We start from the raw sequence: 97,439 nt of genomic DNA, 5'->3' as shown, positions 1-97,439 counted from the left end.
GCTAACCCGCGAGCCAAGCCAGCAAGCGGCCTTGTGACCAGCAGCGGCCGACGGCCTCCACATGTGCGGCGGCGCCGTGGAACACCGCTACGCCAAGGATGCTGTGGCCGGAGGCTCGGCGGTCGCCGAAGGTTGGGATGGCCGGCGCGACCCCGACGCCCTCCGCGGAGACCCACACCAGCGGCCGGTGGGCAGCCACGTCGTCGAGGCGGTGCAGGAAGCGCAGGCGGCCCTCGAGCGACAAGCGCGACAGCGCCCACGTCGTGGTGACAACGGGGAGCGCGTCGGCGGGCACGTGGGCGAAGGCGTCGGGCAGGGCTTCGAGGGCGTCACCGGCCAACAGCACCGGCGGGGCCTTGGCGGCCAACGCAATCTCCGCGTCGAGCTTCGCGAGCCGCTCCGGCTGGTCCGGTGGCAAGCAGGCGCGCAGCCACCGCGCCTCGTCGGCGTCGGTCACATCCACGGGATTCGCGTCGATGCCGACCCGCGCGACGACTGCGGGCATCGCCGCCACGGGAATGGGCCGCTCGCCCACGACCGACGCCGACAGTTGCACCGGAGACGACGCCTCGCCGAGCGTTTGTCCGTTGCCGTAAGCGATTCCCACGCGATCGACGTCGAGGTTGAAGCCCGCCGAACAGCCCACGTCGATCAGCCCGACCGCCTCCGCGCCGGCACGCTGCGCCGCCTCGGCGATGAGGGGACGGAGCACAGCGCCTCGCCCGGTTTCGTCGGCCCGCACCTGCCTGCGCACCACGATTTCCGCGACAGCTTCGGGCATCCGCGTCAACGTGTCGATCGCCGCGGCGGCTTCTCCTTCTGCGGCGGCATAAGCGGCGGCCAGCAAGGGAGCACGTCCGGCGAGGGCGAGGTCGTTCAGCGCCGCCAGGACCAGCGCCGGATTGCGCTTTCTCGCGGGCAGGGAATCGATGGCGCGCAACGCTTCTTCCGACTCGCTCAACGCGATCGCGAGGCGCTCGTACAGCGGCGAAGCGCCGGCAGACTCCGCGCCGAAGCGCCGGTACTTCTCCGCAGTGGCCACGAAACCGAGCTTAGGTGGCCCGGGTGGGCCGTGACTCCCCCTCGAAGGGCCCACCCGGGCACATGCCTTCGACACCGTTCGCCGCACGGTCCCCCGCAGACGCCGACGACGGGCATCAGGAATGAGCAGTGTGTCCAGCTCGAACGAATTCAGAGCGGCTACGGCTCGCCCGGCTCGTGGTCCCATCCCCGGACCGCCAGCCGAACCGCCACATTCCGTAGCGAATCCCTCATGGTTGAAGGCGACACAAGATTTACCCGGTCGCTCTCCGTAGCACCAGCCAAATCGACAAACCATCACTCAGATGGAGCAGCCATCGTGACTTCCTGTAGTTGTCCGGCCGACGGCCGTGCCCGTCGAGCGCGCAGTTCCCCGATGCCAAGAGCTAGTGCCACCAGGACAAAGCAGGCCGCGCAGAGCATCGCCACCGCCAACGCGATCGTGTAATCACCGTGTGCCGCCGTGACTACGGAGCGGAATATTCCGGCGAGGACGGCGGTGCCGATCGCGGTCCCGATCCGCTGCCCTGTTTGCAGAGCGCCACCAGCCACCCCGGCCATGCTCGTCGGCACGCATTCGAGGGTGAGCGTGGTGTTCGGCGAGATCACCATGCCGCCGCCGATCCCGCCGATCAGCAACGGGGCGATCAGGATCAGGCCGATGTGCCCGGTGTCCGGCAGCAGCCACGAAAGCAGCCCGACGGTGCCGAGGCCGAGCACCACCAGCGTCAGCCCGGCGACGGTGAGCCGGCGCCCGAGCCGCGACACGAGCCGGCCGGCCACGGCGGCGGCGATCGCCGAGCCGATCGCGAACGGAGTCACCGAAAGCCCCGACTCCAGCGGCGAATAACCCAGTCCCTGCTGGAAGAACATCGCAAAGACCAGCCAGATCCCGGCGAACCCGCAGAAGTACACGGTGGCCAGCGACGCACCCGAGGCGTAGCCGGGGGTCGAGGTGTAGAGCCGGATGTCGATCAGCGGCGAGCGCCGCACCCGCACCACCCGCCGTTCCCACCACACGAAAACCGCGCCGAGCACGACCGCGGCCGGGAACATCCACCACAGCCGCGCCAGCCCGTCCTCCTCGGCTTCCACCAGTGGCAGCAGGATTCCGAGCACCGTGAGCCCGAGCAGCACGATCCCCACGAAGTCGATTTCGCGGCGCAGGTTCAGCCGCCTGCCCGGTTTGGCCGGCACCAGTTTCATCGCGAGCGCGAACGCGACGACGCCGATCGGCACGTTCACGTAGAACACCCACCGCCAGCCGTTCTGCTCGCCGAACAGCGCCAGGATCACCCCGCCCAGCACCGGCCCGACCGCGGTGGAAATCCCGACCACCGCGCCGAAGACGCCGAACGCCCTGCCGCGCTCCGCGCCGCGGAACAGGTCCTGGATCAGCCCCGAGTTCTGTGGGGTGAGCATGCCCGCGGCGCCACCCTGCAGCAGCCTCGCGATCACGAGCCACAGCGGGCTCATCGCCGCGCCTGCGAGCGCGCTCGTCGCGACGAACAACGCCAGCGCGATGAGGAACATCCGGCGTCTGCCCAGCGCGTCCCCGAGCCGCCCGCCGGAAACCAGCACCAGCCCGAAGGTGAGCGCGTATCCGGAGACCACCCACTGCGCCGTGCCCGCGTCGGTGCCGATGCCCTTCTGGATGGACGGCAGCGCGACGTTCACGATGCTGACGTCGAGCAGCCCCATGAACCCGGCGGTGAGCGTGACCGCCAGCGCCTTCCAGCGGAGCGGATCGGGTTCGTAATCGGTGTCCGTCACGCCCCCATCCTCACTCGGTTAGCCACGGTAAGCATTTTTTGGGAGCGACACCACACCGGCACCGGCCCGGTTTGGGCCCGTGTCGGGCGGTTTCCGCGTGCCCTTCACCCCCGACGCGTTCACGCCCGCGGGCAGCCCGCCGCCGGGTGCCTCGGCCCAGGCGCCGTTGACGCGGACCTCGTACGTGGTGGAGGTGGCGCCGTTGAGCGACGTCGCGTCAGGTGCCCGCGGTGATCCCCGGAATGCCCTTCAGCTCACCCATCAGCATCGACGTGACCTTGACCGGATAGTCGTAGAGCGCGAAGACGGTTTCGTTCTTGCGGCCGATCAGCTTGAGCCGGACCGGGGTGTCTCCCTTGTGCGCCAGCAGGGTCTGCTTCAACTCGCCGACCACGCTCTTGTCCAGCTTTTCCGCCGTGCAGTTCAGCATCAGCGGGGGCTCGTCCCCGCCGTTGCCGACCTCGGACAGGTCCAGTGGCACGAGACCGCCGCCGAAGACGGACATCTTGTCCTCACGCCAGTTCACCCTGCCCTTGACCAGCACGGCGTTGTCCTCGACGAGGTCGGCGGCGAACATCGCGTACGACTTCGGGAAGAACAGCACCTCGAGCGAGGCGTCCATGTCCTCCACCGTGCAGATCGCCCAGGGCTCGCCCTTCTTGTTCACCCGTCGCTCCAGCGAGGTGATCAGGCCGGAGACGACGAGCTCACCCTCCTTCGGCGGGTTGTCGAGTATCGCGGCGATCGGGCGCTGGGCGTGCTTGCGGAGGATGCGCTCGGCCCCGTCGAGCGGGTGGGCCGAGACGTACAGGCCGAGCATCTCCCGCTCGTAGGACAGCAGCTGCTTGCGCGGCCACTCCTCGTCGGAGAACTTGAGATGCGCCAACGGCGAGGAAGCCGTGGACGGACCCGCGTCGTCGTCACCAGCGCCGAACAGGTCGAACTGGCCCATCGCCTCCTGGCGCTTGAGCGGGACCACGGCTTCGACCGCGTCCTCGTGGACCTGGATCATCGACAGCCGGGTGTTGCCGAGCGAGTCGAACCCGCCCGCCTTGATCAGCGATTCGATGACCCGCTTGTTGCAGGCCACCAGCTCCGACTTGTCCAGGAAATCGGTGAAGCTGGAGTACTTGCCCTTCTCGTTGCGGGTCTTGATGATCGACTCGACCACGTTCGCGCCGACGTTGCGGACGGCACCCATACCGAAGCGGATGTCGTCCCCGACGGCGGCGAAACGCTGGTTCGACTCGTTGACGTCCGGCGGGAGCACCTTGATGCCGAGGCGGCGGCATTCGGAGAGGTACACCGCCGACTTGTCCTTGTTGTCCCCCACCGAGGTCAGCAGCGCGGCCATGTACTCCGCGGTGTAGTTCGCCTTGAGGTACGCCGTCCAGTAGGAGACCAGGCCGTACGCGGCGGCGTGGCTCTTGTTGAACGCGTACCCGGCGAACGGGAGGATCGTGTCCCACAGTGCCTGGATGGCTTCGTCGGAGAAGTTGTGGTCCTTCATCCCGGCGTGGAAACCCTCGAACTCCTTTTCGAGGACTTCCTTCTTCTTCTTGCCCATCGCGCGGCGAAGAACGTCGGCCCGGCCCATCGAGTAGCCGGCGACCTTCTGCCCGATGTGCATGATCTGCTCCTGGTAGACGATCAGGCCGTAGGTGTCGGCCAGGATCTCCTTCAGGGGCTCTTCCAGCTCGGGGTGGATCGGCTTGACCTGCTGCCGGTTGTTCTTCCGGTCGGCGTAGTCGTTGTGCGCGTTCATGCCCATCGGGCCGGGGCGGTACAGCGCGCCGACCGCGACGATGTCGTCGAAGACCGTGGGCTGCATACGGCGCAGCAGGTCACGCATCGGCCCGCCGTCCAGCTGGAACACGCCGAGCGTGTCACCGCGCGCGAGGAGCTTGTACGTCTCCGGGTCGTCGATGCCGAGGGTGTCGAGGTCGATATCGACCCCGCGGTTGGCCTTGATGTTGTCGATCGCGTCGCCGATGACGGTCAGGTTCCGCAGGCCGAGGAAGTCCATCTTCAACAGGCCGATGGCCTCACAGGACGGGTAGTCCCAGCCCGTGATGATCGAGCCGTCGTCCCGCTGCCACAACGGGATCGCGTCCATCAGCGGCTCGCTGGACATGATGACCGCGCAGGCGTGCACGCCGGCGTTGCGGATCAGGCCTTCGAGCCCGCGGGCGGTGTTGAAGATCGTGGAGACCTCTTCGTCGGTCTCCACGAGGGTGCGCACCTCGGCGGCCTCGCCGTAGCGCTCGTGCTGCGGGTCGACGATGCCGGACAGCGGGATGTCCTTCGCCATGATCGGCGGCGGCAGCGCCTTGGAGATCTTGTCCGCGATCGCGTAGCCCGGCTGCCCGAAGTGCACGCGGGCGGCGTCCTTGATCGCGGCCTTGGTCTTAATCGTGCCGAAGGTGATGACCTGCGCGACCTTGTCGGCACCGTACTTTTCCGTCGCGTAGCGGATCATCTCGCCGCGGCGGCGGTCGTCGAAGTCGATGTCGATATCCGGCATCGAGACGCGCTCGGGGTTGAGGAACCGCTCGAACAGCAGCTTCTGCGGGATCGGGTCCAGGTTGGTGATACCGAGGACGTACGCGACCAGCGACCCGGCGGCCGAACCACGGCCGGGGCCGACGCGGATGCCGACCTGGCGGGCGTGGTTGATGAGGTCGGCGACGATCAGGAAGTACGCCGGGAAGCCCTTCCCGATGATGACCTCGAGCTCCATGTCGAGGCGCTCGCGGTACCCCTCGGGCGCGCCGTCGGGGAACCGCCACTTGAGGCCGCGGTCGACCTCGGCACGCAGCCAGCTCGGCTGGTCGTGGCCTTCGGGCACCTCGAAGAACGGCAGCCTGTCCTTGTGGGTGTAGACGTCCTCGTAGCTCTCGACGCGCTCGGCGATCCACAGCGTGCTGTCGGCCGCGCCGGGGACCTCCTTGTCCCAGTACTCGCGCATCTCGGCCGCGGACTTGAGGAAGTAGCCGTCCCCGTCGAACTTGAACCGGTTCGGGTCGTTCAGCGTCTTGCCGGCCTGCACGCACAGCAGCGCGGAGTGGCTGTCGGCCTGGTCCTTGGTGACGTAGTGCGAGTCGTTGGTGGCCAGCGGTTTCAGGTCGAGCAGCTTGCCGATCTCCAGCAGGCCCTCGCGCACCGAGCGCTCGATCGGCAGCCCGTGGTCCATCAGCTCGAGGAAGAAGTTGTCCGGGCCGAAGATGTCCTTGTAGTCCGAGGCCGCCTGGATGGCCTCCTGCTTCTGGCCCAGGCGCAGCCTCGTCTGCACCTCGCCCGAGGGGCAGCCGGTGGTGGCGATGATCCCCGCGTGGTGCTCGGCGATCAGCTCGCGGTCCATCCGGGGCTTGCGGTAGTAGCCCTGCATGGACGCCAGCGACGAGAGCTTGAACAGGTTGCGCAGGCCGGTGGAGTTCTCCGCCAGCATGGTCATGTGCGTGTACGCGCCGCCACCGGAGACGTCACCGCCTTCACCGAACTCGTCGGCGCCGCGCTGGTTGGACTGCCCCCAGAAGACCGGCTTCTTGTGGAAGCGCGACTCCGGCGCGACGTAGGCCTCGATGCCGATGATCGGCTGCAGGCCCGCCTTCTTGGCCTCCTGGTAGAACTGGTCGGCCCCGTACATGTTGCCGTGGTCGGTCATCCCGACCGCGGGCATCTCCAGCCGCTTCGCCTCCGCCATCAGCGGGGCGATCTTCGCCGCACCGTCGAGCATCGAGTACTCGGTGTGCACATGCAGGTGAACGAAGGAATCGTTCGACACCGGCGAAAACCTCCCCTTGAAGCAGACCAACAACCCTGAGCCGCCAGCGTAGCCCGACGGTCGGACAGTTTTTTGGAGGCGTGCCGGGGCCCGATTTTTTGACCTCTGGTTCCAGTATGGGCTACCGTGTGCGCATGGCGCGCAGCAAGGGGTTCGACCCGGACAAGGCCGTGGACAAGGCCATGGATGTGTTCTGGGCCAACGGTTATTCGGGCACGACACCGCAGCGGCTGGTCGAGGCGCTCGGCATCGGGCGCGGCAGCCTGTACAACGCTTTCGACAGCAAACACGCGCTGTACGAGCGCGCGCTGCGGCGGTACTACGAGCGCGAGACGGTGCGCCTGATCGAGGTGCTCGACGGCACCGGCCCGGCGCGGGAGCGGCTGCGCAAGGCGCTCGACCTCGTCGTGCGCGCGGCGCTCGAGGACAGCCGCGGCTGCCTGATGACCAACGCCGCGGTGGAGCTCGGCGAGCACGACGAGATCGTGAAACACCTGGTGCGGCGCACTTTCGAGCGCCAGGAGGCGGCGTTCCGCAGCACCGTCGAGGAGGGGCGGCGCTCGGGCGAGATCGCCGCCGATGCGGACGCGGGCGCGCTGGCCGCGTTCTTCCTCACGACGATCAACGGCATCCGCGTGCTGGCGAAGGCGGACCCGTCACCCGAACGACTGGGCGCGCTCGCCGAGACCGCCCTTCGTGCGCTCTGATTCTGTAATTTTGGGTAAAGAAAGGCAGCTCGTGGACCTGGAACTGCGGGACAGGACGGCCGTCGTGACCGGCGGCAGCAAGGGCATCGGGGCGGCCGTCGTGCGCGCTCTCGTGGACGAAGGGGCGCGGGTGTTTTCGGTCGCGCGGACGCCTTCCGGCGTGCCGGGCGCCGAGTCCGTGCTCGCCGATCTGACCACCCCACAAGGAGTTTCCGAGCTGGCCGACCGTGTCGGCGACGTCGACGTCCTGGTCAACAACCTGGGCGCGGTGGTCGATGCGGGGGCCGGCTTCCTCGACCTCGACGACGGCACCTGGCAGCGGACGTTCGAGCTGAACCTGTTCAGCACGGTGCGGGTGACGCGGGCCCTGCTGCCCGGCCTGCTGCGCACCCGGGGCGTCGTGATCAACGTCTCGTCGATCGGAGCACGGGCCGCGTTCAAGCCGGTCGACTACGGCACCGCGAAGGCCGCGCTGACGAACCTGACCAAGGCGCTGGCCGAGGAGTTCGGCGACCGCGGGCTGCGCGCGCTGACCGTCAGCCCCGGCCCGACGCGCACGGGGAACTGGGCCGACCCCGGCGGCTACGCGGGTGAGCTCGCGCGCGCCGCCGGGATCGGACTGGACGAGTTCCTCGCCGGGGTGCCTGCCGGCATGGGCATCACCACCGGCAGGCTGACCGAGCCCGAGGAGACCGCCGCACTGATCGCTTTCCTGGCCTCTTCGCGCTCGGGCAACCTGACCGGCGCCGACTACCTTGCCGACGGCGGAGTGCTCAAAGCGGTGTGAGCCCCCGCAGACCGGCATGTTGGCCACTCCCGTGCCCGAGTTGGCCGTTCCCGTACACGTGTTGGCCGTCCCCGCGCGCGTGTTGGCCACTCCCGTCGACGTGGCCCCGCCCGCGCGCGTGTTGGCCCCGCCCGCGCATGTGCTGGCCGACGGCGGCGGCCAACACACGGCCACTCGAGCCACCACGAACCGATCCGGCCAACACACGCACCCCGCCGGCCAACACACGCACTCCGCCGGCCAACACGCGCGCCCCGGCGGCCAACACGCCGGTGTGATCAACCGGTGTAGGAGACCGAGAACCCGTTGCCCGCGGAGTTCGGGTCGGACGGGGTCGAGTAGTCGACGTTGTTCTGCCGCAGGATGATCTTCTCCGAGCTGACCAGGCCCGGGTTCGCCCCGTTCACGGTCAGGCCGCTGAAGGAGAACGTCGAGAAGTGCGCGACGGCGGCCTGCGAGCCGCCCACCGTTGGCGCCTCCTGCACGTACTCGGCGGACTGGCCGGCGCCGCTGTAGGTCTTGGTGGCCGACCAGGACTTGCCGGTGGTGTCGTCCGTCAGCGAGATGACCCATTTGGTCCCGCTGGACTTCGCCACCGACGCGGTGATCGAGTCGCCCGGCGAAATGGTCATCCCGGAAATGGTCACCGAGTACGCGGGCAGGATTTCCCACCACGCGGAATACTCCGCATGGCCGTTGACGTAATCGGATTCGGTGCCGGTCTGGATCAGGTTCGAGTTGCCGTCGCCGTCGATGCCGACCCAGGCCGAGGAGTAGGTGGAGGTGCTCGTGGCCGAGACGGACGGCACCGTCCAGGTGGCCTTCGCCGAGGTGAACCCGCTGCCCGTTTCGGCGTAACCGGACCAGTTCGACGAGTACGAAGCGTTGTGGGCGTGGGAAATGAGGTGGTCCGCCGCGTTGGTGTCCGTCGCGAGGGCGGGGACCGAAGCCGTGGCGAAGGCGAGCGCGGCACCGGAAACGAGAACGAGCAGCCGGGGGTTCCGACTCATTTTTATTCTCCTTTACGGAATGGAGCGGGGAGTCACTCCTTCCGCAATTTGTTAACCGCAGCCGGGCCCGCGGGGCAAGAATCCGCCGCGGAATCCCTACTTTGGTCGGGAACAATCCGGACGTTCACGATGTCGGCGGACACGCGCCGACTTTCGACAGCTGCGACGCTCCGGACAACTGTGTCACATCAGGCAATCCGACCACGGCGGCCTGATCATCTTGCTAGTGTGGCGAGACTGGGCACCGTGCGACAGGTGGGGATTGTGCGCGACACCGACGATGAATTCTCGGAACGACTTGCCGGGCAGCGACGGCTGCTGGCCTCGATTCGCGCCGGAAACGACGAGGACGAAGAAGACGAAGACACCCCGGCCGCAAACGTCCAGACCACTGGCTGGTCGGCAGGCAGGCTGGTGAAGGCGGTCGTCCGCGACCACCGGCTCGCGGAGCTGTCACTCGACGACTCGGTGCCCGGCCGCCCGGCGGACGAGGTCGGCGAACTGATCGCCGCGGCGGCGAATTCCGCGCTCGCGGACTTCCGGGACCAGGTGCCCTCGGCCACCGATCCGCTGCCGGATCTCGCCACGATGAGCACCGAGTTCCGCGCGGCGGCCGAACAGGGCGGACAGCTGATGAAGCTGATCGGCTCGGCGCTCGGGGACACGATGGCCAAAGTCGGCGAGCGCACGGGAATGCGGGGCGATCCGTCGCCGCACGGGATGGAGTCCCTCTTCGGCGACGCGCTGAACCTGCTGCGGTCGGCACAGGAATCGCTGGCCGGGTTCCAGGGCGCGCAGGTGACCGGCGAAGGCAGTGACGCGGACGAAGAGGTTTTCGCGACGGTCGGGCCGGACGGCCTGGTGTCGATCGACGAACTGTCGGACGTCGCCCGGTCCCTGTCCGGGGAAGACCTCTGCGAACTGGTGCTGCAAGCCGTCAACGAAGCGCTCGCGGACTGGGAGGACCAGCGCGAGGACGGCCTGCCGTCGGCCGACGACGCCGACGCGGACGCCCTGCGGGAACTGTCCGACCGGGCGATGGAACTGAGCGAGCACAGCATGCGGCAGCTGAGCGGATACACCGACAACCTGAGCGCGATCATGCGCAGTATTGGCGAGCCCTAGACAGGAGAAGCGTTGCCTGGAGACATCGAGCTCGACACCGGCGCGGTGAACGAGTCCGGCAAGAGCGTGTCCGACGCCGCCGACGAGCTGCGGACCAAGATCACCGAATTCCAGTCGAAGCTGGAAGGCTACGAAAGCGCGTTCGGCGGCGACGACCTCGGTTCCGCGATGCAGTCGGTCTACGACGCGATCCGCGAAGCCGCGATGGAGTCCTATGAGGACAACACCGCGACGGTCACCGAAACCGGCGACAGGATCGTCGACATGGCCAAGTCCTACGAAGCGATCGAAACCGCGCACAGTGAGCAGCTGACGGCGTTCCTCAAGGAAATGGGCGAGTGAATGACCACGAGAATGGTGTTACCGCCCGCGCTGAGCCAGGTGCTCAACACGCTGGGCTTCAGCTGGCCCGAGGGTGATGAGGGGAAGATCTTCGACCTGGCCGGTGAATGGAACTCCTTCGCCGATCAGCTGCACCCCTCGATCGACCAGGCCCACCAGCACGTCGAAGAGGTGTGGAGCAAGAACCACGCCAAGGGGATCGACCAGCTGAAAACCTTCTGGACCGACTCGGAAGCGCCGAAGAAGAACCTCGACGACGGCGCCACCGCGGCGACCATGATCGGCGCCGGGCTGAACGTCTGCGCCGGGATCATGGTGGCGCTGAAGGTCGCCGTGATCGCCGAGCTGGTCGCGCTGACCATCCAGATAGCCCAGGCCATCGCCACCGCGGTGGTGACCTTCGGCGCCTCGCTCGCGGAGATCCCGGTGTTCCGCATGATCACCAAGACCCTGCTCGACCAGGCACTCGACCTGGCCATCGGCAAGGTGCTCAATGGCTAAGCGCGGCGGTGGTGGCGGCAACGCGGGGCTTTTCGGCAAGATCGCGGGCTGGTTCCGCAAGCCGGTCAAGACCAAACTGCAGAAACCGCCGCCGCCGAACAAGAAACCGGTGGCGCCGCCGCCGCACAAGGACCCGAATCCGGTTCCCCCGCCGAAAACCGGGGACAACTACCCGAACGAACGGCCGTTGCTCGACAAGTACAAGGACGAAACGGATCCGAACAAGGAGCCCTTTCCCGGCCAGTCGGTGCAACGCCTCGACGACCAGCGTCGGGAGGAGCACCGCATGTACGTCGACCAGGATGGGAACATGCGGTACGCCAAGGACGGCACGCTGTTCGACACCAGCACCGCGACGGACATCCACTCCGACGGCGGCAGGGCGATCTTCACCATGGACCGCCACGGAAACATCTACGCCTCGAACTACCAGGGCGCCGGCGACTTCCACCACTCGACCCTCGCCAACGGCCAGCCCATCTCGGCCGCGGGCGAAATGACGGTGAAGAACGGGAAGATCACGCACGTCAACAACAACAGCGGCCACTACATGCCGCAGATCCAGCAGTCGGCCAACATCATCGACGAGCTGAACAGCCACGGCATCAACCCGCCCGTCTACATGCACCCCGGGCATCTGCTCAACGGCCCGGACAACCTGATAGCAAACCTGAGGTGATCCGGTGACCATCGACCACCGCGGCGAGTTGGACGCGCTCGTCTACCCGTTGTTCAGCGCACCGAGCATCGACAGGGCCGAGGCCGCGTCGCTGGTGCGGGCCATGAAGCGCGGAGAGTACTTCCCGCACAGCATGGCGGCGTATTCGAAGGCCATCGAGCAGGCGCTCGGGCAGCCGGACCCGGTGACAGCGGCGCTGGAGCCGCCCTACACCGAGGGCCAGGTGCGCGAGTTCCTGGCGCTCCTGCACGAGGAGCTCGAGAAGGCCAAGCCGTGGCCCGGCGGCGACTGACCGCAGTTCCCTCCTCGTAACAAGGATCAACGCGCTGGCGTCTGCGCGGCGATCCTCTCTACTGTCGGGATCATGCGTGCCGAACAAGTGCAACGGGCCAGGGAAGAGACGCCCGGCTGTGCCGACGTCGTCCACCTCAACAACGCCGGTTCGGCCCTGCCGCCGGCGGTCGTGACCGACACGGTGGTCGACTACCTGCGCCACGAGGCCCTCACCGGCGGGTACGAAGCCGCCGCCGAAGCGCAGGAGCGGGTCGACGGCGTGTACGCGTCGGTGGCGCGCCTGCTGAACGCGGACAGCGCCGACATCGCGTTGACCGACAACGCCACCCGCTCCTGGCAGGCGATCTTCTACGCGCTCGACTTCCGGCCGGGCGACAAGATCCTCACCTGCCGCGCCGAGTACGCCAGCAACGCCATCGCGTACCTGCAGTCCGGCGCCGAGATCGTGGTGGTGGACGACGACGAGTCCGGCCAGCTCGACGTGGCGGACCTGAAGCGCCGTATCGACGGCAGCGTCAAGCTGATCTCGATCAGCCACGTCCCGACACAGGGCGGCCTGGTGAACCCGGCCGAGGAGGTCGGCGAAGTGGCGCGGCAGGCGGGAATCCCTTATCTGCTCGACGCTTGCCAGTCCGCCGGACAGCTCGACCTCGACGTGACGAAGCTGAAGTGCGACGCGCTCAGCGGCACCGGACGCAAGTACCTGCGCGGCCCGCGCGGCACCGGCTTCCTCTACGTGCACCCGCGGCTGCGCGAAAGCCTCGAGCCCGCGACGCTCGACCTGCACTCGGCCGCGTGGACGGCGCCGGACAGCTACGAAGTGGTCAAGTCGGCGAAGCGCTTCGAGGTGTGGGAACGCAGTTTCGGCCTCGTCCTCGGCCTTGGCGCGGCCGTCGACTACGCGCTGGAGCTGGGCCTGCCTGCGATCGAGGCGCGCGTCACCGACCTCGCGGCGCGCCTGCGGTCGGAGCTTTCCGAGCTGCCGAAGGTCACCGTGCACGACGTCGGCCGCCGCAAATGCGGGATCGTCACGTTCTCCGTCGCCGGAGTTCCGGCCGCCGAGGTGAAGCAGCGGCTGGCCGCCGCGAAGATCAACACTTCGGTGTCCTCACGCGGTTCGGCGCAGTACGACTTCACCGGGCGCGACCTGCCCGACCTGGTGCGCGCCTCGGTGCACTACTACAACACCGAGGCCGAGATTCAGTCGCTGGTAACGGAAATCTCCACCGGGGTGCTCAGCACCCGGTCGTGACCCAGCCGCCGCACCGGCCCGGTCAGCTCGAACGAACCCGAGCACGGCAGGTCCGCCGACGAGGGGCCGACCGACACCTCCACGGTGCCGGGTTCGACGATCCGGTCGAGATCGAGGCCGGTGAAGCCGGTGCGGTCGGCGTGCACGGTGAAGGTGACGCGGGCGGCCTCGCCCGGCGCCAGCGCGACGCGGGTGAACCCGGCCAGCTCCAGCACCGGCCGGGCCACCTGCGCGGCCACGTCGTGCAGGTACAGCTGGACGGTCTCCTCCCCGGCCCGCTCCCCCGTGTTGCGCACGGTGACCGCGGCGGTCACCGTGCCGTCCGTGGGGATTTCCTTGCTGCTCAAGGAAAACTCGCCGTACTCGTACGAGGTGTAGGAAAGCCCGTGGCCGAAGGGGAACAGCGGCGACGGGTCCAGATTGCTGATGCCGGCGCTGTTCCCGCCGAGCGGCGCGTGCAGGTAGGTGCCGGGCGAGCCGCCCGCCGAGCGCGGTATCTGCACCGGCAGCCTGCCCGACGGATTGACGCGCCCCGACAGCACCCCGGCCAACGCGCCGCCGCCCTCCTCACCCGGCATGAACGCCTGGATCAGCGCGGCGGCCGGGTGCTCGCCCAGGGCGTAGGGACGGCCGGAGACCACCACGATCACCAGCGGCGTGCCCGTCGCCCGCAGTGCCGCGAGTAGTTCGTCCTGCACTCCGGGCAGGCTCAGGTCCTCCGCGTCGCATCCTTCGCCGGACGTGCCCTCGCCGAACATGCCTGCCCGGTCGCCGACCACCGCCACGCACACCTCGGCTTCTTCCGCCGCCGCAACGGCTTCCCGGAAACCGGACCGGTCTTCCGCGCGGATCGGGCAGCCCTCCCTGACCACCAGCGACGCCTCCGGCAGCTCGGCGCGCAAGGCGTCCACAAAGGAGGGTGCGTCGAACCCGATGCCGAGGTCCGGGAAGCGCGGCAGCACGTGGTTCGGGTACGAGTAGCAGCCCATGAACGCGAGCGGGTCGTCCGCGCACGGCCCGACCACGGCGATTTTCTCGGCCCGCAAGGGAAGTACCCCGTCGTTGGCGAGCAGGGTCACCGACTTCTCCGCGAGCTCGCGGGCGATGGCCCTGTTACGGGGTGAGTCGAGGTCGATCGCTTCGCCGCTGGGCGCCCAGTCCGCGTCGAGCAACCCCAGCTCCGCCTTCTGCCGCAACAGCCGGAGCACCGCCCTGTCGAGCAGCTCTTCGGGAACCTGTTCGAGCAAACCCTTGCCGTAGCACTGGGTGTCGGGCAGTTCGACATCCACGCCCGCCGCCAGCGCCAGCGCGCCCGCGTTGCCCTCGAGCCGGTGCATCGTCCGCAGGAACGGGATCGCCCAGTAGTCCGACACGACCACCCCGTCGAATCCCCACTCCTCGCGGAGGATCCCGGTGAGCAGCCGGCGGTTCGCGCTGGCCGGCACCCCATCGAGGTCGACGTACGCGCTCATCACCGAACGCGCCCCACCGTCGCGAATGGACATTTCGAATGGCGGCAGCACCACGTCACGCAGCTCGCGCTCGCCGATCGACACCGGCGCGTGGTTGCGCGCCGCGCGCGAAGCCGAGTACCCGGCGAAATGCTTCAGCGTGGCGATGATCCCGTTGCGCTCCAAGCCCCGCACGTAGGCCGAACCGAGCATGCCCACCAGGTACGGATCCTCGCCGAGTGTCTCCTCCACGCGTCCCCAGCGGTAGTCGCGCACGACGTCCAGGACGGGCGAAAGCCCTTGGTGCACACCGACCGCGCGCATATCCGACGCGATCGCCGCCGCCATCCGCTCCACCAACGCGGGGTCGAAGGTCGCCGCCCACGCCAGCGCCGTCGGGTACACCGTGGCGCCGTAGGTGGTGAAGCCCGTCAGGCATTCCTCGTGCACGATCGCGGGCACCCCGAGCCGGTTGCCCTCGACCACTTCCCGTTGCAGCTGCGCGACCCGCGCGACGCCTTCGGCCGCGGTCACCGGCGCTGTCCCGAAAATCCGGGTCAGGTGCCCGGAACCCGGCGTGGTGCCACCGCGCGCGAACTCGTCCTGCATCGGCGCGACGTTGCCGCTGAGCTCCTCGTTCCCCGGCCACGAACTGCCGAGCTGCGCGACCTTCTCCTCCAGCGTCATGGCTTCCAGCAACGCGGCGGCTCGTTCGGCCGGGGAGAGCGCAGGGTCCTGCCAGCGGGTCATCGTGCTCCTTGTTCAGGCGATGGGCGCGGTGGATCCGCGCTCGACGAGGTTCGTGGCGAGTTCGACGTGGTGGGAATCCAGGGTTTCCCCGGCGGCGAGCCGCAGCAGGGTGCGCAGCGCGACGCGGCCCATGTCCTGCAACGGCTGGCGCACGGTGGTCAGCCCCGGGGTCGTCAACGCGGCGAGCATCGTGTCGTCGAAACCGACCACGCTGAGGTCCTCGGGCACGCGCAAACCCTTACGCCGCGCGGCTTCCATCACGCCGAGTGCCGTGGCGTCACTGGCGGCGAAGACCGCGGTGGGCGGATTTTCCAGCTCCAGCAGGCGGGTTCCCATCTCCAGTCCGTCCGGGTACTCGAACGCGCCGTGCAGGACCAGCTCCGGATCCGGCGTCAGGCCGGCGTTCTCCAGCGCCGCGCGGTACCCGTGCAGCCGCGCCTGCCCGCACGAAGCCCCGACCGGGCCGCCGGCGAACGCGATCCGCCGGTGCCCGAGGCCCAGCAGATGCTCGGTGGCGGACACCCCGCCGTTCCAGTTCGTCGCGCCGACGCTGGTCACCTCCACCCGCGGCAGGTTCAGCGGGTCGATCACCACGAGCGCCAGCCCGGCCCTGGCGAAGCCCTCGACCTGGGCCAGGCTCAGCTCGGAGGTGACCACGATGAGCCCCTCGCGGCCACTGCTCTTGAGCCGCTGCGCCCAGCTGTCCTCCGGGGTCAGCGGTCCGTCGTCGGCCACCGGCACCCGGCCGACCACCACGTCGACCCCGCTTTCCGCGCCCGCATCGGTGATCCCGCGCAACAGCTCGAGCGAGTACGGGCTGACCAGATCGTCGAAAACCAGGTCCACCACGCGGGCGGGGGCGATCGTGCGGCGGCCGTTCTGCGGGACGTAGCCGTACTTCCGCAGCACCCCCTCCACTCGCGTCCGGGTCGCTTCGGCCACGTCACCGCGGCCGTTGAGCACCTTCGACGCGGTGGGCAGCGACACCCCGGCGGCGTCCGCCACCATCTGCAGCGTCGCCCGCTTGCCCGAACCTGCCGGCACGTCCGAACCTCCTATCGAAAAATTTCGGCTCACTTTAACCGAGGTTTCGTAGGAACAACAGCCCCTTGACGCTGGTAGCACCGGGGCTTATCTTGCCATCCACACCATAGTGTTTCCGAAAGTTTTCGGACCTTCGATGCGGAAGGCAGATCATGACACTGGGCAAACGCCGGAAGGCGTGGACGGCGGCACTGGCCGCCACGCTCCTGGCTTTCGTCGCCGCCTGCGGCTCCAGCGGGCCCGGCGCGAGCGGCTCGGTTTCCGCCTGGGCGCTGACCGGCGGCGACGAGCAGACGTTCCGGACCTCGTTCTCCAGCGGCGGGATCGACGGCCAGTTCTTCGGCAATGACGCGTACAAGCAGAAGATCCGCTCCGCGGTCGGGGCAGGGCAGGCGCCGACCCTGGTGTTCAGCTGGGGCAACGGCGGGATGCTCAAGTCGTGGGTGGACGCGGGCAAGATCGCCGACCTCACCCCCGAAGTGCAGAAGGACCCGACGCTCACCAGCCGGTACCTGCCGTCGGTGGCCAAGACCGGGGTGATCGGCGACAAGACCTACGCGGTGCCCAACAACGGCATGCAGCCGGTGTTCGTGTTCTACAACAAGGAGCTCTTCGACAAGATCGGCGCGCAACCCCCGGCGACGTGGGACGAGCTGATGGCACTGATCCCGAGGTTCAACGCCGCCGGGATCGCCCCGTTCTCGATGGGCGGGCAGAGCAAATGGCCGCAGCTGATGTGGGAGGAGTACCTCGTCGACCGGATCGGCGGGCCGGACGTGTTCAACGCGATCGCGTCGAACAAGCCCGGCGCGTGGTCGGATCCCGCCGTGCTGCAGGCGAACCGGATGATCCAGCAGCTCGTCGACGCGGGCGGGTTCGTGAAGGGCTTCAACTCCATCGCCACCGACAGCAACGCCGACACCGCACTGCTCTACACCGGCAAAGCGGCGATGTACCTGATGGGCTCGTGGGCGTTCCCCACCATCAAACAGGCCGACCCCGGGTTCATCTCCGGCGGCAAGCTCGGCTACGTCGCGTTCCCCACCGTGGCCGGCGGCAAGGGCGACCCCGCGGACATCGTGGGCAACCCCGCCAACTACTGGTCCGTCTCCGCCACCGCGACCGACGATCAGAAGCAGGCGGCCGTGAAGTACCTGCGGGAGAACGTGATGAACGACTCCTATGTGGACAGTCTGCTGGCGAACGGCTCGGTGCCGCCGGTGAACGGGATCGAGGCCAAACTGGCCAAGGCACAGGACCCGCAGTATCTGTCCTATGTGTACAACGTCGCGCGGAACGCGCCGAGCTTCCAGCTCTCCTGGGACCAGGCGTTGTCCCCCGGCCAGGCCGACGCGCTGCTGAACAACCTCGATCAGCTGTTCCTCAAGCAGATCACGCCCGAGCAGTTCTCGGCGAACATGAACGGCACCATCGGCCAATGACCGAGCACGTGATCGACGTCGACCCGGGCGTGGCCGTGGAGTCCGCGCCCGGGCCGCGGCGGTACCGCACCGGCCCGCATCCGCTGATGGCGATACCGGCGCTGGCCTTCTTCGCGATCTTCGCGCTGCTGCCGCTGGGCGGGGTCGTGGTGCTGAGCCTGATGCGGTGGGACGGGATCGGCGACCCGGCGTGGACCGGGTTCGGGAACTGGGCAGCGGCCCTGGGCGACCCGGCGACCTGGCACGCGGTGTGGCTGAGCGTGCAGGTGATGGTGTTCAGCTGGCTGTTCCAGACCCCGATCTCGTTGCTGCTGGGCGTTTTCGTGGCTTCGCGGGGGAAGTACCGCGCGGCGCTGGGCGTGCTGTACTTCCTGCCGATGCTGCTGTCCTCGGCGGCGATCGCGATCGCGTTCAAGGCGCTGCTCGACCCGAACTTCGGGATGAGCAGGGCGTTCGGGTGGAGCGCGCTGGCGCAGGACTGGCTCGGCGACCCGCGGCTGGCGCTGTACGTGGTGATCTTCGTGATCGCGTGGCAGTTCGTGCCGTTCCACACGCTCCTGTACCAGGCGGGCGTGCGGCAGATCCCGCGGCAGCTGTACGAAGCCGCGGAGATCGACGGCGCCGGGCGGGTGCGGCAGTTCTTCCACATCACGCTGCCGCAGCTGCGCTACACGATCCTGACCTCGTCCACGCTGATGCTGGTGGGTTCGCTGACCTACTTCGACCTGGTGTTCGTGCTCACCGGCGGCGGGCCGGGCAACGCGACCCGCTTCCTGCCGCTGGACATGTACCTCAACGGTTTCTCGAACAACGACATGGGCCGGGCGAGCACGCTCGCCGTACTGCTGGTGGTCGCCGGGCTCGCGTTGTCGCTCGGGCTGGCGCGGTTCGCGTCGTTCCAGCGCGGCAGTCAGCTGGAGGGTGCCTGATGTCGCGTGCGCGCGCCAATCTGCCGGGCGGGGTCGCCGGGTTCGTGTGGCTGGCCGTCGTGATCGTGCCGGTGTACTACATCGTGGTGACGAGCCTGCGCGGCCAGCAGGGGTTCTACGACTCGAACCCGCTCGCCCCGCCGGCGGACCCCACGCTGGACAACTACCGGCTCGTGCTGCAGAACGACTTCCTGCGCTATTTCCTGAACAGCATGGTGGTGACGCTGGGGACCGTGGCCATCACGGTGGCGGTGTCGCTGATGGCCGCCTACTACGTGGTCCGCTCGCGCACGCGGTTCTCCGGGTTCACGTACAAGGCTTTCCTGCTGGGGCTCGCGATCCCCTTGCAGGCCACCATCATCCCGATCTACTACCTGATCACGCGGGCCTATCTGTACGACACGCTGCTCGCGGTGATCCTGCCGTCGGTGGCGTTCGCGATCCCGCTCTCGGTGGTGATACTCGCGAACTTCCTGCGCGACGTGCCGAACGAGCTGTTCGAGTCGATGCGGGTGGACGGCGCCGGGCACTGGCGGATGCTGTTCAGCCTGGTGCTGCCGATGGTGCGGCCCGCGGTGATCACCGTGGCGGTGTACGACGGGCTGAACGTGTGGAACGGGTTCCTGTTCCCGCTGATTCTCACGCAGAGCTCGGACCAGCGGGTGCTGCCGATGGCGTTGTGGGCGTTCCAGGGGCAGTTCCGGGTGAACATCCCGGCGGTGCTGGCGGCAGTCGTGTTGTCCACGATCCCGGTGCTGGCGCTCTACATCCTGGGGCGGCGGCAGCTGGTGGCCGGGCTGACCGCGGGGTTCGGCAAGTAAGTCAGCGCCGCGCGGCGAGGAAGGCGTCGACCTCCGCCGCCGCGGGCGCGGCGCCGCGGTGGGTGAGCGTGAGTGCGGCGACCGCGTTCGCCCTCGCCACCGCACGCTCCGGCGGCTCGCCCGCGGCCAGCGCGGCGGCGAACGCGCCCACGTGCACGTCGCCGCTGCGGCCCGTCGACTTGACCGGATAGCCCGGGATCCACCGCACTTCGCCGTCCTTCGCGAGCACGCAGCCGTCCGCGCCCATCCGCACGACCACCCCGCCGGTGCGGCCCGCGAGTGCCGGCGCGGGCTCGGCCTCGCCGGTGAGCAGGATGCCCTCGTACTCGTTGCAGGTCCACCAGTCGGCGCGCGCCAGCACCGGGGCGAGCACGTCCTCGGGGATCTCCGCGACGAGCGGCCCGGGGTCCACGATCACCGGCACGTCCACAGTGGACAGCCACTCGGCGATCGCCGGCCCGTTACGCGGCTGGACGAGGCAGAAGCCGGAGATGTACACGACGTCGTCGGGCCTGAGCCGCAACCGGGCCAGCTCGGCGCTGCCCAGCTCCCCCTCCGCGCCGACGGAGGTGGCGAAGGTGCGCTCACCGTCGCTCTCGACCATCACGACGGTGAATCCCGTGTCCTGCTTCGGAAGGCGGGGCTGCAAGAGTTCGGCGCCCGCCTGCGCCAGCGCCTCGCGGGCGAGGTCCGCCATCGGGCCGGTGCCGTGCATGCCCGCGTAGGCCGCCGGAAGCCCTTGGCGCACCGCGGTGCTGAGCACCGTGAGCCCGCCCCCGACGGCTATCCGGCTTTCGGTGGCCAGCACGTCGCAGCCCGGGCCAGGCAACTCCGGGAGGCGCAACAGGACGTCGACCACGACCTGCCCGACATGCACCAACCGGCTCATACCACCCATGCAAGCAGACTTCCGCCCGGTTGCGCCAACGGAGCATCGCTCGTTCAGCCCAGCCGCCACAGTGCGGAGAGGGTGGAAACGAGGTTTTCCTGGCGTTCGCGAAGGAGTTCGAGGGTCCACGCCTGCTCTTGCGCCGTGAAGTCAGCCGTCCAGGCGCTGTCCTGCCCGGGATTCTGGATGTGCTTGAGGAAGAAGCTGGTCCACCGTCCGCTTGATCGGGTCGCGCTGCTGGAAGATCCGGGATTCCAGCGAAGCGGCGAACGCCTCCGGCACCCGCTCACGCGGAACGTCCCCCAGTGGGTGCGTCACCCCAGAAACACCCCAAACACGACAAATGCCCATAATTTCGACGCCAAAATCGTGACGAGGATTTTCGCCAAAATTGTTAACGATCGTGTTAGCCTCGCTTCACCAAGATTCAGGACCACCCGGTCCATCGCCGGTGCGTTCCCCTGCCGCACCCGTCGCCTGGAGCCGCATGCACATCGTCGACACGCACACCCACGTCATCTCCCCCGACAGCGCCCGCTACCCGGCCGACCCGATCGGCGGGCGGCAGTCCGACTGGTCGCGGGAACGTCCCGTAGACGCGGACGGCCTGCTCCGCGCGCTGGACGACGCCGGCATCGCCAAGGCCGTCGTCGTTCAAGCGTCCACTGTGTACGGCCACGACAACCGCTACGTCGCGGACACCGTGGCCGCCCACCCGGACAGGTTCGTCGGCGTCTATTCGATCGACGCGCTGGCCGACAACGCGGTCGAGAAGATCCAGCGCTGGCAGTGCCACGGCCTCGCCGGTTTCCGGCTGTTCACCACCGGCACCACGATGCCCGGCCAGGCGGACTGCCTCGGCCACGAAAAGTCCTACCCGGCCTGGGCCTACGCGGAACAGCAGGGCATCCCGGTGTGCCTGCAGATGACCATGCAGGGCCTCCCCGCCCTGCGCCGGCTGCTGGAGAACTTCCCCGGCGCGCGCGTCCTGCTCGACCACTGCGCGCGACCGGATCTCACGGACGGCAAGCCCTTCCGCGCCGCGCAGGCGTTGTTCGACATGGCCGAATTCCCCGGCGTCCACCTGAAACTGACGAACCGGACGCTCGCCGCGGCGGCCACCGGCGAGTCCACGCCCGCCGACTTCCTAGAGCACCTGCTCAGCGTCTACGGCGCGGGCCGCGTCGCGTGGGGCTCGAACTTCCCCGCCGCGGAAGGAACTCTCACCGAGCTGCTGAAAACGGCGCAGGACGTGCTGGCCACCCTCCCGGAAGCGGACCAGCAGCTCGTCTTCGGTGGCACGGCGGAGAAGTTCTACCCCGCGGTCGGTGACCACCGTGGCTGACCAGCGCGTACTCCGCACCGTTCTCGGCGACTATCCGCACACGAAACCGTTGCAACAGGGGGAATTCACCAGCGACTCCGTGCGACTGGACTTCGCCGACGTGGCCCCGGTGCACAAGGCATTCGCCCCGATGGTGCGCGAGGAGGCGTACGACCTCTCCGAGCTCGCCATCGTCACCGCGTTGCAGGCGATCGCTTACGACCGCCCGGTGGTGCTCCTGCCCGTCGTGGTCGCGGCCCGTTTCCAGCGCGGCTGCCTGGTCGCCCCGTCGGCGAAACCGTTGCCACAGCCGCAAGAACTCGCGCGTAAACGGATCGGCGTGCGGGCTTTCACCCAGACCACCGGCATGTGGGTGCGCGCCCACCTCGCCGAGGACTTCGGCCTTGGCGCGGACCAGTTGCGCTGGATCACGCGGGACGGCGCGCACGTGGCCGAGTACGAGGACCCGCCGTACGTGGACCGCTCGATCGGCGACGCGAGCCTGACCGATCTACTGCGCGAAGGCAGCATCGACGCCGCGATCTTCGGCAACGACCTGCCCGAGGGCGGCGAGTTCGTGCCGGTGGTCCCCGATGCCGCCGAGCGCGACCGGAAATGGTGGCAGCACAACGGGTTCGTGCCGATCAACCACATGGTCGCGGCCGGCCGCTCGGCTTGCCGGCGCGACCCGGGCGCGATCCGCGAGGCGTACGCCTTGCTGCGACGCGCGGACGAATCGGTGCCACGCAAGGACGGCGTGCCGCATCCCACGCTGTTCGGCTTCGAAAACCTGCGCCACCCCTTGGAACTCATCATCGCCACCTGCCTCGAGCAGGGCCTCCTCCCGCGCGAACTCAGCGTGGACGAGGTGTTCGCGCCGGCAAGGGAACTGCTCGGCCACTGAGTTACGCCGTTTCGACGAAGAAACCGGAGACCATGAGCGAGACCACTGTCACCGGCGCGCCCGAAAGCGCGCCGAAGAAGAAAAAAGCCTTCTACAAGGACCTCACTTTCCAGGTTTTCGCCGGCATGGTCGTCGGTGTCCTGGTCGGCACCTTCGCCCCCGCGGTCGGCCACCACGTCGACTTCCTCGGCGACATCTTCATCCATCTCATCCAGATGGTCGTCGGCCTGATCATCTTCTGCACGGTCACGCACGGCATCACCAGCGTGCGCGACCTCGGCAAGGTGGGCCGCATCGCGGTACGGGCGCTGGTGTACTTCGAGGTGATCACCACCCTCGCGCTGGTCATCGGCCTGGTCGTGGTGAACGTGCTCAAACCGGGCGCCGGGATGCACGTGGACCCGTCGACCCTGCACGCGAGCGCTTCGCAGACCGCGCCCGCCAAGTCGGAGGGTTTCGACGACTTCCTGGTGAGCCTGGTGCCGACGTCGGCCGTGCAGGCTTTCGCCGAGGGCGAGATCCTGCAGGTGCTGTTGTTCTCGGTGCTGTTCGCCTGCGGGCTCGCGTCCTTGGGCGAGAAAGCGCAACCCGTACTGAACCTCGTCGAGAACACGCAGCAGGCGCTGTTCTGGATCATCCGCAAGGTGATGCGCGTGGCGCCGTTCGCCGCGTTCGGCTCGATTTCCTACACCGTCGCGAAGTACGGGCTCGGCACGCTCGTGCCGCTCGGCAAGCTGATCGGCGTTTTCTACCTGATCGTCGTGTTGTTCTTCGTGCTCGTGCTGTGGCCGGTGTCGAAATACGCCGGGTTCAGCCTGCTCAAGCTGATGCGGTATTTCCGCGCCGAACTGGTGCTGGTGCTGGGCACGAGCTCGTCGGAAAGCGTTTTCCCACAGCTGACGGAGAAACTCAAGCGGCTGGGCGTGGACGAGCCGGTCGTGGGTCTCGTCCTGCCCACGGCGTACAGCTTCAACCACGACGGCACCTGCCTTTACTTCGCTGCCGTAAGTGTTTTCCTCGCGCAGGCGACCGGCACCGACCTCGGCTGGCAGGCGCAGCTGGGCCTGCTGCTGGTGCTGTTGCTGACCTCGAAGGGCGGGGCCGGCGTCTCGGGTTCCGCGATCGCCGTGCTGGCGCTGACCCTGACCGCGACGCACACCATCCCGGTCAGCAGCATCGCGCTCGTGCTCGGTATCCACTTCGCCCTGTCCGCGGCTTTCGTGTTCACCAACATCGCCGGCAACTGCGTGGCCACCCTGGTGGTCGGAAAGTGGGAAAAGGCCATCGACCGGGTGAAACTCCAGACCGAATTGGATGCGGGCTACCAAATGGCGTAACGCGGCGCCGCTCTCGTACGACATGCCCCAAGTTCGGCATCGACGAGAGAGGCAGACGACATGTGCGCGTGCGCGAACACCGGACAGCCGAAGTGCGTGTGGTGCAAGGGTTCCGAGGGTATGGGCAAACCGCCAGCGGAGCCGGGCCGCCGCCCCTGAGCCGGCACCTCGCTCAGCGGGCGAGCGGTCCACTCCCGCAGGCATCCTGACGGTTTTCCTGCCGGCACCAGTGATTCCGGGCTGATGCCGCGGCAAAACCGTGCCGGTGCACGACAAAGAGCTCAGTCGAAAAACCCGGCAGGATCGACGGTGGCTGCCACCTCCGGGGGCAGCGCCTCCAGCCACCGCCGGGCGATTTCGTCCTGCGCGTCTTCGGGGACGGTGCCGTAGATCCGCAGCCGGGACAGGCCGCCGTCCGGGTGGATGTCGAGCCGGACCGACGTGGTCGCGGTCTCGGCGTGGACGCGGAAGTGGTGTTCGGTGTCCGGCAGCAACCTGGTGCGGGGCAACAAACTCTGTCCATCCACAGTGGATAGAGTCACCGCACCTGGCGCGTTGCCGATGAACCGGCCCGTGTCGATCACCGCGTGGTGCGGGATTCCCGGCACACCAAGGCGGACGACGAGCCAGTCGTTACCGTCGTCGCGCCGCCTTGCCGTCTCCCAGCCGTCGCTCATCACTTCCGCGCGGCCGGGCAGCAGCACGTTCGCGGGCGCGGCATAGAACATGTTGCTGCAGTCCGTGATGACGCCGCCGTGCAGCACCGAACTCAGGTCCACTCGGCCACCGAGCCGCCGCGGATCGGGGACCACCTCGCCGAACACCCGGAACCGGGCGACGCCGCCATCCGGGTGGATGGTCAGCCGCACGTGCGTGACAAGCCCACCGGGGACGGCCGCCGCGATGTTGGCCGTGTCGCCAGCGAGTTCCGTCTTGGCCACGAGCGGGCGCCACTCCGACGCCAGCACCTCGTCGACAGCCGGATAGCCGAGCAGGCAGGCGCCCTCGACCGAGGCGTGCGGCGGGTAGTTGCCGCGGAAGTGGGCGGTGTCGATGTTCACCGTACGGACGATCGCGGGCGCGGCCAGACGCACGACGACGAAATCGGTGCCGTCGCCGCGCCGCCGTCGGGTTTCCCAGCCGTCGTAGAGCTTGCCGCGCGGGCCGAACGCGGCCGGGTCATGGGCGGCGGGCCGGGGGTTGATCAGGTTTTCGGCCGCGGCGAAGAACTCGTCGTTGGCGTACACCACTGACGCGCCGAGTGCTCGGCCCGCCAGGTCCGGCAGCCGGTGATCGTGCTCAACCACGGAGGCTCACCAACCGCCCCGCGCGAACGCCGTCCTCGACAGGCTCCCCGGCCAGCCACGTCCGCCGCACGACACCGCGCAGCTTTCGACCCTGGTACGGGGTGACCGGGTTGCGGTGCCGCAACCGCAGCTGATCGACGACGAACCACTCGTCGGGCGCGAACGCGCACAGATCCGCCCTGAGCCCGGGCGCGAGCGCGCCGCGATCGGTGAACCCGGCGAGCGCGGCCGGCGCGGTGCTCATCCACCGCGCCAGCTCACTCAGGCCGAAGCCCCGGTCCGCGGCGGCGGTCCAGGTGACCGGCAGGCTGAGCTGCACCGACGCGATCCCGCCCCACGCCGCACCGAAATCGCCCGAGTCGAGGCGTTTTTCCTCGACAGGACAAGGAGAATGGTCGGAGACGACGCAATCCAGCGTGCCGTCGCGCAACCCTTCCCACAGCGCGTCGCGATTGGTTTCGTCCCGGATGGGGGGACAGCACTTGAACTCCGTCGCCCCGTCCGGCACATCTTCGGCGCACAACGTGAGGTAGTGCGGGCAGGTCTCGGCGGTCACCGGCAGCCCGTCGGCCTTCGCGGCGGCGAGCAACGGCAGTACGGCGGCGCCGGCCACGTGAACGATGTGGGTCCGGCATCCGGTACGGCGTGCCGCCTCCACCAGCGTGGCGACGGCACGCACCTCGGCGGCCTGTGGCCGGGACAACGCGAAATCCGCATACGCGCGGCCATGCGGCGCGGGGGCGATCGTCGCGGGATCCTCGGCGTGGACGATGAGCACGCCGCCGAATACCGCGATCTCGGTCATGGCCTCCTCCAGCTGCACGGCGTCCAGGGGCGGAAATTCCTCGACACCGGAGGGCAACAGGAAGCATTTGAACCCGGCCACCCCGGCCTCATGCAGGGCCCGCAACGCCGCGCGGTTACCAGGGACGGCGCCGCCCCAGAACGCCACATCCACGGCGAGCTGACCCCGCGCGGCAGCTTGTTTCGCTTGCAGCGCAGGCACATCGACGGTCGGCGGGATGCTGTTCAGCGGCATGTCGACGATCGTGGTCACCCCTCCGGCGGCGGCCGCGGCCGTCGCCGTGGCGAACCCCTCCCAATGCGTGCGCCCGGGCTCGTTGACGTGCACATGCGAGTCGACCAGACCGGGCAGCAGCACCTCGTCCCCCGCGACCTCCACGTCGGCCGGACCACCGTGGTACGGGGCGATTTCGGCGATCAGGCCGTCCCGCACCACGACCACGCCTGGTCGTTCGCCTTCGGGCGTGAGCACTCGTCTTGCCCGGATTCGCATGCCGTTCTCCTGTCCATTGTGGAATATGCCGGGTCAGGCCGGCGTGTTCTCGTTGATCTGTTCGAGCGTCCGCTGCCTGGTCTCCGGCGCGAACCGGGACGCGAGGACGAGCAGCGCGTACATCACCGCGACCATGCCGAACACCCCGGCGAACCCGAACGCGCCGAACAACGCGACGGCGGCGAACGGCATCACCGCGCCCGCGATGTTCCCGATGCCGTTGACGATCGAGGTGCCGGTGCCCCGGATCGACGTCGGGTACAGCTCGGGCGACCACACGGCGAGAGTGGTGTTGGTGATCATGGTGAAGAACTGGAACAGGGCACCGAGCAGGAGGATGAGCACGGTGCTGTTCCCGAACCCGGCGAACGCGGCCGCGGTGACGCAGCCCAGCACGCCCGCGCCACCCACCGACGCGCGGCGGCCGACACGGCCCGCCAGCCCGGCCGCGGCACACGCCCCGAGCAGCGAACCGATGTTCATGATCATCGTGAACAGCAGACTGTCCGAAATGGAGTAGCCGCGCTCGACGAGCAGGGTCGGCATCAGGAAGTTGAGTGTGACCTGCGCGCCGAAAGCCATCCAGGACGCGGCGCCGAGCGCGAGGGTGCGGGGCAGCACAGCGCGGGCGAACACCGCGGCGGGCGAGGACTTCAGCTGCCGGGGCGGGATGTCGGCGGCGGTGAGCGGCCCCTCCGGCGCGGGCCCGGCCGGGCGCCGCAGCGAGTCCGAGGTGAGGATCGCGAGCGATCGGTTGGCTTCGGTGACGCGCCCCTTGGAGAGCAGGAACCGAGGCGTCTCCGGAAGACGGCGGCGATAGAGGACGACGAGCAGCGCGGGCGCGGCCAGGAACAGGAAAGTCCAGCGCCAGACCAGGTGATCGCCGCCGAGCCCGGACGCGAACGGCCCCAGCAGCAGGAAGAACAGCCCGTAGGACAGGAAGTTCCCGACCCCGCCGGAGCCGATGTTGAGGACGGCGACCAGCGTGCCGCGGCGCCGGGTCGCGACCATCTCCGACAGCATCGCGATGCCGATGGTGAACTCGCCGCCGAGGCCGATGCCGACCAGGAAACGGCTCGCGAGCAGCATTTCGTAGTTCACCGCGGCCGCGCTGATCAGGCCGCCGAGCGTGTACAGGAGCAGGTTGAACGACAACGAGGCCCGGCGCCCGTAGCGGTCGGCGAGCCAGCCGCCGGCGAGCCTGCCGACGAGGCCGCCGATCACGGTGGCCGTGTTGATCACGGTCAGGTCGGTGTCGGTGATGCCCAGCGTCAGTTTGATGGTGGCGCCCATCGAGCCGACGGAGTTCTGTTCCAGGGTGTCGAAGAACATCCCGGCGAGGATCAGCATGAGCACCCAGAACTGGGCGCGGCTGAACCCGGCCCGGTCGAGGGTACTGGCGACGGCGCCGGAAGCCGGGCGCTCGGGGGCGTGATGAGAGGTCATGGGACTGCGCTCCACGTCGGCGAAACCCTCGCGGCGACTCCGGGAGGGACGGTGCGGACAGGCGACGAACAGTCATTTTGTATACAAGAATTGTTGCCCCGGCGTGTCACGTCGTTTCTCTCACGTGAACTACGGCGCGAATGCGATCTTTTGTATACGAGCTAGGTCTCGTGGCCCTGTCCGGTTCACGTTGCCGTGTTTGCCCGCGCGGTCGGCGAGTTTGCCCGCTGCGTCACTGATTTTGCTGGTCCGGTCGCTGAGTTTGCCCACGGCGGCAGCGGTTGGCCAACTCGGCGACACCGTTGGCCAACTCGGCGACACCGTTGGCCAACTCGGCGACACCGTTGGCCAACTCGGCGACGCCCCGGGCCAACTCGGCGACGCCAGGGGCCAACTCGGCGCCCTGGCGGGCAAACAACATCAAGCCTTCGTGCACACCGACATCACGGAGCCCTACGTGCCGGAGGGGGCGGCGTGGCGACGGTAGATCCGCTCGTCCTTGCGGATGTGCTCGTCCATCAGATACCCGGCCTGTACCGGTGAGCCGCCGAGGATGGCCGTCGCGATCGCCGCGTGATCGGCCCAGGACGTGTCGATGCGGTCCTCGAGCTCGAGTTCGAAACCCCAGGCGATCCGGCGGAGCAGGCCGTCGAGCATGCGGATCAGTTCGGTGTTGCCCGACGCCCGCGCGACGACCTGGTGGAACTCCAGGATCAGCGGGGGCAGCTCCTCGACGGCCCCGGCATCGCCCGCCCGGCGGCCCTGCTCGACGATCGCCCGGAGGTCGTCGGCCCGCTCGCCGCCGCGCGCCTCGGCGGCGAGGGTCGCGGCGAGCACCTCGAGGCCCCGCCGCACCTGCATCAGCTCGACGACCTCCCGCTGGGAGCGCGTCGAAACGGTGGCGCCCTTGTACTTCTCGGTCTGGATGAAGCCTTCGCTTTCCAGCTGCAGCAACGCTTCCCGGATCGGGACGCGCGAGACGCCGAACCGCGCCGCGATCGCCTCTTCCTTCAGCCGGGTACCCGCGGGAATCGTGCCCTCGATGATTTCGGCACGCAGCGCTGTCAGCACCGAGAGCGATTTGGCGACCACACCCCCCAGCATATGGCCGCCGGTGCCGGATCAGCCGGTACGCACCGGTTGCCGCGCGGAGAGGTCGACCGGTGTGCCCAGCCCGTGGGCCCGCGTGGTGTCGAGGACGAGGCGCGCGGTGGCCATGTCCTGGATCGGCAGGCCGACGGAGTTGAAGAGCGTGATCCCGGTGGCGGTGGCGCGGCCGGTTTTGGCGCCCCGCACCACATCCCCGAGTTCGGTGGTCAGGTCCTCGGCGCGGAGAGCACCGGCGGCGAGCGGGATCATGATGGCGCCGGACTCGTGCGTCGCGGTGTGCAGGCTGTCCAGCACCAGGCGCGACCGCGTCACGGCGTCGGTGTCGATCTCCCGATGATCGGGCCGTGGTGGCGCGCCGACCGCGTTGACGTGCAGTCCGTCGGGAAACCAGGCGCCACACACGATCGGAGTGCGCGACGGGGTCAGCGTGCAGACGATGTCCGCCGGACGGACCGCGTCCTGGGGTGTTTCGGCGACGTCGATGCGCAGTCCGGGCTCGGCCATTTCCTCGGCGAAGCGGGCAGCCGTGGCCTGCCGGCGGCTCCAGACGACGACCTGGTCGATCGGACGCACCCGGCGGATCGCGTCGAGATGGGCGCGCGCCTGGGCCCCCGCGCCGACGAGCCCGAGGACACGGCTGTCGGCCCTGGCGAGGTAGCGGGTCGCGACGGCGGAGGTGGCGGCCGTCCGCCGCCGGGTGATGGCTGCGCCGTCGAGGAACGCCTCGCACGTGCCGGTGGCCGGGTCGACGAGGACGATGCTCGACTGCTGCACGGGCCGGCCGGCCGAGGCGTTCGCGGGGACGTCCGCGAGCAGTTTCACCCCGGCGGTGTGCGCGAGAGCGGCGGTCATCGGGACCAGCACCGCGGTGGAACCGGGCACGGCGGCAGGGACCCTGGCTGGCTGGGCCGCGAGGCCCGCGGCGAGATCGGCGTGCGCCGCCTCGACGGCGTCGATCACCGCGTCCGGCGAGATCGTCGACAGCGCGGCGGTGATGTCGGCGTTGGTCAGGATCAGGACCACGTCGTGCTCCCGGCCAGCGCGGCGACGGCGGCCTCGGCCGGGCGGGGGTCGACGAGGACGTCGAACGGGACGGGGGCGTCGATGAGGTGTTCCTCGGCGAGCATGTCCTGCCATTCGTCGTAGGAGCCGCGGTCGATCCGGATGTCGGCCCACAACCCGGTGCCACGCAGGTCGTCCACGACGTCGACGAGCAGCCCGGTGTCGAGCCCGGGCCATTCCCGCCGCAGCAAGGCTTTCAGCTCCCGCGCGGGATTCGCGGCCAGCCACTGGGAAGCCCGCGCGAGGGCGCGGGAGAACGCCCACGGCAGCCGGTCCTCGTGGTCGAGGTGACCGGGCCCGGTGTAGTACACGCTGTTCGGCATCAACCCGAGCGAGTCGACGCGCAAGGCGATATGCCCGTGACCCGCGTGCTGCAGCACGGTGGCGTTCACGACATCGGTGATGAGCACGTCGCCAAGGCCGCCGAGGAAGAGTTCGGTGAGCGTGCCGCCGGAGAGGTCCCGGATGAACCGGACGTCCGCGGGATCGGCGCCGGCGCGACGCACCAGGCCGGCGGTGTGGATGTAGTACGCCGCGCTGCCGGCGCCTGGCGCGAGGACAGTCTTCCCGGCGAGGTCGGCCACGCCGAAGTCCGCAACCGGCTCCCGGGTCACGAAAGCCTTGGGGTTACGGGCATTCAGCGCCGCGAACGCCCGGTACTCGCGGCCACGCCCGTGGTACATCGCCGGCACCCAGATCCCGCCGAGCGCGATCTGCGCGCGGCCCGCGTCGAGGTCGTCGAGCACGACGGTCCAGGGTTCGGGCGCCCAGCGCCGGAAATCCAGTCCCTCGTCGGCGAAATAACCGTGTTCGGCCGCGACGTACTCGGGCAGGTAGTTGGGCCAGTGCGAGGTGGCGGTCACGGCGAGCTGCCGCAGCGGGCCGGTCATACGAGGTCCTCCGGTGTGGGTTCGGCGCCGGCGGGCAGAACCCCGGCCAGCGAGGCCAATGAGGGGCGGCGCCCACGTTCGACGTGGGTGAAAGCCAGTGAGGCGGCGAGGTCGGTGTCGCCGTCGCAGATCGCGTCGTACAGCTCGTGGTGCTCGCTGCACAGCACGTCGGGATCCCGGTCCGCGGTCAGCCGGAACAACCACCGCACCCTGGCGCTGATCGGCGCCATCATCGACTGGAGCAGCCTGCTCGCCGACAACCGCACGATCATTTCGTGGAAGGCCGAGTTCGCGGCGGCGATCTCGCTGCCCGACCCGCTGGTGGTCGCGAGCTCGGCGCGGGCGAGCGCCGGCCCCAGCGCGGCGACGGCCCGTTCTCGCGGCTGCCGGCTCGCCAGGCGCGCGGCCAGCACGTCCAGACTCGTCCGCACGTCGAACAGCTCGCCGATGTCGCGCAGGGTCAGCTGGGTGACCACGGCCCCGCGCCGGGGCAGCGTGGTGATCAGGCCCTCGGCTTCGAGCTGGGGCAACGCCTCCCGGATCGGGATGCGCGAAACCCCCAGCCGCTCGGACAGTTCCCGCTCCAGCAACCGGCTCCCCGGCGGGAGCTCCCCTTCGATGATCCCGTCGCGCAGGTACTCGTACACCTTGCGCGCCCGCGGCCGATCGTCGCTCTCGGGCACCCCAGAAGCTGTCATGGCATACAAGATACCCCAGAGCGGATCGATACCCCAGCGCGGCCGAGATCTCGGGCATCCGCACCCGACCCCGCGGAACCGCCATATACCTGGGAATTTACCTCACCGGAACGCAGTGCCCGACTCGCTTACGTCGTGTTAACGACTAACGCTGGCGATCAAAACAGGCCGATTGGTATACCAAATGCCTCGCCGTTTCCCGGAGGTCAGGCATGGACCACACCCAGCCAGCGAATGAGACAGTCACCGGCGCACCACCGTCCGAAGTGGACACCAGCGGCAGCGGGCTCGCCGCCGCGCTCGACCGCATCGGCTTCACCAAGGCCCACGCGGGCGTGGTGGCGCTGGTGCTCGCGGGCATGTTCTTCGACGCGCTCGAACAGGACGCCACCGGCGCCATCGGGGAAGGACTCAAGGCCAGTTTCGGGATGGACACCGGCGCGCTGGCCCTGCTCAACACCGTGACCACGATCGGCGGCCTCGTCGGGCGCCTGACCACCGGCTACCTCGCCGACCGCAGGGGCCGCCGCTTCGCGCTGAGCCTGAACCTGCTGCTCTACACCCTCGGCGGGATCCTGAGCGCGGTGGCGCCCAACCCGGAAATCCTGCACCTGAGCCGGTTCATCGTCGGAGTCGGGCTGGGCGGGGAGTTCACCGTGGGGCTCGCCCTGCTCTCGGAAATGGTCGCCACCCGTTTCCGCGGCAGGGTGGCCGCTTCGCTCAACATCGGATCCGGTGGCGTCGGGAACTTCGTCGCCTTCGGCCTGTTCCTTCTGGTGCTCGGGCCGCTCGGTGACGTGCTCGGCGGACCTTCGCTGAGCTGGCGCTGGCTGTTCGTCCTGCTGGCACTGCCCGCGCTGCTCGTCGTGGTCTTCCGCCGCTATCTCCCGGAATCGCCGCGGTTCCTGCTCGCGCAAGGCCGCGTCGACGAAGCGAACGCCGCCCTCACTGTCCTGGCGTCTGGCAGCCTTCGCCGCCGCCCGGCCGGGTCCACGCCTTATCTGTCCACAAAGGACATTCCGGCTACCGCGGGGGAACGTGTCCCTCTGCGCGAACTGGCCACCCCGGCCTCGCTGCGCCGCACCACGGCCATCGGCCTCGCGTCCTGGATGTCCTTCGGCGCACAGGTCACCCTGCTCGTGCTGATGCCGTCGATCCTCGTCGCGCAGGGCTACAGCGTCACCAGCAGCCTGGCGTACACGATGGTCATGAACGTCGGCAGCCTGCTCGGCGCCTGCGCTTCCGCGTTCCTCGCCGGACGGGCCCCACGCAAGACCGTCGTTCTCCCGGCCGCCGTCCTCGGCTGCGCCGCCGCCGTCGCGTTCGCGCTGTTTGCCCACGGCGTCGCGCTGATCCTGATTCTCGGCGCCGTGTTCCAGTTCTTCGCGCTCCTGCTCAACACCACCCTTGCCGCGTGGTCTCCGGAGCTCTACCCGACTCGCGTGCGCGCACTCGGCACGTCGGTCGTCAACGGCATCGGGAACGTCTCCGGTGCTGTCATGCCACTGCTGGCCGTCGCCCTCTTCGCCGCGGGCGGCATCGCCGGTGTCTTCGTGATGCTCGCGGCGATGTACGTCGTGCTGGGCGTGTCGGCGGTCTGCGCTCCCGAGACCCACAACCGCTCGCTCGAAGACCTCAACCCGGAGCGTGTTCCGGCGCTCGCCGCGTGAGAAGGGGCTGGAGAATGCGCTTTCTCGTCGTCAACTGCAATACCTCGCGCGAGATCACCAGGGTGATCGAAGCGAATGCGATGGCCGCCGCGCGCGAGGGAACCGAGATCGTGGCGATCGAACCCGCGTGGGGCCCCGAATCCGCCGAGGGCTTCTACGAAAGCTTCGTCACCGCCGCCGCCGTGCTCGACACGGTGCTCACCTATGACGGCCCGTTCGACGCGGTGGTCATGGCCGGGTACGGGGAACACGGGCGGGAAGGTATGCGGCAGGTGCTCGAAGTGCCGGTGGTCGACATCACCGAGGCGTCGGCGCAGTTCGCGTGCCTGGTGTCGCACCGGTTCGGTGTCGCGACCACCGCGCCGGCCGCGACGGCCGGTATCGAAGACAGCCTGCGCGGCGCCGGCCTGTGGTCGCGCTGCGCCGGCGTCCTCGCCACGCGGGTACCGGTCCTCGGGATCCACCAGGACAACGAACTCACCCTCGACGCACTCGTCGAAACGGGCCGCGCGTTACTCGACCTCGGGGCGGATTCGGTCGTACTCGGCTGCGCCGGCTTCGCGGGTCTGGACCGGCGCTTGGAGGACGTGCTCGGGGTGCCGGTGCTCGACGGCGTCGCCTGCGCCGTCGCGGCCGCGGAAGGCTTGGTAGGCCTCGGAAAGACCACCAGCAAACATGGCCCCTTCCGGCCGCCCGACCCGGCCAAGACGTGGACCCACTGGCCACGCGCCCTGGCCGGGAAGAACGTTGGCGCCCGAACAATGGCGACGGATCGAAGTTCTCCGTGACCCTGTGGTCCCGGTCCGCGTGGGTCACGTCGCGTTGCGCCGCCGAGCATGACGGTGATCGATGATGCCGCCATCGCGCGTGATCATGTTCCGGAGTTTCGACAGCGCGCGGTGTTGCGTGACCCTGACGTTGCCGGCGGAGATGTTCAGCGCTTCGGCCGTCTCGTTCGCGCTCAGGCCGACGAGCAGCCGCAGTGTCAGGATTTCTTGGTGCAGGGGCGGCAGTCGCGCGAGCAGCTCGGACAGTCGGTTACCGAGGTCCCCGTCGAGAAAGTGGCGCTCGGGTTCGTGGTGGTCGGAACCCGGTGCCCGGTCGGGTAGTTCGGCGACGGGCTCGGCGCGGTCTCGCGCGACAAGCCGGTAGGCGTCGGCGACCTTGTTCGACGCGATGGCGTGCACGAGGTACAGAAAGGATCCACCGCGGTCTTGGTAGTTCGGCAGCGCGTGGAGCACGGCGAGGCAGACCTCCTGGGCGACATCGTCGGCAGCCAGGTACGACAGATCCCGGCCGCCGAGCCGCGCACGGCAGTACCGCACCGCCACGGGCGTGATCATGGAGATCAGCCGGGCGACGGCGGCCGGGTCCCCGGTCGCCGCGTCCGCTACAAGTGGATCGAGTTCCTCTTTGGTGAGCCGGAAGACGGGCCAACGCGGAAACGTTTGCGGCGCGGTGGATTCCGGCGCCGTATGACGAGCGGCGGGTATCGCGGGCGCGACGGCGTCGACCCGTTCCACCAATGCGGCGGCCGATTCGCGGGGTGTGCGCCGGCGCAGTTCGCTGGCTCCGCGAGTGCCGAACGTGGAGGCGTTGACCATCCTGTTCATGTGCTCGGTCCCGGCGGTCGCCTTGCCGTGTTCAGCCATGGCCCCTCCCATCGGATTCCTTGCGTGAACGTCCGCGTTTGCGTTGCCTCGTGAGCACGCCGCGGACCGAGTCCGGTGTCGTGCCAAGGATTTCGGCGATCTCGTTGTGGCTGTACCCCTGGGCTTGCAGCTGTACCGCGGACCGGGTCACGGGATCGAGTGGCCGCAGTGCCTCGGCAACCTCGAAGTCGCTCAGGACCCGGGCTTCGGGGGTCACGGGGCTGTGCCCGCCTCGCTGGGCCAGTTCCACGATTTTGTCCCCGTCCGTCAGGGGGAAGCGGCCTTGGTGGGTAAGCCATGGCCGGTAAGCGTTGGCGAAGCAGTAGATGCAGCGGCCGATGAAGAAGGTCTTCAGGCTCGCGTTGCGGGTCGGGTCCCATTTCCCGGCGATCAGGGCGTGGTCGCGGAACTTGATGATGGCGTCGAGGACAGTGGTGTTGGTCAGGTCTTCCCAGTCCTGCTCGGTCCAATGCAGGGGGCGTTCGAGCCTGATCCCGCGCTGCGCGCAGTTGGCCCGGATGTACCCGCTGCGCATCCACCCGTAGAGCACCGCCAGTCCGTAGGCCGCGAGCTCCTCTGCGAAGGTTTTCCAGGCCGGCCCGGCGAATCCTTCGGCCTCCAGGGTGTCCCGCAACTGGATGTCATGGTCACGCCGGTCCAGCCCCATCTCGGTCCACAGCACGTCCGCGTCGACGTTGGGCACTCTGTCGTGGTCGTCGTCCGCTTCGTCGATATCGTCCCGCCGCCCGGTTTTAGCGGCGTTACCAGGCGATTCGGTCCACGTGAGTGCCCCTCGCCGGCTTTCGCCGACTGCGGATGCTCCGTGACGGATCATCGGCCCGATACCTTCCGCTGAGTTGGGGACCTGCTGTGCCATGAGCGCAGCGATAATCCCTGCTAGTGCGCCCGGGTCGCGAAGCGCACGCGCCAACCCCAAGTTTCCCAGTGATTTTTTCGGACGCGGTGGCCCGTGCGGTTCCGCCGACAACTCGCGTACCAGACATCGTCACCATCACCGCGCCCCACCCGGGGCGCCTGGGGAGAAAGCAAAGTGCCGATGATCGAGACAGTGGTCGTCACCGTCACGGGCGCCTGGGGGTTCCGTTTCCGCGTCACCTGGATCACCCTGCGGTTCCTGACGAAGGTGTACGACAGCGGCGGCCCCGGCCACGTCCAGAAGGTCAGCGCGGCACTCGCCGCGTCAGGGCTCGTCGCCGCCCGTAAGCACGACTGCCGCCGGCCGACTCGACCAGGACGCGGCTCGACCGGATAACACGGCTACCGGCCTGTTCGCACAGGCCAAAGAAATAAGTGGGCGCAGCAGGGTTCGAACCTGCGACCCCTTGCTTGTAAGGCAAGTGCTCTTCCGCTGAGCTATGCGCCCCGGGCCGGTGGTGCCGCGGACGGCACCACCGGCGGGAAGAAAATCAGGCGGGCAGCTCCGACACGGCCTTCTTCCACGAGGACTGGTCACGAGCCTCACCGGGCTGGTTGACCTCGGCGTAGCGGACCACGCCGTCCTTGTCGATCAGGAAGGTGCCACGAACCGCGAGCCCGGCGTCTTCGTTGAACACGCCGTACTTCTTCGCGACCTCACCGTGCGGCCAGAAGTCCGACAGCAGCGGGAACTGGTACCCCTGCTGCTCGGCCCACGCCTTGAGGGAGAACGGCGTGTCCACCGAAACCCCGAGGACCTGCACTCCCTGTCCGTCGTACTCCGCGAACTCATCGCGCAGCTGGCAGAGCTCGCCGGTGCAGATCCCGCTGAATGCGAACGGGTAGAACACCAGCAGCACCGGCTTGTCGCCCCGGAAGGACGACAGCGTGACCTGCTGCTTGTTGAAGTCGTTGAGCGTGAAGTCAGGGGCCTGGGAACCGACCTCGACCGCCATAGCTTGGCACCTCTCCCACGTCGCGCGTTACGTCTGCAAGCCAACCTTAGCGTGCGGCCGTTCAGCGCTTGGATTTCGTCGACTTGGGGGAGACCAGCTTGGTACCCGCCCAGTTCGCCCCGACGCTCGCGTTCGACGTCTGTGCGAGTCCGACGGTGGGCACGGCCTCGGCGATCTCGCTCGGCTCGACGTGCCCTGGCTGCCCGGTCTTCGGGGTCAGCACCCAGATCACGCCGCTCTCGTCGAGCGGGGCGCGCGCGTCCATGATCGCGTCGACCAGGTCACCATCGCCCTCCCGCCACCACAGCAGCACGACGTCGATGACCTCGTCGGCGTCCTCGTCGAGGAGATCGCCGCCGATATGTTCCTCGATCGCCGCGCGGAGGTCGTCGTCGACGTCCTCGTCCCAGCCGATCTCCTGAACCACCATGTCCGGCTTGATCCCAAGCCTCTCGGCGACGCTGCCCTTGTCAGCGTCTCCAGCGGCGACCACTGCTTTCACTCCTCCAACTAAAACGGGTGACCGGCGGGTCCGGTCACTCGGATACACGGATGGGGCTAGCGAACACGCCCGCGGGCCGCGGCGCAACCGTCCACACCGGATCTCTGCCAAGTCGTTTCGCAAGGGTAGGAGGCTACGTGCCCCTTCCGCGACCCGGTTCGCCACGGTCACGGCGACGCTGCCTTAAGGTGGATGATGCCTCGCGCGCGCGTGCGCGTCTGCAGGAGGCGGATTCCCCCTGTGAGGTGGGCAGACGTTACCGCCGAGTAGCGATGACGCGGGCCCGGAAAGAGACGACGATGTCAGGCAGAGCACGTGCCGTGGAGCGCGTGCCCGGCTAGGCGAAAACAACCGGCGAGGAGATCCCTTGGCCCCCCAGAACGACCAGGCCGCGAGCGGTGCCGGCAGCCCGCAGGCGCCGGCGCGGGTGCGCGTGATCCGTGACGGATTGGCGGCGCACCTGCCCGACATCGACCCGGAGGAGACCGCCGAATGGCTGGACTCCTTCGACGAGGCGCTGGCCCGCGGCGGAAAGCAGCGCGCCCGCTACCTGATGTTGCGGATCCTGGAACGTGCCCGTGAGCGCAACATCGGCGTACCGCCGCTGACCGCCACGGACTTCGTGAACACCATCCCCACCGAGAACGAGCCGTGGTTCCCCGGCGACGAGGAACTGGAGCGCCGCTACCGCGCCTACATCCGCTGGAACGCGGCGATCATGGTGCACCGCGCGCAGCGGCCGGGCGTTGGCGTCGGCGGCCACATCTCCACCTACGCCTCCTCGGCGGCGCTGTACGAAGTCGGCTTCAACCACTTCTTCCGCGGCAAGGACCACTCCGGCGGCGGTGACCAGGTCTTCTTCCAGGGCCACGCCTCCCCCGGTATGTACGCGCGCGCGTTCCTCGAGGGCAGGCTGAGCGAGCAGCAGCTCGACGGCTTCCGCCAGGAATACAGCCACGCGGGCGCCGGCGGCGGCCTGCCGTCGTATCCGCACCCGCGGCTGATGCCGGAGTTCTGGGAGAACCCCACGGTCTCGATGGGGCTCGGCCCGATGAACGCCATCTACCAGGCGCGGTTCAACCGCTACCTGCGTGACCGCGGCATCAAGGACACCAACGACCAGCACGTCTGGGCGTTCCTCGGCGACGGCGAGATGGACGAGGCCGAGTCCCGCGGGCTGATCCACGTGGCGGCCGGTGAGGGTCTCGACAACCTGACCTTCGTCATCAACTGCAACCTGCAGCGCCTCGACGGGCCGGTCCGCGGCAACGGCAAGATCATCCAGGAGCTCGAGGCGTACTTCCGCGGCGCGGGCTGGAACGTGATCAAGGTCATCTGGGGCCGCGAGTGGGACGCGCTGCTGCACGCCGACCGCGACGGCGCGCTCGTCAACCTGATGAACGTCACCCCGGACGGCGACTACCAGACCTACAAGGCCAACGACGGCGCCTTCGTCCGCGAGCACTTCTTCGGCCGTGACCCGCGCACGAAGGAGCTGGTCAAGGACCTCACCGACGCCGACATCTGGAACCTCAAGCGCGGTGGCCACGACTACCGCAAGGTGTACGCGGCGTACAAGGCGGCGATGGAACACCACGGCCAGCCGACCGTGATCCTCGCCCACACCATCAAGGGCTACGGCCTCGGCCCGGCGTTCGAGGGCCGCAACGCCACGCACCAGATGAAGAAGCTCACGCTCGACGACCTGAAGCTCTTCCGCGATTCGCAGCGCATCCCGATCAGCGACGCGCAGCTGGAGGAGAACCCGAAGCTGCCGCCGTACTACCACCCAGGGCAGAGCTCGCCCGAGATCGAGTACATGGTCGGCCGGCGGCGCGCGCTGGGCGGGTTCCTGCCGGAACGCCGCGCGGGCCGGGCCAAGCCGCTGGTGCTGCCGGGCGACAAGGTTTACGAGGCGGTCCGGAAGGGCTCGGGCAAGCAGGAGGTCGCCACCACGATGGCCTTCGTCCGGCTGATCCGGGAGCTCGCCAAGGACAAGGAGATCGGCGCGCGGATCGTGCCGATCATCCCGGACGAGGCGCGCACCTTCGGCCTCGACTCGATGTTCCCGACGGCCAAGATCTACAACCCGCACGGGCAGAGCTACACCTCGGTCGACGCCAACCTGATGCTGGCGTACAAGGAGTCCGAACAGGGCCAGCTGCTGCACGAGGGCATCAACGAGGCCGGTTCCACGGCGTCGTTCACGGCTGTGGGCACGTCGTACGCCACGCACGGCGAGCCGATGATCCCGATCTACATCTTCTATTCGATGTTCGGTTTCCAGCGCACCGGCGACGGCCTGTATGCGGCGGCGGACCAGATGGCGCGCGGGTTCGTGCTGGGCGCCACCGCGGGCCGCACCACGCTGACCGGTGAGGGCCTGCAGCACGCGGACGGGCATTCGCTGCTGCTGGCGGCGACGAACCCGGCCGTGGTGGCGTACGACCCGGCGTGGTCGTTCGAGATCGCGCACATCGTCAAGGAAGGGCTGCGCCGCATGTACGGCGAAGGCGGCCCGGACGGCAACGGCGAGAACATCTTCTACTACGTCACGATCTACAACGAGCCGTACCAGCAGCCCGCCGAGCCGGACAACGTCGACGTGGCCGGGCTGCTCAAGGGCCTGTACCGGTACGCCGAGGCACCGGGCGGCGGTGGCCCGGAGGCGCAGATCCTCGTCTCGGGCGTCACGATGCCGGACGCGCTGAAGGCGCAGAAGCTCTTGGCCGAGGAGTGGGGCGTACGCGCCGCTGTCTGGTCGGCCACGTCGTGGGGCGAGCTGCGCCGCGAGGCCGTCGAGGTCGACCGGGAGAACCTGCTCAACCCCGAGGCCGACCCGCGCGTCCCGTACGTCACGCAGGCGCTGCAGGGCCAGGCCGGCCCGGTCGTGGCGGTGTCGGACTGGATGCGCGCGGTGCCGGACATGATCCGCCCGTGGGTGCCCGCCGACATGGTCACCCTCGGCACGGACGGGTTCGGTTTCTCCGACACGCGCCCGGCCGCGCGGCGGCACTTCCTGGTGGACGCCGAGTCGATCACGGTGGCGACGCTGACGGCGCTGGCCCGCCGCGGCGAGGTCGAGCAGTCGAAGGTCGTGGAGGCGACGAAGAAGTACCGCATCCACGACGTGTCGGCCGCGGGCCCGCAGCTGTCGGACTCCGGCAACGCCTGACCTGCCGACGGGTGCCCCGGCGGCGTGATTGCCGCCGGGGCGTCCCGTCAGGCAGGGTGAAGCGATGACGAAGCGGCGGGTCCCGAAACCGAGTGAGCTGAAGCAGATCCTGCGGCCGAAGCCGGTGCGGTTGAACCCGACCGAACGCAGACTCGGCAACGCGCACACGATTCCGGACCTGCGCGCCGCGGCCCGCCGGCGCACGCCGAAGGCCGTATTCGACTACACCGATGGCGCGGCGGAGCTGGAGGACAGCCTGCGCCGGGCTCGGCAGGCGTTCCGCAGCGTCGAATTCCACCCCAACGTCCTGCGCGGGGTGGCCGACGTCGACACGAGCGTGACGGTGCTCGGCAAGCGCGCGGAGCTGCCGTTCGCTTTCGCGCCAACGGGTTTCACGCGGATGATGCACCACGAGGGTGAGCTCGCCGTGGCCCGCGTGGCGCAGCGGGAGAACATCCCGTACGCCCTTTCGACCATGGGCACCACGTCGATCGAGGCGGTGGCCAAGGCCGCGCCCGACGCCCGGAAATGGTTCCAGCTCTACGTGTGGCGCGATCACGCCGCGGGCCAGGAATTGATGCGACGGGCGTGGGAATCGGGCTACGACACGTTGCTGCTGACCGTGGACACCCCGGTCGGCGGCGCGCGGATGCGGGACGTGCGCAACGGGCTGACCATCCCGCCGACGCTGACCCTGCGCACTTTCCTCGACGGGGCAACGCATCCGTCGTGGTGGCTGAACCTGCTCACCACCGAGCCGCTGAGCTTCGCCTCACTCGATTCGTGGGGCGGCACGGTCCAGGAGCTGATCAACAAGCTGTTCGACCCGACGCTGAGCTACGGGGATCTCGACTGGGTGCGCGAGAGCTGGCCGGGAAAGCTTGTGGTGAAAGGGATCCAGAACGCCGAGGATGCCCGCGACGTCGTGAAGCACGGTGCCGACGCGGTCATCCTGTCCAATCACGGCGGCCGCCAGCTCGATCGCGCGCCGACGCCGCTGGAGCTGCTCCGGCCCACGCTCGACGCCGTCGACGGCTCCGCCGAGGTCTGGCTCGACACCGGCATTCTCTCGGGAGGCGACATCGTCGCGGCGCTCGCGCAGGGTGCCACCACCTGCCTCATCGGCCGCGCTTACCTGTACGGCCTGATGGCGGGCGGTGAGCGCGGCGTGCAGCGGTGCGTGGACATCCTCCGCACGGAGATCATCCGCACCATGCAACTGCTCGGCGTGCGCACGATTTCCGCGTTGCGGCCGAGTCACGCGACACTGCGCTGAACGGGTTCTCCGCGCCGACGTATCAACCATCGGAACGCCGTCCTTGACGGAGCCCCGGCGGATGTTGATGATCTCTCCAACCGCCCGGAAAACGACTTCCGCATGGTGGAAACGAGGTCGGCATGTTCGTACAGGAACTCGCCCCGCTGGCCGGCTCGCTCGGCCTCTCCGCCCTGGTCGCGGTGCTCCCGCTCGCCGTCGTGCTGGTGCTGCTCGGCGTCGTCCGGATGCGGGCACACCACGCCGCGCTGATCGGGCTGCTGGTGGCGCTCGTCATCGCGGTCGCGGTCTACGGGATGCCCGTGGGGCAGGCGATCTCCAGCGGCCTGCAGGGCGCGGCGTTCGGGCTCTTCCCGATCATGTGGATCGTCGTCAACGCGCTGTGGATCTACCGGATCACGGTGCGCACCGGGCATTTCGACGTGCTGCGCCGCTCGTTCGGCCGGGTCTCGGACGATCCGCGCATCCAGGGCCTGCTGATCGCGTTCTGTTTCGGCGCGCTGATGGAGGCGCTGGCGGGCTTCGGCGCGCCGGTCGCGATCAGCTCGGTGATGCTGGTGGCGCTCGGGTTCACGCCCGTACGCGCCGCGGTGCTGGCGCTGGTCGCGAACACCGCGCCGGTCGCGTTCGGCGCGATGGGCACGCCGGTGGTCACGCTCGCGCAGGTCACCGGCATCCCGCTGGACACGGTCTCGTCCATCGTCGGCCGCCAGACCCCGCTGCTCGCGCTGTTCGTGCCACTGCTGCTGGTGATCATCATCGACGGCAAACGCGGGCTGCGGGAGACCTGGGTGCCCGCGCTGGTGTGCGGGATCGCCTTCGGTGCCGTGCAGTTCGCCGCCTCGAACTTCGTCTCCGCCCAGCTCGCCGACATCGGTGCCGCGCTGGCCGGCGCTGCCGCGCTCGTCGTGCTGCCCGCCGCCAGGAAACCGGCGCGCGAAGAGGTGCGGGCCGCCGTGCTCACCGGCACGGCGACGGAAACGCTCGACCGGCCGGAGGACCGCGGCGAGGTCTTCCGCGCGTACCTGCCGTACCTGCTGATCATCGTCATCTTTTCGATCGGCCAGATCGGCCCGGTCAAGAAGCTGCTCGACTCGGTCACCTGGAAGTTCCACTGGGCCGGGCTGCACGTGGCCGCGCCGAGCGGAAAACCGGTGTCCGGCAACACCTTCTCGCTGCCGTTCCTCAACACCGGCGGCACACTCGTGCTCATCGCCGGGATCCTCACGGTGCTCGCGCTGCGGGTGACCGCGCGCGACTCCGTCGCCGAATACGGCGCGACGATCAAGGAACTGCGGTTCGCGATCCTCACGGTGACCGGCGTGCTCGCGCTCGCCTACGTGATGAACCTCTCCGGGCAGACCACGACGATCGGCTATTTCATCGCGGGCGCTGGCGCCGGACTCGCCTTCCTCTCCCCGGTGCTCGGCTGGTTCGGTGTCGCGGTCTCGGGCTCGGACACGTCGGCCAACGCATTGTTCGGCGCGCTGCAAGTGACCGCGGCACACCAGGCCGGACTGTCCGCGGAGCTGCTCGCTTCGGCGAACAGCTCCGGCGGCGTGCTCGGCAAGATGATCTCCCCGCAGAACCTGTCCATCGCGTGCGCTGCCGCGATGCTGCCCGGTGAGGAGGGCACGCTGTTGCGCCGGGTGCTCCCGTGGAGCGTGGGGCTGCTGCTGGTGATGTGCCTGATCGTCGTCGGCCAGAGCACGGTGCTCAGCTGGATGCTGCCGTGACCTTCCCCCGCACCTGCCGGGCCGAACGGTTCCAGCTCCACCAGCCCTGGATCACCAGCGCGGCGAACACCACGTAGATCGCGGCCGAGAAGTACAAGCCGGAAGCGATCTGCAACGGCACCCCCACCGCGTCCACCACCAGCCACACCAACCAGAACTCCACCAGCCCGAGCCCCTGCGCGGCGAACGCGACCAGCGTCCCGACGAAGATCGCCGCATCCGGCCAAGGCGCCCACGACGCGCCCAGCGCGTCGAGCACCAGCGCCATCACGACGGTGCCCACGACGAAAGCGCCACCCATCAGCAGCCGCTCCGAAACCCGGCCACGGCGCACCACCACGCCGTACACCGGATCCTTCCGCCTCGTCCACGCCCACCAGCCATAGACCGAGATCAGCAGAATCGCGACCTGCCGCGACGCCAACCCGCCCAAATGAGCGGACGCGTAAACACTGAACAACAACACCGTGGCCCCGACCTGAACCGGCCAAGTCCACAAAGTGCGCCGCTGGGCAAGGAAAACCACGGCGAGCGCGCACACCTGACCCACCAGTTCCGCGATCGAGATCCACTGTCCGAAAACGGTCACCCCGTGCTGCAGCAAGAAGTCCACACCGCCGACAACCCACGAAAACCGCCCCGGATTCCCCACCGTCGGTAATCCCACTACACGATCGGGCGAGACAACTGGCGTCCGCCCACCACCGCGGTCCATAGTGGACCTACCGGTGGGGACCGGGGAGATGAGGCCGCCCGGCACTGCGTGAACCGCAGAGCCGGGCGGCCTCGCATATGCCCTGTTCGCGCTTCGCGCTCCCTCGGGCGAGGCCGTTGTCTTGTTGGGGGGCCGAGCCCCCCAAACCCCCCGCGGTGCGTGCTCCGCACCTCCCAGCGCCAGTCCGGTAGGGGCCGACCAGCCCTGCGCTGGCTCCGCACCTCCCAGCACTGTCCGGTAGGGGCCGACCAGCCCTGCGCTGGCTCCGCGCCTTCCAGCTTGGTCCGGTAGGGGCTAACCAGCGCCGGGAAAGCCGAGTTGGCCGGTGCCGGGCGCGAGTTGGCCGGTGCCGGGCGCGAGATGGCCGGTGCCGGGCGCGAGATGTGTGGGGCCGTTCGCGAGTTGGCCGCTCCCGCGGGCGCGAGTTGGTGCGGTGTGTGGGAGCGGTGAGGTTAGGCGGCTTCGGCGGGGCGGCGGGTTAGGACCTCGGGGGCGTCGGGGGTGATGGCGATCGTGTGTTCGGAGTGGGCGGTGCGCGAGCCATCGGCGGAGCGGATGGTCCAGCCGTCAGGGTCGTAGACGATCTTGTCGGTCGTGCGCGCCAGCCAGGGCTCCAGCGCGAGGGTCAAGCCCGGGCGCAGCTTCATACCCCGGCCCGCCTGGCCCTTGTTGGAAACATGCGGATCCTCGTGCATCGTGCGACCGAGGCCATGCCCGCCGAACTCCGTGTTGACCGGATAACCGTAATCACTGGCCACCGCACCGATCGCCGCCGAGATGTCCCCCAGCCGGTTCCCCGGGCGAGCCGCCGCGATCCCCGCCTCCAACGCCTCCTCCGTGGCACGAATGATCCGCAAATCCTCCTCCGCCGCGTTGCCGACGATCACCGTGCGCGCCGAGTCCGCCACCCAGCCATCGATGCTCACCGCGATATCCGCGGTCAGCACATCCCCGTCGCGCAGCACGTAGTCGTGCGGCAGCCCGTGCAGGACGGCATCGTTGACGGACAAGCAGATCACGTTGCGGAACGGACCTTCGCCGAATGACGGCGCGTAGTCCCAGTAGCACGACTCGGCGCCGCGCCGTTTGATCATGCCGCGCACGTGGTGCTCCAGGTCCAGGAGGTTGACGCCCACGTCCGCGATCCTGCCGACCTCGGTCAGCACCTCGGCGACGAACCGCCCGGTGACGTGCATGCGTTCGATCTCCGCGGGCGTCTTCAGTTCGATCACGATTATCCTCGCGTCCTCCGTACCGGTATTTCTATACCAGCACGGTAGCAGGTGACCGCCGCTCGGCTGGACGTACGATCTGCGACATCATGGGTCAGACATCAGCACCGAAGCACCACGGCTTGTCGGCGAAGACGTTGCGCAGGCTGGAGCGGGCTTCGGGCAGGCTCGCGTCCGCCAGCGTCGCCGCGATGGAGCAGCGGCTGCCCTGGTTCAGCAGGCTCCCCGCCGACCAGCGCGCCAGCATCCTGATGATCACCCAGACCGGCGCGGCCGGCTTCGTCGACTGGCTCCGCGACTCGCAGGAAGCGCTCCGCCTCACCACCGAAGCCTTCCGCAGCGCGCCACAGGAACTGTCCCGCTGGATCGGGCTTCGCCAGGCGGTCGGACTGGTCCGGATGGCCATCGAGGTCTTCGAGGAACAACTCCCCGAGCTCGCCGCCAACGACGCCGAACAGGCCGCGCTCATCGAGGGAATCCTCCGCTACGGCAGGGAAATCGCCTTCGCCACGGCCAACTCCTACGCGGCCGCCGCCGAGGCGCGCGGCGCCTGGGACGCCCGGCTGGAGGCGCTCGTCGTCGATGGGATCGTCCGCGGTGACGCCGAGGAGGCCGTGCTCTCCCGCGCCGCGGCGCTCGGCTGGGAACCCGGCGCCACGGCCACCGTCGTCGTCGGCCGCCCCTCCTCCGACGACCCGCCGACGGTCGTGTTCGAGGTGCGCCGACTAGCCGCGCGCTTGGCCAAACCGGTACTGCTGAGCGTGCAGGGCTCGCGCCTGATCATCGTGGCGGGCGGGGCCACCGACGGGCCGGTGCTGGACAAGCTCGCCGTCGCGTTCGGGGACGGCCCCGTCGTCGCCGGGCCGACGGTGGCGAGCCTCGGCGAAGCACACCGCAGCGCCGCGGAAGCGCTCTCCGGCCTGCGCGCCGTCGTCGGCTGGCCGGCGGCGCCGCGGCCGGTGCGCTCGGTCGACCTGCTGCCCGAGCGCGCGCTTTCCGGTGACGCGGAAGCGGAACGGCTGCTGATCGACGAAATCGCCCAGCCGCTCGAAGCCGCCGGGCCGACGGTGCTGCAGACCGTCGAGACGTACCTCGAATCCGGCGGCGTACTGGAAACCTGCGCGAAGGCGCTTTTCGTGCACCCCAACACAGTTCGCTACCGGCTGCGCCGCGCCACCGAACTCACCGGCCGCAATCCCACCGACTCACGGGACGCGCTCGTGCTCCGGGTGGCGCTGACGGTGGGCAGGCTGGCGAAGGCACGCGGCATCTGGTGACCAGTCTCACGTTCCCGACTGCCCGATCCTTACAACACCTTCCCGTTGTGCAGAGTGATCAGGGCGCCTTCTTTGGAGGGTCCCCACAAATTCACCGCGTGGACTTCGTGAGCGGCGGCATCCCGACCATGCGCGCGGACCGTGTTCCCTTGAGGGCGTGACAGCAGTGCTCGCCCCCGGACAGGGCTCTCAGGCTCCCGGCATGTTCACTCCCTGGCTCGAGCTCGACGGCACCCGCGAGAAGCTCGCGCGCTGGTCCGAGCGCACCGGCCTCGACCTCGTGCACCTCGGTACCGAGGCCGACGCGGAGACGATCCAGGACACCGCGATCACGCAGCCGCTCATCGTGGCGCTGTCGCTGCTCGCCTTCGAGGAGCTGGAGAACGTGCCCGCCGACGCGCCCGTCGCCGGGCATTCGGTCGGCGAACTGGCCGCGGCCGCGATCGCGGGCGTGCTGTCCGCGGAGGACGCGGTGGCGCTGGCCGCCGTCCGCGGCGCCGAAATGGCCAAGGCCTGCGCCGCGCAGCCGACGAGCATGGCCGCCGTGATGCTGGGCGAGCCCGAGCAGGTCGTCGCGTGGCTCGAGGAGCAGGGGCTGGCCGCCGCGAACCGCAACGGGGCCGGGCAGATCGTCGCCTCCGGCGCCACCGACGCGATCGAGCGGATCGTCGCCGAACCGCTGGCGGGCACGAAGGTCCGCGCGCTCAAGGTCGCGGGCGCCTTCCACACGCACTACATGGCCCCGGCCGAAGAAGCGCTGCGCGAGCATGCCGCGAAGATCACCCCGGCCGACCCGAACCGCCCGCTGCTGTCCAACGCCGACGGCGCGGTCGTCTCCAGCGGCGCCGAGTACCTCGAGCGCCTGGTCAAGCAGGTGACGCGGCCGGTGCGCTGGGACCTGACGATGACCGGACTGGTTTCGCTCGGCGTCACCAGGACGGTCGAGCTGCCCCCGGCGGGGACGCTGACCGGGCTGGTCAAGCGCCAGCTCAAGGGCACGGTCACCGAGACGATCGCGTTGAAGACGCCGGCCGAGCTGGCCGCCGTCGGGAAGGAGGCGTAGTGGCGCCGGTACTGCGGCTCAAGCAGGGCCCTGCGGCCACCCGGGTACTGGGGGTCGGCAGCCATCAGCCGGAACGGCGGGTCACCAACGACGACCTGTCGCAGCTCATGGACACCAACGACCAGTGGATCCGCGACCGCGTCGGCATCGTCGAGCGCCGGTTCGCCGAGAAGGACGAGCTGCTGGTCGACATGGCGGTCGCGGCGGGCACCAACGCGCTCGCCGACGCCGGGGTCGAACCGTCCGAAATAGACACTGTCATCCTGCCGAACTGCACGATGCCCTCGCCGATACCGAACGCGGCCGCGCAGGTGGCCGACCGGCTCGGGATCAAGGCGGCTGGCGCGTTCGACCTCAACGCCGCCTGCGCCGGGTTCTGCTACGGCCTCGGCGTGGCCTCCGACCTGATCCGCTCCGGTTCCGCGGGCAAGGTGCTGGTGATCGGCGCCGAGAAGCTCACCGACTGGGTGGAGCCGACGGACCGCGCGAACGCGATCATCTTCGCCGACGGCGCGGGCGCGGCCGTGGTCGGGCCGTCCGACGAGCCGGGCATCGGGCCGGTCGCCTGGGGCAGCGCGGGCGACCTCGTCGAGACCATCTACATGCGTGAGCACCGTTTCCTCTACCAGGAGGGGCAGTCGGTGTTCCGCTGGGCGACCACGCAGATCGCCCCGATCGCGTTGCGCGCGCTGGAGCTGGCGGGGCTCGAACCGTCCGATGTGGACGTTCTGATCCCGCACCAGGCCAACCTGCGGATCGTGGAGTCGATCGCGAAGAAGCTGCGGGCCAAAGGCGCGCGCGAGGACATGGTGGTGGCGGACGACATCCGCTACTCCGGCAACACGTCCTCGGCGTCCATCCCGATGGCACTGGACCACATGCGCAAGGCGGGCAGCGTGCGGTCCGGGGACGTCATCCTGATGGTCGGCTTCGGCGCCGGACTGTCGTATGCCGGTCAGGCCGTCCTCTGCCCGTGATACCACTTACGCCGGCGGGCAGCCCGCCCGCCGGCGTCAGGCAAGCCCGGAAACCAGGAAAGGGAAAACAACAGTGGCGGACAAAGAAGAGATCCTCGCCGGCCTCGCGGAAATCGTCGAAGAGGTCGCCGGTGTCGCGCAGGACGACGTGAGCGCCGAGAAGTCGTTCGTCGACGACCTGGACATCGACTCGCTGTCGATGGTCGAGATCGCGGTGCAGGCCGAGGACAAGTTCGGGGTCAAGATCCCGGACGACGAGCTCGCCAACCTCAAGACCGTGGGCGACGCGGTGAACTACGTCTCCGCGAACGCCAAGTGACAAAGGCACGAATTCTCTGAACTGACCTCGGGGAGAATCCACATGAGCAACATCGACGTCGTGATCACCGGGCTGGGGGCCACCACGCCGCTCGGCGGGGACGTCGCGTCCACCTGGGACGGCCTGCTCGCCGGCCGCAGCGGCATCCGTCGCATCGAGGCCGACTGGGTCGAGCAGTACGACCTGCCGGTGAAGATCGGTGCGACTCTCGCCGAGGAACCGACGGAGAAACTCCCGCGCGTCCAGGCCCGCAGGCTCGACCGGTGTGAGCAGATCGCGCTCATCGCCGCGCGGCAGGCGTGGGCGGACGCCGGTTTCGCCGAGCCGACCGAGGAGCACAGCGACGTCGATCCCGATCGGCTCGGTGTGTCCATCGGTACCGGCATCGGTGGCCCGGTCACCCTGCTGACGCAGAACGATCTGCTGCGGGAGCACGGCATCCGCAAGGTGTCGCCGCTGACCGTGCCGATGCTGATGCCCAACGGTCCCGCCGCGCACGTCGGCATCGACCTGAAGGCCCGCGCCGGAGTGCACTCGCCCGCGTCGGCTTGTGCCTCCGGCGCGGAGGGCATCGCCTCGGCGTACCAGATGATCCAGAACGGCCGGGCCGACGTGGTGGTCGCCGGGGGTGCGGAGGCCTGCATCCACCCGATCACCATCGCCGGGTTCGCCCAGGCGCGCACGGTGTCCACCAACAACGACGACCCGGCGCATGCGTCGCGGCCGTTCGACACCGCGCGCGACGGGTTCGTGCTCGGTGAAGGTGCCGGCGTGGTCGTGCTGGAGCGTGCCGACCGGGCGAAGGCCCGCGGCGCGAAGATCTACGGCAGGCTCGCCGGTTACGGGATCACCTCGGACGCCCACCACATCACGGGCAACCACCCCGAGGGGATCGGCCAGATCGCGGCGATGAGCAACGCCATCCAGATGGCCGGGCTCACCGCGGCGGACGTCGCCCACGTCAACGCGCACGCCACCGCCACGGTGGTCGGCGACGTGGGCGAGGCGAACGCGATCCGCCGGGCCATCGGCGAGCACGCCGTCGTCACGGCGCCTAAGGGCGCGCTGGGCCACCTCGTCGGTGGCGCGGGCGCGGTCGAAGGCATCGCCACGCTGCTGGCGATCTACCACGGGCTGGTGCCGGCGACGCTGAACCTGGAGAACCTCGACCCGAAGGTCGAGCTCGACGTGGTGGCCGGCGAGCCCCGCAAGGGCGAGTACGCCGCGGCGATCAGCAACTCGTTCGGCTTCGGCGGGCACAACACGGCGCTGTTGTTCACGGCCGCCTGATCTCCGGACAGCGAACGGCCCGGCGAGATCTTCTCGCCGGGCCGTTTCGCCGAGTGCTGTCTGCAGCGGTGTTTTCGCGCGGTCGTCAGCAGGCGGTGGCTTCCGGGGTCACATAGGTCGGGACCATGTCGACCTTCCAGTGTCCCGACTCCTGGGTCACCGGGAGCGCCAGCTTCCACTGCACGCACTGCGCGTTCGGCAGGTCGGTCGGCGCGTCCTCCGGGGCCTGCGTACTCGTGAAACCCACCAGCACCAGCAGGTTCTGGCTCGAAACCGCGTCGATCCGGTAGACCAGGATGCTGCCGTCCTTGGTGGAGTCGTAGTCCTTGAGCCAGTCGGCCTTCGGCTTGGACTGGATCCGGTCCTTGGTGACCGTCGCCTTCCACAGGTCGTAGTCGCGCGCGTTGATGGAGTCGAAGTAGTTCTGCAGCAGCTGCCGGACGACTTCGTGCTGCGGGTGCATGGCCGCGTCCGGCGTCTCCTCGACCGTGGCCGGGCCGGGCTGCTGCGCGAGCGGGCGGGCCGAGGTGCTCGGCAGGGCGAGCGTGGACAGCGGCGGGGAGTCCGGTTCGCGGTAGACCTCACGCGCCAGCAGTCCGCCGCCGACCATCAGGCAGAGCACCACCACGAGGACAGGAATCAGCCATCGCTGCGGATGGGGGGTCGCAGGCACAGCTGACACATCGGCAGGGTAGTAGCCCCCGTTAGCCACCCGCCCAGCACCACCTTCGACTCACCCCACACGGTGCAGCCAGGTTACCGGCGCGCCGTCCCCGGCGTGCCGGAACGGCTCCAGCGCCTCGTCCCAGTTCGTGGCCAGCAGCTCGTCCACGCGGTGCGCGAACGCCTCACCGGCCCGCGCCTTGGCGACGAGCGAGCGCAACTGGTCCTCGCCCACGACGATGTCACCGTTGGCGCTGGTCCGCCCGTGCCACAGGCCGAGGCCGGGCGCGTAGCAGTACCGTTCGCCGTCGACACCGGGGCTCGGGTCCTCGGTGACCTCGAAGCGCAGCATCGGCCACGCCTTGAGGGCACTCGCGAGCTTGCCGCTGGTGCCGGTGGGCGCGCTCCAGCTGCATTCGGCGCGCAACTGCCCTGGAGCGGCCGGCTGTGCCGTCCACTTCAGATCCGCTCGGGTCCCGAGGGTGCCCGAAATAGCCCACTCGACGTGCGGGCAAACCGCAGACGGCGACGAGTGGACGTACACCACGCCACGGGTGCTGCCACGGGTGCTCACTGCTGACCTCCGCTGTTCGACGAGGGGCGTCTTCCCCTACGACCTCGCGAACTCGGCGGTTGTTGCTGCACTCGTGACGTGGCTTAGCACATTGTGCACCCCGATCACCCATTTGGCCACATGAACCTCAGGCGCATCAGCGGGAACAGTGAAGAAGGGCACCTCCACGGGCCTGAACCCGCGAAGGTGCCCTTCGCCCCAGGTCAGCCCGCTGCGCCGAGGGACCGCGCCGCCGCGACGGTGTCGACCAGGCCGGTCCCCTTGTCGTAGCTCGAACTGTAGCCGCCGACCGGCTGGTACGGGGCACCGTTCGCGTACTTGTACGCGGTCGACTTGATCGCGTTCTCGATGTCACCCGGGGTGGCCCGCGGATCGGCCTGGAACAGCTGGGCGACGATCCCGGTGATCTGCGGCGTGGCCATCGAGGTCCCGCTGATCACGTTGTACGTCCCGAGGTCCAGCGGCCCCGGCCCGTTCTCCGGCTGCAGCCCCTGCGAGCAGATCACCAGGTACGGGCGGCAGGCGGAGAGGATGTTCTCGCCCGGCGCGGAGACGTCCGGCCAGGTCGCCGAGTCGCTCGCCTTGCCGCGCGAGGAGAAGTCGGACACGGCGCCGTCACGGGTGCCGGTGCCCTGGTCGTTGTACGAAGCCACCGAGATCACGCCCGGGGTCGGGTCCTGGCCCGGCGGGTTGGACAGGTCCTGCGATCCGTCGCCGCCGTCGTTCCCGTTGGCCCACACGGTGACCACGCCCTCGGCGGCCAGTTTGCGTTGCAGCTGCACGGTGGCGGAGTTCGGGTCGAAGGCGCCACCGCCCTGCGGGCCGTAGGAGTTGTTGATCACCTTGATCGGCGGGCAGGTGCTGGCGGGCACGCCGGCGCCGCAGGGCGCGTTGTGGTTCTCCAGCACCCAGTTCAGCGCGGCGTCCGTGCCGAGGACGAGCAGGGCCAGCCCGGTCGAGATCGGGACGATCTTCGAACCCGGCGCGGAGCCGCCGACCTTCGTGCCGTCGGGCAGGGTCAGCGGGTTGCCCGCCGCGATGCCGGTGACGTGCGTGCCGTGCCCGCCGAGCGACGTGGTGTCGGTGTCGACGGACGTCGGCACGTCGGTGATGCACGAGGTGTCCGTGCCGTCGAGGCAGAGGCTCTTCAGGTTGCGGACCACGCGGGTGCCGCCGCCGGACTGGAACGCCGGGTGGGTCGGGTCGACGCCGGTGTCGATGATCGCGACCGAGACGCCGCTGCCGTCGAGTTTCGTGCCGTTGGCGCCGGTGAGCGACTGCTGTGCCTCGGCGCTGCGGGTCGCCGTGGTGCCGGTGCTGCCGTAGGTGATCAGCTGGTCGTTGTTCTCCACGTAGGTGACGCCCGGGTTCTTGCGGAGGGCGTTCACCTGCGCGGCCGAGCCCTTCGCGCCGACCACGCCGATCTTGGCGAACTCGGTGACTTGCGTCAGGCCCGCCTCCTTGACCGCTTTCTCCGCGGTGGTCACGTCGGCCGAGTGCACCAGCGTCGTCAGCTGGGTGGCCGACGTGACGGTGGACAACAGGCCGGCCAGCGTGCCGGACACGGGCGCGAGCGGACTCTGCGCCGTGGCCGCCGGGGCGGTGGCGAGCGGTGCGACGAGCAGTGCCGCCGCGACCGCGAGGGTGGTGCGCCTTTGCATCGGATCTCCTCGGGCTCGGGGAACGCGCGATGGGACCAACGACGAGCACCCGATCGGGTGATGGGAGTCACGCAAGAAACCCCCAGATGCCGGGGGTTCAGCTCGTGAATTTCACACCATCGGGCGCATCACCGGTCACCGGGCGCTAGCGTGTGCACCCAACGGCAGGCGTGAGTTCGGGGAGGTTCGGAGTTGCGGGTCGTGCGCCTGGCTCGGCAGCCGTCGCTGGTTGCCGAAGACATCCGCGCCGCGCTGGCGTCCCTCGGCAAGGGGACGGCGGTCGCGGGCGGGATCGCGCTCGCCGGGGTGCGGCCGCTGCCGACGGGGCGCGTCGCGGACGCGGTCGTGGTGCTGCCGCGCGGCGTGCTGATCGTGCTCGGCGTGGACCTGCCCGACCCGGCGATGAAACTCGAGGCCCCGTTGACCGGCGCGTGGAAGGCCGACGGCTGGCCGCTGGTCGCGCAGGACAAGACGGTGAACCCGGCGGCGGCCAAGCTCGCCTTCGCCGACTCGATCACCCAGCGGCTGCGGGCGAAGATGCCGGAGACCATGCCGGTCGGCACCGTGCTCGCGGTGGGCCCGTTCGTCGACGAGGTGGATCAGCCGCCCGCGGACATGGCGGGTCACGTGCGCGTGGTGTTCCCAACCGCGAAGAGCATGCTCGCGGCGAGCGTCTCGCTGGCTTCGGCCCGCAAGCCCTGCACCGTGGAGCACGCGCGTGCACTGATCAAGAGCCTCGCGCCGGAAGCGCCTGAGCTGTCGGAGGAAACGCTTACCGGCGAAGGGTTCGGCGTCGCTCCGCCGGAGGAGGACCCGCTCTCGGCGGTGACCATCAAGATGCCGCCGGTCCGTCCCGCCCCGCCGGCGCCGCCGAAACTGCCGCCGATCGAAGTGACCACGCCGATGCCGCGGGTCACCGACGCCGCGCCGGTGCCCCCGCCCTCGCGCAAGCCCGCTCGCACCGTGCGCTGGCTTCCGATGGCGGCGATCGGTCTACTCGGCATCCTGCTGGTGACGGCGATCGTGCTCGCGACGACCGGCGGCGACGAACCGGAGGCGAGCCCGCCCACGCCCCAGTACGTGAACGGGATCCAGTTGCTGGAACGCGATTCGGGCAGCGGGACCGACTGCGCCGCGCACGCCATCGGCGACGTGCAGGCGAGCCTGCAGAAGACGCCGTGCGTGACGATGCGGCGGGGCAGCTTCGAGGCCACCGTCGACGGCAAACCCGCCGCGGTTTCGGTGTCGGTGCTGAGTTTCCCCGATTCCGCCTCCGCCGCCGCGGTCAAGAAGGTGGCGGACGAACCGGGCGGCGGCCGCATGTCCGACCTCGCGACCGAAACCGGGAAATGGCAGCGCACCCCGAGCTTCGACGGGGCCGCGTACTTCAGCACCGCCGGCGGCACGACCGTCGTGCTCGTGCTCGCGTCCTGGTTCGACGACGCTTCGGTGAGCGTCGACCCCGGCCTCGTGCGCGCCGCGCAGGCCGGGGCCACTGCCCGTATTCCTTAGAGGCCGTAGGTTTCCAGCAACCTCAGCCAGACTTCGGAGATCGTCGGGAACGCGGGCACCGCGTGCCACAGCCTGCTGAGCGGCACCTCCCCCGCGACGGCGATCGTCGCCGAGTGCAGGAGTTCGGCGACGTCCTGTCCGACGAACGTGACCCCGACGAGCACCTCGCGTTCGGTGTCCACGACCATCCGCGCCTTGCCCGCGTACCCGTCGGCGTGCAGCGACGAACCCGCGACGGCGATGTCGAGGTCGACCACCCGGTGCGGTTTCCCCTCCACCGGCCCGGCGAGGCCGACCGAAGCCACCTCCGGATCGGTGAACACCACCTGCGGCACGGCGTGGTGGTCGGCCGTACTGGAGTGCTTGCTCCACGGGCTCGTGTCGACCGGTTCGCCCTGCGACCTGGCCACCAGCACGTCCGCGACCACGCGCGCCGCGTACTTGCCCTGGTGCGTCAGCGGCGCCCGCCCCGTCACGTCACCCGCGGCGTACAGCCAGTCACCGTCCACTTCGGACACCCGGCCGGAGTCGTCGACGGTGAGCGCGGCCCCGGGCTTCAGCCCGATCGACTCCAGGCCGAGATCGTCCGTGCCAGGACGGCGGCCGGTGGCGACGAGCAGCACGTCGGTGTCGAGCGTCCGGCCGTCCACCAGCTCCAGCCGCGCCGCTCCGTCCACTTCGGAAGCTCGCGCGAGGCCGGATCCGGGATGAACGCGGACACCGTCCGCGCGGAGCCCCTCGAGCACCGCGTCCCCGACGAAGTCCGCGTTCCTCGGCAGCGGACGCGGGCCGGAGATGATCAGCTCCACCCGCGAGCCGAGCCGGGCCCACGCCTGCGCCATCTCCACACCGACCACGCCGCCGCCGAGCACCGCCAGCCGGGACGGCACTTCACTCGCCGACGTGGCTTCGCGCGAACCCCACGTGGTGATCTCGCCGAGGCCGGGAATGTCCGGCGTGCGCGGCACACTTCCGGTGCAGACCACCACCGCCTGCGTGGCGTGCAACACTCGCTCGCCGTCCACAGTGACCTCTCGTGGCCCCGTGATCCGCGCGTGCCCGCGCACGGTTTCGATGCCGGCGCCGCGCGCCCACTCGACCTGACCGCTGTCGTCGCCCTTGCCGGTGAAGGAGTCGCGCCGCTCGAACACCGCCGCCGGGTCGAGCCGCTCACCCACCGGAACACCGGGCAGCCGTCTCGCCGCGGCGAGCGCGTTTCCGGGTCGTAGTAATGCTTTGCTCGGAATGCACGCCCAGTAGGAGCACTCGCCGCCGAAGCGCTCGTGGTCCACCAGCACGGATTTGAGGCCCCCGGCGACCGCGCGGCCCGCGGCGTTTTCGCCGACCGGGCCGCCGCCGATCACCACTACGTCGTAAGTCTCTTCGGTCATGAGGATCAGCGCACACCAGGCAGACGCGCAGCGCAAGCGGGGCGAGGTATTCTCACCGCAGTATTCGAGTACGGGAGGTTTCGGTGGCGAAGAACACCGCGGTGCAATTACTGGACGACCTGAACGGCGAGCCGGCCCAGGAGCAGGTCCGGTTCGGCCTTGACGGTGTCGACTACGACATCGACCTGTCCGACGACAACGCGGAAAACCTTCGCGAGATCCTGACCCGCTACGTGGAGAACGGCCGCCGCATCGGTGGCCGCAAGCGCAGGCCGAAGCGCCTCGCGCCGCCGGCCCGCCGCACGAATTCCCGTACCGCCGCGGCGAAAACGGCGAAGGCGCCCGCCACGAAACGCGCCACCGCGAAAACGGCGGGAGCCGCCGCGCCGAAAAGGGGCGTGAAAGCCGCGGCCGCCACGAAGGCCGCGCCCGCGAAAACCACCGCGAAGAAGGCCGCCGCCAAGCCCGCCGCCACGAAGACGGCGGCAAAGGCCACCACGCGGAAAACCGCCGCCGCGAAAGCCGCCCCGGCAAAGGCCGCGAAATCGACGCGGGCCACCACGGCAAAGGCCGCCCCGGCGAAAACCACGGCTGCGAAATCGGCCGCGGCGAAGTCGACCGCAGTGAAGTCGACGGCTGCGAAATCGACGGCTGCGAAATCGGCTGCCGCGAAGTCGACGAAGGCCGCGCCGAAGAAGCCCGCCGCCACCAAGGCCGCCGCCAAGCCGGCCGCCACCAGGGCCGCGGCGAAGACCACCGCGAAGGCCCCGGCGAAGCCGAAGGCCGCTGCCGCCAAGAAGCCCGCGGCTGCCGCGAAAAAGCCCGCCGCGGCGGCGAAGCAGCCGGTAAAGAAGGCCGCCGCCGAAAAGGCTCCCCGTCGCCGGACCGCGCCGCCGGTCGTTTTCTCCTCCGCCGAATGACACTCCTCAGTGCGCCGGGCCGGAGCCCGGCGCACTGAGGAGGTCACAGCGCTTTCAGTTCCTCCACGATTTCCCCGACCGAGGATTTCGCGTCCCCGAAGAGCATCGTGGTTTTCGGGTCGTAGAACAGGTCGTTGTCGATGCCGGCGAAACCGGAGTTCATCGATCGCTTGAGCACGATCACCGAACGGCTCGCGTTCACGTCGAGGATCGGCATTCCGTAGATGGGCGAGCCGGGGTCGGTGCGCGCCGCCGGGTTCGTCACGTCGTTGGCGCCGATCACCAGTGCCACGTCGGTCTGCGCGAACTCCGAGTTGATCTCGTCCATCTCCCGCAGCTGTTCGTACGGCACGTCGGCTTCCGCCAGCAGCACGTTCATGTGCCCCGGCATCCGCCCGGCGACCGGGTGGATCGCGTACGCCACCGAAATTCCCTTGCCCTCCAGCAGCTGCGCCATCTCCCGCACCGCGTGCTGGGCCTGCGCCACGGCCATGCCGTAACCGGGCACCACCACGACCTTGCCGGCGTACGCCATCTGGATCGCGGTGTCGGCCGCGCTCGTGCTGCGCACCGGACGGGCTTCCGCGCTGCCCGCGGCCAAAGCCGTGGTGCCGCCGAACCCGCCGGCCACGATCGCCGGGATCGACCGGTTCATCGCCTTCGCCATCAGGTTCGTCAGGATCGAACCCGAAGCGCCGACGATCATCCCGGCCACGATCAGCGCGGTGTTCTGCAACGCCAGCCCCATCGCCGCGGCCGACAACCCGGTGCAGGCGTTGAGCAGGGAGATGACCACCGGCATGTCCGCGCCGCCGATCGGCAGCACCACCATGACACCGAGCGCGGCGGCCGCCACCAACAGCAGGATCATCAGGATTTCCAGCGTGGACCCGGTGATCACGAGTACCCCGGCCGCGATCGCGATCAGCAGCAGAACGACGTTCAACGGTTGTTGCCACCGCCGCAGCGCGATCGGCTGCCCGGAGATCTTCTCCTGCAGCTTGCCGAACGCGATCAGCGAGCCCCAGAAGGAAACCGAACCGATGAGCGCGGCGAACAACGACGTGATCGCGACGTACCGCGGTTCGCCGTCGTAGCCGTCCGAGGTCCGGAACTCGACCCACGCGATCAGCGCCACCGCGCCACCGCCGACGCCGTTGAACAGCGCGACCATCTGCGGCATGGCGGTCATCTTCACGCGGCGCGCGGCCGGCACGCCGACGACCGCGCCGAGCAGGATGCCGATCGCGATCAGCACCCAGTTGCTCATGCCAGGGGTGAGCAGCGTCGCGACGACCGCGATCACCATGCCCGTGGCGGCGATCCAGTTGCCGCGCACCGCGGTGCGCGGGCCGGTCAGCCCCATCAGGCCGTAGATGAACAGCGCGAACGCGACGATGTAGAGGACGCCGACGAAACTGGTCATTCGCCAGCCTCCTTCTTTTCCTTCTTGCCCTTGAACATCCCCAGCATCCGGTCGGTGACGAGGAAGCCGCCGACGATGTTGATGGTGCCGAAGGCGATCGCGATCACCAGCAGGATCTTGTCGAACACCCCGGTCGCGCCGAGTCCGAGCACGATCAGCCCGCCGAGCAGCACGATGCCGTGGATGGCGTTGGTGCCCGACATCAGCGGCGTGTGCAAGGTGTTGGGCACCTTGGAGATCACGACGAAACCCACGAATCCGGCGAGTACCAGAATCGCCAGGCTCTCGATCAGCATCAGGAGTCCTTCCTTGCCCGGCCCGCGACACACGCGCCGGAAACGATCGGATCGGTGAAGTCCAGCGAAAGCCGCCCTGCACCGTCCACGAGCAACTCGATCAGTTCGGTCACGTTGCGCGCGTAGAGTTCGCTGGCGTGGCCGGGCATTTCGCCAGCCAGGTTCAGCGGCGAGCAGATCGTCACCTCGTGCGCCACGATTTCCGCGCCGGGTTCGGTCAGTTCGCAGTTGCCGCCGGACTCACCGGCCAGGTCCACGATCACGCCACCGGCCGGCATCCCGCGCACCGCTTCGGCGGTGACGAGCGTCGGCGCCCGGCGGCCTGGCACCAGCGCGGTGGTGATCACGACGTCGAACTTCGTGATCGCCGCGGTCAGTCTGCGTTGCTGCTCCGCCCTTTCCTCTTCGGTGAGCTCGCGGGCGTACCCGCCTTCACCGACCGCTTCGATGCCGAGATCGAGCCAGTGCGCGCCGACCGACCGGACCTGTTCGGCCACTTCCGGCCGGACGTCGTAACCGGTCGTCCGCGCGCCGAGGCGTTTCGCGGTGGCCAGCGCCTGCAGCTCCGCCACACCGGCGCCGAGCACCAGCACCTTCGCGGGCGGGACAGTACCGGCCGCCGTGGTGAGCATCGGGAAGAACCGCGTCAGGCGTTCGGCGGCCAGCAGCACCGCGCGATAACCGGCGACGCTGCTCTGCGAGGACAGCGCGTCCATCGCCTGCGCGCGCGTGATCCGCGGGATCGCCTCCATCGCGAAGGCCGTCACCCTCGACCGCTCGAGCGCGGCGATCCCGTCCACATCGGACAGCGGTTTCAGTAAACCGATCAGGACGGTGTCGAAATGCAGTTTCGTGATTTCGAACTTGTCCGGCGGCGAGACCTTGAGCACGATGTCGGCGCCCCAGGCGTTGCCGAGCTCCGCGCCCGCTTCCTCGAAGGCCTCGTCCGCCAGTAGCGCCCCCGCGCCGGCACCGGGTTCCACCACCACCCGCAGACCGCGTTTGACCAGTCTTTCCACGAGTTTGGGTACCAGCGCCACGCGGCGCTCCCCAGGCGCCGACTCGCGCACGACGCCGATGGACAGGGGTTGGGGCTCGGCCAACACGACCTCCGCTCACAGGGACGGGTTCCCAGTGAGGATAGGAAAGAGGTCACCGGCAGTGGCGTCAAGCCCCGCTTCGCCAGCCGGGGACCCCCACCGTGATCAAGCGGAGACGTTTTTCCGCGGCCCGCACAATGCGCTCGTCCGTTTCCGCGTCGCGCGGCCGGGCTTCGAGCAATTCCACGACCGTCGCGAGCATCGCGGTCACGATCAGGCCGGCCATCATGTGCAGATCCTCGGTGGACCATTCGCGGAGGAATTCGAATCGGGCCAGGTCAACGGCCAGCTCACTGGAAAAAAGTTTGAGCTCGACCGCGATCGACTGCTGAACCGCGCCGGTGCCGCCGTACCGCTCACGCGTGACGAAACGGAAATGGTTCTCGTTCGCGCGGACGTGTTCGTACAGCGTGGCGACCGACGCGCGGATGACGTCGGTGGCGCTGCGCGGATCGCTGCGGGCCGCGCGGAGCATCGAGCGCAGCGTGCGCATGGACTCCTCGACGAGAGCGACGCCGAGCTCGTCCATGGACGCGAAGTGGCGGTAGAACGCCGTGGGCACGATTCCGGCGCGTTTGGTGACCTCCCGCAGGCTCAGGCTGGCGTACCCGCGGTCGGCGAGCAGCTCGAGCGCCGCGTCGAGCAGCGCCCGCCTGGTCCTTTCCTTGCGCTCGTGGCGCGTCACCGGTTCGGCCGTCACGTGACCCAGCCTACTTTCGCGCACCCGGCCTTGCGGCGAAGTGTCCGCACCCTCACACTTGAGTGCACAGGTGTTCACTGTTGGAGGTGCGATGGGCAAGCTGGCCTCGATCGCGGAAGCACTGCTCACCCCGCACGGCGTGGACCGCTACCTCGAACTGGTCGACCCGATGCTGGTGCGGCGCGAGCTACGCGGCGAAGTCGTCGGAGTGCGCAGGCAGACCGCGGACTCGGTCACGCTGTCGCTGCGGCCGAGCCGCGCCTGGCGTGGCTTCACCGCGGGGCAGTACGTGCGGATTTCCGTCGACATCAACGGAATCCGGCGAACGCGCTGTTACTCACCCGCCGGCTCGCAGTACGGCGGCGGGCTGGAACTGACGATCAAGGCGGATCCGCGGGGCCTGGTTTCACGGCACCTGTGCGGCGAAGCCACCCGCGGCATGGTGCTCGGACTGTCCCCAGCGGACGGCGCCTTCACCCTGCCGGACCCGCGGCCGGAGCGGATCCTGTTGATCAGCGGCGGCAGCGGGATCACACCCGTGCTCTCGATGGCGCGCACGCTCGCCGAGGAGGACTACCGCGGCGAGCTGGTGTTCCTGCACTACGCGAACACGGCGGACGACGTGCTCTACCGCGAGGAACTGGAAGCGCTTGCACGCGGGAATTTCCGCGTCGTTTTCGGGTACACCCACGAAGAAGGCGCGGAGCTTTCCGGGTTCTTCTCCGCCGAGCACCTGAAGGCGGCCGCGCCTTGGTACGACTCCGCCCAGACGTACTTGTGCGGCCCGAAACCGCTGATGGACTCGGTGCGCGAGGTGTACGCGGCCGAAGGCTTGAGTGAACAGCTGCACACCGAGGAGTTCACCCCGCCGGAGTTGACGTTCGACACCGGGAGCGCCACCGGCCGGGTGCGGTTCGCGCACAGCGGCAAGGAGATCGAGAACTCCGGCCGCCCGCTGCTGGAGCAGGCGGAGGCCGCGGGGCTTTCGCCGGAGCACGGCTGCCGGATGGGCATCTGTTTCTCGTGCACGAAGGTCAAAACGCGCGGCACCGTGCGCGACGCGAAATCCGGTGAACTGCACGGCGAGGACGACGAAGAGATCCAACTCTGCATCTCCGTCCCGGTCGGGGACGTCGAGATCAACTGTTAGGGGAACTGTCATGACGGGACTGCAGGACCGGCTGACTCCGGCGCAGGTCGAGGAATTCGGCCGGGAAATGGACGCGATCCGGCAGCGGGTCGTCGCCGGACTCGGCAAGGAGGACGTCGACTACATCCAGAACGTCATCAAGACCCAGCGCGGCCTGGAAGTACTCGGCCGCGGGCTGATGTACGTGCCGCCGGCCTGGCCGCTCGCCGTGGCGGCGCTGTCGGTGTCGAAAATCCTGGACAACATGGAAATCGGGCACAACGTGATGCACGGGCAGTACGACTGGACCCGTGACCCGGCGCTGAGCTCGCAGCGGTTCGAATGGGACAACGTGGCGCCGGGCGAGAACTGGCGGCATTCCCACAACTACATCCACCACACCTACACCAACATCGTCGACAAGGATCGCGATGTGGGCTACGGGATCCTGCGGATCGACCCGGCGCAGAAATGGCATCCCTACTACCTCGGGAACCCGGTCTACGCCTTCTTCCTCGCGTTCATGTTCGAGTGGGGCGTGATGCTGCACGATCTCGAGTTCGACCGGATCGTGCGCGGCGAGCGGAAGTGGTCGGAGTTCAAGGAGGTCCGCGCGCGGATGGTGCGCAAGGCGGCGCGCCAGGTCGGCAAGGACTACGTGTTGTTCCCGCTGCTCACCGGCCCGTTCGCGCCGATGACGTTCGCCGGGAACCTCACCGCGAACGTGGTGCGCAACGTGTGGGCGTTCTCCGTCATCTTCTGCGGGCACTTCCCGGCCGACGTGGAGAGCTTCAGCGAGGAGGAGACCGAGGACGAGTCGCGCGGGCAGTGGTATCTGCGGCAGATCCTCGGCTCCGCGAACATCACCGGCGGCAGGCTGTTCCACATCATGTCCGGGAACCTGTCGCACCAGATCGAGCACCACCTGTTCCCCGACATCCCCGCGCGGCGGTACCCGCAGATCGCCGGCGAGGTGCGTGCCATCTGCGAGAAGTACGGGCTCCCGTACAACACGGGTCCCCTGCACAAGCAGCTGTTCTCGGTGGCGAAGAAGCTGGTCAAGTTCGCGCTGCCGGACAGCACGCGACCGCGGCGCACCGAACCCACTACCCTGGAGCCGGAACTCGACGCGGCTTAGGCTCTGTTCATAGGCGGCGGAGCCGCTTGCGGTGCGGGACTCAGCTCGCACCGCCGGGGGTTCTGAGGTGGTCCCTGGCGAGGACAGCGCCGACGCTGTGAATTGGCATTCATGAGGAGGCGATCCCACAGCCAGGGGGCGCTTTGAGGGGACCCTGTCGCGCGCAGCGCGTCCGTTGAGGGCGGCGGTGGGCGACGGGCGGGGCCCCTACCCCCACCGCCACGCAGGCCATTTAAACACTTCTTAGGGGACGACATGGTGGGTCAGTTCGAGAGCAAGAAGGACACGGTGCAAGTCCTGACCGAGTCCGCGGCCACGCACATCGGCGCCATCGCGACCATCATCACCGGCGCGGTACGTGACGTGGCCCGCGAGACCGGCGACTGGCTCACCGACGTGATCGAGATGCGCGAGGCTTCCCGCCGCGCGCAGGCCGATCACCAGCCGGAGCAGGACGAAGTCTAGGTCTCACGGTGGAACCCGGGGCGCGGCATCGGCCACGTCCCGGGTTTTCCGTCTTCACGGGCGCGCGATCCCCAGGTGGTCGCGGAGCGTGTCCCCCGTGTAGTCGCTCCGGAAGACGCCCCGTTCCTGCAGCAGCGGAACCACTTTGTCGGCAAAGGGATCCAGCCCGCCCGGCGTCACGTGCGGCACCAGGATGAACCCGTCGCTGGCATCCGACTGGACGTAGTCGTCGATCGTGTCGGCGACCGTTTCCGGCGAGCCGATGAAGTTCTGCCGGGCGGTCACCTCGATCATCAGCTCGCGGATGGACAGCTTCTTCGCCTCCGCCAGTTCACGCCACTGCTTCGCCGTCGCGAGCGGATCCCGGTGCTGGCGGACGCTCGCCCTCCCCCGCGCGATCGTGTTCTCACCGACCAGCGGGTCCACCTCGGGCAGCGGGCCGTCCGGGTCGTAGGCCGACAGGTCGCGGTTCCACAGCTGTTCCAGGAACTTGATCGCGGTCTGCCCGCTGACCTGCTGATGCCGCACGACGTCGGCGAGCTCCTGTGCCTCCGCGTCGGTGTCGCCGAGGACGAAGGTCGCGGCGGGCAGCACGACGAGGTCCGAGTTCTTCCTGCCGTACTTCGCGAGACGGCCCTTCACGTCCGAATAGAAAGCCTGCCCGGCCTCCTTCGTGCCGTGGCGGGTGAAGATCGCGTCGGCCGTCGCGGCGGCGAACTCCCTGCCCTCGTCGGAATCGCCGGCCTGCAGGATCACCGGACGGCCCTGCGGGCTGCGCGGCACGGTGAACCGGCCGCGGATGTCGAACTGCTCGTCGTGCCGTTCGAACGCGCCCGCCGTGGCGTCGCGCAGGAACTCACCGGATTCCTTGTCCGCCAACACATCCCCGTCCCGCCACGAGTCGAACAGCTCGGCGGCGGTCTCGAGAAAGCGCTTCGCCCGCACGTACCGCTGGTCCTCCGGCAGGTAGCCGCCGCGCCGGAAGTTCTCGCCGGTGAAAGCGTCCCACGACGTGACGACGTTCCAGCCCGCGCGGCCCGCGGACAGGTGGTCGAGGCTCGCGAACTGACGCGCCACCTCGACCGGCTCGTTGAAGGTGGAGTTGATCGTGCCGGTCAGGCCGAGCCGCTCGGTGACCGCGGCCAACGCGGCGAGCACGGTGAAGGTGTCGGGCCTGCCGACCACGTCCAGGTCGTAGATCTTGCCGCCCTGCTCGCGCAGTCGCAGCCCTTCGGCGAGGAAGAAGAAGTCGAACTTCGCGCGCTCGGCGGTCTGCGCCAGGTGCACGAAGGAACTGAAGTCGATGTGGCTGCCCGCCTCCGGGTCGCTCCACACCGTCGTGTTGTTCACGCCGGGAAAGTGCGCGGCGAGGTGGATCTGCTTGGGCATCTCGCGTCTCCTTCTCAAGCGGCGTAACGGTTCGCGGGGCGTTCGAGGCCGAGCAGGCCGCGCAGCGTGGTGGCCTCGTACGCACGCCGGAACGCGCCGCGCTGCTGCAGTTCGGGTACCAGCGCGCGGGTGATCGCGTTCAGGTCGTGCGGGATCGCGCCGGGCCGCAGCCGGAAGCCGGTGACGCCGGTTTCGTGCCAGGCCAGCAGCTTGTCCGCCAGCTCCGCCGGGGTGCCGGTGAAGATCAGGGCGTCGGAGGTGAACTCGGCGCCGTCCGCCTCGTCCAGCCTCGTCTTGCGGGCGGCCGCCGCGCCCGCCGTTTCGTCCAGGAACACCACCACGTCCACGAAGATCTGCGGGCCCTGCACCGGAATTTCGTCGCCGACCTCGCGCGGGGTCGCGAACACGAGATCCGAGCTGCGTTCGGCGAGCCGGAACGCGACGGGCACGTGCGCCAGCACGGACACCGGCGGCTGTCCCTGCGGCGGGCGCGGCGTGATCGAAGGCCCCTTGACGTCGAACCACTTCCCGCGGAATTCGATGTAGTGCAGCTTTTCCCGGTCGACGAACCGGCCCGTGGCGACGTCACGGATCTCGGCGTCGTCCTCCCAGCTGTCCCACAGCCGGCGCAGCACCTCGACGTAGTCGGCGGCTTCGTCGAACAGGTCCTCGCGCGAAGGAACCTCGCGGCGGCCGAACAGGTCGGCGTCCTGCTGGCTGCCCGAGACGCGCACCCGCACCCCGGCACGGCCGGTGCTGACGTAGTCGAGCGTCGCGATCGCCTTGGAGATGTGGAACGGCTCCGTGTGCGTGGCCACGATCGTCGGCACGAAGCCGAGATTGCGCGTGCGAGGGGCGACCCTGGCCGCGGTGAGCACCGCGTCGAGCCTGCCCTGCACCTGGTCGGTGCGGCTGGTCTGGGGCGCGAACGAGTCCTCGATGGTCACGAAGTCGAGCAGCCCGCGCTCGGCCTCGGCCGCGAGATCGGTCCAGTAACCGGCTTCGAAGAGTTCACCGGGGCGTGCGTCGGGTTCCCGCCAAGCGGCAGGATGCCAGCCTGCCCCGTCGAGCGCGGCGGCGAGATGAAGGGGTGACATGCACGTGTTCCTTTCGCCAGGCGGCCTTTACCTGTGCAGCGACCGGCCGTCCCCGGGTATTTCCCGTACCACTGGGTGAGAAAAACCGGGGGAGAAACCTGGGGAAAACCCCATGCCGGCCTCCGGCCACGCCGGGCAAGCTGACCGGGTGACCGTGATCAGGTTGTTCGCGCCGCTCGGCCGGCGCCAGTTCCTCGGTGAGCTGGCGTGGGCGGCGCTGGGTGTGCCGCTGAGCGTGGTGTGCCTGGTGGGCCTCGTGGTGGGCGTGGTGCTGGGCGTGGGGTTGTCGCCGCTGTTCGTCGGGGTGCTGGTGCTTTCCGGGGTGTTGCTGGGCGCGCGGCGGGTGGGGGCGCTACACCGCCGTCTGGTCTCGAAACTGCTGGACACACAGGTGGCCACGCCGCGGCCGCGCCAGCTGGAGCCCGGCCTGTGGAACTGGCTGAAGGCCCGCGTCGGAGATCCGGGCGCGTGGCGCGTGCTGGCATATCTGGCGGTTCGCTGCCCGCTTTCGCTGGTGAGCCTGTCGGTCGCGGGCGCGCTGCTGATGTACGGGCTGGGCGCGCTGTGCTACCCGGTCTACTGGCTGGTGACCGGCGGCCACATGCTCCCGATATTCGACATCTCCACGGCCACGTGGATCATGACCGTGCCGCTGGCGGCGCTCGGGGCGCTGCTCCTGATCGCGCTGCCCCGGCTGCTGCACCTGGTCACGACGATGGACCGGGTCCTCGCCCACAGCCTGCTCGGGCCGCGGACGCTGAGCGAGCGGGTGCGGGATCTGGAGGAGAGCCGGGCGAACGCGATCGAGGACGCCACCGCGCGGCTGCGCCGTATCGAGCGCGATCTGCACGACGGGGCGCAGGCGCAGCTCGTCGCGGTCGCCATGAAGCTCGGCATCGCCCGCGACGAACTCGAAGGTGGCAATGTCGAAAATCTGAAGACGCTGCTGACGGCGGCGCACGGCAATGCCAAGCAGGCGTTGACAGAGCTGCGTGACCTGGCCCGCGGCATCCGGCCACCGGCACTCGACGCGGGCCTCGAAGTGGCGTTGTCCACGCTCGCCGCCCGCAGTGCCGCCACCGTGGACGTGCGGGTCGACCTGCCGGACAGGCCATCGCCGGCGGTGGAAACGTTGCTGTACTTCAGCGCGGCCGAGCTGCTGACCAACGCGGTCAAGCACAGCGGCGTCCCGGACGTGCGGCTCGAGCTCGCCGCGCGCGAAGGCGGGTTGTGGCTGACGGTGTCGGACGAGGGCGCGGGTGGCGCGGAGCTGAGCCGGGGCGGCGGACTGGCCGGGGTGGCCGAGCGGCTCGGTACCGTGGACGGGCGGCTCGACGTGGCGAGCCCGCCGGGTGGTCCGACGGTGATCACCGCACACATTCCGGGGGCGTGACATGCGGATCGTGGTGGCCGAGGATTCGGCGATCCTGCGCGCGGGGCTGGTCGAGCTGCTCACCCTGCGCGGGCACGAAGTGGCGGAGGCGGTCAAGGACGGCGAGGCGCTCCGCCGAGCCGTAGCCGAGCACCGGCCCGATGTGTCCATTGTGGACATCCGGATGCCGCCGACGTTCACCGACGAGGGCCTGCGTGCGGTGCTGGAGCTGCGCAAGCAGGACCCGAAACTGCCGATCCTGCTGTTCTCCCAATACGTCGAGACCTCCTACGCCGCCGAGCTGCTGGCGGATCAGGCTGGCGGGGTCGGCTACCTGCTGAAGGACAGGGTGGCGGAGGTTTCGGATTTCCTGGACGCGCTGAAACGGGTCGCGGCCGGGGAAACAGTGCTCGACCCGGAGGTGGTGAGCCAGCTCTTCGGGGCGGCGCGGAAAACCGGCGCACTGGAGGGGCTTACGCCGCGCGAACGTGAGGTGCTCGGGTTGATGGCCGAGGGCCGGTCGAACACGGCGATCGCGGCGCAGCTGTTCCTGTCGGCGGGTTCGGTGGAGAAGTACGTGACCCGCCTGTTCGACAAGCTCGGCCTGCCACCGTCCGAAGAGGACAACCGGCGCGTGCTCGCTGTGTTGCGCTACCTGGACTCGTAGCCGTTACCGTGGAAACCATGTACTCCACGGAGATCGACGTCCGCACCGGGAACCAGGCCGTGGTGGCCGACCTGACCGGGCGGATCGAGAAGTTCCTCGGTGAGGCGAGCGCCGACGACGGGCTGCTGCACGTCTGGGTGCCGCACGCGACGGCCGGCCTGGCGATCCTGGAGACCGGCGCCGGCAGCGACGACGACCTGCTCGCCGCGCTCGACGACCTGCTCCCCCGGGACAACCGCTGGCGGCACCAGCACGGGAGCAAGGGCCACGGCCGTGACCACGTGCTGCCCGCGCTGCTGCCGCCGTACGCGAGCGTGCCGGTGCTGGGCGGCTCGCTCGCGCTGGGCACCTGGCAGTCGGTCTGCCTAGTGGACACCAACCTCGACAACCCGGTCCGCCACGTCCGGCTCAGTTTCCTGGCGGGCTGAGCGGCCGGGCCAGAACAGCACCACCAGTCCGATGGCCAGCATCACGCCGAGCACCCACAGCGCGGTCGTCACATCGGGCGCGCCGGGCGTGCCCTGCAGGATGCTGCGCATGCCCTCGGTGGAGAAGCGGAACGGAGTCCAGGACCAGAGCGCGTTCTTGTACGCCGGGTTCAGCAGTTCCGGCACCTGCCCGGCGACCGCGGGCGCGAGCAGGTAGAGCGGGCCGAGCACGGCCATCGCGGCGAGGCCGAAGATCCGCAGCAGCGCGCCCTGGATGCTGCCGAACGCCATCGCCACCAGGAAGACGAAGCCGAGCACCTGCCAGTTCAGCGGCAGGGTCGAATCCCACAGCCGGAGGAAACCGGCGATCACGGCCGTCATCAGCACCCCGCTGGTCAGCACCCGCGTCAGCCGCGCGCCGAGGCCGATCGGGCGGCCGGCCCGTTTCGCCGCGGCGAGGAAGAACGCCCCGGCGGCAAGGGAACCCAGCCAGCACAGGATGCTCACGGCCAGCGGCGCGGTGCGTCCGGCGAGGCTCGCCGGGTGCACTGTCTGGGTCTGCAGCGTGGTGCCGGTCGCGGTGGCCAGCGCCTGCCCGGCCGTCGTCAACGCTTGCTGCACCACCTGTGTCCCGGCGGGATTGACGGCACCGGAGACCACGACTTGCACCGGTGAGCCGAGCTGGAGGATGCCGTAGACCTCCTTGTCGTCCAACAACTTCCGGGCGTCTTCAGGGGTGGTGACCCGCCAGCTGAGCGCCCCGCCGCCCTGCGTCGCCACGTGCTCGGCGGCGGCGTGGGCGGGCGCGGGCGCGGCCTCCGGCACGGCGACCGCGACGGGCAGGCCGTGCGGGCTCACCGTCGCCTGGACGCCGACCGTGACCAGGCCGAGCACGATCGCCACCACCGCACCGGCGAGTGCGGTCAGTGCGGCAAGAGGCCACATGGGGCGTGGCTTCATGACGTCCTCCCATAATTCTTCTGACGTTGAATTCGATGGGCACCACGGTAAACCGGCGGACTGGCGGAAGTCAACGGACGTTGAATATTGGGGCCGGTACCGTCGGTCCGGTGAAACTCGTGCTGTGGGACATCGACCAGACCCTCATCGACCTGCGTGGCGCCGGGCGCGACTGGTACACGCAGGTGCTGGCCGAAGTGCTCGGCGTGACGATGACCGGGATGCCGCCCCTGTTCGGCCGCACCGAGCGAGCGATCACTTCGGAACTGCTGCAGGCGCACGGAATCGAGCCGTCTGAGGAGCTGGTCCAGAAGGTGTGGGCGGGGCTTGTCGACGTGTCGGCCGCGGCTGTGCCCACGCTGACCACGCGCGGGATCGCGTTGCCCGGGGCGGCGTCAGCGCTGGCCGGGCTGCACGGGCAGGCCGTGCAGTCGCTGGTGACCGGGAACCTGCGGGAAGTGGCCTGGCACAAGCTTTCCGCGTTCGAGCTGCACGAGCAGCTGGACTTCGAGATCGGCGGCTACGGTTCGCTTTCCGCGCACCGGCCGGATCTGGTGGCCTACGCCGTCGAGCAGGCGAGCGCGCGGCACAGCCCGTTCGCGGCCGAGGCGGTGGTGGTCATCGGCGACACCCCGCACGACATCGACGCCGCCCTCGTCCACGGCGCCCGCGCGATCGCCGTGGCGACAGGCAAGTTCGACGAAGCCGCCCTCCGGGACGCAGGCGCACACGAGGTGTTCCAGGACCTCTCGGACACGCGGAAGGTCCTGGAGGCGGTTCTCGCCTAAGGGCCGCGTGACGCGTGACGCCCGACGCCCACTCGGCCATGTTGGCCCCTCCCGTTGGCGTGTTGGCTGCCCCCGTTCGCGTGTTGGCCACCCCCACTGGCGTGTTGGCCGCCCCCCGGGGGGGCTTGAGTTGGCCACTCCCGTTCGCGAGTTGGCCGTTCCCGTTCGCGAGTTGGCCGCCCCCGCGGGCGAGTTGGCCCCCTCCGCGGGCATCCAGCCCACGGCCCCGAGCGACCCCATCCGAGCGCGCCGCCGCGCCGATGCGTTGGCCGCGCGCGGCGCCAACACACCAACGCCGCGAGCCAACACATCCACCGGAGCGGCAAACACGCCCGCGGGAAGGGCAAACACGCGGCGTTGGCCGCGCGCGGCACCAGCTACGACTGGACGAGCTTCACCAGGTGCGGCACGACCTCGCCGACGGCGACGTCCTGGCGTTCGCCGGTGGCGCGGTCCTTCACCTCGACCACGCCCTTCGCCAGGCCGCGGCCGACCACGAGGATCGTGGGCACGCCGATCAGTTCCGCGTCGGCGAACTTGACGCCCGGGGTCGCCTTGCGGTCGTCCAGCAGGACGCGCACGCCGGCCGCGTCGAGCTCCGCCGCGAGCTGCTCCGCGCCCGCGGCCACCGACTCGTCCTTGCCCGCGATCACCACGTGCACGTCCGCGGGCGCCACCACGCGCGGCCACACCAGGCCCAGCTCGTCGTTGTACTGCTCGGCGATCACCCCGACGAGCCGCGACACGCCGATCCCGTACGAGCCCATCGTGATCCGGATCGGCTTCGAGTCCGCGCCCAGCGCGTCCAGCTCGAACGCGTCGGCGTACTTCCGGCCCAGCTGGAAGATGTGCCCGATCTCGATCCCGCGCGCGGCGACGAGGGTGCCCTTGCCGTCGGGCGACGCGTCGCCCTCGCGGACCTCGGCGGCCTCGATGGTGCCGTCCGGGGTGAAGTCGCGGCCCGCGACGAGGTCCACCACGTGGTGGTCGACCTTGTCGGCACCGGTGACCCAGGCCGTGCCGGTGACCACACGCGGGTCGACGAGGTAGCGAATCCCGTTGTCCTGCAACGCCTTCGGCCCGATGTACCCCTTCACGAGGAACGGGCTCTTCGCGAAGTCGGACTCGTCCAGCAGCGCGACCTCGGCCGGTTCGAGCGAGGCCTCCAGGCGCTTCTGGTCCACCTCGCGGTCACCGGGCACGCCGATGCCGAGGAACTCCCATTCCTCGGCGCCGGGCTGCCTCGTTTTCACCAGCACGTTCTTCAGCGTGTCCGCGGCCGTGAAGGTGCGGCCGAGATCGGCCTTCTCGTTCAGGAAGTCGACCAGCGTGGCGATGGTCGGCGTGCCGGGCGTGTGGTGCACCTGCGCCTCGGGCAGCCCCTCCAGCGGCCGCGGGGCCGGCGCGGGCGTGACCACGGCCTCGACGTTGGCCGCGAACTCCGACTCGGTGCTGCGGACGTACGTGTCCTCACCCGTGGGCGCCACCGCGAGGAACTCCTCCGACGCCGAACCGCCCATCGCGCCCGAGGTGGCGGCCACGATGACGTAGTCGAGGCCCAGCCGCTCGAAGATCCTGATGTACGCGCCGCGGTGCAGCTGGTACGACCGCTCCAGGCCCTCGTCGTCGAGGTCGAAGGAGTAGGAGTCCTTCATCACGAACTCGCGCCCGCGCAGGATGCCCGCGCGGGGGCGCGCCTCGTCGCGGTACTTCGTCTGGACTTGGTACAGCACGACCGGATAGTCCTTGTACGAGCTGTATTCGCCCTTCACGGTGAGCGCGAACAGCTCCTCGTGCGTCGGGCCGAGCAGGTAGTCGGCGCCCTTGCGGTCCTTGAGGCGGAACAGGTTGTCCCCGTACTCGGTCCAGCGGCCCGTCTTCTCGTACGGCTCGCGGGGCAGCAGCGCGGGGAACTGCAGCTCCTGCCCGCCGATCGCGTCCATCTCCTCGCGCACGACGCGCTCGATGTTCCGCAGCACGCGCAGGCCCAGCGGCAGCCAGGTGTACCCACCCGGGGACACGCGGCGGACGTAGCCGCCGCGCACCAGCAGCTTGTGGCTGGGCACTTCGGCGTCCGCCGGATCCTCACGCAGGGTGCGAAGGAACAGCGACGACATCCTGGTGATCACTCGGGTACTCCTCGGGTCGCGCACGGGCGCATAGACGTTCACCTCAGGGTAGTCAACCCCCCGCCGCCCTCCTCAACCGGTTATCCGGCCAGGTTGAATGGGGTCATGGCTCGTGTACTGCTGCCCTGGTCCGATCTGGCCGTCCCCGCCGGCGTCACCGCCGTGCACTACGACGGCAAGACAGCTCCCCCGCGGGAACTGGACGACATCGAGTTCTACGTGCTCCCGTACGACAGCGGGTCCGCGCCGCGTGAGCTCATCCCCCACCTGCCCGCGCTCAAGGCCGTGCAGACGCTGAACGCAGGCTACGACGACATCCTGCCGCTGCTGCCCGAAGGCGTGACGCTCGCCAACGGCCGCGGCCTGCACGACCTCAGCGTCGCCGAGCACACGCTGGCGCTGATCCTCGCCGCACAACGGGACATGCCGCGCTGGTTCCGCCAGCAGCCCAGCGGCTCGTGGTCGCGCGAACACACGCGCTCGCTCGCGGACTGCCGCGTGCTGCTCGTGGGCTACGGCTCGATCGCGAAGGCCATCGAGCGCTACCTGCACGCGGGCGAAGCCGTGACAGTGCCGGTGGCCAGCAAGGCCCGCGACGGCGTGCACGGCATCGACGAGCTGCCCTCGCTCCTGCCGGACGCCGACATCGTGGTGCTCGTGCTGCCGGACACCCCGCGGACGCGCGGCATCATCGGCGAACAGGAGCTGGCCGCGCTGCCCGATGGCGCGCTGGTGGTGAACGTGGGCCGTGGCTCCGCGATCGACGTGGACGCGCTCACCGCCGAGGTCTCGAAGGGCCGGATCCGGGCGGCGCTGGACGTGCTGAACCCCGAGCCGTTCCCGGCCGACCATCCTTTGTGGACACAGGACGGCGTGATCATCACCCGGCACGTCGCCGGTGGCTCCGACTCCTTCTACCCGCGCGCGAAGCGGCTGGTCGAGCAGCAGCTGGCCAGGTTCGCGCAAGGCGAACCGCTGGCCAACCTCGTTCGCTAGATTGGCCGGTGTGTGGTTCGGCCTGCTGGGAGAGCTGGAGGTCCGGACCGCCGACGGTGAACCTGTCGCCGTCGGCGGCCCGCGTCCCCGCGCGCTTCTCGCGCTGTTGTTGCTCGACGCGGGCCGCGTGGTCAGCACGGACAGGCTGATCGACGGGCTCTACGGCGAGGAGCCGCCGAGGGAAGCGGCGAACGCCTTGCAGGCGCAGGTTTCCCGGCTCCGCCGCAAGCTCGGCGGCGACCTCATCGAGCTGACGCCCGCCGGGTACCGCCTCGTTGTCGAGCCCGACAGCGTCGACGTACACCGCTTCGAGCGTCTGATCCGCGAAGGTGACGTCGCCGAGGCGCTCTCGCTCTGGCGCGGGCCCGCGCTCGCCGACATCGAAGCGCCCTTCGCCGAGCCACAGGCCGCGCGGCTGGGGGAGCTTCGCCTCAACGCTGTCGAGGATCACGCCGAGGCCGTCCTCTCCCGCGGCGACGCGAAGGCCGTCATCGCCGAGCTGCAAGAGCTGACGAAGGCGCATCCCTTGCGAGAGCGCGCGCACAGCCTGCTGCTGCGGGCGCTAAGCGGCGCGGGGCGCCAGGCCGAAGCCCTCACCGCGTTCGAGGAAATCCGGCGGAACCTCGCCGACGAACTGGGCGCCGATCCATCACCGGAGCTGGCCGAGGCACACCTCGCCGTGTTGCGGGCGGAGCCCGTGCGCGGCACCGGGATACCCGCGCAGCTGACCAGTTTCGTCGGTCGCGAAGACGAGCTGAGCCGCGTCGGCGAGCTGTTGCGCACGGCCCGGCTGGTCACCCTCACCGGGCCCGGTGGCACGGGGAAGACCCGGCTGGCGATCGAAGCCGCCAGCCGCGCGGACGGCGAAGTGTGCTTCGTCGATCTGGCCCCCGTACAGCACGGATCCGAGCTGCCGCAAGCAGTTCTGGGCGCGCTCGGGCTACGGGAGACAGGCCTGTTCGGCGCGCCCGGTCAGTCGGAACCGGTGCGGCGCATGGTTTCCGCGTTGACCGACCGCCGCATCCTGCTGGTGTTCGACAACTGCGAGCAGGTGATCGCGGACGCGGCGGCGCTGGTGCACAGGCTGCTGTCCGAATGCGCCGGCGCGCGCGTGCTGGCCACCAGCCGCGAGCCGCTCGCGATCACGGGCGAAGCGCTGTGCCCGCTCCCGCCGTTGCAGGCCGACCCGGCGGTGCGCCTGTTCACCGAGCGCGCCACAGCGGCCGCGCCGGGCATCGAGCTCGACGAGGAAACGGTCCGACGGATCTGCCTCGCGCTGGACGGGCTGCCGCTCGCGATCGAACTGGCCGCCGCGCGTCTGCGCACGATTCCGTTGGCACAGCTGGAAACCCGGCTCGACGACCGGTTCCGGCTGCTGTCTCGTGGCAGCCGCGCCGCCGCGCCCCGGCACCAGACGCTCCGCGCGGTCGTCGAGTGGAGCTGGGGCCTGCTCAGCGACGAGGAGCAACGGTTCGCGCGGCGCCTCGCGGTCTTCACCGGTGGGGTCACCGTCGAGTCCGCCGCCGCGGTCACCGGACTGTCCGAAGAGGACACTGAGGACGTGCTGACGGAGCTGGCCGACAAATCGTTACTGGAGGCCACGGGCGGCCGGTTCCGGATGCTGGAGACCATCCGCGTGTACAGCGCCGAGCGGCTGGACGAAGCCGGGGAACGCGAACGGTTCGCCCGCGCGCACGCCGAACACTTCCTCGAACTCGGGCGCACCGCCGACGGTTACCTGCGCGGGTTCGACCAGCTCGACTGGCTGGCGCGGCTGACGGCCGAGCACACCAACCTGCACGCCGCGTTGCGCTGGTCGGTCGCCGCGGCGCCAGAGCTGGCGCTCCAGCTGATCTGCGCGCTCACCACGTACTGGCGGCTGCGCGGAGTCGTCGGCGAGATCGTCCCGCTGGCACAAGAACTGCTGGAGGTCCTCGGTGACGACGTCCCCGAAGGACTCGACGAGGAGTACGCCCTGACCGTCCTGAGCGCCGGTCCGTCCAAAGTGGACGCTCATCTGCGCAGGCTGGACGACATCATGGCGAAGCTCGATCTTCCGCTCCGCCAGCCGTACCTGCTGGTCGCGTGGGCGCTCTACGCCGGGCCTCCCGGCCAGGAAGCCGAACGGTCCCGGGTCGACGAATTCTTCCAGGCGAACGACGATCCCTGGCTCCAGGCGCTTTCGCATTTTTCGCTGAGCTACTTCGCCCTCTTCAACGGAGACGTCGACGCGGCGGGGCCTGAGTTCGACGCCTCATTGGAGCGCTTCCGCGCGGTCGGCGACCGCTGGGGCATGGCCCAGGTTTTCGACGGTATGGCCACGCTCGCCGACTACCGGAACGACCAGGCGCGGGCGGTCGCGCTCACCGACGAGGCCATCGAACTGGTCGGGCAGCTCGGGGCCGTCGAGGAGCTGGCCGAACTGTGGTGCCGCCGCGCGAATCGCTTGCGCCACAACGATCCACGAAGTGCGGCCGCCGACTTCGAGCGTTCGGCCGAGCTGGCCCGGCGCGCGGGTGTTCCGGCCACCCTGGCGCTGGCGCATCTCGGTTTCGGTGAACTGGCCAGGGATCGCGGCGAAATCGCGGAAGCGAAGCGCTGGTGCGAGCAGGCGCTCGACGAATGCGGCACGGACTGGCAGAGCGCGAGCGCCCGCACGCACGTGCTCACGGCTCTGGCGCGGGTTGCCGAGGCCGAGGGCGACCTCGCCCGGGCACGGGAGCTGCACCTGGAGTCCATCGAGCTGGCGACGGGCCTGCGGTTCCACACCTTCCTGGTGGACGCGGTGCAGGGCTACGCCGGGCTGGTGTTGTCGGAGGGCAACGCCGATCGCGCCGCGTGGCTGCTCGGGCTCGCCGACGCGCTCCGCGGATACCCGCCCGCGGACAGCCCCGACGTCACCCGTGTCCGGGATCAGCTCGGGACTGCCCACCAGCAGGCGTACGAAGCAGGGCGGGCGCTGACGTTCGCCGACGCCGTCACGTTCTTCAGTAATCCTTGAGCGACAACTTGTTCGCGGCCTTGACCGCCATCCGCAGGAACAGCCCGAGCAGGGGTTGCCGGAACAGCATCCGGTAGGAGCGGTTGCGGCGCCTGATCTTGGCCGTGGTGGCCGGGGCCAGGAACGTTCCCGCGCCGGCCGCCTGCTTGAGCCCCGCCTCCGCGGCGGGCCGCACTTCCCTTTCGTAGCGCGGAAAAGCGACCGTGTGGTCCCCTCCGGCCACGGCCAGCTCGCCCGCCAGCACGTACGCCGACATCATCGCGAGACCGGTGCCGCCCCCGCCGGGCCCGGCGCCCCAGCCGGCGTCGCCGACCAGCGCGATGCGGCCCTTCGTGTAGTGCTCCAGATGCATCTGGCAGAGCGTGTCGAAATACAGGTCGTCCGCGGTGTCGAGGGCTTCGAGCAGTTTCGGTGCTTCCCAGCCGATGCCCCGGTAGCGGTCGCGGATGATCTTCCGCTGCTGTCCGAGGTCGTTGCGGTCGTAGCTCAGGTCGTCGTCGGCGAACCACAGCCCGACGTTGGTCGCCTTGTTACCGTTCTTGCTGCCGACCATGATCGCGCGCCCCGGGACCGTGTAGATCAGCCCGCTGTGGTCGAGGCCCAGGTGGTTGGGCGCGGTGAACCCGGCGAAGTGGTAGCCGGTGTCGTGGCGGAACCGGGTTTCCGGCCCGAAGGCGAGCTTTCGGACGCCGGAGTGCAGCCCGTCGGCGCCGATGACCAGGTCGAACTTGCGCGGCGCGCCATGGGCGAAGGTCACCTCGACGCCGTCGGCCACCTCCTCGAGCGAGGTGATCCAGTCACCGAAGACGTACTCGGTCCCGTCCTTGGTGGCGTCGTAGAGGATGCGGTTCAGGTCGCCGCGCAGGATCTCGACCTCGCCGCTGATGAACTCGGACGGCATCGCGGCGACCTGTTTGCCGCTCTCGTCGAGGACGAGCTGCGGGCCCATCCCGGTCTGGTGGCGGCGGACCTCGTCGAGCAGGTCCATCCGGCGCAGGATGTCGAGCTGGTTGCCGCGGAAGTCGACGGCCTGGCCGCCTTCACGCAGCCCCGGCGCACGTTCGACGACGGTCGTGGCGAAACCACGGCGGTTGAGCCAAAAAGCCGCGGTGGGCCCGGCGATGCTGGCGCCGGAGATGAGGACTCGGGTGTTTCGCATGATCTGCTCCTTCGTCGTTCTCGGTGTGAAACCGAGCCTCGGCGAAGGGGCTGACCGGAGACTGACCGCGCGCTGACGGGCGGTCAGGATGCGTGCGCGTACTCCTCGACGACCAGGTCGGCGGTGCAGTGGCAGCCACCGGGGATCTCGTCGCAGGTGAGGGTCAGGGTGTGCCGGATCCGGTCGTAGTCGCGGCAGCCGGGTTCGGTGCACTCCACGACGTCGTCGGTGTGCAGGACCAGGGTGCCGTGGCAGTGGTCCAACCCGGCCGAGCAGCTGATGCACTCCATGCCCACCTTGGTATCACCCGATCGGCAGTGGATCTCGGAGGCCGGGCCCGGCGTGTCGTCACGCGCTCTTGGACGAACGCCTGGTACTGGTGGACTTCTTCGCCGGGGTCTTCTTGCCCGCGGCCGGTTTCCGGGATTTCCTCGCCTCCGAAACACTCGCCTCCAGCGCCGCCATGAGGTCCACCACGTCGGACTTCCCGGCCTTCTCGGGCAGCTTCGTGGTCTCCTTGCCCGCCGCCTTGGCCTCGATCACCGACTCGAGCGCCTCGCGGTAGCTGTCGGTGTACTTGCCCGGGTCGAACACCGGCTCGGACAGCGAGTCGATCAGCGAGCCCGCCATCGTCAGCTCCTGGTCGCGCACCTGCGGCGGGTCCTCGTCGAGGAACCCGAAGTCCGGCTTGCGCACCTCGTCCGGCCACAACATCGTGGTCATCACCAGCACGTCGTTGTGCACGCGCAGCAGCGCGAGCGACTCACGCTGCCGCAGCGCCACCTTCGCGATCGCCACGTTGCCGGATTTGTGCAGGGCATCGCGCAGCAGCACATACGGCTTGAGCGCGGCCTTCTGCGGTTCGAGGTAGTAGTGCTTGTCGAAGTGCAGCGGGTCGATCGCCTCCAGCGGCACGAACTCCAGCACGTCGATCACGTTGGAGCTGGACAGCGGCAGGCTCTGCAGGTCATCGTCGGTGATCACGACCATCTCGCCGTCGCCGAGTTCGTAGCCCTTCGCGATGTCGCTGTAGGGCACCTCGACGTTCTCGATCGAGCAGTACCGCTTGTACTGGATCCGGCCACCGTCGGTCACGTGCACCTGGCGCAGGGAAACGCTCTTGTTCTCGGTGGCGGCGTAGAGGTGGATCGGGATGGTGACCAACCCGAACGAAACCGAACCCTTCCACATCGATCGCATCGCGGTCGCCCTCCAGGTGTCGCGACATAAGCCCTGGTCACCGACGGTACGCCGGGAACGCCGGAGGGACTAGTCAGCGTCACACGGACTGCCGCGTCCGAACGGGCGAGTGCCACTCAGCCGAGTAGCGCCACCGCCGCGGCCTTCGCCTGCCGCGCGGGCCCGGTGTCACCGGAAATCCCGGCCGTCACCATGGCCCCCTCGGCGAGCAGGAACAGCGGGCCCGCCAGCTCGGGGCGGTCCGCGGCGTCGGCCAATCCGGCGACGTACTCGCGGAAAGCGTCCTTGTGGCGGCGGGTCTGCCGGACCACGGCTTTCGACACGGCGCCCAGCTCGCCGTAGGCGTTGATCCACGCGCAGCCACGGAAACCGGGTTCGGCGAACCACGATTCGAGCCAGTCGAACACGGCGAGCACCCGGCGGCGCGGGCCTTCGTACTGCTCGACGTACTCGGCGAGGCGGGCGCGCCAGCGGGCGTCCCGGCGTTCGAGGTAGGCGTCGACCAGCTGGTCCTTGGCCGGGAAGACCTGGTACAGCCGTTTGAGGGAAACGCCCGAGGCGGCCCGGATGTCGTCCATCCCGACGGTCTGGATGCCGCGGGCGTAGAACAGCTCCTCGGCGGCATCGAGCAGCCGGACCTGCGCGGTCTCGCGGTCCATCCTCGGAGAACTCACGTTCTCGAGGTTAGCTTCCGGCGCGCTCGATAGCGTCGATGGCCGCGCGCAGCTCCGGCACGAGAGTGCTCACCCGCTGCCGCGAATACCGCGCGCTCGGCATCGCCACCGACAAGGCTGCGACGTACTCGCCGTCGCCGCCCCGGAAAGCCATGCCCACCGCGTGCAGCCCGGTCTCGGTGCCCTCCGGGTTCGTCGCGTATCCCCGGCGGCGGATCAGCTTCAGCTCGGCCATGAGCTTCGCCCACTCGTCGTCCGCGAGGGCCGGATCCGCCGAACCGATGCCGTACAACATCGCGACCTCGTCCGGTTTCATCTGCGCCAGCAACGCTTTGCCACCCGAAGCTCGCGCCGCCGGGAGGATCGTGCCGCGCCGGTCGCCGACGTGCAGGATCTGGTTCGACTCCACGCACGCCACGAACCGGCTCTGCGTGCCGACGCGGACCATCAGGTTGACCGTCTCCTCGACGCGCTCGCACAGCCGTTCCATCGCCGGGGTGGCCGTGGCCCGCAGGCGCGCCAGGTCCGCGCGCAGGGGAGTGCCGGAGACGAGCGCCGGGCCCGGGAGGTAGCCGCGGTTTTCGTCCTGCTCCGCGAAGCCGCGGTAGACGAGCATCGCCAGCAGCCTGTGCGCGGTGGACCGGCCGATCCCCAGCTCCGCCGCGGCCTCGGTGACGCGGACCCGGCCCTGGTCACGCAGCAGGTGGATGAGCTGGAGCGCGTTGTCGACCGAGTCGAGCGCATACGGCGGCTTGTTCCTCACCCCAGAATTGTAGTGCCGCAGTGGAGAACGGTCCCGCAGGATGCATGCACACGCCGGATTCGTCTACACGCCGGATTCGTGCCCGGCAACGACCTCGCCGAACGGATCGCGTGGCTGTTCGACCGCCCCGGCGGTCTCGGCGAGCGCACCGCCGAAGTCAGTGTCCGGCTCAACGACTTCCTCCGCGACGCCGTGAAAACGGTCCGCGAGTATTTCCGGGGGAAGCTCACCTACGCGTGGCCTTCAGCACATCGCGGGTGAGCTCCAGCTGCCCGTGGTGCTGCGCCAACTCCTCGTACGCGTGCTGCAGCGCCGCGCCTTGCGTACGGCCGACAGGGGTGTGCGCATACTTCGCCGGAGCCTCCTCCCGCAGCGGGGCGCGCGGGTCGGCCGCAGCGACGTCGTCGCGGAGCTGACGCTGCGCCGCCCGGAGCCGCCCGAGAAGCTCCGCCACGGTGCCGGTCGCGGAGAACTCCGCCTCGCGGTCACGCTCCACCGGGCGCCCGGCGACCAGCCGCCCCACCCAGAACCCGAGCACCCCGACGCAGTGGTGCACGATCACGTAAGGGCTGTTCGCCCCCGGCAAGGCCGGCCGCCGGTTGACGAGATCGTCGCCCAGCTCCTCCAGGATCGCGGCCATCCCGTCGAGGGCGCGGTCGGCGAAGAACAGGTACTCCTCGGCGGTGTACAGCACTCGGTTTCCTTCCGGACGGCAGTGTCGTTTTCCCGCCAGCCGCGCCGCGGCCAAAGGGCCATGCTGGATCCATGTTTACCGTTGTGGACAGGCCCGTCGGCCCACTGACGCTGGTCGGCGAAGACGGCGAGCTGACCGGGCTCTACCTGCGAGAGCACCGGCACATGCCGCCGCGAGAAACGTTCGGCGGGTACGTCGAGGGCGGGCTGGGCGAGGTGGTCGAGCAGCTCGGGGAGTACTTCGCCCGGCAGCGCACCGAGTTCGAGCTTCCGCTGCGCCTGCACGGTACGCCGTTCCAGCGCACGGTGTGGGCGGCGCTGCAGGAAATCCCTTATGGCGAAACGGTTTCCTACGGCGAGCTGGCCGAGACGATCGGCCGCCCGACGGCTTCGCGCGCGGTGGGGCTGGCGAACGGGAAGAACCCGGTCAGCATCATCGTGCCCTGCCATCGCGTGGTCGGCTCCACCGGCGATCTGACCGGCTACGGCGGCGGCATCGAGGTCAAGCGCGGCCTGCTCGGCTTCGAGCGGGAGCATTCCGAATCGGCCCTGTTCCCGCTCAGCCCGGCAGCAGGTCGGTGACGAGCTGCGTCAGCTGCCGCAGGTTCCGGCATTCGTGCATCGGCACCACGCGCCCGTACTCCAGCGCCGCGGAATCGCCCGTGCCCCAGGACGAACGGGGTTCCGGGTTCAGCCAGTGCACGTGCTTGGCGTGGTCGGCGATCTGCCGCACCGCGCCGAGGTTCGGGTCGCCGCCGTTCGTCCGCCCGTCCCCCAGGATGAGCACCGACGTGCGCGGGCCGACGGCGTCGAGCCAGCCGTCGACGAAGGTCTCCAGCGAGTCCCCGTAGTCGCTGCTCATCCCCCACCTCGTCAGGCGCGCCTCGGTGAGGATGCGCCGCGCGAGGCCCTCGGGGTCTTCCGCGCCGGCGGTGACCAGTTCGGTGATTTCGTCGGTCAGCTCGACGAAGGCGAACGTGCGCACCTTGCTGAACTGGTCCGCAAGCGCTTGCACCAGCAGCAACGTGAACTGCGCGAAACCCGCCACCGAGCCCGACATGTCGCACAGCAGCACCAGTTCCGGCCGCCCGGGACGCCGGACCTTCATCGCCGGGCGCATCGGCACGCCGCCGGTCGCGAGCGAGCGCCGGAGCGTGCGGCGCAGATCGATCTGGCCACGCCGGGCCCGTCGGCGCCGGGCGGCCAGGCGGGTCGCGAGCTTGCGGGACAACGGCTGGATGGTGCGGCGAAGCTCGGCGAGCTGCTCGCGGTTGGCGTTGGTGAAGCTGACCAGATCCGTCTGCGGCGCCACCGCGTGCCGCGCTATCCGTTCCCGGCCACGGAATTCCGCCGTCCGGCGGCGCGCCTCCGCCTGCACGTACTGCCGGAAGCGGGCGATCCCGGCCCTGGCCTCCTGCTGCGCGATGCCTTCGCCCATCCCGTCCCGCGGCTCGCCCCGGATCGCCGCCAGCACCCGGTTCAGCAGCGCGTCCGGGCGGACCCGCTCGAGCGTCTGGTACGCCGACCAGCCGCTCATCCCGCCGCCACCGGAACCGCCCTGGCCGAAACTGCCGTACTGGCCGAAGACCTCGACCCCGGCGGCGGCCAGCGCGCGCAACCGTTCGTCGTCGCCCTCGGCCAGCGCGGCGACGAGACTTTCCCGCAGCGAAGGGAGATCGTCCTCCTCCGCGCCGGTTTCCGCCGTGCCCACCGCGACCGGAAAGTACAGGTCGAACAACGAATCGAAGGTGGCCCGCTGCCCGGACCGGCGCAACACCGTGGCGGCCAGCGCGGCGCGGAGCTGCTCGCGGTCTTCGAGGCCGAGCACGTCGACCGCGGCCGCCGCGTCCACCGTTTCGCCGGGGCCGACCGCGATCCCGTGCTCCCGCAGGGATCCGACGAACTCGACCAGCCGGTGCGGCAGCCCGGACATCAGGAAGCCGGGTCCAGCAACTGGTCCAGCCGCAGCTCGGCGGCGGCCTTGCGGTGATCGGCCTGGTACTTGAGGATCACGCCGAGGCTCGACTGGACGGTCTCCTCGTCGAGGGTGTCCGCGCCGAGCGCGAGCAGGGTGCGCGCCCAGTCCACGCTTTCCGCGATCGAGGGCGCCTTGCGCAGGTCCATCGAGCGCAGCGCGCCGACCACGCGCACCAGCGAGTCGGTGAGCCGCCTGTCCAGCCCCGGCACCTTCAGCGTGACGATGTCGCGCTCCAGCTCCGGCGTCGGGAAGTCCAGGTGCAGGAACAGACAACGCCGCTTCAGCGCCTCCGACAGCTCACGCGTCGCGTTCGAGGTGAGCAGCACGAAGGGGCGGCGGCTGGCCGTGATGGTGCCGAGTTCGGGCACGGTGACCTGGAAGTCGCCGAGCACCTCGAGCAGCAGGCCCTCCATCTCGACGTCGGACTTGTCGGTCTCGTCGATCAGCAGCACCGTCGGGTCCGGGTTGCGGATGGCCTTCAGCAGCGGGCGCGGGAGCAGGAACTCCTCGCTGAACACCTCGTCGCGGGTGTCTTCCCAGTGCTCGTCGCGACCGGCCGTGATGCGCAGGAGTTGTTTCGCGTGGTTCCACTCATACAGCGCGCGGGCTTCGTCGATGCCCTCGTAGCACTGCAGGCGGATCAGCTCGCTGCTGGTCGCTTCAGCCAGAGCCCTGGCCAGCTCGGTCTTGCCGACGCCTGCCGGCCCCTCGACCAGCAGCGGTTTGCCCAGCCTGTCAGCGAGAAAGACCGTGGTGGCGATGGGCGTGGAGGCCAGGTACCCGGCCCCGGCGAGGCGTTCGACCACCTCGTCGACCGAGCCGAACAACGGTTCCTGCATCACGCCTCCCTGCGTCGACAGCGCCCCCGATTATCCGGCCTAAGCGAGCGCTTAGCCCAGTGCCGTGCGCAAACTCACTCCCGGTACCGCTCGTCGAGCGCGCCGGCGGCGGGCGGCCAGCCGATCGCGCCCGGCCCCCAGGCCTGCGAAGACGGCACCCAGAAGAAGAAAGTCACCCGGCGCTCGGCGAACAGCCACCGGTCCTCGTGCCGTTCCAGCCGGTCGCGGTACCGGCCTGCCGCGATGTGCGCCTCGCCGTCGACGACGCACGGCTGGTAGAGCCAGGTTTCGCCGCTCGCGGTGTCGCCGTCCACGTCGATCGTCTCGTTCGCGCTGAAATGCCACCACGCGGTCAGCGGACCGCGCTGCAGCCCGGGAAAGAACTCGCGCAGCGCGGCGCGTCCACGCGCCGTGGACAGGCCGACGAACGCGCCGTCCTCGGTGAACAACTCGGCCAGCTCAGCCCACCGCCCGTCGTCGAGGAACTGGCAGTACCGTGCCCTGAGCTGGCCTATCTCGTGCACGTCCTCCAGCCGCCGCAACCGCGCTTCGACCCCGTCCACCGCACCCTCCTTGGCACGAACGATCGTTCGCTCTACGGTAGGCAGAGATTCCCGGCCACGTAAAGAGAGGCGACACGATGCCCGAAGTCGTTGTCTGCGAACCGATTCGCACCCCCGTCGGCCGCTACGGCGGCGTGTTCCGGGATCTCCCGGCGGCTTCGCTGGCGGCGACGGTGATCGGCGAGCTGGTCAAGCGGACCGGGGTCGCGCCCGAGAAGATCGAGGACGTGATCTTCGGCCAGTGCTACCCGAACGGCGAGGCCCCCGCGATCGGCCGGGTCGCCGCGCTCGACGCCGGGCTGCCCGTGGACGTGCCCGGGGTGCAGGTGGACCGGCGATGCGGGTCCGGCCTGCAGGCGGTGCTCGACGCGGCGATGCGCGTGCAGACCGGCGTGGCCGACCTCGTGGTGGCCGGTGGCGCGGAAAGCATGAGCGGCGTGGAGTTCTACACCGACTCGATCCGCTGGGGCGTGCGTGGCGGCGGCGTCGAGCTGAAGGACCGGCTCGCGCGCGGCCGGGTCACGGCGGGCGGCGAGAACCACCCGGTGCCCGGGGGAATGCTGGAGACCGCGGAGAACCTCCGCCGCGAGTACGCAATTCCTCGCGAGGAACAGGATCGGCTCGCGTTGCGCTCGCATCAACGCGCGGTGGCGGCGATCGAAGACGGCCGGTTCGCCGAGGAGATCGTGCCGGTGACACTGCCGGGGAAGCGCGGCAAGCCGGACACGGTGGTCGACCGCGACGAGCACCCGCGCGCGGACAGCTCGCTGGAGACGCTCAGTGGGCTCCGCCCCGTCATGGCGAAGCAGGACCCGGAATCGACCGTGACGGCGGGCAACTCGAGCGGGCAGAACGACGGCGCCGCCGCGTGCCTCGTGACCACTGTGGACAAAGCGGAACAGCTTGGCCTGCAACCGTTCGCGCGGCTGGTGTCGTGGGCCGCCGCCGGCGTCCCGCCGCGCACGATGGGCATCGGCCCGGTCCCGGCGACGGCGAAGGCGCTCGCCCGCGCGGGCCTGGAGCTCAAGGACATCGACCTGATCGAACTGAACGAAGCCTTCGCCGCGCAGGTGCTCGCCTGCACGCGCGAATGGGGTTTCGGCGAAGCGGACTTCGAGCGGACGAACGTCAACGGCTCGGGGATCTCGCTCGGCCATCCGGTCGGCGCCACCGGCGTGCGGATCCTGACCACGATGCTGCGCGAGATGCGCCGCCGCGGTTCCCGCTACGGGCTGGAAACCATGTGCATCGGCGGCGGACAGGGCCTCGCCGCGATCTTCGAGCGTGTCGCATGACCGCGCTCGACGGGCTCCGGGTCATCGAATGCGCGAGCTTCGTCGCCGCGCCTTCCGCCTGCCTGATGCTGGGCCAGCTGGGCGCCGACGTGATCCGCGTCGACCCGATCGGCGGCGCCGCCGACTACCGGCGCTGGCCGGTCGCACCAGGCGGAACCAGCCTGTACTGGACGGCGCTCAACCGCGGAAAGCGTTCCGTGGCGGTGAACATGCGCGCCGACGAAGGGCGTGAACTGGTCACGGCCCTGATCGCGGACGCGGGTGTGTTCGTCGACAACGTCGTCGGAAGACCTTGGCTCTCCTACGAAAACCTCGCCGCGCGCCGCGCCGACCTGATCCACCTGCACCTGCAGGGCCGGGCCGACGGCAGCCCCGCGGTGGACTACACGGTGAACGCGGAGGTCGGCGTGCCGACCATCACCGGCGGCGAATCCGAGGCGGCGCCGGTGAACCACGTGCTCCCGGCGTGGGACCTGGTGACCGGGATGACGGTGACGACGGGTGTGCTGGCCGCGCTGTACGAACGCGAGCGTACGGGCGAAGGCGCGTATCTCGAACTCGCGCTGGCCGACGTGGCGCTCGCGGGCGTGGCGAACCTCGGCTGGCTCGGCGAAGCGCAGTTCCGCGGCACCGAGCGGCCGAAGCACGGCAACCACGTGTACGGCAGTTTCGGGATCGACTTCGAGACCAGCGACGGGCAGCGGGTCATGGTCGTCGCGCTGACCGAGCACCAGTGGGCCGCGCTGCGCAAGGTCACCGGGACGCAGGAAGTGTTCAGCGCCTTGGAAACCGCGTTGAACGTCGACCTGAACCTGGAGGCGGACCGTTACCGGATCCGGGAGACGATCGCCGCGATCCTGCGGCCGTGGTTCGCCGACCGCAGCCTGGCCGAGGTGAGCCGGGACCTGGACTCCGCCAGGGTGCTGTGGGGCCGCTACCGCGGGATGCCCGAGGTGGCCGCGGATCCGGCGCCGGTCCTGTCCACTGTGGACCAACCCGGCATCGGCGAGGTGCCCAGCGCACGCTCGCCGTTGCGCTGGAACGGGAAATACGGCGAGACGACCACGGCGGCTTCGCTGGGCGACCACACCGACGAGGTGTTCTCGGAGGTGCTCGGCCTGTCCGGCGGCGAGCTGGGCAGGCTGCACGATTCGGGGATTTTGGGATAAGTCAAGGGATCCCCGCGCTGAGGCGACAGCGCGGGGATCCGTCGGCTCAGCAGACTCCGTCGGACGGGATGGGGTTCGTCAGCCCGAACACCGGGCGGATCTTGAGCCCGATCCACGTGCCGAACAGCGCGAAGGCGCCCCACAGCCAGCCCTGCAGGCTGCCGGTGGAAATCCCGGCCAGGTAAGCGCCGATGTTGCAGCCACCGGCCAGCCGAGCGCCGATCCCCATCAGGATCCCGCCCAGCACCGCGGCGACCGCCGTGCGCCACGGGATCTCCGCGCGGAACCGCCAGGTGCCCGCCAGCGCGGCGGCGACCGCGGCGCCGATCATGATCCCGATGTCGGTGAGGCTGGTCTTGTCCGTCCAAATAGGACCGGCGAGCGTCTTGGCGTTGGCGGAGGAGCGCCAGAACTCCCAGGTCTCCGGGTGCAGCCCGAGCACCTGGAGCACCTTCGCGCCCCACAGCGCGAACGCGGAGGTCACGCCCCAGGTGCCACCCGAGACCAGCACCACCGCGGCGGCGAGCACCCCCAGTACGAGCGCGCCGACGAGCAGGGGCCAGGAACCCCGCCAGATCCGGGCGATCCCGCGCGCGGTGGGCACGGCGCCCAGCGGCGGCGGGTTGCGGCGCGCCTGCACGACGCGCGTGACGACCACGACCAGCAGCAGCGCCGCGATGGTGATCGCCCAGGAGCCGAGCCAGCCGACGTGGTCCGAGAGCAGGAACCCCGAGACCTGCGGCCAGCCGGTGAAGATCGGGTACGCCCACGTGTAGATCACCGAACCGGCGATGAACCCGAACAGCGTCAATACGATCGACGACTGCCCGGCCCCGACCGCGAACAGCGTGCCGGACGCGCACGCGCCGCCCAGCTGCATCCCGATCGCGAACAACGTCGCGCCGACGAACAGCGCGAGCCCGATCGGGCTCGCGGTGATCTTCGGCGTCGACCCGAACAGGCCGGCACCGGTGCTCGCGATGAGCGCGATCAACGTCGCGGCGGTGCCGAGCAACAGCGTGTGCGCGCGCAGGCCTTCACCGTTGCCGACCGCGATCAGCTGGCGCCAGGCGGAAGTGAACCCGAAGCGGGAGTGGAAGAGCGCGAACCCCAGTAGCAGGCCGACCACCAGCAGCGCGCCGAACTTCGCGCCGTAGGAGGCCCACACGTACCAGCTCGCGGCGATCGCGAGGACGGCGGCGATGACGAGGGGGACGACACGGACCGGTTCCTCCGGCGCGGGCGTGGGCGCCGCGCAGGACGTGGGCGACGAGAGCAGGAACCGCCCGCCGGACGATTGCTCGGTGGTCGCGGACATCAGGGCTCCAAAAGGGGTTTCGGGGGACGAACCACGGAACACGTTAAAACTTCGTGAATGCCTCGCGCACCCCGTCCCACTCCTTGATCGGAGACGGTGGCCGGTGACACCTTGTGATCATCGAACAGGTGTTCTACTGTCGGGAGACCGGGCAGGCCGGGGGAAGCGGCGTGCCCGGCGCAGTCGTCGGGGTAGGGAGTGTGCGGTGGAACGGCCGGCGGACGCGCGTGTGATGCAACCCCCGCTGCGGGTCTGGATCAAGGTCGGCAAGCTGCTGAAACACGGTTTCGACGACTTCCGGGAGCGGGCGGGCCGCGGGGTGCGGGTGGAGCCGGAGGCGCCCGGGATGCTGCTGGAGTGGATGCCCCGCTCCGACGGCGGCTGGCTCGGCCTGGTCACCTACGAACTCATCACCACCGACGAAAAGTGGTCACGCTCGGTAACCCACTACGTGCCGGCCCACCTCATCCGCCGCCGCGGCATGACCCGCCGCGAACAGCTCCGTGACGAACGCCGCACCCACGGCTGACACGGCGCCGGACGGGTGCCGCCCGCGGAAGTGCTTGGCAGGAAAGCAGATCCTCGCCACCAGGATGATCGGGGAGTGCGACGCCGGGCCGACAGGAGAGCCCGCGCCGTCGCCTCGGCGCGGGATCTGCCACCGGTCAGGAACCGAAGCTCGGCAGGATCTTGCCGGGCGCGGCGTTGATCGACCGGACCAGCCCCAGCACCGGCACGCCGAGCGGGGCGAAGGTGTAGATGTTGTTGAGCTGACTGGTGTCCGGCTCGTCCACGACGGCCACGCCACCGTTGTCGTCGGCCGCCAGCGCGGGCACGGCCCCGGCGGTCAGCGCGGCACCGGCCAGCGCCGCCGCGGCGACTCCGCGCACGAGGGTCTTCTTCATCGCATCATCCTTTCGTTCAGCCGGCAAAGAAGGTCAGCAGGCTGTCGACCGGCGCGAGCAGCGCGGTCGGCAGGTTGACCGTCGGATCGAGCAGGGAACCGCCGTCGACACCCGGCACCACCCAGATCGGCACCTCGGCGGCGCCGGCCACCCCGCTGCCCAGTGCCAGCACGGCGGCACCCACGGCACCGGCGACCAGCACCCGTGAAACGACTCTCCGCACCATTTCTCCTTTCTCCTGCCCCGCCCGTCATTCGAGCGGGGAACTCACCGGGACCACCGTCGCCTGCGGGATCCAGTGGCCGGGCCCTTCGCCGTACATCGGCATACCGGGGGCTTCCGGCTCCCCCGGGTACATCGGCATCGCGCTCACCTGCGCGGACGAGAACAGCTGCACGCTCTGCTGCGGCGCCGCCGTGCCCAGCCACTGGTGGAATCCGTCCACCGTCGGGCTTTCACCGCCGAAGGCGTCGCCGAGCGCGACCGTGTAGGTCACCGCCGTCTGCTCCCGCGGGTCGAACCGCAGCGGAACCGTCGACGCGGAAACGGTGTTGGCGAGCGGGCCGGTCAGCAACCACGGCGCGAGGTAGAGCCCGTAGGTGTAGGTCGGCGCCGAACGCTGTGCCTCGGCGGCCTGGGTCAGCGTCGAGGACGCCGTCGTCCAGCCGGAAACCACGACCAGCGCGGCGTTCGGCTCCGGCGTGTCCGTCAGCCGGATTCCTTGCTGCTGCGCCGAAGTACGCACCACGTCGGCCGACGCCACACCCCGGCGCGACGTGTCGCCGACGAGCCGGATCGCGTTGGCGTGCCGCGAGGCGAGGAAACCGACCAGCTTGCGCAGCGCGTCGGCGTCGTCGTCGGACAGGTAGTCCGCCGGGCATCGCGCGAGCGGCGCCTTGCGCCCGGCGACCAGTCCGCCCAGCGCGGCCGACGCGCATTCCGGCGAGTCCTGGTTGGTCACCACCGGCGCTCCGGAACCGGCGTCCACTTCGAACGACGCCGAACCCGAACCGTTCCCGAGGTCCAGATCGCTCCGCCCGGACGGCAGATCGACCTCCGCCCAGTAGCCCTGCGCACCGGCGCGCTGCGTGAGCGGCACACCGGCGATGCTCAGCCCGGCACCGGCCGACGCGGGCACGTGCACCAGGTTGCGGCCCGGTCGTTGTGGACTGACCAGCACCGGGATGTCTTGTCCACCAACGGAAGCCGTCGTCAGCAGCGGCACGCCGGGCACCGGCAGCACGGCCGGGGCGGGCAGTGCCACGAAAGTCGTCCACGCGAGGAACGCGACCACGATCCCGGCCGGCGCCCAGCGGCGGCCGCGCAGGAACACCACGACCAGCGGCACCACGACCACGACCACCAGCGACCAGCCGAACAACGTCTCGTACAGCCGCCGGTCGAACGCGACCCCGGACAGCAGCAGCTGACCCGCGCCGGCGACGACCAGCAACAGCCCCAGCGACAACGTCAGCGCGCCGTACCGCGGCGGCTTTTCCTTCAGCTGAGCCAAACCGAACCACGCCGTCGCACCCGCGACGTAGACCGTGTCGGCCGCGAACTCGATACCCGACCGGCCCATCGAGGTCTCCACCACGACCAGCACCAGCAACGCCAGCGCCACCCACCGCGCCACCGGCAGCTTGCGCGCGAGCAGCAGTGGCACGGCCAGCACGAGCACCGCGTGGATGACCGCGGCGACCACGTTGACGTCGAAGAAGATCGCCGAAACCGCGGCCAGCGCGGCGGAAACCCCGGCCAGCGTGAAACGCGGTTTCGCCTCGAACAGCCCGCCACCCGCGACGATGGCCGTCGCCAGCAACAGCGCCAGCCGCACCAGCAACGCGGTGACGTCCAGACTCACCGACCCGGTGGCGCCGTGCGTCCCGTGATCCATGACAAGCCCTTCTCGGGGAGGGCGGACAGCCGGCTTTTCGCCGCCTTGGCCGTGGCGAAACGCCGGCTGTCCGCGTTCAGGGGGTTACTTCAGGTCGGAATTCGAGACGACGAAGAGTTCGGAGTGCGGTTTCGCATTCCCGAAATCACCGTGCGGCCACGATTTCCGGTTGAAGTTGATGCCGACCTGTCCGGTGAACTCGTCGCGGAAATCCTGATCCACGGCCAGTTTCCCGTCCGGGCTCAGATCGACCATGTTCACCTTGTGGTCACCGTCCAAACCGGACCGTGCGACGAAGTAGTTCGACACCGCGAACCGGGAAACGTCGTTGGTGTCGTGGTAGTACCCGTCCGACCCGAGTGTGAAGTGGTCGTAGGTACCCCAGTGCGGCCCGGCGCCCGGGGTTCCCGGGTTGATGGCCGCGGCACCGGCCAGCGTCGGGAGGACCCCGCCACCGCCGTTCTGTGCCTGCTCCTTCGTCTGGATGCCGGGTCCGGCCCAGTTCGGGCCCTGCGCCAGCAGATTCTGGATGTTCAGCGTGTAGACGCCACCCACGGTGCCGGGGTCATCCGGCCCGAGCGTGCCCTTCTGCCGTCCGACGATCGCGTGGTAGAGGAACTTGTCGTCCGGGCTGGTCTGGATCCATCCCGCGTTCGAACTCGCTCCGACCTTGTCGTTGTTCGGCGAGAAGGCCTTGTTCGCGGCCCCGTCGTCGTACACCTCGTACCAGTGCGGCTCGGCCGCGGTGATGTCCGGCGTGTAGAACACCGCACCGCCCTGCATGGACTGGGCGAACGCGCCCTTGTGTCCCGGCAGGTTGGTGACCGTGGTTTCCATGACGGCGCTGTCCTCGCGGTACAACGGGTCGTAGTCGTTCGCCCGTGGACCGGTCGGCAGGTAGGAAACCGCTTTCAGCTTCGGGTTGTTCCGGTCGCTGATGTCCCACGTCCGGACGGTGGGTCGTCGAAGGTAGGGCGACGGTTGTTTGACCGGGTCGAGGATGATGTTTCTCGGCTCGGCGTAGTCGCTGGTGACGAGTGTGTTCAGATCCTCTCTGGCCTGGATGCCGTGCGGGTTGGCGCACGTGGCCTGGCCCAGTTGCGGCAGGTTGTCGCAGACCTTGGCGTTGTCTCCCTGCGGGGTCGCGGCCGAGGTCTGGGAGAGCACCTCGCCGTTCTGTCCGAAGTGGACGACTTCACCGGGACTGCCGGCGAACCCGTTGCTCAGCACCGTTTGCCCGTTGGCGTACGTGTACGGACCCGGCGCGACCGGGCCGCCCATGTACGTGCCGTAGGACGTGCCGTCCTTGAGCGTCCAGTAGGCGTCCGGCACCGAGCCGCCGAGCGTCTGCGTCGGCAGGCTGACGCCCTTGAGCTTCAGCTCCGGCAACGCGCTGACGTCGAACGCGTACGTGGCCGCCGCGAACAACGCTCCCGCGTAGACGGTGTCGCCCTGGTGCCACACGTACTGCATGTGGTGCGGTTCGTTCTCCACCAGGGGGCCGACGGTGGCCGTGTTGACCACCTTGCCGTAGGTGGACGAACCCTTGGTCGCGTCGATGACCGCCAGGAAGTCCGGGCCCGGCAAGGCGTTCTTCACCTTGTTCAGACCACCGGCGATGGTGCCCGGCAGGTTTTTGACGTCCTTGACCGCGGTGTCGGCGACGTTCTCGTCACCGGCCCACACCAGCAGCCATTCCTTGCGCTGCCCGCCCTCGGACTTGATCTGGTCGAGGTCGCCGCCGACCAGGTGGTTCTGCACCCAGTACTGCTTGCCGTCGGACGCCGTCTTCGAGTCGGTCTTGACTTGGACATCGGCGTACGCAGTGGTCGCGGACCCGGTGTAGGTAACGGCTCCCACCGCCAGCGCCACCGCGGCGCCGCCGGTCAGGAGCTTTCGCCATCTCGGCGATTTCAGGCGCATCGATACTCCGGTTCTCGGTTGCGGTTCCGTGCCCCCAGCGAGCACGGCTCTCCCCGGACCTCGCCGGGGAAAGTCGATTACGCGGTCAGTGCGCGCCCACTGATCAACATGAGGCGAGATGCTCTCGGGATTGCTCAATGGGTGTCAAACTCGTGTCAAAGATTGAGAATCACCCACAAGTGTGACTAGCCCAACCGGACAGAGCTGTGTAGACAGTCCCCGATGGACCCGAACGGCGTTTGCTTTGAGCGTCCAAAGTGGACAGATGCGCGTGCGAAGGACACCGCCGGGGAAGGCGTTCTCAGCGGAGTTCGTCGGTGGTGGGCCAGCGGCCACCGGTGAAGGAAGTGGCCCGGCAGCAAGCCGCTTCCCGCCTCACGACCTTGGGGGTTCCGTCAGCCACCCTTCGAGGCTGCGATGCCGCCCAAGCCCAACGGTTTCGAAGGCGTCCAACCCGTCCTCAGGCACGACGCCAAGACGTGCGAGCGCCTGCGGGACCGGAGCCTCCCGCCCAGGCAGGCCCACTATCCGCTCCATGAGGAGACCGAGTGCGAGCCTGCCGCGGTCCCAAACCGCTGTTGCCTGCAGAACGACGCCACCGAAGGAATCGACATCGAGGTAGGCGACGGGCCCTCGGCGGGACCACTCCGCCAGCACGCCGTCGAATCCACCGGGCAGCCGCAACCCGAGCGGGTTCCGCCCCGGTCGCCCGCCAGTGACGGCGTCGACAACTCGTCCGCCATGGGCATCAAGGTGTTTGGCCGCGGGCGGTCCAGAGGCGGTCGTCGCGCCGTCGCGGCGCGGGTTTTCCCGCCGCCGTTAGGTTGACAAGGTGCCCCGTCACCCCGGCCACTACGCTCCTACGTCGCTACGCGCCCCACTCCACGACCGGTCGCTACGCTCCCTAATCGCTCCGTGGGATGGACCGGTCGCCACACTCCCACCCGCCCCGCACGATGGGGGTCCGGGGACCTCCCCGGGCGGGGTTTGGGGGTCGCACCCCCAAAACAAAAAACAATGAACCGCCGAGGCCCGCGCTTTCGGCGGGCAGGGTCCACCCAAGGTTCGCGTGCCCCCGGCAGGATTCGAACCTGCGACCCGGAGATTAGAAGGCTCCTGCTCTGTCCTGCTGAGCTACGAGGGCGCTCGGCGCCGGTGACCACCGAGGGTCACCATGGGCCCTCAGTTTAACCAGCGCATTCTTCCTATCGTCGGACACGTGCTCAACGTTTCACCCTGGTTGACCTGCTTGTTCGTGATATGTGCAGGATTCGTGGGCCGTCGCGAACGGCGCAACGGTCTCGTCAACAGAGAGCAGTCAAGCTAGCCCGAAAGGGTGATGTCGGCGGTCAGCCGCAAGGTCTCAGCACGCCGCCGATCACCCTGGAACGGGTGTCGCGGGAGGGCATGGGCGTGCTGTGCATGGCACCGATTCTACCTGTGCGCCGTGCCGGCCGGGGCGGAACACCGGGACGGCCGGTTCCGGCGGCGGCCGCGAATGGCCTTGAACGCTCTTATCCGGTTTGGTGAACTCGTTTTCCGGGTATTCACCGTCACGAAAGTCCCCATCGGCCGGGTGCTCGCCGCGGTTCTTCTTCGACGCGCGGTGCCGGTTACCCGAAGGAGCTGAACGAAATGATCGTGCTGGGCGTCATCCTGCTCATTGTCGGTTTTCTGACCGGGATTTCCATCGTGTGGTCGATCGGTATCGCGCTTGTGGTGATCGGGGCGATATTGGCGCTGGTCGGACGCACCGGGACCAAGGTCGCTGGCCGCAGCCACTGGTACTGAGCGCGGCTTTTCCGCCAGCTCGTCCCGGGGCGGGAAAACCGTCCCTGGGCGTCATCCCCTGCCGATGAACGGCATTTTCGTGGCGGCGATGGTCATGAATTGCACATTCGCCGACAACGGCAATTCCGCCATGTAGAGCACGGCGGTCGCGACGTGCGCCGGATCGAAGGTGGGTTCGGGCCGGGAACTGCCGTCGGCCTGCCGTGCGCCGCGGCTGATTCCCGCGGTCATTTCGGTGGCGGCGTTGCCGATGTCGAGCTGCCCGCAGGCGATGTCGTACGGCCTGCCGTCCAGCGAGATCGACTTGGTCAGCCCGGCGATCGCGTGTTTGGTCGCGGTGTACGCCGCGCTGCCGGGCCGCGGGCTGTGCGCGGACACGGAGCCGTTGTTGATGATGCGGCCACCCTGCGGCTGTTGGGTTTTCATCAGCCGGACGGCTTGCCGCGCGCACAGGAAGGCGCCGGTGAGGTTGGTGTCGACGGTGCGGCGCCAGTCCGTCACGCTCAGCTCGTCCAGCTCACCCGGTGGGCCGAAAGTTCCGGCATTGTTCACCAGCAGGTCGAGCCGGCCCCAACGCCGGGAGACCGCCTCGAACAGCGCCGACACCTGGTCTTCGTCGGCGACATCCGTGGGCACGACCAGCGCCTCGCCGTCGGCGTCCGCGGCCGTCTCCTCCAGCGCGTCGCGCCGCCGTCCGGCCAGCGCCACCTGGTAGCCCTTGCCGAGCAACGCCCTCGTGATCACCCTGCCCAGACCGGATCCCGCCCCGGTCACCACCGCCACCGGCATTCTCGAACCTCCCGTGAAAAGGAAAGCCCCCGCGGCCTGCGAGAACCGCGGGGGCAGCACGAACCCCAGGATCACATGTTGATCATGTGCCCGGCGAGCCCGTGGATCGCTTCCTTGACGGCCTCACCCAGCGTCGGGTGCGCGTGCACGTTGCGCGCGACCTCGTGCACGGTCAGGTCCCACTGCTGCGCCAGGGTCAGCTCCGGCAGCAGCTCGGTGACGTCCGGCCCGATCAGATGCGCGCCGAGCAGCTCGCCGTACTTGGCGTCGGAGAGGATCTTCACGAACCCGCCGGGGTCCGCCAGCCCCTGCGCCTTGCCGTTGGCGGTGAACGGGAACTTCGCCACCTGGACGTCGTAGCCCTGCTCACGCGCCTGCTCCTCGGTCAGCCCGAAGCTCGCGATCTGCGGCTGGCAGAAGGTGGCACGCGGGATCATCGGGAAGTCCAGTTCCATGGTCTCCGCGCCGCCGATGGTCTCGGCCGCCACGATGCCCATGGACTCCGCCGCGTGCGCCAGCATCAGCTTCGCGGTCACGTCGCCGATCGCGTAGATGTGCGGCACGTTCGTCCGGCCGCGCCCGTCCACTGCGATGGCCTTGCGCGCGGTCAGCTCGACACCGGTGTTCTCCAGCCCGTAGCCCTCGACCCGCGGCTGGAAGCCGATGGCCTGCAGGACCTTGTCGGCCTCGAGGGTCTTCTGCTCGCCGTTCGCGGTGACCGTGACCTTCACCTTGGCGCCGCTGTCGTCGATGCTGTCGACGCGGGTGCCGGTGTGCACGGTGATGCCCAGTTTCTTGTACCGCTTCGCCAGCTCCTTGGACACCTCGGCGTCCTCCAGCGGCACCATCCGGTCCAGGAACTCGACGATGGTCACGTCGACGCCGTAGTTGTGCAGCACGTAGGCGAACTCGACGCCGATTGCGCCAGCGCCGGCGATGATGATGCTGCCCGGCAGGTCACGGGTGAGGATCTGCTCCTCGTAGGTCACCACGCGCTCGCTCAGCGACGTGCCCGGCAGCAGCTTCGTGGTCGCGCCCGCGGCGATGATGCAGTTGTCGAAGGTGACGGTCTCGGTGCCGTTCTCCGTCCGCACCTGGATCGTGTTGGCGTCGGTGAAGGTGCCGCGCCCGGTGTACTCGGTGATCTTGTTCTTCTTCATCAGGAAGTGCACGCCCTTGACCCGGCCGTCCGCGACCGACCGGCTGCGGTCGAACGCCGCGCCGTAGTCGAAGCGGATCTCCGAATCGGACGTGATGCCGAAGGTGCGGGCTTCCTTCGTCACCAGGTGCGCCAGCTCCGCGTTGCGCAGCAGCGCCTTCGACGGGATGCAGCCGACGTTCAGGCAGACGCCTCCCCAGTACTTCTCCTCGATCACGGCCGTCCGCAACCCCAGCTGCGCGGCCCGGACCGCCGCGACATACCCGCCGGGGCCCGCGCCCAGCACCACCACGTCGAAATGTCCACTCATAGCGCCCAGCCTAGGCCGGGGTTCACCCGGCAGACGTGACGGCCACTGCCGTTCGCGGCCACCGTCACGCCGGGGCCGGCGGCGCTACGGCGACCGAGTTCACCCTCGCTCGGATCTCAACCCGATCGAGTGCATCTGACCAGGCAAAACACGCGGAAGTCGATCTAGAATCTCGGGACGGCACCAAGGCGTGGGAGGAAGCATGGACACCAGGTCGCACGTGACGCTCGAAGAGGTCGCACAGGTGGCCAGTGTCTCGCTGGCCACCGCGTCCCGTGTGCTCAACGGCACCACCAACGTCCGCGAGGACCTGCGTGAACGCGTGCTCTCCGCGGCCACCAACCTGGACTACACGCCGAACGTCCACGCGCAGGCGCTGGCGGGTTCGTCCCGGCGCACGGTCGGCGTGGTCTGCCACGACATCACCGACCCGTACTGCG

At 69.3% G+C, this 97,439-nt stretch carries 93 protein-coding genes, 2 tRNA genes and 1 pseudogene (1 of these 96 only partly in view); 43 read left to right on the top strand and 53 right to left on the bottom strand.

Annotation, left to right across the window (positions count from 1 at the left end; all coding sequences use genetic code 11):
• Nucleotide 1: 1 nt before the first annotated feature.
• The 3 genes from FPZ12_RS05185 to dnaE all read right to left on the bottom strand — a co-directional run bounded on the left by FPZ12_RS05185 (nt 2) and on the right by dnaE (nt 6,598).
• On the bottom strand, nt 2-1,042 hold the full coding sequence (locus FPZ12_RS05185; protein ID WP_243769676.1) for a DUF2332 domain-containing protein: 1,041 nt from the start codon (nt 1,040-1,042) through the stop codon (nt 2-4).
• Between the two features lie 296 nt (nt 1,043-1,338).
• The gene (locus FPZ12_RS05180; protein ID WP_144750423.1) at nt 1,339-2,742 is read right to left on the bottom strand and encodes an MFS transporter; all 1,404 of its coding nucleotides are present in this window, start codon (nt 2,740-2,742) and stop codon (nt 1,339-1,341) included.
• A gap of 289 nt (nt 2,743-3,031) precedes the next feature.
• Nucleotides 3,032-6,598 carry a DNA polymerase III subunit alpha gene (gene dnaE, locus FPZ12_RS05175; RefSeq protein WP_144750409.1) on the bottom strand — a complete coding sequence of 1,189 codons (3,567 nt, stop codon included), beginning with the start codon at nt 6,596-6,598 and terminating at the stop codon, nt 3,032-3,034.
• Nucleotides 6,599-6,732: 134 nt separating this feature from the next.
• Here dnaE and FPZ12_RS05170 point away from each other — a divergent pair, with 134 nt between their 5' ends.
• Both FPZ12_RS05170 and FPZ12_RS05165 read left to right on the top strand, forming a co-directional pair.
• Nucleotides 6,733-7,305: a TetR/AcrR family transcriptional regulator gene (locus FPZ12_RS05170; RefSeq protein WP_144750407.1), complete on the top strand. Its 573-nt coding sequence runs from the start codon at nt 6,733-6,735 to the stop codon at nt 7,303-7,305.
• Nucleotides 7,306-7,315: 10 nt separating this feature from the next.
• Nucleotides 7,316-8,092, top strand: a complete 777-nt coding sequence (locus tag FPZ12_RS05165; RefSeq protein ID WP_341771202.1) for an SDR family oxidoreductase — start codon at nt 7,316-7,318, stop codon at nt 8,090-8,092.
• Nucleotides 8,093-8,370: 278 nt separating this feature from the next.
• Here the strand turns inward: FPZ12_RS05165 and FPZ12_RS05160 are convergent, their stop codons facing one another.
• Nucleotides 8,371-9,102: a G1 family glutamic endopeptidase gene (locus FPZ12_RS05160; protein ID WP_144750405.1), complete on the bottom strand. Its 732-nt coding sequence runs from the start codon at nt 9,100-9,102 to the stop codon at nt 8,371-8,373.
• A gap of 264 nt (nt 9,103-9,366) precedes the next feature.
• Here FPZ12_RS05160 and FPZ12_RS05155 point away from each other — a divergent pair, with 264 nt between their 5' ends.
• From FPZ12_RS05155 to FPZ12_RS05130, 6 genes are all read left to right on the top strand, one after another.
• Nucleotides 9,367-10,227 (top strand): hypothetical protein, encoded by an 861-nt coding sequence (locus tag FPZ12_RS05155; protein WP_144750403.1) that lies wholly within the window; start codon nt 9,367-9,369, stop codon nt 10,225-10,227.
• Between the two features lie 12 nt (nt 10,228-10,239).
• Nucleotides 10,240-10,569 carry a hypothetical protein gene (locus tag FPZ12_RS05150; RefSeq protein WP_144750401.1) on the top strand — a complete coding sequence of 110 codons (330 nt, stop codon included), beginning with the start codon at nt 10,240-10,242 and terminating at the stop codon, nt 10,567-10,569.
• Nucleotides 10,570-11,070, top strand: coding sequence for a WXG100-like domain-containing protein (locus FPZ12_RS05145; protein WP_144750399.1), 501 nt, complete (start codon nt 10,570-10,572; stop codon nt 11,068-11,070).
• Nucleotides 11,063-11,749, top strand: coding sequence for a hypothetical protein (locus FPZ12_RS05140; protein ID WP_144750397.1), 687 nt, complete (start codon nt 11,063-11,065; stop codon nt 11,747-11,749). The genes FPZ12_RS05145 and FPZ12_RS05140 overlap by 8 nt, the downstream gene beginning before the upstream one ends.
• 4 nt (nt 11,750-11,753) lie before the next feature.
• Nucleotides 11,754-12,041, top strand: a complete 288-nt coding sequence (locus tag FPZ12_RS05135; protein ID WP_144750395.1) for a hypothetical protein — start codon at nt 11,754-11,756, stop codon at nt 12,039-12,041.
• 72 nt (nt 12,042-12,113) lie between these two features.
• The gene (locus tag FPZ12_RS05130) at nt 12,114-13,295 is read left to right on the top strand and encodes an aminotransferase class V-fold PLP-dependent enzyme (RefSeq protein ID WP_144750393.1); all 1,182 of its coding nucleotides are present in this window, start codon (nt 12,114-12,116) and stop codon (nt 13,293-13,295) included.
• On the opposite strand, the gene FPZ12_RS05125 is transcribed toward FPZ12_RS05130, so the two are convergent.
• Both FPZ12_RS05125 and FPZ12_RS05120 read right to left on the bottom strand, forming a co-directional pair.
• Nucleotides 13,244-15,496 carry a beta-glucosidase family protein gene (locus FPZ12_RS05125; RefSeq protein ID WP_144750392.1) on the bottom strand — a complete coding sequence of 751 codons (2,253 nt, stop codon included), beginning with the start codon at nt 15,494-15,496 and terminating at the stop codon, nt 13,244-13,246. The genes FPZ12_RS05130 and FPZ12_RS05125 overlap by 52 nt on opposite strands.
• Nucleotides 15,497-15,508: 12 nt before the next feature.
• A complete protein-coding gene (locus FPZ12_RS05120) occupies nt 15,509-16,540 on the bottom strand; it encodes a LacI family DNA-binding transcriptional regulator (RefSeq protein ID WP_144750390.1) in 1,032 nt (343 codons plus the stop codon).
• 152 nt (nt 16,541-16,692) lie between these two features.
• Here FPZ12_RS05120 and FPZ12_RS05115 point away from each other — a divergent pair, with 152 nt between their 5' ends.
• Genes FPZ12_RS05115 through FPZ12_RS05105 form a run of 3 tightly spaced genes read left to right on the top strand, consistent with a single transcriptional unit; the run spans nt 16,693 to nt 19,732 of the window.
• On the top strand, nt 16,693-17,982 hold the full coding sequence (locus FPZ12_RS05115; protein WP_144750388.1) for an extracellular solute-binding protein: 1,290 nt from the start codon (nt 16,693-16,695) through the stop codon (nt 17,980-17,982).
• On the top strand, nt 17,979-18,911 hold the full coding sequence (locus FPZ12_RS05110; RefSeq protein WP_144750386.1) for a carbohydrate ABC transporter permease: 933 nt from the start codon (nt 17,979-17,981) through the stop codon (nt 18,909-18,911). The genes FPZ12_RS05115 and FPZ12_RS05110 overlap by 4 nt, the downstream gene beginning before the upstream one ends.
• Entirely contained in the window at nt 18,911-19,732 is an 822-nt protein-coding gene (locus tag FPZ12_RS05105) for a carbohydrate ABC transporter permease (protein ID WP_144750384.1), read from the top strand. Before FPZ12_RS05110 ends, FPZ12_RS05105 begins: the two co-directional genes overlap by 1 nt.
• A 1-nt stretch (nt 19,733) precedes the next feature.
• On the opposite strand, the gene FPZ12_RS05100 is transcribed toward FPZ12_RS05105, so the two are convergent.
• Together FPZ12_RS05100 and FPZ12_RS45465 are read right to left on the bottom strand one after the other, a co-directional pair.
• A complete protein-coding gene (locus FPZ12_RS05100; protein ID WP_144750382.1) occupies nt 19,734-20,621 on the bottom strand; it encodes a PfkB family carbohydrate kinase in 888 nt (295 codons plus the stop codon).
• A gap of 150 nt (nt 20,622-20,771) precedes the next feature.
• On the bottom strand, nt 20,772-20,939 hold the full coding sequence (locus FPZ12_RS45465) for a hypothetical protein (protein WP_166462577.1): 168 nt from the start codon (nt 20,937-20,939) through the stop codon (nt 20,772-20,774).
• A 169-nt stretch (nt 20,940-21,108) separates the two neighbouring features.
• On the opposite strand from FPZ12_RS45465, the gene FPZ12_RS05095 reads away from it, so the two are divergent.
• From FPZ12_RS05095 to dctA, 3 genes are read left to right on the top strand one after another with little or no spacing between them, the layout of a single operon-like run.
• Nucleotides 21,109-21,966 (top strand): amidohydrolase family protein, encoded by an 858-nt coding sequence (locus FPZ12_RS05095; RefSeq protein WP_144750380.1) that lies wholly within the window; start codon nt 21,109-21,111, stop codon nt 21,964-21,966.
• The gene (locus tag FPZ12_RS05090; protein WP_208025744.1) at nt 21,950-22,849 is read left to right on the top strand and encodes a hypothetical protein; all 900 of its coding nucleotides are present in this window, start codon (nt 21,950-21,952) and stop codon (nt 22,847-22,849) included. The genes FPZ12_RS05095 and FPZ12_RS05090 overlap by 17 nt, the downstream gene beginning before the upstream one ends.
• A 32-nt stretch (nt 22,850-22,881) precedes the next feature.
• Nucleotides 22,882-24,186, top strand: coding sequence for a C4-dicarboxylate transporter DctA (gene dctA / locus FPZ12_RS05085; RefSeq protein ID WP_144750378.1), 1,305 nt, complete (start codon nt 22,882-22,884; stop codon nt 24,184-24,186).
• 281 nt (nt 24,187-24,467) lie between these two features.
• Here the strand turns inward: dctA and alc are convergent, their stop codons facing one another.
• The 8 genes from alc to FPZ12_RS05045 all read right to left on the bottom strand — a co-directional run bounded on the left by alc (nt 24,468) and on the right by FPZ12_RS05045 (nt 31,996).
• A complete protein-coding gene (gene alc, locus FPZ12_RS05080) occupies nt 24,468-25,493 on the bottom strand; it encodes an allantoicase (protein WP_144750376.1) in 1,026 nt (341 codons plus the stop codon).
• On the bottom strand, nt 25,486-26,790 hold the full coding sequence (gene allB, locus FPZ12_RS05075; RefSeq protein WP_144750374.1) for an allantoinase AllB: 1,305 nt from the start codon (nt 26,788-26,790) through the stop codon (nt 25,486-25,488). The genes alc and allB overlap by 8 nt, the downstream gene beginning before the upstream one ends.
• Nucleotides 26,791-26,823: 33 nt before the next feature.
• Entirely contained in the window at nt 26,824-28,236 is a 1,413-nt protein-coding gene (locus tag FPZ12_RS05070; RefSeq protein ID WP_208025743.1) for an MFS transporter, read from the bottom strand.
• 232 nt (nt 28,237-28,468) lie between these two features.
• Nucleotides 28,469-28,672, bottom strand: coding sequence for a hypothetical protein (locus tag FPZ12_RS05065; protein ID WP_144750372.1), 204 nt, complete (start codon nt 28,670-28,672; stop codon nt 28,469-28,471).
• Nucleotides 28,673-28,689: 17 nt separating this feature from the next.
• A complete protein-coding gene (locus tag FPZ12_RS05060; protein WP_166462576.1) occupies nt 28,690-29,328 on the bottom strand; it encodes a GntR family transcriptional regulator in 639 nt (212 codons plus the stop codon).
• A gap of 30 nt (nt 29,329-29,358) precedes the next feature.
• The gene (locus tag FPZ12_RS05055; protein ID WP_144750368.1) at nt 29,359-30,369 is read right to left on the bottom strand and encodes an ornithine cyclodeaminase family protein; all 1,011 of its coding nucleotides are present in this window, start codon (nt 30,367-30,369) and stop codon (nt 29,359-29,361) included.
• Complete coding sequence (locus FPZ12_RS05050; protein WP_144750366.1) at nt 30,360-31,298, bottom strand: ABC transporter substrate-binding protein; 939 nt, start codon at nt 31,296-31,298, stop codon at nt 30,360-30,362. Before FPZ12_RS05050 ends, FPZ12_RS05055 begins: the two co-directional genes overlap by 10 nt.
• Nucleotides 31,295-31,996 (bottom strand): GntR family transcriptional regulator, encoded by a 702-nt coding sequence (locus FPZ12_RS05045; RefSeq protein WP_144750364.1) that lies wholly within the window; start codon nt 31,994-31,996, stop codon nt 31,295-31,297. The genes FPZ12_RS05050 and FPZ12_RS05045 overlap by 4 nt, the downstream gene beginning before the upstream one ends.
• 212 nt (nt 31,997-32,208) lie before the next feature.
• Between FPZ12_RS05045 and FPZ12_RS05040 the strand changes: the two genes are divergently transcribed.
• Nucleotides 32,209-33,666 (top strand): MFS transporter, encoded by a 1,458-nt coding sequence (locus FPZ12_RS05040; RefSeq protein ID WP_208025742.1) that lies wholly within the window; start codon nt 32,209-32,211, stop codon nt 33,664-33,666.
• A gap of 14 nt (nt 33,667-33,680) precedes the next feature.
• Nucleotides 33,681-34,454 carry an aspartate/glutamate racemase family protein gene (locus FPZ12_RS05035; RefSeq protein ID WP_144750360.1) on the top strand — a complete coding sequence of 258 codons (774 nt, stop codon included), beginning with the start codon at nt 33,681-33,683 and terminating at the stop codon, nt 34,452-34,454.
• 24 nt (nt 34,455-34,478) lie between these two features.
• On the opposite strand, the gene shbA is transcribed toward FPZ12_RS05035, so the two are convergent.
• Nucleotides 34,479-35,318 carry an RNA polymerase sigma factor ShbA gene (gene shbA / locus FPZ12_RS05030; protein WP_243769675.1) on the bottom strand — a complete coding sequence of 280 codons (840 nt, stop codon included), beginning with the start codon at nt 35,316-35,318 and terminating at the stop codon, nt 34,479-34,481.
• A complete protein-coding gene (locus FPZ12_RS05025; RefSeq protein WP_144750358.1) occupies nt 35,311-36,195 on the bottom strand; it encodes an RNA polymerase sigma factor in 885 nt (294 codons plus the stop codon). Before FPZ12_RS05025 ends, shbA begins: the two co-directional genes overlap by 8 nt.
• Before the next feature lie 180 nt (nt 36,196-36,375).
• Here FPZ12_RS05025 and FPZ12_RS05020 point away from each other — a divergent pair, with 180 nt between their 5' ends.
• Nucleotides 36,376-36,591: a hypothetical protein gene (locus FPZ12_RS05020; RefSeq protein ID WP_144750356.1), complete on the top strand. Its 216-nt coding sequence runs from the start codon at nt 36,376-36,378 to the stop codon at nt 36,589-36,591.
• A gap of 39 nt (nt 36,592-36,630) precedes the next feature.
• On the opposite strand, the gene FPZ12_RS05015 is transcribed toward FPZ12_RS05020, so the two are convergent.
• From FPZ12_RS05015 to FPZ12_RS05005, 3 genes are all read right to left on the bottom strand, one after another.
• A tRNA-Val gene (locus FPZ12_RS05015) sits at nt 36,631-36,702 on the bottom strand.
• Between the two features lie 43 nt (nt 36,703-36,745).
• On the bottom strand, nt 36,746-37,210 hold the full coding sequence (locus FPZ12_RS05010) for a peroxiredoxin (RefSeq protein WP_144750354.1): 465 nt from the start codon (nt 37,208-37,210) through the stop codon (nt 36,746-36,748).
• A 61-nt stretch (nt 37,211-37,271) separates the two neighbouring features.
• The gene (locus tag FPZ12_RS05005) at nt 37,272-37,703 is read right to left on the bottom strand and encodes a DUF3052 domain-containing protein (RefSeq protein WP_144750352.1); all 432 of its coding nucleotides are present in this window, start codon (nt 37,701-37,703) and stop codon (nt 37,272-37,274) included.
• Nucleotides 37,704-38,079: 376 nt separating this feature from the next.
• Between FPZ12_RS05005 and aceE the strand changes: the two genes are divergently transcribed.
• The 3 genes from aceE to FPZ12_RS04990 all read left to right on the top strand — a co-directional run bounded on the left by aceE (nt 38,080) and on the right by FPZ12_RS04990 (nt 43,899).
• Nucleotides 38,080-40,887 (top strand): pyruvate dehydrogenase (acetyl-transferring), homodimeric type, encoded by a 2,808-nt coding sequence (aceE, locus tag FPZ12_RS05000; protein WP_144750350.1) that lies wholly within the window; start codon nt 38,080-38,082, stop codon nt 40,885-40,887.
• 64 nt (nt 40,888-40,951) lie between these two features.
• Nucleotides 40,952-42,163: an alpha-hydroxy acid oxidase gene (locus tag FPZ12_RS04995; RefSeq protein WP_144750348.1), complete on the top strand. Its 1,212-nt coding sequence runs from the start codon at nt 40,952-40,954 to the stop codon at nt 42,161-42,163.
• A gap of 122 nt (nt 42,164-42,285) precedes the next feature.
• The gene (locus FPZ12_RS04990; RefSeq protein ID WP_144750346.1) at nt 42,286-43,899 is read left to right on the top strand and encodes an L-lactate permease; all 1,614 of its coding nucleotides are present in this window, start codon (nt 42,286-42,288) and stop codon (nt 43,897-43,899) included.
• Here the strand turns inward: FPZ12_RS04990 and FPZ12_RS04985 are convergent.
• Nucleotides 43,880-44,512 carry a nicotinamide mononucleotide transporter family protein gene (locus FPZ12_RS04985; protein ID WP_144750344.1) on the bottom strand — a complete coding sequence of 211 codons (633 nt, stop codon included), beginning with the start codon at nt 44,510-44,512 and terminating at the stop codon, nt 43,880-43,882. The two genes, FPZ12_RS04990 and FPZ12_RS04985, sit on opposite strands and share 20 nt — an antisense overlap.
• 554 nt (nt 44,513-45,066) lie before the next feature.
• A complete protein-coding gene (map, locus tag FPZ12_RS04980; RefSeq protein ID WP_150980188.1) occupies nt 45,067-45,846 on the bottom strand; it encodes a type I methionyl aminopeptidase in 780 nt (259 codons plus the stop codon).
• A gap of 89 nt (nt 45,847-45,935) precedes the next feature.
• Between map and FPZ12_RS04975 the strand changes: the two genes are divergently transcribed.
• The 5 genes from FPZ12_RS04975 (at nt 45,936) to FPZ12_RS04955 (ending at nt 50,772) form a co-directional block, all read left to right on the top strand.
• Nucleotides 45,936-47,123, top strand: coding sequence for a PucR family transcriptional regulator (locus FPZ12_RS04975; RefSeq protein ID WP_144745765.1), 1,188 nt, complete (start codon nt 45,936-45,938; stop codon nt 47,121-47,123).
• Between the two features lie 157 nt (nt 47,124-47,280).
• Nucleotides 47,281-48,186: an ACP S-malonyltransferase gene (locus tag FPZ12_RS04970; protein ID WP_166462575.1), complete on the top strand. Its 906-nt coding sequence runs from the start codon at nt 47,281-47,283 to the stop codon at nt 48,184-48,186.
• Complete coding sequence (locus tag FPZ12_RS04965; protein WP_144745762.1) at nt 48,186-49,163, top strand: beta-ketoacyl-ACP synthase III; 978 nt, start codon at nt 48,186-48,188, stop codon at nt 49,161-49,163. Before FPZ12_RS04970 ends, FPZ12_RS04965 begins: the two co-directional genes overlap by 1 nt.
• A gap of 73 nt (nt 49,164-49,236) precedes the next feature.
• Complete coding sequence (locus tag FPZ12_RS04960) at nt 49,237-49,482, top strand: acyl carrier protein (protein ID WP_144745760.1); 246 nt, start codon at nt 49,237-49,239, stop codon at nt 49,480-49,482.
• Between the two features lie 42 nt (nt 49,483-49,524).
• Nucleotides 49,525-50,772, top strand: a complete 1,248-nt coding sequence (locus FPZ12_RS04955) for a beta-ketoacyl-[acyl-carrier-protein] synthase family protein (RefSeq protein ID WP_144745758.1) — start codon at nt 49,525-49,527, stop codon at nt 50,770-50,772.
• Between the two features lie 85 nt (nt 50,773-50,857).
• Here the strand turns inward: FPZ12_RS04955 and FPZ12_RS04950 are convergent, their stop codons facing one another.
• From FPZ12_RS04950 to FPZ12_RS04940, 3 genes are all read right to left on the bottom strand, one after another.
• Nucleotides 50,858-51,445: a DUF4829 domain-containing protein gene (locus FPZ12_RS04950; protein WP_243769674.1), complete on the bottom strand. Its 588-nt coding sequence runs from the start codon at nt 51,443-51,445 to the stop codon at nt 50,858-50,860.
• A 60-nt stretch (nt 51,446-51,505) separates the two neighbouring features.
• Nucleotides 51,506-52,009, bottom strand: a complete 504-nt coding sequence (locus FPZ12_RS04945; protein ID WP_144745756.1) for a DUF3145 domain-containing protein — start codon at nt 52,007-52,009, stop codon at nt 51,506-51,508.
• A 203-nt stretch (nt 52,010-52,212) separates the two neighbouring features.
• A complete protein-coding gene (locus FPZ12_RS04940; RefSeq protein WP_144745754.1) occupies nt 52,213-53,670 on the bottom strand; it encodes a S8 family serine peptidase in 1,458 nt (485 codons plus the stop codon).
• Between the two features lie 201 nt (nt 53,671-53,871).
• Here FPZ12_RS04940 and FPZ12_RS04935 point away from each other — a divergent pair, with 201 nt between their 5' ends.
• The gene (locus FPZ12_RS04935) at nt 53,872-55,182 is read left to right on the top strand and encodes a hypothetical protein (protein ID WP_341771203.1); all 1,311 of its coding nucleotides are present in this window, start codon (nt 53,872-53,874) and stop codon (nt 55,180-55,182) included.
• Here FPZ12_RS04935 and FPZ12_RS04930 read toward each other — a convergent pair.
• Nucleotides 55,179-56,573, bottom strand: coding sequence for a dihydrolipoyl dehydrogenase family protein (locus FPZ12_RS04930; RefSeq protein ID WP_144745750.1), 1,395 nt, complete (start codon nt 56,571-56,573; stop codon nt 55,179-55,181). The genes FPZ12_RS04935 and FPZ12_RS04930 overlap by 4 nt on opposite strands.
• 83 nt (nt 56,574-56,656) lie before the next feature.
• Between FPZ12_RS04930 and FPZ12_RS47045 the strand changes: the two are divergent.
• Nucleotides 56,657-56,770, top strand: a pseudogene (locus FPZ12_RS47045) (Lsr2 dimerization domain-containing protein); the annotation flags it as partial.
• Nucleotides 56,771-56,802: 32 nt separating this feature from the next.
• Here FPZ12_RS47045 and FPZ12_RS47040 read toward each other — a convergent pair.
• The 5 genes from FPZ12_RS47040 to FPZ12_RS04905 all read right to left on the bottom strand — a co-directional run bounded on the left by FPZ12_RS47040 (nt 56,803) and on the right by FPZ12_RS04905 (nt 61,015).
• Nucleotides 56,803-57,540 carry a hypothetical protein gene (locus tag FPZ12_RS47040; RefSeq protein WP_424923571.1) on the bottom strand — a complete coding sequence of 246 codons (738 nt, stop codon included), beginning with the start codon at nt 57,538-57,540 and terminating at the stop codon, nt 56,803-56,805.
• The gene (locus tag FPZ12_RS04920; protein WP_144745748.1) at nt 57,537-58,919 is read right to left on the bottom strand and encodes an NAD(P)(+) transhydrogenase (Re/Si-specific) subunit beta; all 1,383 of its coding nucleotides are present in this window, start codon (nt 58,917-58,919) and stop codon (nt 57,537-57,539) included. Before FPZ12_RS04920 ends, FPZ12_RS47040 begins: the two co-directional genes overlap by 4 nt.
• On the bottom strand, nt 58,916-59,215 hold the full coding sequence (locus FPZ12_RS04915; protein ID WP_166462574.1) for an NAD(P) transhydrogenase subunit alpha part 2: 300 nt from the start codon (nt 59,213-59,215) through the stop codon (nt 58,916-58,918). Before FPZ12_RS04915 ends, FPZ12_RS04920 begins: the two co-directional genes overlap by 4 nt.
• Nucleotides 59,215-60,321, bottom strand: coding sequence for an NAD(P) transhydrogenase subunit alpha (locus tag FPZ12_RS04910; RefSeq protein WP_144745746.1), 1,107 nt, complete (start codon nt 60,319-60,321; stop codon nt 59,215-59,217). Before FPZ12_RS04910 ends, FPZ12_RS04915 begins: the two co-directional genes overlap by 1 nt.
• 61 nt (nt 60,322-60,382) lie before the next feature.
• A complete protein-coding gene (locus FPZ12_RS04905; protein ID WP_144745744.1) occupies nt 60,383-61,015 on the bottom strand; it encodes a TetR family transcriptional regulator in 633 nt (210 codons plus the stop codon).
• Between the two features lie 91 nt (nt 61,016-61,106).
• Between FPZ12_RS04905 and FPZ12_RS04900 the strand changes: the two genes are divergently transcribed.
• The 3 genes from FPZ12_RS04900 to FPZ12_RS04890 all read left to right on the top strand — a co-directional run bounded on the left by FPZ12_RS04900 (nt 61,107) and on the right by FPZ12_RS04890 (nt 63,747).
• Nucleotides 61,107-62,165: a ferredoxin reductase gene (locus FPZ12_RS04900; protein WP_144745742.1), complete on the top strand. Its 1,059-nt coding sequence runs from the start codon at nt 61,107-61,109 to the stop codon at nt 62,163-62,165.
• A gap of 10 nt (nt 62,166-62,175) precedes the next feature.
• Complete coding sequence (locus FPZ12_RS04895) at nt 62,176-63,282, top strand: fatty acid desaturase family protein (RefSeq protein ID WP_144745740.1); 1,107 nt, start codon at nt 62,176-62,178, stop codon at nt 63,280-63,282.
• Nucleotides 63,283-63,537: 255 nt separating this feature from the next.
• Nucleotides 63,538-63,747: a hypothetical protein gene (locus tag FPZ12_RS04890; protein WP_144745738.1), complete on the top strand. Its 210-nt coding sequence runs from the start codon at nt 63,538-63,540 to the stop codon at nt 63,745-63,747.
• A gap of 54 nt (nt 63,748-63,801) precedes the next feature.
• Here the strand turns inward: FPZ12_RS04890 and FPZ12_RS04885 are convergent, their stop codons facing one another.
• Both FPZ12_RS04885 and FPZ12_RS04880 read right to left on the bottom strand, forming a co-directional pair.
• Nucleotides 63,802-65,136: an NtaA/DmoA family FMN-dependent monooxygenase gene (locus tag FPZ12_RS04885; RefSeq protein WP_144745737.1), complete on the bottom strand. Its 1,335-nt coding sequence runs from the start codon at nt 65,134-65,136 to the stop codon at nt 63,802-63,804.
• Between the two features lie 14 nt (nt 65,137-65,150).
• Nucleotides 65,151-66,233, bottom strand: a complete 1,083-nt coding sequence (locus FPZ12_RS04880) for an LLM class flavin-dependent oxidoreductase (protein WP_144745736.1) — start codon at nt 66,231-66,233, stop codon at nt 65,151-65,153.
• 148 nt (nt 66,234-66,381) lie between these two features.
• On the opposite strand from FPZ12_RS04880, the gene FPZ12_RS04875 reads away from it, so the two are divergent.
• From FPZ12_RS04875 to FPZ12_RS04865, 3 genes are read left to right on the top strand one after another with little or no spacing between them, the layout of a single operon-like run.
• A complete protein-coding gene (locus FPZ12_RS04875) occupies nt 66,382-67,626 on the top strand; it encodes a sensor histidine kinase (protein WP_243769673.1) in 1,245 nt (414 codons plus the stop codon).
• A 1-nt stretch (nt 67,627) separates the two neighbouring features.
• On the top strand, nt 67,628-68,272 hold the full coding sequence (locus tag FPZ12_RS04870) for a response regulator (RefSeq protein WP_144745734.1): 645 nt from the start codon (nt 67,628-67,630) through the stop codon (nt 68,270-68,272).
• Between the two features lie 17 nt (nt 68,273-68,289).
• Entirely contained in the window at nt 68,290-68,700 is a 411-nt protein-coding gene (locus FPZ12_RS04865; protein WP_144745733.1) for a secondary thiamine-phosphate synthase enzyme YjbQ, read from the top strand.
• Here the strand turns inward: FPZ12_RS04865 and FPZ12_RS04860 are convergent.
• Nucleotides 68,638-69,660: an ABC transporter permease gene (locus FPZ12_RS04860; RefSeq protein WP_144745732.1), complete on the bottom strand. Its 1,023-nt coding sequence runs from the start codon at nt 69,658-69,660 to the stop codon at nt 68,638-68,640. The genes FPZ12_RS04865 and FPZ12_RS04860 overlap by 63 nt on opposite strands.
• A 110-nt stretch (nt 69,661-69,770) precedes the next feature.
• Here FPZ12_RS04860 and FPZ12_RS04855 point away from each other — a divergent pair, with 110 nt between their 5' ends.
• Entirely contained in the window at nt 69,771-70,448 is a 678-nt protein-coding gene (locus FPZ12_RS04855) for an HAD family hydrolase (protein WP_341771200.1), read from the top strand.
• 377 nt (nt 70,449-70,825) lie between these two features.
• Here FPZ12_RS04855 and FPZ12_RS04850 read toward each other — a convergent pair whose 3' ends face one another.
• Nucleotides 70,826-72,577, bottom strand: a complete 1,752-nt coding sequence (locus tag FPZ12_RS04850; RefSeq protein WP_144745730.1) for a proline--tRNA ligase — start codon at nt 72,575-72,577, stop codon at nt 70,826-70,828.
• A gap of 105 nt (nt 72,578-72,682) precedes the next feature.
• On the opposite strand from FPZ12_RS04850, the gene FPZ12_RS04845 reads away from it, so the two are divergent.
• Together FPZ12_RS04845 and FPZ12_RS04840 are read left to right on the top strand one after the other, a co-directional pair.
• Nucleotides 72,683-73,573 carry a 2-hydroxyacid dehydrogenase gene (locus FPZ12_RS04845; protein WP_144745729.1) on the top strand — a complete coding sequence of 297 codons (891 nt, stop codon included), beginning with the start codon at nt 72,683-72,685 and terminating at the stop codon, nt 73,571-73,573.
• A gap of 10 nt (nt 73,574-73,583) precedes the next feature.
• Nucleotides 73,584-76,574 carry an AfsR/SARP family transcriptional regulator gene (locus FPZ12_RS04840; protein ID WP_144745728.1) on the top strand — a complete coding sequence of 997 codons (2,991 nt, stop codon included), beginning with the start codon at nt 73,584-73,586 and terminating at the stop codon, nt 76,572-76,574.
• Here the strand turns inward: FPZ12_RS04840 and FPZ12_RS04835 are convergent.
• The 5 genes from FPZ12_RS04835 to FPZ12_RS04815 form a co-directional block, all read right to left on the bottom strand.
• Entirely contained in the window at nt 76,561-77,733 is a 1,173-nt protein-coding gene (locus FPZ12_RS04835) for an FAD-dependent monooxygenase (protein WP_144745727.1), read from the bottom strand. The genes FPZ12_RS04840 and FPZ12_RS04835 overlap by 14 nt on opposite strands.
• Nucleotides 77,734-77,816: 83 nt before the next feature.
• Nucleotides 77,817-78,023 carry a hypothetical protein gene (locus FPZ12_RS04830; RefSeq protein WP_144745726.1) on the bottom strand — a complete coding sequence of 69 codons (207 nt, stop codon included), beginning with the start codon at nt 78,021-78,023 and terminating at the stop codon, nt 77,817-77,819.
• A gap of 58 nt (nt 78,024-78,081) precedes the next feature.
• Nucleotides 78,082-78,933, bottom strand: coding sequence for a non-homologous end joining protein Ku (gene ku, locus FPZ12_RS04825; protein WP_166462573.1), 852 nt, complete (start codon nt 78,931-78,933; stop codon nt 78,082-78,084).
• A gap of 116 nt (nt 78,934-79,049) precedes the next feature.
• The gene (locus tag FPZ12_RS04820; RefSeq protein ID WP_144745786.1) at nt 79,050-79,592 is read right to left on the bottom strand and encodes a TetR/AcrR family transcriptional regulator; all 543 of its coding nucleotides are present in this window, start codon (nt 79,590-79,592) and stop codon (nt 79,050-79,052) included.
• Between the two features lie 25 nt (nt 79,593-79,617).
• Entirely contained in the window at nt 79,618-80,370 is a 753-nt protein-coding gene (locus FPZ12_RS04815; RefSeq protein ID WP_144745725.1) for an IclR family transcriptional regulator, read from the bottom strand.
• 78 nt (nt 80,371-80,448) lie between these two features.
• On the opposite strand from FPZ12_RS04815, the gene FPZ12_RS04810 reads away from it, so the two are divergent.
• A complete protein-coding gene (locus FPZ12_RS04810) occupies nt 80,449-80,631 on the top strand; it encodes a hypothetical protein (protein ID WP_144745724.1) in 183 nt (60 codons plus the stop codon).
• Here FPZ12_RS04810 and FPZ12_RS04805 read toward each other — a convergent pair.
• Nucleotides 80,597-81,064: a mycothiol transferase gene (locus FPZ12_RS04805; RefSeq protein WP_243769672.1), complete on the bottom strand. Its 468-nt coding sequence runs from the start codon at nt 81,062-81,064 to the stop codon at nt 80,597-80,599. The two genes, FPZ12_RS04810 and FPZ12_RS04805, sit on opposite strands and share 35 nt — an antisense overlap.
• A gap of 71 nt (nt 81,065-81,135) precedes the next feature.
• Here FPZ12_RS04805 and FPZ12_RS04800 point away from each other — a divergent pair, with 71 nt between their 5' ends.
• Entirely contained in the window at nt 81,136-81,645 is a 510-nt protein-coding gene (locus FPZ12_RS04800) for a methylated-DNA--[protein]-cysteine S-methyltransferase (protein WP_144745723.1), read from the top strand.
• Here FPZ12_RS04800 and FPZ12_RS04795 read toward each other — a convergent pair.
• From FPZ12_RS04795 to FPZ12_RS04785, 3 genes are all read right to left on the bottom strand, one after another.
• Nucleotides 81,623-82,996 (bottom strand): vWA domain-containing protein, encoded by a 1,374-nt coding sequence (locus FPZ12_RS04795; RefSeq protein ID WP_144745722.1) that lies wholly within the window; start codon nt 82,994-82,996, stop codon nt 81,623-81,625. The two genes, FPZ12_RS04800 and FPZ12_RS04795, sit on opposite strands and share 23 nt — an antisense overlap.
• Nucleotides 82,996-83,880, bottom strand: coding sequence for an AAA family ATPase (locus FPZ12_RS04790; protein WP_144745721.1), 885 nt, complete (start codon nt 83,878-83,880; stop codon nt 82,996-82,998). Before FPZ12_RS04790 ends, FPZ12_RS04795 begins: the two co-directional genes overlap by 1 nt.
• A gap of 74 nt (nt 83,881-83,954) precedes the next feature.
• Nucleotides 83,955-84,443 (bottom strand): nuclear transport factor 2 family protein, encoded by a 489-nt coding sequence (locus FPZ12_RS04785; protein ID WP_144745720.1) that lies wholly within the window; start codon nt 84,441-84,443, stop codon nt 83,955-83,957.
• A gap of 77 nt (nt 84,444-84,520) precedes the next feature.
• On the opposite strand from FPZ12_RS04785, the gene FPZ12_RS04780 reads away from it, so the two are divergent.
• Together FPZ12_RS04780 and FPZ12_RS04775 are read left to right on the top strand one after the other, a co-directional pair.
• The gene (locus FPZ12_RS04780; RefSeq protein WP_144745719.1) at nt 84,521-85,738 is read left to right on the top strand and encodes an acetyl-CoA C-acetyltransferase; all 1,218 of its coding nucleotides are present in this window, start codon (nt 84,521-84,523) and stop codon (nt 85,736-85,738) included.
• Nucleotides 85,735-86,907, top strand: a complete 1,173-nt coding sequence (locus tag FPZ12_RS04775) for a CoA transferase (RefSeq protein WP_144745718.1) — start codon at nt 85,735-85,737, stop codon at nt 86,905-86,907. The genes FPZ12_RS04780 and FPZ12_RS04775 overlap by 4 nt, the downstream gene beginning before the upstream one ends.
• Nucleotides 86,908-86,953: 46 nt before the next feature.
• Here the strand turns inward: FPZ12_RS04775 and FPZ12_RS04770 are convergent, their stop codons facing one another.
• Complete coding sequence (locus FPZ12_RS04770; RefSeq protein WP_144745717.1) at nt 86,954-88,225, bottom strand: YeeE/YedE family protein; 1,272 nt, start codon at nt 88,223-88,225, stop codon at nt 86,954-86,956.
• Nucleotides 88,226-88,430: 205 nt separating this feature from the next.
• On the opposite strand from FPZ12_RS04770, the gene FPZ12_RS04765 reads away from it, so the two are divergent.
• Nucleotides 88,431-88,754: a hypothetical protein gene (locus tag FPZ12_RS04765; protein ID WP_144745716.1), complete on the top strand. Its 324-nt coding sequence runs from the start codon at nt 88,431-88,433 to the stop codon at nt 88,752-88,754.
• Nucleotides 88,755-88,890: 136 nt separating this feature from the next.
• On the opposite strand, the gene FPZ12_RS04760 is transcribed toward FPZ12_RS04765, so the two are convergent.
• The 5 genes from FPZ12_RS04760 to FPZ12_RS04740 form a co-directional block, all read right to left on the bottom strand.
• On the bottom strand, nt 88,891-89,130 hold the full coding sequence (locus tag FPZ12_RS04760) for a hypothetical protein (RefSeq protein WP_144745715.1): 240 nt from the start codon (nt 89,128-89,130) through the stop codon (nt 88,891-88,893).
• A 16-nt stretch (nt 89,131-89,146) separates the two neighbouring features.
• Entirely contained in the window at nt 89,147-89,353 is a 207-nt protein-coding gene (locus FPZ12_RS04755; RefSeq protein ID WP_243769671.1) for a hypothetical protein, read from the bottom strand.
• Nucleotides 89,354-89,380: 27 nt separating this feature from the next.
• A complete protein-coding gene (locus FPZ12_RS04750) occupies nt 89,381-91,027 on the bottom strand; it encodes a hypothetical protein (RefSeq protein ID WP_144745714.1) in 1,647 nt (548 codons plus the stop codon).
• Nucleotides 91,028-91,111: 84 nt separating this feature from the next.
• The gene (locus FPZ12_RS04745; protein ID WP_144745713.1) at nt 91,112-92,950 is read right to left on the bottom strand and encodes a hypothetical protein; all 1,839 of its coding nucleotides are present in this window, start codon (nt 92,948-92,950) and stop codon (nt 91,112-91,114) included.
• Nucleotides 92,951-94,020: 1,070 nt separating this feature from the next.
• Nucleotides 94,021-94,094 (bottom strand) — tRNA-Arg (locus tag FPZ12_RS04740).
• Between the two features lie 491 nt (nt 94,095-94,585).
• Between FPZ12_RS04740 and FPZ12_RS45460 the strand changes: the two genes are divergently transcribed.
• Nucleotides 94,586-94,741 (top strand): DUF6131 family protein, encoded by a 156-nt coding sequence (locus tag FPZ12_RS45460; RefSeq protein ID WP_166462572.1) that lies wholly within the window; start codon nt 94,586-94,588, stop codon nt 94,739-94,741.
• Nucleotides 94,742-94,792: 51 nt separating this feature from the next.
• On the opposite strand, the gene FPZ12_RS04735 is transcribed toward FPZ12_RS45460, so the two are convergent.
• Both FPZ12_RS04735 and lpdA read right to left on the bottom strand, forming a co-directional pair.
• A complete protein-coding gene (locus tag FPZ12_RS04735) occupies nt 94,793-95,530 on the bottom strand; it encodes an SDR family oxidoreductase (RefSeq protein WP_144745712.1) in 738 nt (245 codons plus the stop codon).
• Between the two features lie 71 nt (nt 95,531-95,601).
• Nucleotides 95,602-96,999: a dihydrolipoyl dehydrogenase gene (gene lpdA / locus FPZ12_RS04730; protein ID WP_144745711.1), complete on the bottom strand. Its 1,398-nt coding sequence runs from the start codon at nt 96,997-96,999 to the stop codon at nt 95,602-95,604.
• A gap of 202 nt (nt 97,000-97,201) precedes the next feature.
• Between lpdA and FPZ12_RS04725 the strand changes: the two genes are divergently transcribed.
• Nucleotides 97,202-97,439: the beginning of a LacI family DNA-binding transcriptional regulator gene (locus FPZ12_RS04725; RefSeq protein WP_144745710.1), read on the top strand. Its footprint extends 803 nt past the window's final position; only the first 238 of its 1,041 coding nucleotides appear in the window; the start codon lies at nt 97,202-97,204; its stop codon lies off the right edge, out of view.

The sequence above is a fragment of the Amycolatopsis acidicola genome (assembly GCF_007713735.2).
GTDB lineage: Bacteria > Actinomycetota > Actinomycetes > Mycobacteriales > Pseudonocardiaceae > Amycolatopsis_E > Amycolatopsis_E acidicola.
Note: the sequence above shows the minus strand (reverse complement) of the source record. Positions and strands in the feature narration are given on the sequence as shown.

Coding starts and splice junctions, on each gene's coding strand:
- FPZ12_RS05180 (WP_144750423.1), bottom strand. CDS start 2,742: ATGGGGCTGCTCGACGTCAGCATCGTGAACGTCGCGCTGCCGTCCATC.
- FPZ12_RS05170 (WP_144750407.1), top strand. CDS start 6,733: ATGGCGCGCAGCAAGGGGTTCGACCCGGACAAGGCCGTGGACAAGGCC.
- FPZ12_RS05160 (WP_144750405.1), bottom strand. CDS start 9,102: ATGAGTCGGAACCCCCGGCTGCTCGTTCTCGTTTCCGGTGCCGCGCTC.
- FPZ12_RS05145 (WP_144750399.1), top strand. CDS start 10,570: ATGACCACGAGAATGGTGTTACCGCCCGCGCTGAGCCAGGTGCTCAAC.
- FPZ12_RS05140 (WP_144750397.1), top strand. CDS start 11,063: ATGGCTAAGCGCGGCGGTGGTGGCGGCAACGCGGGGCTTTTCGGCAAG.
- FPZ12_RS05130 (WP_144750393.1), top strand. CDS start 12,114: ATGCGTGCCGAACAAGTGCAACGGGCCAGGGAAGAGACGCCCGGCTGT.
- FPZ12_RS05125 (WP_144750392.1), bottom strand. CDS start 15,496: ATGACCCGCTGGCAGGACCCTGCGCTCTCCCCGGCCGAACGAGCCGCC.
- FPZ12_RS05115 (WP_144750388.1), top strand. CDS start 16,693: ATGACACTGGGCAAACGCCGGAAGGCGTGGACGGCGGCACTGGCCGCC.
- FPZ12_RS05110 (WP_144750386.1), top strand. CDS start 17,979: ATGACCGAGCACGTGATCGACGTCGACCCGGGCGTGGCCGTGGAGTCC.
- FPZ12_RS05105 (WP_144750384.1), top strand. CDS start 18,911: ATGTCGCGTGCGCGCGCCAATCTGCCGGGCGGGGTCGCCGGGTTCGTG.
- FPZ12_RS05100 (WP_144750382.1), bottom strand. CDS start 20,621: ATGAGCCGGTTGGTGCATGTCGGGCAGGTCGTGGTCGACGTCCTGTTG.
- FPZ12_RS05095 (WP_144750380.1), top strand. CDS start 21,109: ATGCACATCGTCGACACGCACACCCACGTCATCTCCCCCGACAGCGCC.
- dctA (WP_144750378.1), top strand. CDS start 22,882: ATGAGCGAGACCACTGTCACCGGCGCGCCCGAAAGCGCGCCGAAGAAG.
- allB (WP_144750374.1), bottom strand. CDS start 26,790: ATGCGAATCCGGGCAAGACGAGTGCTCACGCCCGAAGGCGAACGACCA.
- FPZ12_RS05070 (WP_208025743.1), bottom strand. CDS start 28,236: ATGACCTCTCATCACGCCCCCGAGCGCCCGGCTTCCGGCGCCGTCGCC.
- FPZ12_RS05050 (WP_144750366.1), bottom strand. CDS start 31,298: ATGACCGGCCCGCTGCGGCAGCTCGCCGTGACCGCCACCTCGCACTGG.
- FPZ12_RS05045 (WP_144750364.1), bottom strand. CDS start 31,996: ATGACAGCTTCTGGGGTGCCCGAGAGCGACGATCGGCCGCGGGCGCGC.
- FPZ12_RS05040 (WP_208025742.1), top strand. CDS start 32,209: ATGGACCACACCCAGCCAGCGAATGAGACAGTCACCGGCGCACCACCG.
- FPZ12_RS05035 (WP_144750360.1), top strand. CDS start 33,681: ATGCGCTTTCTCGTCGTCAACTGCAATACCTCGCGCGAGATCACCAGG.
- shbA (WP_243769675.1), bottom strand. CDS start 35,318: ATGGCTGAACACGGCAAGGCGACCGCCGGGACCGAGCACATGAACAGG.
- FPZ12_RS05025 (WP_144750358.1), bottom strand. CDS start 36,195: ATGGCACAGCAGGTCCCCAACTCAGCGGAAGGTATCGGGCCGATGATC.
- FPZ12_RS05020 (WP_144750356.1), top strand. CDS start 36,376: ATGATCGAGACAGTGGTCGTCACCGTCACGGGCGCCTGGGGGTTCCGT.
- FPZ12_RS05010 (WP_144750354.1), bottom strand. CDS start 37,210: ATGGCGGTCGAGGTCGGTTCCCAGGCCCCTGACTTCACGCTCAACGAC.
- FPZ12_RS04995 (WP_144750348.1), top strand. CDS start 40,952: ATGACGAAGCGGCGGGTCCCGAAACCGAGTGAGCTGAAGCAGATCCTG.
- FPZ12_RS04990 (WP_144750346.1), top strand. CDS start 42,286: ATGTTCGTACAGGAACTCGCCCCGCTGGCCGGCTCGCTCGGCCTCTCC.
- FPZ12_RS04975 (WP_144745765.1), top strand. CDS start 45,936: ATGGGTCAGACATCAGCACCGAAGCACCACGGCTTGTCGGCGAAGACG.
- FPZ12_RS04955 (WP_144745758.1), top strand. CDS start 49,525: ATGAGCAACATCGACGTCGTGATCACCGGGCTGGGGGCCACCACGCCG.
- FPZ12_RS04940 (WP_144745754.1), bottom strand. CDS start 53,670: ATGCAAAGGCGCACCACCCTCGCGGTCGCGGCGGCACTGCTCGTCGCA.
- FPZ12_RS04930 (WP_144745750.1), bottom strand. CDS start 56,573: ATGACCGAAGAGACTTACGACGTAGTGGTGATCGGCGGCGGCCCGGTC.
- FPZ12_RS04920 (WP_144745748.1), bottom strand. CDS start 58,919: ATGACCAGTTTCGTCGGCGTCCTCTACATCGTCGCGTTCGCGCTGTTC.
- FPZ12_RS04915 (WP_166462574.1), bottom strand. CDS start 59,215: ATGCTGATCGAGAGCCTGGCGATTCTGGTACTCGCCGGATTCGTGGGT.
- FPZ12_RS04900 (WP_144745742.1), top strand. CDS start 61,107: ATGGGCAAGCTGGCCTCGATCGCGGAAGCACTGCTCACCCCGCACGGC.
- FPZ12_RS04895 (WP_144745740.1), top strand. CDS start 62,176: ATGACGGGACTGCAGGACCGGCTGACTCCGGCGCAGGTCGAGGAATTC.
- FPZ12_RS04890 (WP_144745738.1), top strand. CDS start 63,538: ATGGTGGGTCAGTTCGAGAGCAAGAAGGACACGGTGCAAGTCCTGACC.
- FPZ12_RS04885 (WP_144745737.1), bottom strand. CDS start 65,136: ATGCCCAAGCAGATCCACCTCGCCGCGCACTTTCCCGGCGTGAACAAC.
- FPZ12_RS04880 (WP_144745736.1), bottom strand. CDS start 66,233: ATGTCACCCCTTCATCTCGCCGCCGCGCTCGACGGGGCAGGCTGGCAT.
- FPZ12_RS04870 (WP_144745734.1), top strand. CDS start 67,628: ATGCGGATCGTGGTGGCCGAGGATTCGGCGATCCTGCGCGCGGGGCTG.
- FPZ12_RS04865 (WP_144745733.1), top strand. CDS start 68,290: ATGTACTCCACGGAGATCGACGTCCGCACCGGGAACCAGGCCGTGGTG.
- FPZ12_RS04860 (WP_144745732.1), bottom strand. CDS start 69,660: ATGAAGCCACGCCCCATGTGGCCTCTTGCCGCACTGACCGCACTCGCC.
- FPZ12_RS04845 (WP_144745729.1), top strand. CDS start 72,683: ATGGCTCGTGTACTGCTGCCCTGGTCCGATCTGGCCGTCCCCGCCGGC.
- FPZ12_RS04835 (WP_144745727.1), bottom strand. CDS start 77,733: ATGCGAAACACCCGAGTCCTCATCTCCGGCGCCAGCATCGCCGGGCCC.
- FPZ12_RS04830 (WP_144745726.1), bottom strand. CDS start 78,023: ATGGAGTGCATCAGCTGCTCGGCCGGGTTGGACCACTGCCACGGCACC.
- ku (WP_166462573.1), bottom strand. CDS start 78,933: ATGCGATCGATGTGGAAGGGTTCGGTTTCGTTCGGGTTGGTCACCATC.
- FPZ12_RS04820 (WP_144745786.1), bottom strand. CDS start 79,592: ATGGACCGCGAGACCGCGCAGGTCCGGCTGCTCGATGCCGCCGAGGAG.
- FPZ12_RS04800 (WP_144745723.1), top strand. CDS start 81,136: ATGTTTACCGTTGTGGACAGGCCCGTCGGCCCACTGACGCTGGTCGGC.
- FPZ12_RS04795 (WP_144745722.1), bottom strand. CDS start 82,996: ATGTCCGGGCTGCCGCACCGGCTGGTCGAGTTCGTCGGATCCCTGCGG.
- FPZ12_RS04790 (WP_144745721.1), bottom strand. CDS start 83,880: ATGCAGGAACCGTTGTTCGGCTCGGTCGACGAGGTGGTCGAACGCCTC.
- FPZ12_RS04780 (WP_144745719.1), top strand. CDS start 84,521: ATGCCCGAAGTCGTTGTCTGCGAACCGATTCGCACCCCCGTCGGCCGC.
- FPZ12_RS04775 (WP_144745718.1), top strand. CDS start 85,735: ATGACCGCGCTCGACGGGCTCCGGGTCATCGAATGCGCGAGCTTCGTC.
- FPZ12_RS04770 (WP_144745717.1), bottom strand. CDS start 88,225: ATGTCCGCGACCACCGAGCAATCGTCCGGCGGGCGGTTCCTGCTCTCG.
- FPZ12_RS04760 (WP_144745715.1), bottom strand. CDS start 89,130: ATGAAGAAGACCCTCGTGCGCGGAGTCGCCGCGGCGGCGCTGGCCGGT.
- FPZ12_RS04750 (WP_144745714.1), bottom strand. CDS start 91,027: ATGGATCACGGGACGCACGGCGCCACCGGGTCGGTGAGTCTGGACGTC.
- FPZ12_RS04745 (WP_144745713.1), bottom strand. CDS start 92,950: ATGCGCCTGAAATCGCCGAGATGGCGAAAGCTCCTGACCGGCGGCGCC.
- FPZ12_RS45460 (WP_166462572.1), top strand. CDS start 94,586: ATGATCGTGCTGGGCGTCATCCTGCTCATTGTCGGTTTTCTGACCGGG.
- FPZ12_RS04735 (WP_144745712.1), bottom strand. CDS start 95,530: ATGCCGGTGGCGGTGGTGACCGGGGCGGGATCCGGTCTGGGCAGGGTG.
- lpdA (WP_144745711.1), bottom strand. CDS start 96,999: ATGAGTGGACATTTCGACGTGGTGGTGCTGGGCGCGGGCCCCGGCGGG.